The sequence below is a fragment of the Anaerotaenia torta genome, from assembly GCF_050433395.1.
GTDB classification, from domain to species: Bacteria; Bacillota; Clostridia; order Lachnospirales; family Lachnospiraceae; genus Mobilitalea; species Mobilitalea torta.
The window spans coordinates 629,895-745,237 of record NZ_JBNPXH010000001.1 but is presented as its reverse complement, the minus strand read 5'-3'; the positions used below and the strand labels follow the sequence as shown (position 1 = coordinate 745,237).

The window sequence follows — 115,343 nt, the reverse complement described above, 5'->3', positions numbered from 1 at the left end:
CTACGATAAAATCACAGGGAAAATGGGATTCAAACCATTCCTTATTCTCAAAGGGATAGTGTTTCTGTGCAAAGGGCACGGAGCCGCTCTCGAACCAGCAGTCCAGCACCTCCGGCACTCTGCTCATGGTGCCGCCGCATTCGCACCGGAAGGTCACCTTGTCCATATGCTGCCTGTGAAGATCCGTCAGCTTCACCCCGCTGGCTTCATAAATCTCCTCGATGCTTCCGAACACCCTGCGTTCTCCGCAGGTATCGCATTCCCAGATGGGAATTGGGGTGCTCCAGTATCTGTTTCTGGAGATATTCCAGTCCCTGGCGTTGGTCAGCCAGTTTCCGAATCTGCCATGCTTTACGGTGTCAGGCACCCAATTGATTTCTTCGTTTCGCTCAATCAGGCGTTCCTTCACCTTATCAATATTGAAGTACCAGGCGTCCATTGCCTTATAGATCAGAGGACGCTTACATCTCCAGCAATGGGGATAATTGTGCTCAATGGTGCCGTCCGCAACCGCTTTACCGCTATCATATAGAAAACGAATCAGAGCAGGATTCGTCTCAATTACGTTTTTCTCATTGTCCACAGAATAGAAATCCCATACTTCTTCTGTGAATCTACCCTTTGCATCTACCGGATTCACCAAGGGAATATTGTTTTTCTTACAGGTCCAGTAGTCGTCCTCACCAAAGGCCGGAGCGGTATGCACAATACCAACACCGTCCTCAGCATCTACATAATCCGCAGCTACCACCCGGAAGGCTCCTTCTGCTTTCTTATCCGCAAAATAGGGGAACAGCGGCTCATAGCCCCAGCCTAACAGCTCGGTGCCCTTGCATTCCTTTACGATATCCGGCGTCTCTCCGAAGATCTTGGGATATTTGGACAGGGTGTTTTTACAGGAAATAAGAATCTCTCCGCCCACATTTACGAAGGCATAATCCAGCTTCTCCCCTACTGCCAGACACAGGTTGGAAGGCAGGGTCCAGGGTGTGGTTGTCCAGGCGAGGAGGTGCACCTTCTTCCCGTCTACTACCTGTTCCGTCTTGAACTTCACGATAATCCAGCGGTCCTGGCGCAAGCGGGTGGAATCCGACTCTCTGGTGTCCGAGATGGACAGGGAGGTCTCACAGTGCATACAGTAGGGAGCCACCCGGTAATCCCGGTAAATGTAGCCCTTGTCATAGCACTGCTTGAAGGCCCACATAACGCTTTCCATAAAGCTGGTGTCCATGGTCTTGTAAGCGCCTTCATAATCCACCCAGCGGGCCATCTGCTCTACGTATTCTTTCCATGCCTCGTTGTTATTGGAAACAATCTCATAGCATTTTTCATTGAATTTATCAATACCAAGGCTCTTTTCAATCTCATTCTTGTCCTCGATGCCAAGGGAGATCTCCGCCTGGTTCTCAATGGGAAGCCCATGACAGTCCCATCCCCACACACGGGGCACCTTATAGCCGCGCATCGTCCAATAGCGGGCGGTCATGTCCTTGATAAATGATACTAAAACGGTACCGTGATGCGGTTTTCCCGTGGGGAACGGAGGGCCGTCATAGAATACTACTTCCCCTCCTTCTTTCTCTTCAACGGATTTCTCAAAGACTTCATTATCCTTCCAGAATTGCAGAACGTCCGGCTGCATTTTCGCATACTCCGGTTTTCCTTCCAGTTCTTCATATTTCATGTGCTTCACCTCTGCATCAAGTTTTGATTTTCATTCTACCATTTCTGCCAAAGAGTGTCAATCTGCTCCTATTTCTGATTGTTAAACCGATTGTTGAAAACGATGCCTGATCCTTCGTCTTATTACCGGCAGTCTACAACCGGATATAATACAGAATAATATCCGAATAATTTCCATCCCCCAGAAGAAATCCTCCCGGGATCACACCAAGCCTGGTGAAACCGATCTTCTCATACAAATGAATTGCCGCGTGGTTGGTACTTACCACCGCATTGAACTGCATAAGCTGAAAGCCCTTATTCTTCGCTGTCTCCAGGCTGTGGCAGACCAGCTTTTCCCCAACCTTGTGCCCGCGGCAGCTGGAACTGACTGCGTAGGAAGCATTGGCAATATGACCGCAGCGTCCGATGTTATTGGGATGCAGGATATAAAGTCCCACAACCTCATTCTCCAAAACCGCCACCCCGGTATACGTCTGGGAAGCGAAGAACTCTGCTGCCTCCTGCAAGGTCAGCCGGTTCATCTGGGGAAATGCATTGGCCTCATCCACCACCCGGTTCCATATTTCTATCATAGAAGGCAAATCTTCTAATTGATAGCCTCGAATTATTAACTCCATTTGTATTCTCCTGCTTCCGTAAGATAATTAATCTCCGATAAATTATGAAATTTCATAAAACGTTTAAAGCAGCGATCCATTTCCTGATACAGCTTCTTTGTCGGGCGGACTCCCTGCTCCAGCCAGATATTCTTAACCTCCAGCCGCTTGTGCTTATAAAGGGCGGTTACCTCTACCCTGGCTATAAAACGCTCCCCCTGGATCATCGGAAGGACATAATAGCCGTACTTGCGCTGCTCCTGGGGAGTATAAATTTCCCATTTATAATCAAAATCAAAGAGCTCCTTGATCAGCTTTCGATCCCACATCATACAATCCAGCGGTGCAATCAGCTCCATCCGCTCCTTCTCCCCACCGTTCTCCAACATCTGTCTGAGCAAGTCTTCATCAGAACGGACGCAGTAAAGCCGCTCCTTACACCCTTCTACCTCCAGGCCGATTAGTCGCCCCTCTTCCAGTAGCTCTGCAAAGGCGGCATTGCGTTCCGGTGCTTTCAAATTCCAGATATTCAACCATGCATCCGAGGGTCGGTTCCACAGAAGCCCGACCGCGGAGATACGTCTGAGAATGCGCCATTTCAAATGATCCAGCTCTCTGGGATAAGGCTCCTGTGCCTCCAGAAGCTCCTTCGGTATATAATCCTCAGAAAGGGCATAGTATTTGTTGGTTCCTTTCTTATGGTGAACAATCAGCTCCCCGCGAAAATACAGGCTTTCCAGTGCTACCCTGGACAGCTTGGAGCTGCTCCAGTACCAATCCACCTTCTCTGCAAAGCCGATGTCCTTGGAGCTGACAGCACCCTCGCTCCTTATAATTTCTCTAACCTCCGGCGCAATCTTATCCACCTCTTCCCGTCCCCGGCCCCACTCCCGGTAGCCCTGACGAATCCGCTCAAAATAAGGCCAATCCGCTATAGGAAGAATGGCCAGGTTCTTATCAAAGAAATCAATCAGCCTGCGATCCTCATATAAGAGCTCATAAAGCATCTGCTTCGTGAAGCCCTGAATTCTCGACTGTAATACCAACTCCGCATTTTTCCCGCATACATCGATGGGATCAAACTGAATGCACCCGCACTGACGGATGTATTCCAGCACCCCTTCCTTTCCGATAAAGCGATGCTCTCCCATTAACCCCTGCTTATATAAAATAAACTTCCTCGCCTGCTGTTTCGTGAGCGCCGTAATCATCCCTTCTCCCCTCATGTAACTTCTGATTTTATTTTCTGTAAGCATATCCTATTAAGAATGCTAATAGACGATCTTCTCCAGATACAATCCGCAGGCTTCCGCCAGATCTCCCGTACGGTTCCTCTCTTTCGAAGCAAGGATCTCCGGTATCTCCTCTGCTTTCATCTGTCCTTTCCCCACCGCAATCAGTGTTCCCACCATCCAGCGAACCATATTGTAGAGAAAGCCGTCTCCGCGCACACGAAGGAAGAGGAACCCCTCTTCCTGGGATATCTCAATGGAATAAATTGTCCGCTCCATGGATTTCTTTTTCGATTTTGCATTGGAAAAAGCGGTGAAATCATGAGTTCCTATAAAATACCCGCCGGCACGCCGCATCTCCTCCAGACTCAATTCTTCCGCCACCTGCAGGCTGTATTTCCTCATGAAGGGATTGCCGTATTCCCTATTCCAGATTTTATACAAATAGATCTTCTCCTTGGCATGATATCTGGCATGAAATTGCTCCGTGACCTCTTCTGCCGCCAGAATACTGATATCCTGCGGGAGATAGCGGTTCATGTAACTCATAAGCTCACTGCAGCCATATCTCTTCCCTGTCTTGAAGTTAGCAATCTGACCAAGGGCATGAACTCCTGCATCGGTTCTGCTGCAGCCCGTCACCTCCACCGGCTGGCCATCCATCTGGGAGAGTACCTGCTCCAGCTTCTCCTGTATGGTAGCTTCTCCCTGACCCAGCCGCTGCCAGCCCCGATACCTGCCGCCGTCATACTGAACCGTCAGTTTGTAATTATACATGAATACTTCTTTTCCCTTCGCTTTACTGTTTAAAATGATAATCTAAAAAAGTACTTACCAACACTTCAGCTGCCGGACTGGCAGCCGCGGCAGCCATCAGGCCTTTGACTGTATCGACGGGCACACCCAGCAGCGCATTCACTACAGTTCTGTCCTCTCCTTCCATTCATCCTCTCTTATTCGCTCAGCCCGTCCCAGTCAATTTCCAGTGGCTCTATGATAACATCATTCTGATTTGATTTGAAGGATTTCGTCCATTCAGGCTGCGGAGGAAGATCCTTTGACGGCTCTCCTATCTCCGGGAAATCAGCATAATCATAATGCTGGATGGTAATTCCGTTCAGCTCCCACCACTCTTCATCCGTAAGCCTCTTATCGCTGACAAATTCATAATGGGAATAGACGCTTCCTCTGCTGAGATACAGCTTCCCCTCTACCGGAACCACCACATAGATATCGTCAAAATATCCCGTTCCAAGGGAAAGATAGATCCCTGTACTGGAGCTGATATCGGATATCAGCATATCGCTGAGTTCTATATTAGGATAATCCTCATTTACAATAGCATCGAGAAAGTTGATGGAAACATTCTCCATAGTGCCGCCATATCGGAGCAAACTCTCCTTTTCCTCCTCACTCAGCGGTTCATCCTTCAATATCTTCTTAGAACAGGTAATTAGCAGCTGCAGCAGCTCCATATACTCCTTTGCCCCCTCCTTTAAGCTCTCGTTCATCATATGATGCTTCTCTAAGAGGGAAATGGTATACTCCGTCAGATAATACAGCTTGCTGTAAAGCTCCGGATTCGGCTCCACATACTGGCATTTGGAGTATTTCACCGGTTCGCCCATCTCTGCCATGGCCTGCTTACCATACAGGACGGTATCATGCTTCAGCTCCGTATAAGAGCCTAACGCCGTATTCAAAGCCTTGTTCTTCCAGGCCTGGGTCGTCATAAAGAAGGGCATCCCGGAATTGGGTTCATATTCCTTCAAGGCATCCTGTAAGGTCCAAAGCCAGCCGAAATAGAGATTGGAGGACCAGTCCTCCGGCTGCATAGCAGCAATGCTGTCCTTCCATAGCTTATAATTCTCCGTATACCCCGGCCAGTCATCCTGGGGCCTGTATACCTCGAACTGAAGCTGTTCCGCCAGGCCGCTTCCCAGCACTCCCATGACATCCAGACCGCTGGGGATCGGGCGCAGGATGGGCTCGATGAGATCCTGGAGAATATCGCTGTCCAGAATGTATCTCTGCCCCATGAACCGGAACTGCTTTTCCGTCTGCAGAGTGGTTTCTACCGTCTTCCCCTGTATCCGGGGATCGGGTAAAGCCTCCACCGCCTTCTCCAGCTTCGCCGCATATACTTCATCATGAAAGATTTCCGGGTCCTCCTGTTCTCCAAAGACCTCACGCCTCAGTTTGTTCAGGGTAAATACATCGATATCATCGGATAATCCCACATAATCCGAGGTGGGAAGGAAGATATTGGACCAGAGCTGAGCATCACATATCTGCTCCGACTCGGCAAAAGCAGTATAGGCAACCAGCAGCGACTTCAGTACATTCTCATATTGATATACCCCATCGATGTAAAAAGGATAGGGAACGGTGCCAAACCACATCATGGTACGGAAGAATCTTCCCAGCTCTTCCGTCCTGGTATAATGCCCCCGTACAATGAACTGGGTATAGTCCAGATCATGTTGGAGCAGCGGGGATTCTGCAATGCTGCCGGCCTCCTCGCACAGCTGGTATTCCCGCCGGGCCAGATCCGCCAACTCCCCGTCCACGGCAACCGGCGGCTCCGGGGTCTGGAGCAGGAGCATCCTTGCCACCAGAAAATACACCACATTGCTCTTTTGAAGCTCCTTCAATTGCTCATCCTTAAGCTGCTGATACAGCTGGATGGATTTCTCCAGCATCTGCCCCGTCATGAGCTCCAAGTCCTTATAAAGATAATCTGCCTCTATGTGAATAAGGGATTTGTCATAAAATTGATGATAGAGGTGGAGCACGCTGTCTGCCGTGATAAAATTAGGCACGCCGCTGTATTCATTATTATCATAGGTGTAGTGCATCTTCGTTCTCTGTGTCGGAAGCACCACAAATCCATTATTGGCCAGCATTCTGATCTGTTCCTTGGTGAAACCGGAAAACTGATCTATATTCTCGATGTTGGACAGGTCTTCTGCGATCCGGTAAGACGGTACCTTTGCCTCATATTGAGGTACAGTATACAGCATTCTCTCGAGCTTAACTGTATTTACCGATGCCCAGTCTGCATCCAGCTTCATCCCTGCTGAAGCCGTATTCTCGTCCGCCGGACTCTGGGACACCTGGTTCTGAGGCTCTCTTTCCTCTTCTGCCGCAGCCTCCGTCGGGATCGCTGTAATATCCTCCGCCGGATCCTTTGGCTTTTTATTCTGGCAGCCGGTCAGAAGCAGGCAAAAACACAAAAGAAGTGCAGCTGCCCTGTTGGTTATTCTTTTCCAATTCTTCATCATAATTCCCCCCTATTCCGCTCTTACTACCTGATTATTCCTGAGCATAAGATATTCCTTCCCTTGCCCATGGATCAGCCGGATGCGGTTCTCGCCGCATAGCTCTACCCCGGTGATCTCCTGGTATTCCTCACTTTGTGCCAGCATCAGAAAGCCAAAATCATACCATGCATAGACAAACAGCTTATCTCTCCCCTCTTTCGTCCGGGAAAGGAATACAATTTCCTCTCCTCGGGTGCTCACCAGATCACCGATCTCAAAGTCCGTCCAGTTTCCTGCAATCTGTGAACCGGTCCATTTTTTCACCAGTCCAGCCTCTCCGTAATTAAAAACAAACAGCCGGTTCCTTTCTTCCCTGTCATAATAGGTGCTCTTCCTTACTGCAGTCACAATCTCGATCATCCCGTCGCCGTCCACATCCCCAAGCTCCAGCTTCCAGGGCTTCAGCCCTGTGAAATCATTCTCATACATCCTTGCCCATTCCCCACTGTCCTCACGCTCCAGCACCAGAAAAAGGTCGCCGTAATCCGGTTCCTCCTTCCCTGTGCCGACCAGCAAAAAGGCTCTGCTTCCGTCCATCGCATAATCAATGATTTCTTCCTTTTCTTCCAGGACTTTTCCCAATTCCTTCAAAATCCGAAGCCCTTCTCTGTCCGCCTGCCGGTGAATGCCGGCCCCCAACAGGATTGCCGTTATGCCAAGAGCCGCTCCGGCTGTCAACAGCATCGCTCTTTTCCGCAGCATAATCAGCCTCCTCATTTTACCTATATTTTACTACGCTATCCCATCTATGGCAATAGATGGGATAGCCAAAAAATCTTAAGTTTTTCATAAGGAAAGCATCCGCCTGTTAGATAATTTCCAGCCCGTCCTTATCCGGAAGGGGAGGGAATTTGCTGGCAGGCAGTGTCTGGTACCAGAATGCCGTAGATGCAATATCATCCTGCAGCGGCAAGTAACGGCCCCCGCTTCTCCATCCCAGCGCCTGGATCGTAACCCGGATTTCCTCCTCAAAGCGGATGGGGTCCGTCAGATGGAAGCGGTACATGCCAAAACGCTTCTGCGACTTGTACAGAACATCCTGTCTAACCACCTGGAGACCGGTATAGGGAGTACTGAAGGATACGTATTTATCATGGGTTGCCGGATCTTCAAAATTATAGGAGCCGCAGAAATAATCCTCCGTACCCGTTCCGCAGATGGTGGGATACTCCCGATCCCCGTCCATATAAAATTTAATCTCCCCTTCTCCCCACCAGGAGTTGTTATTCACTCCCCAGGCAAGATAGGTTCCCACATAATGGCCTTTTCCCTTTACATCATCCAGAATGGTATATACCTCCTTATAGGGGAGGGGATTCACCCGGCGGAACTGCGCATGGAAATAAGCCGCATCCTCCGGTATCTGTGTCAGCGTGTAATCAATCTGATAATAGATCGTCATTTCCCTGTCATCCAGATTCTCCAGCTCTATCCGGCAATGCTTCCGGAAGGGCATACTCCAATAGCAGTTAAAAGCGCTGCCCGGATTCACACAGACGGCCAGTGAAGACAATTGGAAATATTCCTGCCAGCCGCAGCAGAAGAAATCACCAATGGGACACTCTACCGACGGGTTCTCCGAATGATCCCAATAAATGCGAAGGATCGTGTTCCTCCATACTCCCGTAGGCGTCATCCAAATGTGTTGAATGGCTCCCGGCCCTTCGATGTCGGCAATAACCAGCTTTGATGCCGGCGGTATCGCAAAATACGGATTTACCTTCCAGCCCTTCCCCAGGTCCCTGGCTGCTCTTCCCGCCGTGCCCTGCTCCAGTTCACAGCTTCCTCCCTGCCCCTTTTCTCCGGTAATGTTCTCCGGGCTGATGGAACGGGTTACCGCGTCGGACAGCCTTGTAAGATTCTCCATGTTGTTAAAGCTAAATGATTGATACATATGCTCTCTCCTTTTATTGTTATTTCATTTCATTAATACTCTTGCGTAAAATCCACTTGATTCTGAAGGGGCCTGTCTTTTATATAACATTCCAGGTTATGCAGGAATATACTCAATCTTCTCCTGTCATTGGTAGGGGACCCGCCCGATGTGTGGGGAGTAAGTATGACATTGGGCAGTTCCCATAACGGGCTGTCCTCCGGCAGCGGTTCCGGATCGGTTACATCCAGTCCCGCGCCTCCGATCCGGCCTTCTGTAAGCGCCTTGATCAGGGCTTCCTGATCAATCAAGCTTCCTCTCCCAATATTAACAAGGAATGCCCCCGGCTTCATGAGACGAAGCTTTTCCTCCGATATCAGCCCTTTCGTCCTATGGGTATTAGGAAGTGCCAGCACCACATAATCCGATTGAGCCAATACCTCATCTATTTCTTCCATGGTATACAATCCGTCCACATAATCCGGAGCCGGTGTCCGGCTGCGCTTGATTGCCAGTACCCTGGCTCCCCAGGCCTTCGCCCGCTTTGCGATCTGGCTTCCGATGTCCCCAAGGCCCAGAATACCTATGGTAGAACCGAAGAAATCCTTGGTTTCCCAGCCGCGCACCCATCTCTTCTCGGCTTTATAATAGGCATACTCCTGCAGATTACGGTTATGGGACAATATCATGGCAAATACATGCTCTGCGATGGGCTGACCGAACACTCCGCTGGAAGTGGATATCCGGATATCCTTATTGCAGTATTCCTCCGGCTGAGTATATCCATCGGCTCCCGCACTGGGCAGATGAAGCCAGCGCAGTTTCTTTGCCCAGCTCTTCTGTTCCTTCGTCAGCCATCCGAAGATAATCTCCGCATTTTCAATCATCTCCCTGGTTACCTTCCTTGCCTCGGCAACCGTAACCGAGATGCCCGGTGCCGTATTTATAATATCTTCCCGCTGTTCCTCATTCATTGGGAAAATAGAGGTTGTAATAACTAACAATTCCAATTTCTCATTCATATACAATTCCTCCTGTCAATTAAAAATCACTTCCATGGCTCCAGTCTAGCACGGCATGCTTTTCTATGCAAGCAATTAGAAGCAATGCTTTCGTCCTGGCTTATACTATGTAAAAAAACAGGACATACTAATACTCCTTTCATTTATTATACGAAAAGGCACAGGGAGGCAATTCAATGCGCACAAACAACCGCTTGACCAGGGCTTATCAGAATGCAAAGCTTGAATATTTTGATGAAAGCTCAAAATACATCTTTTTCAGCGATGTTCACCGGGGTGACGACAGCGTCTCCGATGAATTCGCACGAAACCAGAATCTCTTTCTCCATGCCATGAATTATTACTACAGGGAAGGGTATGTCTACGTGGAGGCGGGGGACGGCGACGAGCTCTGGGAATATCCGAAGTTCAAACATATCCGCCTGGCCCATACGGATGTTTTCATCGTTATGAAGAAATTCTTCGATGCCGGACGTATGATCATGCTCTATGGAAATCATAATATTTATCTGAAATCAAAATTGTATGTGAAGGATAATTACTTCACCTTTTATGACGAATATAACCAGGAGCGGGTGGAATTATTCCGGGATCTGGTTCCTCTGGAGGCTCTGATATTAAAGCATAGAGAGACCGGTCAGGAGATTCTCACGGTACATGGGCACCAGGGAGATGTGATGAATGATCAGCTCTGGTTCCTTTCCATGCTGCTGATGCGTTATTTCTGGCGTTTTATGCATGTGGTGGGCTTCGAGAATCCCTCCAGCCCCGCCAGAAATCTATATAAACGCCACAAGGTGGAGCGTGCCTATAAAAAGTGGATTCAAAAGCATAAGATGATGCTGATCTGCGGGCACACCCATCGGCCAAAGTTCCCGAAGAATGAAGAGCTGCCCTACTTTAATACCGGCTGCTGCATTCATACCAGAGGAATATCGGGTATTGAGATTATCAACGGAACCATCCTTATGGTGAACTGGAGACTTGTGGCGGATGAGGATGGCGTCGTACGGGTTCAGCGGGTGGTTGCCCGCGGACCGGAGCCGATTGAAAATTATGATTGTAAGAAACACCCGTATTCCTCCAATTGTGCCAGCTGTGAGGAGGATGATGAGTAAAACCTGCCAGGGATATTATCTTGCCGTTATTTAATAAAAGTAAGAGATCGTGGGTACGCTATTTCTGGAGGCAATTAGGTTGGACTTTGCAGGCCGCCGAAGCGGCAGATGGAGGTTAATATGAAGGTAAGAGATATTATGACGAAGGATGTTGCCAGCCTGCGCTGTGATGATTCCATCGAACACGCAGCCCAATTAATGAAGCAGTATAATTGCGGTTCTCTTCCGGTATGTACCCAGAACAAGCTGGTCGGGATCATAACTGACCGGGATATTGCAGTCCGTTCTGTAGCCTCCGGTAAGGATACCTCCAGCCAGAGGGTCGGTGATATTATGACGAAGGATGTTACTTTTGCCAATCCCGAGACCGATGTGGATGATGCGGCCCGATTAATGAGTGACCGTCAGATCCGGCGGCTTCCCGTGGTAGAGAATAACAGCCTGATCGGGATCGTTGCTCTTGGTGATATTTCCTTAGAGCCTGCCTGTCAGGATTGCGCCGAGGATGCGCTGAAGAACATTTCCATGCCGGGCTAGTACCATCTTATCCGTCAAATATTACAGAATGAGAGAAGGAGGCGGCTGAAACATCAGCTGCTTCCTTCTCTCTTATTGAATACAGGACAGCGTGTTTTTTCGATCCGCGGAAAGTTTTGCGGTTATAATCATATAAACTATTGATATTTCATCGAATAATAAGGTATAATACAAGCTCTATATTCAGGTCACCCAGGCAGATGCCTTTGCAGGCGGAAATTATGATCTGTATAATTAGCGAAAGGGGATATCCATGCTGACTTTATATCGTAATTACTTGTCATATCTTTGCATTTCCGGCATAACAGTAAATCGTACCTTATCCGATTTATATCATCAATCCTCTATTCCTTCCCATCAAAATCAGAATTTAATTACTAATTATGGTGATGATGAGTTGAATTGTTTTCTTATTGACCTGATTAAGTCTTCGGAATATTGGATTGATATTGAAACTGATATAAGAAACAACGCTTTGGTTTCTAATTATCCTCGGCTGGCAGACTTAATCCAGTATATGCATGACATTGAAGCCTCAATGGAAAAGCATAAATTAGTATTAGAGGAAACCTATTATAATTACCCTCCACTGGCAGACTTCCAAATAGAAGATTCTATAGTCAAGGATATCAATATAGATATGAGAGAACAGACATGTGTGATAACCCTGGAAAATGTACTTTGTTATGGCGGCAGGAGAAAAAATAAAAGCATACCCGTTAATGTTAATCCGGCAACATTAAGCTTCATCAATATACATAAAATAGAGATGAAAGGTGAAAGCAGCTTCATAGGTCCTGGAAGTAACCATGTTGACATGCATCATGTCATGAAAATGCCAGGGGGACAAATAGGCTTTTGTCTGTATATTGAAAATGGATACGAATGTCTTATATTGCAAATCACATGCACTGATATCAAGGCAGATATTTTAGAGAATAGTTCAGAGTAAAAAATTTTATTCTTCATCGCCACAGCCAGACAGTGATGATTGTGCAATATGCGTAAATGCAGTATAATGAAGTCTGTCGGCCGATCATCTGCAATTTACAAAAGGAGGACCCGAATGAAAAATATCAAATCTCACCCCGGAAAGAAAATAAAATGGCTGTCCATCGTTTATCTGCTGCTTCGTTTATCTGTAATCATCGTCATTATTGATCAAATCAGAACCAGGGATTATGAGAACATATTCCTTTGCATCTTAACCTTAATTCTATTCATGGTGCCCAGCTTCATAGAGAAGAGAGTCCATATTGATATTCCCGATACCCTGGAGGTAATCATCCTGCTTTTCATCTATTCTGCTGAAATTCTGGGAGAGATCAATTCTTACTATCTTATTTTCCCCTACTGGGATACGACGCTGCATACCCTCAACGGCTTCCTTGCCGCCGCTATCGGTTTGTCGCTGATTGATATATTAAATAAAAACGATAAATTTGCCATCTCCCTCTCCCCGGTATTCGTAGCCCTGGTGGCTTTCTGCTTCTCTATGACCATCGGTGTGGTCTGGGAAATGTTTGAGTTCGCCATGGATCGATTCCTTGGCTTTGATATGCAGAAGGATACCTATCTGACCACCATCCGGTCCGTACTGCTGAATGAACAGGGGTTAAATGTACCGGTGAAGGTTACGATCGACAGCCTTTCGGTCAACGGGGAGTCCTGGAAGGCCTATATCGATATCGGACTCATTGATACCATGATGGATTTGGTCGTTAATTTTATCGGCGCTTCCGTATTCTCCACCTTTGGATATTTCTATATCAAGCAAAGAGGCAAAGGGAATTTTGTCAAACGGTTTATTTTAAAATCCAAGATTCCGGCACAGCCCTCGGAGAAGGAAGGCCTCAGTGAAAGCAGTTGAGCAGAGCTTAATTAGCTCTGCTCAACTATACGTCATGACAGCCTTAAAAATCAGATTCGTTCCACCGGCACCCATATCTCGCTGTAGGTATCCGCAGGATTTTCACACGGCGGAGCATACATCTCAATGTTATAGTTTCCCCCAAGCTTATAGTCCTTGCAATTAGGCAGCCATTCATTCCAGATTGCAGTGTTCACCTTCTGAAGCGCCTCGGGCAAAGCTCCCCTGCAAGGGAACACCGCCCATGAGCCTGCCGGAATAGTCCTTGTAACATACCCTTCCGGTATCTCATTCCAAGGCACATAGTTGTCTGCAATAAGATAGTCAAACGGCTGTCCGTCGCTATCAATGCAAACACCGTACATTCCGCAAACCTTCTTATCCTCTTTCGCCGTGTGCTCCTGCCAGAACGCAGGAATCTCCCGGTAGGCCGTCTCCGCAGAGAAGTTCCTTAAAACTCCCATTACCGTAAATGCCGCTTTTTCTACAATTTTGTACTCCATCATGTTTCCGCCCTCCAAGGTCAGTTTTATTCTTACGGGTGCAAATGCCCTGAGGCTTGCCCCCTTTTCCTTTGCAGCGGAGGGTGAGATGCCATGAAACCGCAGGAAAGCCTTTGCAAAGCTGTCAGGAGAATCATAGCCGTATTTCAGTGCGGCATCAATCACCTTCCTATTCGAGCAGGAAAGCTCCTGCGCCGCCAGTGACAGGCGGCGGTTTCGAATATATTCCCCCACCGTAAATCCACATAGCACGCTGAAGATCCGCTGAAAATGAAAGGCAGAAACATATGCACATCCGGCAATCTCCTCGATATCCATCGGTTCGGTAATATGTTCTTCCATATACCAAATCGCATTTTGAATCCCTTCTGTCCAACTGTTCATAATTCATCTCCTCTTGCTTCCTGACGTCAGTTCCCTCTGCTGTAGTGCCCGTCATAAGCACCTGTATGTATCATAACAGGTTTACATCATGACCGCCCGACTTTCCCTGCGAAGCTTTGTCGGCACACAGACATCGGTGCAGGATCCATATCTGCGTAAAGAATACCCTGACCAGAGAATACCCCTCCGGAATACTGGCGGCAGTTTCTCATGCTGCTTGTCCGGAGGGGTGTTTGATTTATCCCTTCATCGCATCTACATTCAATTTATCAATTATCCCGGGAAATACGGCTTTCTCAGATTATCCCGGATAAATCCTCAAATTTTCATTATGACTAATCCAGATATGCAGAAGGTGCCGCCGGTTTCCCCATCTTCCTCTCAATCCAGGTGACCGCAAAGAACGATGCGATTCCCCAGAAGCATCCGAATACAATTGCCAGTATTCCGAAGGGGGATCCGATCAGCTGCCAATATACAACTGCAACCGAACCCACCAGAATGGAGATCAAGCCTGCATTCTTCGTTGCATTCTTTACTGCCAGCCCAAGGCCGTAAGCAGCGAAGGGACCCGCCGAACGAAGAGCGAAAGCAAAGAGATTCAAGGTAACAAGGCTTATATTAAATAAAGCGATACCCATACTGACCACACAAATTATCACATTGCTTATCCTGGTAATTGTGATCAGCTTTCTGTCTTCCACATTCTTATTAATGTATTTCTGGTAGATATCTTTTGTTATAATGGTAGACGCACAGAGCAGATTGGAATCCGCACTGGACATGGTGGCCGCCACAATCGCAGCCGCCACTGCACCGGTAATCCAGGCCGGAGCATAATTCGTAGTGGCATACATCAGCGCTGTCGTACCTGCTCCGTTATCCAATCCAGGATTTTCTGCCAGGGCAACCAAGCCGATGATGGTTGGTATAAAGGCCAACAGCGCCATCATGATACCGGACAGAAGCGATGCTTTCTGTGCCGTCTTGGCATCCTCGGCGGAGGAGAAGCGGCTGACCATCTCCGGTCCCGATAAGAAGGTACAGAAATAGTTAAAGATCAACCCGATAATCGTTACAATGCCCACCTTGGTTACATTGAATTCTGCCGCAGGCAGGGCTGCCGATATCGCCTGCCATCCGCCCGCACCATTGATAATAAAGGGCAGGGCGATCAAAAGTCCAAAGAATATAATCAAAAACTGAACCACATCGGTAATGGCGTCTGCCAGCATTCCTCCCATGGTTGTATAGAAGATAACTACAAAGCCCGCTATCAGAATACATACATTGAGAGGCAGTCCCGTCAGGGAGCTCACTACGGTTCCTGAAGCAAGAATCTGGGATGCCGTCAGGCAGAACAGGGATACTACATTCAACACTGCCGTAAACAACCCGGCAGTTGGCCCAAACCTTCGATGTACTACCTCCGGTATGGTAACGGCCAGGGTTTTACGAATCCTAGGGGCAAAATACGCCAATGGGATCATTGCAACTGCCGCAGCCAGCACATACCAGGCGGCGCTCAAGCCCCAGCCCGAGAATGCCCTTGCCGCAACACCGGTGGTGCTGCCGCCCCCGATATTATTAGCGGATAGAGAGGACGCCACCATAAACAGGCCCATTCTTCTTCCAGCCAGCATATAATCCACACTGTCCTTAATAATATACTTATTTGTTAGAAAACCAACCAACAGCATACCAATCATGTAAACAATGACAATAATTAACGGAACAACCTGTACTTGCATTCACATACCCTCCTTATTGGGTTAAAATAGTTACAAATGCATTCATGATGCCTATATCCTACAAGTTCTATGTGTCATCCATTCTGTCAACTGAGCTGTCTGTTTTTTGCTGCTGTTTCCTTATGAAGCTTGATATATTGAATGTAGCATATGGTTACCTTACTTATGATAATACGTATTCTCCAGCGGCAGCTTCGTCCTGAAGATGCCGTCCTTTTTATAATAAGCATTCTGGCAGGCGGGAGCACCCATAACGGCTACGATCTCTCCGATACCCTTTGCACCGTAGGCCAGGTCCGCCCGGTTCTTTTCCACCAGATGCAGCTCAATCTCCGGCATCTGGCTGGCCTTAAACAGCCCCAGAGTTCCCAGCTTCACCTGAGGAACGCCGTTCTTCAGAGGGAAATCCTCCGTCAGTCCATATCCCAGAGCCATTGCGGCACCGCCGTCTACCTGCCCGGAGAGGCTGAGGGGATTGATTGCCTTCCCCACATCGTGGGCAGCAACAATCTTCACCACCTTGCCCTCCTGGTCCAGAATATAGAGCTGGGTGGCATAGCCGTATGCCACATGGCTTACAGGGTTGGGCTTGGGAGAGCCGATGGGATCCGATTTGAACTCATATTCTCCCAGATACTCCTTCCCTTCCAGCTCCTCCAGCGTCAGACCACTGTCCAGATCAGCCTTCAGTGCCGCGGAAGACTGGTGTGCCGCTTCACCGGCAAATACCGTCTGACGGGAGGCTGTTGTTGTTCCGGAATCCGGAGTATACCTTGTATCAGGCTGTTCTATGACGACGACATCCCTGGACAGTCCTGCGGTTTCACAGACGATCTGAAGCAATACGGTCTGCAGTCCCTGTCCGATGGCTGCCGCGGAAGATCTGACATGAACCTTGCCGTCCATCACCTTCAGGTTACAGCGGCCAATATCCCTCACTCCCACGCCAAGTCCTGCATTCTTCATACCACTGGCAATTCCCACATAATAATTGGGATCTGCCTCATATTGATCAAAGGCTTCCTTCACCGCTTCCAGAGTCTCCGCCATTGCGGTGCCCTCATCTGCAATCTGTCCGTTGGGCAGGGACTGTCCGGGACGGATTGCATTGCGGTAACGGATCTCCCAACCGGAGAGGCCCGCCTTTTCCGCCAGCAGATTAATCAGCGGTTCCACCACCGCACAGGACTGGGTAACGCCAAAGCCGCGGAAGGCTCCGGCCGGAGGGTTATTGGTATAGTATGCATTACCCTCTACATCCACATTCTGATAATTATAAGGTCCTCCGATATGGGTACAGGCCCTTTGCAGTACCGGTCCTCCCAGGGAGCCATAGGCTCCCGTGTCCGAGGTGAGTCTCGCCTTTAACCCCTGAATAATGCCGTTTTCATCACAGCCGATCTTACAATAGATCTCCATAGCATGGCGTTTCGGATGATAGTTGATACTTTCCTGACGGCTGAAGGAAACCTTCACCGGACGCTTGGTAAGATAAGCGCACAGGGCTGCCTGGTGCTGGACACTCATGTCCTCCTTGCCGCCGAAGCCGCCTCCCACAATGGCGCTCTGAATGCGTACCGCTTCCTGGGGAATGCCCAGATAGTTGCTCAGCTCATGATATTCGTCATAAATACCCTGTCCGCCGGTAATTACAAATATTCCGTCCCCGTCCGGCATAGCTACGGCTGTCTCCGGCTCCATAAAGGCGTGCTCCGTGGGCGGAAGGGAGAAGGTTGCTTCCACAACATATTTAGAATCCGCCAACGCTCTTTCGGCATCGCCCCGCTTCACCTCCTGATGGCTGTAGAGGTTATTCTCCGGTACAATGAACTTACCAAAGAGGGTGTAGCCTTCCCCATGAATCTGAGGCGCTCCCGGCTCCATGGCCTCCTTCGGAGAGCACACGGGTGTCAGCTCCTCATATTCCACTTCCACGGCTTTTGCCGCCTGGATTGCCTGCTCCCTGGTCTCCGCAACCACCATTGCCAGGGTGTCTCCGATGCATTTTGTCTCTTCGCCGATGGCAATCATCCCCGGCCAGTCCTGGGCCAGATGTCCGATGTAGCGTTTCCCCGGAATATCCTCGGCCGTATAGACCGCCACTACTCCGGGAAGGGCTAGAGCCTTCTCCTTGTTAATGGACAGAACCTTCGCCCTGGCGTATTTACTGAATACATTCTTGCCGTACAGCATTCCTTCCAAATAATAATCATCGGCATACATGGCCGTGCCCAGGGTCTTGGGAGCCGCATCCACGCGGTGCACCTTGTTCCCCACACGGGCTTCCTGCTCCTCCGACGGAATCTCAGTTCCCTCTCTCAGCATCTTAGCCGCCAGAAGGATTGCTTCTTCTATCTTGAGATAGCCGGTACAACGGCACATATTATTACGGATGGCGAATCTGACTTCTTCTTTGGTAGGATCGGGATTCTGGTCGACAAGACATTTGCCGCATACCACCATTCCCGGGATACAGAAGCCGCATTGCACTGCTCCTGCCTGGGCAAAGGCATACGCGAATACATCCCGTTCCCTGTCGGTAAAGCCTTCGATGGTCTGGATCTTCTTTCCCTCCAGCCTGGACAGCTTCTGCACACAGGACCGGGAGGTCTTGCCGTCAATGATAACCGTACAGGTACCGCAGGCCCCCTCCTTGCAGCCATTTTTTACGGAAGTGATTTTCAGCTCGTCACGGAGAAAATCCATGAGGGGCATATCTTGTTCCGACTCGTATACCTGATCGTTAATATTCACTGAATACATATCCGATACCTTCCTTTCTTATCAGAATTGCTATATATGTCTTCCGCCTGTGTGTGAGGGAGCACCATGCCCTCCTCCCAGCCACAGGCTGAACTGTTACATCTGCCTTGTATCAATATCAACCAGTTCCTTTGCTTCCTCCGCCGGAACCAGCAGCACATCGGGTAAATTCACCATTATAATCTTCTTACCTCCCACATCTCCGGTCAGAGCCAGAAGCTCCTCGTAATAAGCCTTTCCGAAAATACATGGATTGCCGACAATCCCTTCGTAGGAAAGAGCGGCTATATTTTTCTCCGAATGAAGGAAGCCTTCTATTAATCTTTCAATGGAGGCAGGGCGAAGATAGGGCTGGTCGCACACACCAAACAAAACGCCTTCCATCATGGGGTCCTGCTCCAGGGCCTTTAACAGCCCCAATTGCAGAGAAAGGGAAATTCCCAGCTCCGGCTCCTCATTTCTTACGGGAAGAAAGCCGTACTGCAGTGCCGCTTCCAGAATTTCATCATACTGCGTAACAATAATTTTAGGAGTACAGGACAGCTTCTGCATAATCTCCAGGATGGGCAGATACATCTTCCTGCCGTCAATCAGATCCAGCAGCTTTATGCCCTGATACCTGGTGCTGCTGCCTGCTGCCAAAAGTACAATACCTACATTTTTTAAATTAATTTAATCTCACCCCTGACTAATCTGTCCTATCAAGCGAAATGCTTCTTACCCGGAACCATTCTTTACTGCTGCTCCCCGTCCTTCTTACGTGGCAGCACCTGGTTCAGCAAGATAGCTGCCAGGGTTGCCAGCACCACGGGGGACTTTCCAAAGATGGTGTCCACCCAGGAAGGGAACTTCGCCAGGCTGTCGCTTACCTGCGTCAGCCCCATGCCCAGAGCCACGGAAAGCCCTACAATAGAAGAACTGCGGTAATTCATGGGCTCCTGGAAAATCAGCCTCAACCCCGTCATGGCAATGGAGGCAAATACGGAAATCGTGGCCCCTCCCAGTACACATTGGGGAATCGTGGTCAGCAGTGCGGAGAACTTCGGTATTACTCCGGCAAACAGCATCAGCACCGCCGTCAGCCCGAATACCATCCGGTTCACCACCTTCGTGGTGGCTACAATCCCCACATTCTGGCTGTAGGTGGCGGTTGACAATCCTCCCAGGAAAGAACCCAGGATATTGGTGACACCATATGCCACAATGCCGCCCTGAAGCTCCGTGTCCGTAGGCTCCCTGTCCAGGCCGCCTGTGGTGGTAGCCGTAAAATCACCGATGGCCTGAACTGAATTTATAACAAAAAGTATGGACATTGCCACAATACTTGAAAATTCAAATTTCATTCCGAAATGCATCACTCCAGGCATCTGCAGGATTCCTGCCTCCCCGACTCCGGCAAAATCAATCATACCCAGGCAGAGGGCGGCCAGATAACCTGCGATAATGCCAAAAAGAATCGATGCAAGCTTAAATATGCCCTTGCAAAAATGATTCAAAACAGTTACCACCACTAAGGTAAAGATCGCCACCAGCCAATTCTTCCAGGAACCGTATGTGTCGCTTCCTTTCCCTCCCGCCATGTAATTCACCGCTGTGGGATACAGGGACAGTCCTATTGTGAACACTACGGTTCCTGTAATCAAAGGAGGAAATAGAATCCGAAGCTTCTTTACAAATATTCCTACAACAATGGCGCATATACCGCCAATCAACTGTGCTCCCAATATGGTGGCAATATCATAGCTTCCGGCTATTGCCTGTAAGGTAGGCAGATAGGCAAAGCTTACACCCAGAATCATCGGCAGTCCGGACCCTAATTTCCCGGCAATGGGAAATACCTGAATAATTGTAGAAATCGCTGCGATTACCAGGGACGCCTGTACCAGCATTACTCTGTCGATCTGGCCTAACCCCGCCTCACCGGATACAATCAGCGCCGGTGTTACACAGCCAACAATCATTGCCACCAGATGCTGTAACGATAAGGGAAATAATTGGCTAAACCCCGGAATCCCGTTTAGCTCAAAAACGGATCCGTACTGTCTTTGTTTCTTTTTCATCTATTCCTCCGAAATATGTCTTTATTCTGTCGCCTCCATGCCTTCCTCCGTATCTTTCCCAAAACCGCCGGGGCCTTACGGCTCCCGCGGTTTCAGGCTTTCGATCTGATTCAGCATAAGCTGTTTACACATGTCAAAATATCCTTCCACATCAAACTCGTCTTTATTAATCAGATACTGAATGGTTGCTCCCTCCATCAGAGAGATAAAGGTAAAGGGAAGCAGCTCCCTGCTTTTCGCATCCATCCATGGGCAGTACCGATCCAGAACTTCTCTGATCTCAACCTTCCATTTTGTATAGGACTGATTGAATTTCTCATGAATTTCGCTATGGATCTTACTCTGCACCCAGAAATCCACCTCGGCAAAATCATACTTATGCTTCGTCATGATCAGCCGCTTCTTTTGATTAATGAAGACATCCAGCTGGCTGCTAAGGTTGTCCTTGCTATGCTTTTTTTCCTTGCGGCGCGCGGCATAGCACTCTTCAAAAATATAATCCTGAAGAGCCAGCATCAGCTCGTTTTTTGTCTTATAGTAATAATGTACATTGGACTGAACCATCTTCGCTTTTTCAGCAATCAGATGCATGCGGGTTCCGGCAATGGTCTGCTTATTCACTACGTCCAGGGCAGCATTCATAATGCGTTTGTTCTGGACGTTGCCCATCTCTGAATTCAGCCCCGTCTCACTGTTGTTTTTCTTTAACATAATCCCGGCGGCTTGCCGCTTGTCCTTGTTTACTGTCCTGCTGGCATTGTTCTTTGATGCTTCTTCCATACTCTCTCCATTCCCCGCCTGATCGCAGCATTTTCTCCAAAGTAAAGGGGTATTCCTATTCTGCCTTGACGGCAATTGCCTCAATTTCCACCAGACCGCCCTTGGGCAGCTTCGCTACCTGAACGCAGGAACGGGCAGGGGCTTCTCCCTGGAAATACCCGGCATAGATTGCATTTACTGTTGCAAAGTCATTCATATCCTGCAAAAATACGGTTGTCTTAATAACATCCTGATAGGTCAATCCCGCTTCCTTCAGAATCTCTCCCAGATTCTTCAGACTCAGATGAGCCTGGGCTTCCACGCCTTCCGGCATCTCCCCGGTAACGGGATCCAGGCCCAGCTGGCCGGAGGTAAACAGGAAGTCGCCTGCCTTCACTGCATGAACATAGGGTCCAACTGCTGCCGGCGCATTGGCCGCATTAATAACTTCCTTCTTCATAATAATCTCCATTCCGCCGGAACGCCTCTGAAGCGGCTTCCGGCCCTTATCTTTTTATTTTATTTGTCTTGGTTTACAACTTCGATTTCCGCTTTAAAAGTCCTGTCTCGGTCCCCGGTGCACATAGCGTCCTTCCTTCTCCAGAAGCACTCTGCCCTTCTCCGCCACCACCTTACCCATTAACAGCACCTGGTCGGCACAGCCCTTTACGGCAAAGCCTTCATAAGGAGTATAATCGCATCTCTGAAGCTGCTCAGCGGCTGTAATCACTCCCTGATATTCCGGATCCCATATAACCAGATCCGCATCGCTGCCCTCCCGGATGGCGCCCTTCCTCGGATACATTCCGAAAAGCTTTGCCGGGTTGGTGGACAGCACTGCACAGAGCTGCTCCTTCGTAATACGGTTCTCCGCCACTCCATAGGTGTACAGCAGGACGGGACGATGCTCTACTCCGGGAATACCGTTGGGTATCCTGGAGAAGTCCTCTCTTCCCCGCTCCTTCTGTCCATGAAAATAAAAGCTGCAATGATCCGTCCCTATGGTATCAACCTGGTTCTCCTGCAAGGCCTTCCAGAGACACCTCATATCCTCCTTCTTGCGAAGGGGAGGGGACAGCACGTATTTGGCACTCTCAAAGTCCTCAAGCCCATATTTTGAATCTTCCAGCAGAAGATATTGGGGACAGGTCTCCACATAGACCCTCTGCCCCTGGGCTCTTGCTGCTTCTACCACCTCATAGCCTTTTTTGGAGCTGAGATGGACGATATTAACCGGGGTCTCCGCCAGTCTCGCAACTGTCAGCAGCTGATGCACCGCATCCGCCTCCACCTCGTCGGGACGGGACAGGGGATGCCCCTTGGGCGACAGATTTCCCAGCGCCTTCTGCTCCCGGATCAGCGTATTCACCAGATCTCCATCCTCGCAATGAACCCCGATGATACCTCCTTCCTCCTCTACCGCCTTAAGTATCTCATACATCAGCCCTGAATTCACCTTAAGGTTATCATAGGCCATGTACAGCTTGTAGGAGGTGATGCCTGCCCTGGTCATGTCCTTCAGTTCCTTCCTTGTATGCTCGTTCCAGTCACTGATGGACATATGAAAACCGTAGTGGCAGGAGGATTTGTCCTGCGCCCTTCTATGCCATGCCTGAAGCGCCTCATCCAGGGTCTCTCCCTTGTTCTGTGTGGCAAAATCCAATACCATGGTCGTTCCGCCGGCTACCGCCGCTCTGGATCCGGTCTCAAAATTATCCGCGGTAAAGAAATCCCCCGCATCCAGATCAAAATGTGTATGGGTATCAATAAATCCAGGGAAGACCAACTTTCCCGCCGCATCAATGACTGCCTCACCCTGAGGGGACAGATTCTCCCCCAGCTCGGCTATGGTTTCCCCGTGGATACGAATATCCAATACGGCGCTTTTCTCGGCTGTTACAACTACTCCGCCTTTTATTAAAAGATCCATATTTACCCCATTTCTGCGCTGCTTTTATGGCTTTTCCCACGGTATACGCCTGTACGCAGGAACAAGTTTGTGTGCGCAGCGCAGACACAAACTTGCTGTCAATGGCTTCCCGCCATCTCCCCTTCCTGCTCAGTTACAGTTATATTATCTTTTACTCCTGATTTCCATCCACTCTGATTATGCCAGCATCAGATAGCGGTAATCCTCATAAACTGCCAGCATCAGCTTTCTGATATCCGCATACAGCCCGCTGGAGGTATCATACAGCCTCACATCCTGTACCTTATCCCCCAGTCTTACCCGGAACAGCGCCTTGTCCATATCCAAGGGAACGAAGCCCTGATTCCCGCTGTCTTCAAATTCCTCTATGGTTCTGAATAAGGTGAATTTCTCTTTGTAAGGAGAGCTGTCATAAGGACAGAAGCTGGTGCAGTTACCGCATTCGTTGCACATATAATCCACATGAATGATCTGTGCCATCCTGGCTCCCGGAACACGGACCGAGATATTGGCCCTGTTGGGACATACCTCCGTACATGCTTCACAGATCAGGTTGCATTCCAGACACCGGCTGCCCTCTTCCTTATCCTCGCCGGGCATTGCCAGATCACCCTTCTTCTCTGCGATCTCTTTTTCATCCAAAGGACTTACCAGAGCCGGCCTGGGCTCAATTCCAAGAATCGCGTTCACCGCCTTGGAGGCATCCCGGATTGCTTCTACTACGGTTGCCGGGCCGTTGGCTCCGTCTCCCACTACATACACATGCTCCTCAGAGGATTCCATGGTAAGGGGATTCAGTTCTGCGACACCTCTGCTGGTGATCTTCAGGCCAAGTCCCTCATAGAAGGAAGCATCCACCTTTTCACCCAGTGAAGCAACTACCGTATCCACATCCAGCTCTATTATTTCCTCTGTTTCCACAGGCTTCTGTCTTCCGGAAGCGTCCATCTCACCCAGTATCATCTTATGGCAGATCAGCTTGCCGTCTCTATGTGCCACCGGTGCAAGGAGCTCCTTTAATTCTACACCATCTTCCAGTGCAAGCTCAAGCTCTTCTTCATCCGCAGGCATATATTTTACCGTACGGCGGTATACAATGAATACATTCTCCACGCCCGGCATACGCTTTGCCGCTCTTGCCGCATCCATCGCGGTATTGCCGGCACCAATGACAGCCACGTTCTTGCCCAGCTTCAGCGTCTCGGGACGGTTCCGGCAGGCCTCCAGGAATTCAATTGCGTTGATTTCCTTATCACATTCAATGCCAAGGGGTGTTCCCTTGTTGGCACCCACCGCCAGGATAATATATTCAAATCCCGCATCCTTAAGCTCCTTCAGGTCATGGATGGGATGATTGAATTCAAACTTGGCACCCATGGCCTTAGCCAGGCTGACATCCTTCTCCACGTCCTCGCTGGGAATACGGAATTCGGGCACGATATATCTTACGATACCGCCGGCCTTCTCGCGCTTTTCAAATACCGTAACCCGGGCTCCTTCCCTTGCCAGGAAGAATGCGCTGGCAATTCCGCCCGCACCGGCACCTACTACGGCTACCTTCTTATCCTTAAAGCGGCCGGAGGGCTTCAATTCCTTCACCAGCTCATCATAGCCCTTCTTCGCCGCCACCAGCTTCGCCCCGCGGATCTGTATGGATTCCTCATAGAAATTACGGGTACATTTATTCATACAGGTATGGCTGCAGATGGTTCCTGTAATAAAAGGAAGTGCGTTCTTGTCGGTAATTACCCGGAGAGCCTCCAGGTATTCGCCGTCCCTCACCAGCTTAAGATAGGTGGGAACATCCTGGTGAATGGGGCACTGCCTGTTACAGGGCGCCATAAAGCAGTCGATCAGCGGAACCTTATCCACGCTCTTCCTGGAAGGCAGGGGCTTTAAGCTCTTGGTATAATGTTTATCCGTCATGACCTCGCTGACCAGCTTCTCCAGCCCTGCTACGTCAACTCCGTCAAACTCCTTATATTCCATCGCATCCAGCTTCCTGGCGATCTGTGTTCCTCTCTGGTAGCCGCCTGTCTTAAGATAGGTGGTAGCCATGGTAACCGGCCAGATTCCAAGCCCGAACAGCTGGTCAATATTAAAGTAATCCGCTCCTCCTGAATAGGAGATACGAAGCTTTCCTTCAAAAGCCCTGGACAGCTTCAGTGCCACCGACAGGGAGAGTGCGCACAGTGCGCGGCCCGACATGTACATCTCCTCGCTGGGCAGTTCCTTCCGGGTAACATCCACGGGGAAGGTATTGGTCAGCTTCACGCCGAACTCCAGTCCCTCCTTATCTGCCAGGCCCCGGAGCCGTCCCAGCATGGGAACCGCATCCTCGAACTGCAGGTCATCCTTGAAGTGGAAATCACCGAAGGCTACATAATCATATCCCATGCTGTCCATAATGTCCCTGGCCGCCTCATAGCCCAGCAGCGTCGGGTTGCATTTTACATAGGTGTTCAGATGCTTTTCCTTCAGCAGATAGGAGGCAATGCTCTCAATCTCCCGGGGAGGACACCCGTGAAGGGTGGACACGGTAACGGAGGTGCATACCTTCGGGGAAATGCCCTCGATATAGGCCTTATCCACCTTTTCAAAACGATCCGCATTCTCCAGAAGATAATCCATGCATTCCTGCCATATGGGAGCCTTGCGGGCATCCGTAATATGATTGATAAAGGTATCGATCTTCTCTGATTTAATACCGGCCAGGTCATAGCCGACACTCATATTGAATACAAAGCCGTCCTCCGCGCCCAGGCCGAACTCCCTGCTGATAACCTTAAGGGCAATCCATGCCTTAATGTATTCGTCCAACGCATCCGGTACCCGAAGCTCTGTGGACCACTCACAGTTATAGCACTCATCCTCTGCCAGAATACAGGGCTTGTTTACAGGAAGATCCTCTCCGTCCAGGATCTGAACCGTCTTCAGCTCGAAGAAGCGGTTGCCTGCATAATAGGCCGCGACAATATTCTGGGTCAGCTGGGTACCCGGACCGGCAGCCGGACCAAAAGGAGTCTCCAGCTTCTCACCGAAGATGTGCAATACCTTGTCTCCCTTCTTTACAAAGGGTCTGCGAACTCCGAATACCCTTCCTGTTTCCTTCTTCTCTGTCATGATCCAATCCATTAAATTATGAAATGGAATCGGCGTCATTCTATCTCCCATTCTCTTATCCTCCTAATCTTATCCATTAATGCTTTCTGCAAGAAGCTGTGCCTGCTGCCTGCAATCTGCCATAGCCTTTGCTTCATCAATATGAAGGAGCTGACGATCCTTCATTAAAACCTTGCCGTTGATCATCGTGGTGACCACCTTGCTGCCATTTAATCCAAATACCATATGGCTGTTGATATTATTGGCAGTAAGGGGTGTCAGCGGATCATAATCCGCTACAATGATATCCGCAGCGGCGTCTTCCTTAAGAACACCCAGAGGTGTCTCAAAGTACCGGTTTGCAATCCTTGCATTGCCCTCAAAGAGCATGGCCGGAACCTCGCTCCAGGCCGCGTTGGCATCGCAGAGATGATGCTTATGCAGCACATTGGCAACCTTGTAGGATTCAAACATATCATTGGTATATCCATCCGTTCCCAGTCCGGTGAGAATTCCCCTGTGGAATATCTCCATGGTGGGCGGGCAGCCGCAGGCATTGCCCATATTGGATTCCGGATTATGAACCACCATGGTATCCGTTTCCTTCAGCAGCTCCATCTCCTGGGGATTCACATAGATACAATGGGCGGTGATGGTCTTCGGTCCCAGGATACCCACATCCATCAAACGGTTCACAATACGCTTGCCGTGGTTCTTAAGAGACGCATGAAGATCCTCAATGCCTTCTGCAACATGAATATGATACCCTACTGTCTCCGGCGTATTCTCCCTGCAGAAAGCGAAGGTGCTGTCAGAGATGGTAAAGGCGGCATGCATTCCCATCATACCCTTCACCATATCATCCGTCTGCTTCTGTGCATACCGGATAAATTCCGCATTCTCCTTGACGCTGGCCCTCATCTTCTCTTCCCCGTCACGGTCGGATACCTCATAACACAGACAGGTCCTTACTCCCAGCTCCTTCGCAGCCTCCGCGATAGTGAACAGGCTGTTCTCGATGCTTCCGAAGCTGGCATGATGGTCAAATACCGTGGTGACGCCGTTCTTAATACAATCAATATAAGTAGCGATCGCGCTCTGCCTGGTCTGCTCCAGGGTCAGATGACGGTCAATGGTCCACCAGAGCCCGTCAAGGATGTCCAGGAATCCCTCCGGATTGTAATTGTTAATTGCCAGACCCCTTGCCATGGCACTGTAAATATGGTTGTGCGTATTAATCAGTCCCGGCATAATCAAACCGCCTCCGGCATCCACCCACTCAGCATCCGGATACTCCTTCTTCAGCTCCTCCGTGCTTCCCACCTTGCGTATCCGGGTTCCGTCCGTCAGTACGGCTCCGTTTTCAATCAAAGGCCGCCGGGCATCCCGTGTAATTACTCTTCCGTTGCCAATCAGTATCATGATAATGATCTCCTTTCTTTCTGCTGATGAAAAGTCTTGGTTTTCCACAGCCGTTGTATGAATTGTATAGTTTGTTTGATCAGTCGATCTAATTTGCTTTTTAAAAAAATAAAACTAAACAATCACTTTCACCCAAAAATTTTTATTCATTGTAGTTTATGCACAATGATCTGATATTTATTTGTCTAATATGCATAGTTTAGCATATTATATTTTATACTATTATAGTTTATCACTAACATAATGTAAAATCAAATAAAATTATAAAAAAATTAAAAATTTTATTTTTTGAAGAAAATGTATTGATTTTTTCTTTTAATATGCTATGATGATTCCATAGACATGCTCTGAGGATCAAATGCGGGTCAAAAGCACTAAAAATACCTTTATCAAGATTTTAACACTTATACCGCATGCATGAAGATCCAATCTTTTTCTCATAATAAGAAATGTATTCAAAGAAAGCATACCCGCTTTTCCAAATCTCATACCTGCAATTAAGGATTCGGCAAAGCATCTCGCAATCACAAATGTTACATATTTTAATTAGGAGGTAATCATGGATAAGATCAAATGGATTCAGAACACTATGCCAAAAACTGCCGATGCTAATCTCAAGGTCATGGACCTGAATGAGGTGCGTAAGGCCCATGACTTTCATCAGACGATCCCCGGTTATGCAAAGACCCCCCTTGCCGGTCTGCCCCATATGGCTGACTATCTGGGACTGGGGAAGGTATATGTGAAGGATGAATCTTATCGTTTCGGTTTAAACGCTTTCAAGGTTCTGGGCGGTTCTTTTGCTATGGCCCGTTACATCGCGCAGAAGACCAACCGCGATGTGTCCGAGCTGGATTTCGAGACTCTGACCAGCGATAAGCTGAGAGAGGAGTTCGGACAGGCAACCTTCTTTACCGCTACCGACGGCAATCACGGCCGCGGAGTTGCATGGGCTGCCAACCGCTTGAAGCAGAAGGCTGTTGTCTATATGCCGAAGGGCTCCACCCAGACAAGACTGGATAATATTAAAGCAGAAGGTGCTACCGCAACCATCGAAGAAGTGAATTATGATGAGTGTGTCCGCATGGCTGCCGCTGCTGCCGCCAAGACGCCCAACGGCGTGGTGGTTCAGGATACCGCATGGCCCGGTTATGAGGAGATCCCCTCCTGGATCATGCAGGGTTACGGCACTATGGCAATGGAAGCAAGCGAACAGCTGGAAGAAGCCGGTACCGACCGTCCTACTCATGTATTTGTCCAGGCGGGTGTCGGTTCCCTGGCCGGAGCGGTACAGGGATATTTCGCTAATAAGTACCCCGAGAATCCTCCCACGGTAGTTGTTGTGGAAGCCGATGCCGCAGCCTGTCTGTATAAGGGCGCCGTAGCCGGTGACGGGGAAGAATATATTGTAGAAGGCGATATGCAGACCATCATGGCCGGTCTGGCCTGCGGTGAGCCCAACACCACCTCCTGGGATATTCTGAAGAACCATGTGGCCGTATTCGTGGCTGCTCCCGACTGGGTTGCCGCCAAAGCCATGAGAATGCTCAGCGCTCCCATCAAGGGTGATCCCCAGGTGGTATCCGGTGAATCCGGAGCCGCTCCCTTCGGCGTATTAGTGGAGATCATGACCAATCCCGAACTGGCCGATTTGAAAAAAAAGTTAAAACTGGACGAAAACTCCAAGGTGCTTTTATTCTCAACAGAAGGCGATACCGATCCCGACCGCTATAAGGAAATCGTATGGGACGGACAACAATATTTTTAAGGAGGAAATAACATGGATTTCAACAAAATCAAACAAGCATCCGAAGGCTATTTACCCGCAATGACCAAGTTCTTAAGGGAACTGGTGGCAATTCCCGGCGAGAGCTGCGGCGAAGAAGGACATATAAAGCGTATTGAGGCCGAGATGAACGCCGTTGGCTTCGATAAGGTTGTCATCGATTCTATGGGTAATATCCTTGGATACATGGGCAGCGGCGAGAAGCTCATCGGCTTTGACGCCCATATCGATACCGTTGGTATCGGCAACCGTGCCAACTGGAAGTTCGATCCCTATGAAGGCTATGAGGATGATACGGAGATCGGCGGCCGCGGCACCTCCGATCAGTTAGGCGGCATTGTATCCGCAGTATACGGCGCAAAGATCATGAAGGATCTGGGCCTGTTGAGCGACAAGTACACCGTACTGGTTACCGGTACCGTTCAGGAAGAGGATTGCGACGGCCTGTGCTGGCAGTATATTATTAATGAAGATAAGGTAAGACCGGATTTCGTAGTATCCACCGAACCCACCGACGGCGGCATCTACCGCGGGCAGCGCGGACGTATGGAGATTCGCATTGACGTTCAGGGTGTTTCCTGTCACGGTTCCGCTCCGGAGCGCGGTGACAACGCAATCTACAAGATGGCTGATATTCTTCAGAATGTCCGTGACCTCAACGAGAACGACGCTGCAGATGACAAGGAAATCAAAGGTCTGGTTAAGATGCTGGACGAGAAGTTCAATGATCAGTGGAAGGAAGCCCGTTTCTTAGGACGCGGTACCGTAACCACCTCCGAGATCTTCTTCACCTCCCCCAGCCGCTGTGCAGTTGCCGACTCCTGTTCCGTATCCCTTGACCGCCGCATGACCGCAGGCGAGACCTGGGAGAGCTGCTTAGAGGAGATCCGTCAGCTTCCTTTCGTTAAGAAATATAATGCACAGGTAAGCATGTACCAGTATGACAGACCCAGCTACACCAACCTGGTATATCCCATCGAATGCTACTTCCCTACCTGGGTTATCCCGGAGGATCATGCCGTTACCAAGGCAATGGAAGAAGCTTACACCAATCTCTACGGAACTGCCCGCAGCGGTGCTCCGGATGCAGATGCCATGAGAAAGGCCCGTCCCCTTACCGACAAATGGACCTTCTCTACCAACGGTGTTTCCATCATGGGACGCAACGGCATCCCCTGCATCGGCTTCGGCCCCGGCGCAGAGGCTCAGGCTCATGCTCCCAACGAGAAGACCTACAAAGAGGATCTGGTAAAATGCGCGGCAGTTTACGCAGCCCTTCCCACACTGTACTGCAAATAGCAGGACCGGGACATTACAGAATGCTTTAAGCAGTTAATTAATCATAAAATATGTGTAATCATCAAAGAGGGATTACACCCAATAGAAAAGGAGATATGTATGAAATTACAGGATTACATTGATAAGCTGAATAGGTTGGATTTTAAGAACATGTACAATGATGATTTCTTCTTAACCTGGGAAAAGTCCGCAGACGAGCTGGAGGCTGTTTTCACCGTTGCTGATGCTCTCCGCTACATGAGAGAGAACAACATTTCCACGAAGGTATTTGAGAGCGGACTTGGTATCTCCATCTTCCGTGACAATTCCACCCGTACCCGTTTCTCCTTTGCTTCTGCTTGTAACCTCTTAGGCCTTGAGGTTCAGGATCTGGACGAAGGCAAGTCCCAGGTTGCTCATGGTGAGACCGTTCGTGAAACCGCTAACATGGTATCCTTCATGGCTGACGTTATCGGTATCCGTGATGATATGTACATCGGCAAGGGCAATGCTTATATGCATGAGGTATCCGATGCTGTTAAAGCCGGCAACAAAGATGGCATTCTGGAGCAGAGACCTACTCTGGTAAACCTTCAGTGCGACATCGACCATCCCACCCAGTCCATGGCAGATATGCTTCATATCATTCATGAATTCGGCGGAATTGAAAATCTTAAGGGCAAGAAGATCGCTATGTCCTGGGCATACTCTCCTTCCTATGGAAAGCCCCTCTCCGTTCCTCAGGGTATTATCGGTCTGATGACACGTATGGGGATGGACGTTGTCCTTGCTCATCCCGAAGGCTATGAGGTTATGGAAGAGGTAGAGGAAGTAGCGAAGAAGAATGCTGCTGAATCCGGCGGTTCCTTCACCAAGACCAACAATATGGCAGAAGCCTTCAAGGATGCTGATATTGTATATCCTAAGAGCTGGGCTCCCTTCAAGGCAATGGAGAAGCGTACCGAGCTGTACGGCAACAATGATTTCGACGGCATCAAGGCTCTCGAGAAGGAATTGCTGGCACAGAACGCACAGCACAAGGATTGGGCATGTACCGAAGAAATGATGAAGCTGACGAAGGAGGGCAAGGCTCTTTACATGCACTGCCTGCCTGCCGACATCACTGGCGTAAGCTGTAAGGAAGGCGAGGTTGATGCATCTGTATTCGACCGTTACCGCACTCCTTTATACAAGGAAGCCAGCTACAAGCCGTATATCATTGCAGCTATGATGTTCTTAAGCAAGTTCGAGAATCCTCAGGCCGTATTAAAGAGCCTGGAAGAGCGTGCTGACAAGAGAAAGTTTGACTAATCCTTCCGTTGATGCCAAGAAATTTTTAATTGATTTTTGATTGATTCTATAAGAGAAAGGGAGACAGGGTCTTCCTTTCTCTTATCAAACTCCATGATATTAACAAAATAAAGTGGTATAAAGTTTGCAGGCTGTGAGAAAGGATACGTTATTGACAACGTAGGGTTAATTATTATGAAAAAACGAATTGTTATCGCATTGGGAGGCAATGCCCTGGGCAATAATCTGCCGGAGCAGATGATCGCCGTACAGAAGACCTCCAAAGCTATTGCGGACCTGATTGAAGAAGGGCACGAGGTGGTAATCTCCCACGGCAACGGCCCCCAGGTTGGTATGATCAATCAGGCGATGGCGGAATACGGACGCCAGAATCCGGAGCATCCGACCTTTACACCCCTGTCCGTATGCGTAGCCATGAGCCAGGCATATATCGGCTACGATCTTCAGAACGCGCTGAAGGAAGAATTGCTCAATCGGGGAATTAACAAATCGGTTGCAACCGTAATCACCCAGGTGAGGGTGGATGAGGCGGACCCGGCTTTTGAAAAGCCCTCTAAGCCCATCGGACATTTCATGACTGCGGAAGAGGCCGAGGTAGCCAAGGAAAAAGGCTTCACTGTAGTGGAAGACAGCGGCAGAGGATACCGGAGAGTAGTAGCCTCCCCCAGACCCAAGGAAATCGTTGAGATCAACACAGTGAAGAGCCTTCTGAACGCAGGCGAGATCGTCATTGCAGGTGGCGGCGGCGGTATCCCCGTAGTGCGCGACGGCAACCATCTCAAGGGCGTGGGCGCCGTAATCGATAAGGATTTTGCCAGCTGCTTAATCGCTCAGGAGATCGATGCCGATGTATTCATCATCCTGACGGCAGTTGAGAAGGTCGCTATCAACTTCGGCAAGCCGGATGTAAAATGGCTGGACCGCATCAGTACCGCAGAAGCCGAGGAATATATCACCCAGGGTCACTTTGCCCCCGGCTCCATGCTTCCCAAGGTGCAGGCAGCGATTGAATTCGCTTCCTCCAAGCCCAACCGTTCCGCCCTCATCACCCTTCTTGAGAAGGCCAGGGATGGAATTAACGGACTCACTGGAACTGTAGTTGTAGATCAATAGAAGAAAGAGGGCATCGCTTTATCAATTTATTTTAATGATTTTGCGACGCCCTCTTTAACACCTTAACAAAACACCTTGTTTTATTGCTTTTTTTTTTATTTTTTTATAAATAGGCAGCATTAATAGTACAGACAAAACAAACATTACAGATATTAACACTATATAACCCCTATTCCAAAATGATTGATAAAAATCCGGTGAAAGAAAATATCCTTTTTGATATAACATTTTATCTTTCTCATAAAAATCCCAATACATTGCTTTTTTGTCCACATCCATGCTTTCCGAATATACAAATCTTGAATAATAGGCCGCCTTATTTTCTCCTGATATATAATCATAAAAAGACTGATACAGATCATTCGTTCTTATGTAATACGGAATCCCTATTTCATTTTTTTTATATTCTTCCAACGTCTCTTTAGTTGCAAACGGAATTACTAATCTCCATCCCTTATGATAAGTCGGCCAGCTGCGAAAACCATAAATTTCATAAATGCTTTTTTTAGTATTACTTGTTTTATAGTCATCATAACAGATACTTCCTGCTGGAATACTCAAAATTTTCTTAGACAAGATACTTGGCTTACTATAGTAATTCAAGGTATGCTTTAAAGTAAATTCTACCTCTTTACTACCTGGCATATAAATTATCAAATAAGACCTATCAGAAAGGTATTCTCCCATCAGGTCCGCATCCTGCAAATTGTTTCTTTGCTCATAGGGATGATCTTTATTTACACTTGATATAAATCGGTATAAGTATTCTCCATTAAGATATCCATTTCTTATCTTTTGATTCTTCAACCTCACATCATATACTCCAAATAACAAGATCACAATAATTAACATGTCAATTATCACCAACAAAAAATACCTTATCCTACTCTTATCCATCTTCCGCTTTCCCTTTTGCTACAATTTCGTACTTAAAATTTATTTTCCCATATTTTAACATAGTGTCTCAATTTGTTTTCGGAACAAATCCGCTATTCATCGCATAAGAAATTGGTGAAAAATACATTATATGATGATTATTTATCGGGATTAAAGAGCCTCCCGTTATTGTACCGGCAATATTATAACTGCTAAAATGTGTATAAACTGGTCCCCCACTATCTCCCGGAATTAATGATATGTCCATTGCACTTTGCACTAAGCCAAGAAAATAAATTCCTGATAACTGCACTGTATAATCAACATTCTGAACTATCCCCGAAGAATAGCCCGTTTTCATTCCATAACGATATATCAGAGTACCTACTGGCGTGGATGTAACTCCAGTGATAGGAAAAAACTCTGTATTTGATTTCTTTACATAGTTAGTCGTCGAAAAACCACTGCTTAGTGTTGCAATCGCATAGTCACCTCTCATAGTACTTCCATAATTTGTCGCCTTAACTGTTGCTATCTTTGTATTGCTCGCATCATATACAGATGATCCAACACTTCGTCCAGAATGACCGCACAATAAAATCGCCGCTTGCCCATTATACGTCCCACAGCATGTTACTGTATCAACATCCAAAGATGTACCCCCGTATATATTGGCAAAAACAGAACCAAATCCAAAGCTTCTACATCAATTGGTAGCATGTTCTTTGAATAACTTATCTCCTCTATCAACTTATTTTTATCTTCCTCTGTAACATTTATAAAACAACGGTTATTTCTTCTATCTACTCCATACCCAATTTTTTCATATTTACCTCTGAGTATATTACCGTATTCATGAATTTGGTTAAGAAACATCAAAGAATATGTAACTTCTTCGAATCTTATCTTATTTGAATACTCACACATTGCAAGATACTTTTCTTTAACTTCTTCAGAAGGTTCAACTAATTGTATAACTAATATATCATTATCAATATATTCACCCCCATACTCATTAGGATAAATAATATCCCCTTCTTTTGTCTTTTTAAAATTAGATATAATTTTCTCATATGCATTTAATGCTTCTTCTTGGTCGATTAACACTTTACTATTTGCATAAACAAATGAACCATTAGATACACTTAAAAGCAAAAGCAAGCTCGCCATTAATAAACTAATCCATTTTCTCATACTCATATCCTACTCGTATTATCACTATTTTTATATCATTGTTAACTGTTTTCTTTTATTCCACCGGAATCACCCCCAAAAGATTCACAATAGGTCAATGTGGCTCTCACAAACATCAAAACATTTTATTCATCTTAGCATTATCATTTATTCAATTACCTTTATTTCAGCTTAATAGTCTGCCTAATATTGAAATTATCCAATAAAATCTATCAATTTTTTTTAATATATCACATCAACCTTGGTAGGTCAATACAAATTTTACTTTTATTTTCCTCTGCCCTGTTTATGCTCAAAAAGATAGGGTGCCTGACAACCCCTCCCTCTCTTTTCTGCTTTTTTTGTTTTTTTATTTTTAAAATTTTTCTTGACAATTAATATGTTTCATGCAATAATTCAAAATATTACATAAATTCATGACAAAGAGGTCAAAGCGAAAGCTTTGACCTCTTTGATTCTGCAAGCTGCGCTTTTACAACTAATTGAGAGAGAGGATTTTATCTATGGAAATCAACTTAGCTAACACCGCCTTTATTGTCATATGCACTGCCTTCGTTTTCCTCGTGACTCCGGGGCTTGCACTGTTTTACGCCGGAATGGAACGGCCTTATCTACGGTGAAATCCGGCTGTTTGCCGTCCAGGCCGCCAGCATCCTGATCACCATCGCATTTGCGGGCATTGCAACCTTTGCCATCCTCAGCGTCATCAAGCTGTTCATACCCCTCCGCGTGACACAGGCCCAGGAGGCGCAGGGACTGGATCTCACAGAGCACGGCGAAATGGCTTACCCCGCCTTCAACGGCCTGGATTAATCACTGAAAAAGGAGTATACCTCAATGAAGAAAATAGAAGCAATCATAAGACCGGAATCTCTGGAACCTCTAAAGGTCGCCCTGTTGAAAATCCGGATAAACGGGCTGACCATCAACCAGGTATTGGGCTGCGGCAAGCAATACGGCTTTACCGAATATATCCGGGGCAACGAAATTATCCTGAACACCCTCTCTAAGATCGAGGTCAAAATTATCATCCCTGACCAACGCCTTGAAGAAGTGCTTGATACCATCCTGTCCGCTACGGAGACCGGCGAGATGGGCGACGGCAAAATATTCATCTCCGATGTCCTCGACTGTATCCGAATTCGAACTAGAGAACACGGCGACGCAGCATTATCGAGTAGGAGGGAGTGATTAACTCCCGTCCTCTCACAGCACCGTGCGTACCGTTCGGTACACGGCGCTTTCAATAGTTGATGTGCACTGACTGATAGGCTGTGGCTAAGTCATAATAGCCACTGTTTATCAGTCTTTCTTTTGTTAATGCTCTGTTGACCGCTCCCATTCCCGATACATACCAATGTTTCTTTCGGCTATTTGCCGCTTGGTGTGCAAAATATTCGGGTATACCAAGTTTCATCAGATTCCTCTTCTTGGTTTTCGGGTTCTTCCATTGTTTCCATATACACATGCGAATTCGATGCTTGAGTCATTTGTCGATTTCATCTATGGGTTTCTTCATACTTGCTATACCGTAATAGTTAAGCCATCCTCTAGCATATACCTTTATCTTTTCCAATGCCGGTCGTATGCTCTGAACTGACCTTCGGGAAGAAAGTTCTTTCAGCTTCGATTTAAACTTTGTTGTGGTCAAGCTTTCGCTCTCCACCGTCTGCTTTCGGGATTTCTTTACGTCTTACCGGGTCGGGTGTATATTTCCCCTTGTATATCTCCTCGATAATTGCTTGCTGATTTTCCCGAAGGTATGCACCTATTTCATCGACTGTTATACCGTCGATTCCCGGTGCTCCCTTGTTTGCCTTCACCCTCTTAAAAGCTCTGTTGAGATTGTCTTTATACAGTATCTTCTCTAAGAGTTCTGGCTGTGCACTGTCCTTTTCTTTCCATATCGAATGGAATGACCTCCGCACTTCCGCATACCCTTCATGTTCCGCACTATCTCTTTGCGGACAGTCTCTGTTATCAGAGTTTTCTGCCTTCATAAACCATTCCTCCTTTCTCGGTTATACTTGGGACTCCTATTGATTCGGTCCTTCACCTCTCGGCTAATATGACCTCTGCTGACTTCTGTACGTTCAGTATTACCTTACGATAATAGTTACTCCTTTCAGAGCGTATCATACAGACCTCCCCGGGTACTCACACGTTCTTTCTCTCCATCCATCTGCCACATTTACCATACATGATTCTGTGTAGTTATTGGGCTTCGACTTGTTATGCAGCCTTACCCTCATGCATAGCCTGATGTGATTTCTGTTCGTCAGACCAGAGATTTGCCCACTGGTTAGTATGTTCCCAGTATCCAGCTTCCTTCAGATTCCACCTCACGATGGACACCCTTGCCTTCGGCTATATCCTTCCCACTACTACAATAAGAATCAGGATGAGGTATGTGGCAGCCAGCCATGTCTATATCCTTCTTATTGCTTAAGCTGTTAGAATAGAGGGGACAATGGTATGACTGCTTCCCACTTGGACTTCGCGTCCGTCCGGTAGAATGTCAGCCAGCCCTCATTCGCAGCGTTCGTTTTACGCAGGTTGAGCTTATACGTTCGTGTCAGTCAGTAGTTAGAATATGCAATAGGTAAAGCTGACAACTTACCATTGATTAATTAAAGCCAAGGAGAACATAATGAATGCAGTAGGTATTGATGTGTCAAAAAACAAAAGCACTATAGCCATCCTTCGTCCCTTTGGAGAGATTGTTGCCCGACCGTTTGATGTAAAACACACAGCACCTGATATCAAACATCTAATAGCTCAATTAAAGGCTTTAGATGGAGACACAAAGATTGTCATGGAACATACTACCGGGCGGATTCGGGACTTGCACCCGTTAGAACGTGCGCCCGCCGGGCGCACATAAAGAAAGAAAGGGTGTCAGGCACCACGACGTGGTGCCTGACACCCTTTCTTTTGACACCCTTTCTTCCCTTCCCTTTCTTCTATGACACCCTTCTAGCGTTTCCAGGTAATTACGGCCTTGAACAGATCACCGTCCACGATGATTTCAAAGCTGCCGCCCTGGAGCTCCACAAAGTTCTTCACGATTGCCAGACCCAGCCCGGAGCCTTCCGTGTTGCGGGACTGATCTCCCCGCACAAAGCGTTCGGTAATCTCCTGGGTATCAAAGCCCATCTCCTGGGCGGATATGTTCTTCAATGTAGCAACCACCTGCTCCCCTTCGTCCTCCAGAATGATATAAGCTCTGGTGCGGGGCATGGCATATTTTATAATATTTGTAATCAGATTTCCGAAGATCCGGTAAGTTTTCTCACTGTCCAGCTCAAGCATTATCTTCTCCTCCGGAATCTGGAGACGCAATTCCACTTCACTTCGGCTCAGCTTATCATCCAGCTCCAGCAGCACCTGGCGTATCAGAGCCGCCAGATCCACCTCCACATAGTTCAGAGTGATATTATTGCTGGAGGCCTTGCTGACCTCGAAGAGATCTTCAATGAGCCGCTTAAGCCTCTGGGACTTCATATCCAGGGTATTAATATAGGATACCCGCTCCTCTTCTGTAATATTGGCATCCTTCAGCAGATCCACATAGGTGATGATGGCAGTCAGGGGAGTTTTCAGATCATGGGAGACATTGGTGACCAGGTCCGTCTTCATTCTCTGGCTCTTCATCTCCTCCTCCACCGCCTTTTTAAAGCCATGGCGCACCTTAGCCAGCTCCTGCTTCAGAGGTTCAAATATTCCAAGCTTTTCCTGGATATCTACCTCCAGATTCCCCTTCGCCATCCCGCTTGCGGTTTCCAGAAGAATCGCATATTTTCTTTTGATATCATCGAGATATCTTCGCAGAAGGAAGAAGAGCAGAACGCTATAAGGAATCAGCATAGCTATCCCTATTACCCATATGCTGCAGCACAGGGCAAGAACAACAAAATTGACCGCTAGTATCTTGATAAGAATCCGGTTGGAACGGTCCGTCAAGTCAATCTCACTCAGGCTCTTCCACTGTTTTTTAACGCTCCTGTGTAGACGTTTAAACAAACGTACCAGCAATATTACAAGCCTGCCCACCAGTGTCTGCTCCTTCAGGTAACGCTTGGGGCCGATCACAAAACATCTGCGGAAAATGAGTACCGACAGATACAGAACTCCTCCAAGAACTGCAAAAACCGCAAAGTTAAAGCTGTAATCCAGAATATGCAGGGTCTTTCCGCTCCATACGGACCAATCAGGCTGAGTCAGAAAGAAATCGGTTATCGTTTCCCACGCCATAACGAGGAGCCCCTCATACACACCAACAACCAGCACGACTCCTGCCAAAGCAAACTCCAGGGGAAGCTTTGCCGCCAGTCCCCCTCCAATACCCAGGGGCTTGATCAACGGAAGCAGCAGCGCCAATATCACGATAATACCCGCTGCAATACACACCAGATATAGAAAAGCACCGTCGCTGAATTCCATCAGCGGATGATCCCCTCCATACGGTACTGTCCCTCCGGGAAAGTATACTGCCTCATATTCAGAAGCATAGGCTATTGTTACATTGGAAGGACTTTTTATCTGATCCGTAAATCGATTTTGTTCATATCGGTCCAGCTCATTACGGAATAGATATTTATTCCGGCATTCCTCAAGCAGCTGGTCCATCTGCTGCTGGCTATATCCGGCAAAATCTGTAATCTGCAGTATGCCCTCGCCGTTGTATTCAAATATAATGTAGAAGGAATACTTCTCTTTCAGCGATGCTTTTTCTCTTACTGCATCAGCCAAAGATTCCGAATTATAATACTCGTCCAGAAATCCCTCTGGCGAGTGATTAAAAACAGCATATTCCAGATTAGGATAATATTCTTTGCTGTCCTCAAAATGATCTTTCCATCGATACAGCAAGCTGTCGAACGAATCCGTAAAGTCTGTCTCCTCTACCGTGTAGACTCTCGATCCGTCTGAAGCAGGACGCATCACTCTTTTCTTTGAACTCTCGTTTTCTGAATCTGCTCCTGTCCAATCCGCTGTCTCTTCCAGGTCATTCGCAACCGGTGTCTCTTCAGGGTTCCCTGTCGTTCCATCTACTTTGGTGCTCCCTTCCTGCGGTTCTTCAGGAATTTCGGCCCCGCCATCTCCTCCATTTGTCTCATCCCTGGCCTCATTTCCTTGCATTCCTGGTAAATCTTCCGAAGAAGATGCCCCGTTTTTCAAGAAAACAGACGACGGCATCCATTGCACATGGTCCCCATCCATCTGCATATTCCAATATAGTACGTAATTATTGCGGGCCAGATCATCCAGAAATTCTTCCATGTAGTACTCTTTTATGTATTCCTGATTTTCCTGCCTTCTCTTCTCCAGCTTATCCGCCAGACGCTGATACAGCCTCATCACTTCCTGATAGGAGGCTATCATTGCCGCTGCCACGCCAAGGATCACCAACGCGCTGACCAATATCCCTGCTGCCCTCCTGGGCTTATCGCTTTTCAATTTTGTATCCAACTCCCCACACCACCTTTAAATATTTTGGATTTTTCGGATCAATCTCAATCTTCTCCCGGATGTTACGGACGTGAACCATAATTGTATCGGTGCCTACCGGACGTTCATTCCATACCCTCTCATAGATGGCATCCGCTGAAAACACCTGGCCGGGGTGCTTCATCAGCAATGCCAGTATCTTGAACTCCAAAGGCGTGATTTTCACCGGGCTTCCGTCCACGGTTACCTGTACTGTATTTTCATTCAGCTCCAACCCTCCGCAGACATATACATTTTCCTCCGGCTTATTGGGTGCACCCCGGTATCTTGTGTAACGCCTGAGCTGGGAGTTGACCCTGGCCAGCAGCTCCATGGGCGCGAAGGGCTTTGTCATATAGTCATCCGCGCCGATGTTCAGACCAGTTACTTTGTCAATCTCCTCTGATTTGGCGGTCAGCATGATGACAGGGAATTCATATTGCTCCCGCAGCTTCATTGTCATAGTTATGCCGTCCATCTTCGGCATCATAACATCCACGATTGCCAGATGGATCTCTTCCTTCTCCAAAAGCTTCAGCCCTTCCATCCCATCAGCCGCCTTATAGACGGCATATCCCTGATTTCTCAGCAGGATACAGATGCCCTCCAATATCTCCTTGTCATCCTCAACTACCAGAATATGATTTAAATCCATAGCGTCCTCCCTTGTTACCCCTGTAATAATAAATGTAAAATCTAAAGCTCAGCTTCATACAAAACAAAAGATTTTCTTAAGTTTCCCATGAAATGTATTTATTTCAGCATCTGGTTCTTCTGGAAAAAGCCCTCCCATGGGTCACTGCCGTTCATTCTCATCAACGCATCTTCCATCCGGATTCCGTCAGGGGCAACCGTGTCAAGCTCATCCCAGGTGATGGGCATGGATACCCCGGCACCCTTTCTCGCTCTCAGGGAATAGGGAGCGACGCTGGTAGCTCCTCTGCCATTTCGGAGCCAGTCCACAAATATCTTGCCGGTGCGCTTGTTTTTCCTGGAATTGCTGGTATAGCGGTCCGGCCACTTCTGCTCCATTACCTGGGCGACACGCTTTGCAAAATCATAGAACACCTCCCAGGTCACAGCCGGCTTCAGAGGAACTACCACATGATAGCCTTTGCCGCCGCTGGTCTTGAGATAGGAGTCCAGGGACAGTTCCGCAAGAAGCTCCTTCATATCCCGTGCCCCCTGCCGCACCCGGCCCAGATCCATTCCCTCATCCGGATCCAGATCAAATACCATCATATCCGGCCTCTCCAACTGATCCACACGGCTTCCCCAGATATGGAACTCCAGGGTTCCCATCTGTGTCTGGAATATAAGACCGGACATATTCTCAATATAGATATACTCCTCCGCCTCGCCGTCCGTAATCACCGGGATACTAACAATCCCCCCGCTTCCGCCGGGAACAGAAAGCTTCTCCCCTCTGTCAGCAGCAGGGGAAGCAAAATTCCCTCCCCGCCCCTGGGCGGGATGCTTCTGAAAGAAGCAGGCCTGCTCTATTCCCCTTGGGCAGCGCACGACACTGAGGATTCGGCGGCTCACATAGGGCAGCATGCGTTCCGATACCTTTTCATAGTATCGGATCACATCTGCCTTCGTAATTTCAGGCTCCTGGAATACCACCTTATCCGGACTGGTAATTTTGATCCCTGCCACCACAAGACCTTCTGTCTTTTCTTCCATCCGTCTTCCTCCTTCAAGGGAAGGTTCAAGCCGTATTTTGGCTTCTTCCTTCTCTCTCATTATCTCTCTGGGCTCCTTATCCGTGCGCAAGCCCTTGAAGCTCGCCTGCCTTAACCGGTTATCCTTCGTCCACTCTGCGAATTTGATTTCCGCCGCCAGCTCCGGTTCAAGCCATATGAGCCTTTCCTTCGGGCCGGAGGGCGGAGGGGTCAGGAAGGGAGAATCCGGCCTCTTCCGCTTCTTGAAGCTTTCTTCCAGCTCCTCCATATCCGCCTCGCTCATGCCGGTTCCGGCACGTCCGGCATAGACAAGAGCATCATTCTCATAGAAGCCAAGGAGCAGGGAGCTTACTCCGCTGGTTTTCTTATCCGAAAGAGTGTATCCCCCTATGACAAATTCCTGTCTGTTATCACATTTTAGCTTAATCCAGTCACCGTTCCTGGTTCCGCTGTAGCTGGAATTGACCTTCTTCCCTATGATCCCTTCCATCCCGGCTTCACAGGCAGCAAGAAGGCTTTCTTCTCCCTTTCCCATGACATAACGGCCATAGTACAGGTTCTTAGGGGCATCCTTCATCAGCTCCTCAAGAAGCCCCTTCCGGTCAATCAGAGGGCGTTCCCTCAGATCCTCGCCATCCAGAGCCAGAAGATCAAAGACAATGTAAGTCAGATTTTTATTCCCGGGATTCTTTAAATAATTCTGCAGGGCCTGAAAATCCGTCCTGCCCTGGGCATCGGTGATCACCATCTCGCCGTCCAGAACCATTGCCCTGCCGGAAGCAAGCTCCATAAGACGGAAGACAATCTCCGGGAACCGCTTCGTATAATCATTGCCATTCCTGGTAACCAGCCGGACACGATTTCCTTCCGTATAGGCAATGATTCGGAAACCGTCATACTTCAGCTCATATAACCAGCCATCCTCCTTCGGGATCCTGTTAACCAATTTAGCCAGCTGAACCTCTGCTTTATCGAAAGGATTTCTGGTGATTTGCTCCCCTTTTCCTTCCTCAATCTCGGCTATGGTTCGTCCGGTCCGGATACTGGTATCAAATCCGGTTATCCCGTCTTCTTCCCCGGCATAGCTGTCCTTCTCCTTCAGCAGGAGCCAATTCTCCTTCGCTTCGCCGGATTTCGCCTTCCATCGGATCAGGGCCCACTTCCCCTTCAGCCGTCTTCCCTTCAGAATAAATTTCAGCTCCCCTTTGGCAAGCCCTTCCTCCACGTTTCCCTGGGGCTCCCAAAAGCCCTCATCCCAGAGCATAACCACGCCTCCGCCATATTCGCCCTTAGGAATCACCCCTTCAAAATCCTTGTATTCCAGGGGGTGATCCTCTACCTTGACGGCAAGCCTTTTATCACGGGTGTTATAGGAAGGTCCTTTGGGCGATGCCCAGCTCAAAAGAACATCCTCCCACTCCAGACGGAAATCGTAGTGTTTTCTGCTGGCTATATGGAGCTGGACAACAAATCGCAGACCCTGTCCGCCAGGGTCCAGGGTCTGTGTCATCTCTCCGTGATTGTATGTGTTCTCTTCGGCCGGTACAGCCATACCTTCCGCCGAAGCTTCTGTTATTCCTTCCGGCTCCAGGGTTTTGTCAAAATTCCTTTTCCGGTTGTATTCATTTAGCTTTTCTTCCATTATCACGCTGTCTCCCTGTCCTGCTTCGCCTTCTCAACGCTGGCCTTCAGCGCCTCCATGAGATCGATGACCTTACCGGTGGTGTCGGGCTCGGAAGCGATTACCTGCTTTCCGGAGATCTTTGTCTCGATGAGTTCACGGAGCCTTGTCTGATATTCATCCTTATATTTAGCGGGATCAAAGGGTGTGTCCATGGAATTAATCAGTGTTTTTGCCATATTCAATTCCTGTTCGGATACCTCAGGCTTCGTATACTGTTTTTGAAACTCCTTGATATCATCCCCATAGAACATGGTGGAAATGAGGATACCTTCTTCCCGCGGAATGATGGCCATCAATGTATCTTTTGTTCCCATAACGGTCTTGCCTATGGCGATCTTCTGCTCCGCCATCAAAGCGGACCGGAGCAGCTCAAAGGCCTTCTCTCCCCCGGCCTCAGGAGCCGCCTGATAAGTCTTCTCGTAATAAACGGGAGAAATCTGGTTCAACTGGGCAAAATGCAGAATCTGAATCGACTTTTCTTTTTCTGTTTTGATCTTCTCAATCTCATCATCCGTGACAATGACATACTTGTCATCATCGTACTCAAAGCCCTTGACAATATCCTCCGCCTTCACCTCCTTGCCGCAGTGGGCGCAGGTTTTCTTGTAACGGATACGGCTGTTGTCTTCTTTGTGCAGCTGATTAAAATGGATATCATTATCCTGTGTGGTTGTATACATTGCAATTGGAATCGCAACCATCCCAAAGGTTATAACCGATTTGCGCGACATCATAATTGAAACACCTCCAAGGTTATTGTTTCCAACTGCATATTAAGTATTCATGTGAAAATTTCTTTATAAGGCGTCCCACAGGGACTGGATATACGCCCTTGCCGCGGCGGCATTCTCCGGCTTCGTATCCTCCAAGGTACAGTGCATGTAGGGTTTCTGCTTCTTGATGAAGCGAACCAGAGGGCCATAGTCAAAGACTCCAAGACCGGCGGCACAGGACGCCAGGGAATCCCCCGCAACATTGTAATCCTTAATATGAACAACCGCCGTCTCCTTCCCCAGAAGCTCTATGGCCTCCTCAAGGACCTCCGTCTGCTGTCCGTAATTATCCATTGCCAGGAGATTGACCGGATCCAGTATAATCTGAAGATTCGGAGAAGCAATGTCATCCAGAAGCCTTCTGGCCCTTTTGGCATCATAGATAATATGGCTGCGGACCGGCTCAATTGCCAGCAGAACTCCCAGTTTCTCCGCCGCTTCCACCACAGGCCGGAGATTGGCCTTCAGCAGCCGGTAGGTCTCCTCGCTGCGGCGCTCCGCCTCACTCCCGTTCCTTGCATCAGGGGTCTCCGTACCCACTACCCCGCAGCCTAACAATGAGGCAAACCGAAGATGGGCAATATAGGTATCCGTCAGCTTCTTCAATTCCCCGGGTTCCGGGTGAGTCAGGTTCAAATAACAGCCCAGCACCGCAAAGTCAATTTCCTGTTTCTGAAATATTTTCTTTAGGTGCATGGCAAGCCCCGGCGTCAACGCATCCTCGCTTACGGGAAATTCATCAATGGCTTTTGACAACGCCACATGGGCACAGGAAAATCCCTGCTCCCTCACTGCCTGAAGGCGCTCCTCCAACGGTAATACCCTGGCGTCATGTAATCTTATTCCTAACTGCATATTGTTTCCTCCTATCATCTTCCAATTATTATCCTTCGGCCTGTAATTATGTGTTTCCGACTTAAAAATACAGCCCCGGCATCCGCTAACCGACACCAGAGCCCGATTGGTTCTTATCCTTACATTCTCTCTTTCTGCCCCGTGCCTCATGGGCCGGTCTGCACACTCTTCCGATTTACATGCCCGATCCGTCTCTTAATATTATAGCACAAATCCTTACCGTCATGCTATCTATCTTTTGTTACAGATCAGAGGTCGGCCGGATGACATGGTGCTCCCTCTGATCCAATGTCATTTAGATAGGCCCATATACACATTACAGTTCCGTCGGTGACATCACCAGCGAAACTGTAAGCAACTACTATCTCATTTACAGATACGGGAACGGGCTATTCCAGCACCATAAGCTTATTATCAAAAGCTTCCACTGTCACCGTCACCGTACCATAATCCGTTTCTATCCGGGCGGTCTGCTCTTCCTCACTGTTGTTGAGAACAATCAGCGTCCGGCTCTCAGGATAATAGGCACATTCCGTATAGGTATTATCCGTAATGTATCTGCCTCCCTGGCCTTCTCCTGAGGCAAAACAGATGAGATTCAGCAGCATTCTGGTATTCTCCAGGCTCAGTGCGAAGTCCGACAGATAGATCCCCTTTCCCTTGCCAAACTCATTGGAAGTGATCGCGGGTGTGCTGCCCTCTACCGCATATACCTTTGCCCGGCCATCCGTAAGATACAGCCCCGGCTTGCCCTTTACACTGCTGTTGGCAGGAAGAAGTATTTCATCCGGCGCAATCTCAAAGCTCCATCTTCCGTGGCAGACCCTGGCACCGGTATCGAGATCCAGTCCCAGCACATGGGCCATACGGAAATAAGTATCATAGCCTTCCACTGCCGAAGGCTCGTTAATTCCCAGAAAGGCTCCGCCCTCATGCACCCATTGGGTAAGCAGCTCAACCACCTTATCATCCTTCCAGCAGTCACCGCCGCTCCAGGCAGAGCCGGCATAGCCAGCATTGATGATAACGTCCACATTCTTCAACGCTCCCTGTTTGATGTCCTCAAAGCTCAGGAAGCTGACCTCTACCGGAAGCCCGGACAGAGCCTCGTTTACATGGATCAGATCATGCATATAGGTTTCATGGAAATGCCCGGACAGGGTCCAGGAACGCAGCTTTCCCCAGCTATGCAGCACCCCTACCCTGGTCTTGATCCGGTAAGGCGCCCCCGCATGATGAAGCTCCCGTATAAAACGGAACTCATCGGCAACCTTCTCAATATAGTCGCAGAAATCAGGATACTCCTCTACCAGATGCAGATATCCTCCCAGACCAATACGGTCCACCGGCTCCCTCAACAGAGCCCTGCGGATTTTAATCCAATACTGCCTGGCGTCTTCGGTCGGGTCCCCGCCTTCCATAAAGGTGGGCAGGCCGCCCAGTCCGAGGGGAAATAGATAGGGATGCAGCCGCAGCTCATGGGTTCCCACCTCCACTCCGGCGCAGAGCCGGGCCTCATATCCTGAGAACACGCATTTAATCAGGCCGTCAAAGCCAAACTCATGAAACCTGCCGTTATAAGGCTCCACTCCCACCCAGCTGTCATCATAGAATACATAGGCCTGCTTTCCGTGGGCATGGGTGATATCAATCAGCTTTCTGCCGAATCCTATTACAAAATCATTGACGAATTCCATCCAATCCGCCTTGCGCTGATTGCCAGGCATATGGGTTACATGGAATTTTCCCTGATTGATGAAATCCTCCGCGGTCAGAGAATATCCGTAGCGCTGGGCAAAACGGTCCAGAGCCAAGGGACTGACGGTGAAATCATAGGAACCCCAGTCGGTAAAAAGATGTCGATTCCTAATATCACTGCCCCAAATCCATACAAAATTATAGAACATGGAGGTGAAGCGCACCACATTCGTCTCCTTATGCTCCCTGCACCAGTTCTCCATCCACTCCAGCAGATATTCCTGCACCTGTGCGTGCATCGGGTCAATCTGCATCAAATGCTCTTTGTCCCAATGGTTGGTGGTGTGATTATACATAGATATCTCTTCCCAGATCCGGTATGCCAGGAAGCTTACACTGTATCTGTGCCAGGGGTGGGCGCCGGTAATGATAACGCTCTCCTGCTCCCGGTCATAAGACCAATTCTCCCTCGGCAATTCCTGCTCCGAGGTCCGGTCGTAGACCTGCCAGTACCTCATGGCATCCCCGGATGCATTGACCTGGAACTGCTCTTTGAAGAAGCTCTCCATTAACGGGATCGCAAGCCGCTCTCCCTCCGCGACCCTGGGAGGGGTCATGAGAAAGGTCTGCTGCAATTGCTCCGGGTGTTCCTTCGCCCAAGCATTGTGATCACGTATGATACATATGGTCGAATAGATACTGTAGCCGGATTTTATAATATCCTCGGATAAAACTGTGCCGTCGCTGTCGCGGATCACATCGGCCCCCCATTTCTCCGCCATTTGCAGGGTCAGCCTTTCATAGCCCGATTCTCCGGGCAAAGTAAAGCCACCCCTTTTATTGGACATAAGACGAGCCGTTTTCTGCTTGTCATTGTCTAACATAAGACGAGCCGCTTTTGGCTTGTCGTTGTTTGCTTCCCTCATCATGCCATCCTCTCGATTCCTCTGTTATTATGCCAAACTATTCCATCTGTAATTATTTCGGGCCGTCCGGGTGCTTCCTGCGGTTGTCAATCAAATCTGCAAAAAATGCCAATGCCAGTCCCTGTCCCCAGCCCTGTATCCAGTCCTTCGGAACCTGACGGTAACCGTCACGGTCCTTCATGACCGCAGTTCCGCCGGACACATTGAGAACTCTTCCGTCTTCGCTGATGTTTTCCAGAACGCCCTTCAGCGCCTTCTGAACATATTTGGAATGGAGGGGATTATTATTATTGACCATGGCAGCTGCAATACCGCAGGATGCGGATACTTCCTCATAAGATTCCTCATCATCCAGAACGGTTCTCCATAATCCATTGTCCGTCTGAAGCAGCTTGAGTGCCGCCAGCTGGTCCCGCAGGGAGCATTCCACGTCCATACACTGGGGATACAGATACCACGCCTTCAACTGTCCCTTCACCTTGGACATGGTATAGGCAGCCCAGGCATTGGCGCGTCCCCAGTGGAAGCCGGACATATGATCCCGATGGATATTATTATAGCCATGGTACCACAAACCGGTTGCGGGATCCTGCAAGTATTTAATATGCCAGTAATACTGGTTCAGTGCATCCTGGATCAGCTCCTGATCCTGCAGCTTGCCGCCCACCCGAAGCAGGAAGAAGGCCGCCATGAACAGCGTATCCGCCCAGGCCTGCTCAGGGAAATCGTTCCCCTTGGATACGGTGTGCTGGAGCACCCCGTCACCGAAGCGCAGGGCATGATTGCGCAGATAATCCACCTTCTTTAAAATGATCTCCCAATACTTTTCATTTCCGGTTGCCTCATACAGGGTCAGCAGCACATGTCCCATGGCGCAGGTATTCACTGTAAGGTCAGGCAGTCCCAGCTCGATATATTCATCCGTCCAGGCCACCAGCATGTTCAGATATTCTTCTTTTCCCGATATTTCATATGCACGTGACACTCCATAGTAGGCCACGCCGCAGGGCCAGTCCCAGGTCAGATCCATGGTCATGGTTTTATTGGTAACACGGTCAATCATCTTCAGAAGCTCTGCTTCGTCATAATTTAATTTCAGCATGCATAACACCTCTCTTAATTTAATTTTTATAATTGAAGCAGCAAAACACCTGTCAGGCTATTACCTCTTGCCGCTTGCCGTTCATAGCATTATTCTACCACTGCGTATATTAAAATTGTAGCCGAGTTCCTCCACAAAATCTAATCAATACTATCATAAAACTATGCAAATACAATCATTATTAACGCCTTTAATTTATCTCATTCTTACTTTTGCTGTATTTTCCATATTTTAATTCATCGATTTTTGTGCAATTATACATATATTACATAAGACATAACAATAATCCATATTTATCATGGTTGAAATTAGTGTATAATATTTAGTATAATAAAGGCATAGTGATCATGCGATCAAAGCCAAAGATCATGAACACGGATTTTGTTCATAATGTAATAATTTTAACCATAGAAAGTCTTCAGAAAGGAGTATACTGTGTCCCGACGTAAAAGACCCATTATCGAATACCGCCATTATAACCTTCCGCTTCACTTTCCTGTTGTGCTACTCAGCGGAGAGCGCTGGAGAATTTCGGATAAGAAAAGCGGGCGGCTTCATTTCCACAACTGCCTCGAAATCGGCATTTGCCATACCGACAGCGGAATCATGGATTTTGAAGATATTCCGATTCCCTTTAAAGCAGGTGATGTCACCTGTGTGCCCAAGCATCTGCCCCATACCACTTATAGTTCTCCCGGTACGGAAAGCTTGTGGTCTTATGTCTTCTTTGATCCGGAGGAGCTCTTCCGGAATATGTTCCACCCGGGAGCCAGCTTTGACAAGCCCATGGCCAGCATCCGCAACTATCACCTGATCATGAATCGGGAGGAATATCCCAAAGTATATTTTCTCGCCTCTGCTATGGTGGAGGAGCTGAAAAGCCAAAAGCCCAGCTATCAGGCCAGCGTCCGGGGACTGGCCCTGTCCCTCTACGTTGAACTGCTGCGGATCCATTCCGACGAGGTAATCCAGGGCAAAGGCAACAAGGAGCTGCAGCACGATTCCGAGAACGTCCTGATGATCATCAATGCCTTGGAGCATATCCAGAATAATTATATGCAGCCCATTACCATCGACGATCTGGCTGATCTGTGCCATCTGAGCGTCAGCCATTTCCGCCGGACCTTCCATGAGATCATGGGTGCGGCCCCTCTGGACTTCCTCAACAGCACCCGGATTGACGCCGCCTGCTGGCTGCTGCGAAGCACGGAGGATTCCATCCTTACCATATCCGAGAAGGTGGGCTTCCATTCCATCTCCAGTTTTAACCGGAGCTTCATCAAGCTGATGCAGATGCCTCCCAGTGTATGGAGGAAGCAGACCCTGTTATCGGATTCCAATTCGCCAAAGGCCTCCATTCTGGAGTTCACCGGTTGGATCTGACCTGCTTAGGCCCTCTTACACATTACATTTTTCAAGTTGGAAAGGGGCGGACAGTATATTCTGTCCGCCCCTTTCATCCTTTACAAGCCGTTTTAAGTTAATTTTCAACGGTTCTATTTATTATATTATTTCTTCTGGTAGTCAGGTAACTTGGTGCTGTTTCCAGCCTGGTATGCAGCCAGTCTTTCTTCCATGACTTCCTTGTAGCCGGCATCCTCGTATTCCTTAGCATACTGCTCATACAATGCGTCGAATTCTTCCGGCTTGCACATGGTCAGCTTATCACGGTATTCCTTATATCTCTCCTGTAAGGTTCCGGCATACTCTACCTCAGCAGCAATCGGAACACCAAAGATTACATCCAGACAACCGTAGCCCTGTTCAAACAGCTCCTTCTGCGCATAATAAACATCTATAATATCCTGTGTGAAATCCTGAGGCAAACCCTTAGGAGAAGCCGCTGCAATGATATCTTCAATGGTACCTGCATTTCTTGCCTCAATGGTTACACACCAGTAATCCTTGTTGTTATTAAAGCCCTGCTTCTTATCTCCGGTATATTCTCCTACAGACACAGGAAGTCCGCTGGCAGCATCTACGTTATAATGCTCGCCCTCAAGTCCCCACTGCATTACAAAAAGATTTTCTTCCTGAGTCATCCATTCCATGTACATCCATGCCGCCTTAATCTCATCCTCTGTTGCCTTGGAAGAGAAACCAACGATCATACCAAAGGGATTGTTGGTACGGTATGCCGGAACAGTTCCAGCTTCCTCATCCACGACACCCATCGGCTGGATTGCAAGCTCAGCATCAGGATTATTAGCATAGAAAGAATTCAACCAATCCATATTAGCAGAAATATATCCACCATATCGATAAGCGGTCCCATTCACAAAGTTTGCTTTTTCTGTCTCAGCATCGGTGATATAGTATTCCGGGTTGGTAAAGCCTAAGTTATAATCTTCATTCTCTACCTTGAGCAGCTTTTTGTTCGCTTCCTGGCCCAGCATAGGAATATTAACATCACCCATAGAAGCCCACCATGCCTCATCCATAGGGAAGGTTCTGTATCCATAGTTTTGATCGGAGCCTACACCGGTAATCAGAGCTTTGCCCAAAGGATGCTTCGCTAAGCCGGCCTGCTGGATCTTAGTCATGGCATCTACAAGCTCTGCACGGGTAAGCGGAACATGATCATAGCCTACTTTCTTTAACCAGTCCATACGCACAAAGGTCTGGTAGGTGTAATTGGTGTTATAATAAGGTCTCTGCGCCAGTGCAAAATAGGTCTCGCCGTTCATGGTAGAATACAGGAGCTGATTCTCCTCTACCATTCTGTTATAATAATCGGGAGCTACTGCTGCAAAATCGTCCATGTTAAAGGTTCTTAAATATCCTTCGGAAGCCCACTGGGATACCTTGGGATAGTCGTATTCCATCAGGAGCGTGGGAAGCTTTCCTGCGGAAGCCAAAAGAGCATAATCTGTCATAACATCAGTACGGGTAATCGGCACATATTCAACTGTAATATTATACTTATCGCCGAAGTTTTCCTGCACCCATTTGGTCCAGTAGTTATCATTGACAGTGGGGACACCTTCCACTCCTCTGTCATAAATCGGTATTCTTAAAGAAACCTTCTCTGCAAACGGAACATAGCCCTCCACACCCGGCACTGCGGCGGGAGTATCATCACCGGTATCCTCAGAATCATTGTCACCCGCTGCCGCCGTAGGGGCCGTAGTAGGTTTATCGGGAGTCTTATCCTCTGCCGGATCTTTTTTACCACAGCCGGACAAAGCGCCTGTAAGCATAGCTGCTGCACATAATAAAGCAATTACTTTCTTAAACTTTTTCACGTTTATTCCTCCTCTTTTTAATGAAAATTTATATATAAATCTGTATGCCGGCAAGAACACCGGATACAATATTCATATCTGAATAACAACTGCAGTTTTCTAGCCCTTCACCGCTCCAATCATAACACCCTTTACAAAGTACTTCTGTAAGAAGGGATAGATACATATAATCGGAATCGTTACAAACATTACTGCCGCGGCCTGCAGCACCTCCGGCGTACTGGTTACGGCTGCCGCCTCCGACAAGCTTATGGACTGCGCTTCCGAAGCAGAGGCAACCATCTGATACAGCCTGTACTGAATCATCTTCAGTGAGTCTGTTTTGATATAGAATTTATTATCCGCGTAACTATTCCACCGTCCGACCGCATAGAAGAGTGACAAGGTTGCCAGAATTGGTTTGGACAAGGGCAGCACAATTCTCCCCAGTATCTGAAAGTTGGTAGCTCCGTCCAGAAATGCCGATTCCTCCAGGCTGTCCGGTATGCTGGCCTGAAAATATGTTTTCATAATCAGCATATTGTAGGGTGAATAAATCAGCGGCAGAATCAGCACCCATGCCGTATCATACAGCTTCAGATTGGTGATCAGCAGGTAGGCCGGAATCAATCCCGCACTAAAATACATAGGAAACATCAGCAGGAAGGTAAATAATCCTCTGCCTCTCAATCTCTTCTTAGACAAGGGATATGCCGCACAAATACAGGCAATCATTCCGAGAAGGGTGAAGACCAGGGTTACTCCTGCACTATATACAAAGGAATACACCAGAGAACCATCCTTAAAAAGAGAAATATAAGCATCCAGGTTAACTCCCTTCGGCCAGAGATAAACCTGCTTTGCCAACACCGCATTATTGCTGGATATGGACTTTGCAAGCATGTGAATAAAAGGAAGGATACAGGTAGCGCTCAGGACAACTAATATGAGCATCATAATTGCATCGCTGATTTTAAAACTGGAGATCGCCCTGCTTCCGTCGGATACGCCATCCTCCTTGCGAACGGATCTTATTCTATTCTTAGCCATCTTATCTCCTCCTAAATTAATCCATCTTCACCAAGCTTCTTGGCGATCCTGTCTGCCAACAGTACCAATATCAAGCCCACTACAGACTGGAACAGTCCCACTGCTGTCGACATACTGAACTTTCCTCCGCCAAGACCCTTTTCAAAGATATAAATAGCCAGCTGGTATTGGAACTCCTTAACCTGGGTATTGCCAAATACATCGAGACGCTCAAAATTGCTTCCCATGAGACGGCCCAGATTCATAATTAACAGTGTTACCACGGTTCCCCGGATACCCGGCAGAGTAATATGCCACATTCTCTTCCAGCGGTTGGCACCGTCAATCATGGCTGCCTCATATAATTCCCCGCTTACACCGGCAATCGCCGCCAGATAGATAATAGTACCCCAGCCCATTCCGGCCCAGACACCGACCAGCAGATAAGTTGCCGCCCAATGGTATTTCTCTGTAAGGAAGGGTACTCCCTTTTCAACCCATCCCATGTTGGTCAACACAATATTTACCAGACCAGTGGATGGCTTAAACATGGTATACGCAACATTTCCAATAATAACCCAGGATAGGAAGTGGGGCAGATATAGAACCGTCTGCGTCACCTTCTTAAATCTCGGAAATCTTAATTCATTCAAAATCAGTGCCAGAATAATCGGTACCGGGAAGCTAACTGCCAGATCCAGTATATTGAATACAATGGAATTACGGAGAGCACGGATAAAATCCGCGTCCTTGAAGATCTTTTGAAAGATCTGCATTCCCACCCATTCACTGCCCGCATATCCCTTCGCCGGCTTATAGTCCATAAATACCATTCGCAAACCGGGATAGGCCGCATAATTAAAAATGATTACCAACGCCACCGGCACCAGCAGCAGAAGGTATAATTGCCAATCTCTCTTCAGACTGCTCTTCCAGCTAATTTTATTTCCAGCCTTGGATACGGCCGTTTTACTCTTTCCCATCTTTAGCCTCCTCTGAATTATTATGTTCAGCCTCTATGGATTTCATGTATTGCGATTGGTTTCAGTTAAATTTATCTTATAAACACTTTCCCTTAATGTACAATACTCACAAAATACCCATCGGTTATGCTATAATTCTATACAGTTATCGTTATCATTTCTATTCAAATCATGCACAAAACTATTCATTTTCAACTTTATTCTAAAAATTATTGTTTAACACAAGGGATTTTTGCTCTGATTTGTTGTTAGTTTTATATGATTCACACAATATAATTTCAGTTTTTAATACAATTCTTCCAAAACCAGAATTAAACAAAAGAAATAATCATAGTTGAAATTAAATCCTATATTAATTATCTAAATACTTTATATCTTAATGAAATAAAGGGCGGAACACCACAAAAAAAACGCCTTGAAACAACCTGTCTCAAAGCGCATTTTGCGTAATGCTTTTCGGTTAATTTATTTCACAGCACTTCCAATCCAATACCTGCCATCACCCTATCTTCTCCGGCATGCCAGGCAGCCGTCTCTTCGTATAATACCGGTAATATAAGATAAAGAGAAACGAGGTCACAGCCCAGGTCAGCGGATAGCTGAAGACCACCGTCTTCACATCCGGCCAGAAGGGCACTACAACCAGCAGCCATAATACACGCAGGGCACATACTCCAAGGCTGGTGAGGAGCATCGGAACGAAGGAATTCCCCATCCCCCTCAGGGAACCGGAGAATATTTCAATGAATACATAGGTCCAGAAGGTAGGAACCATAAAACGAAGGATCTCCATTCCTATCTCCAGCACCCGGACATCTGTCGCAAACAGCCGGTAAATATACGGCCCTCCAAAATAGATTACCACGCTTAGACCAACCGCCGCAGACAGTGCAATTCTAAGGCAGACCTGGGTTCCTCTCCGTACACGGTCATATTTGCCCGCTCCGTAATTCTGCCCCGCGAAGGTAGTGATAGAAATGCCAAAGGCATTCATGGTCATCCAGAATATACCGTCAATCTTGCTGTAGGCAGTCCAGGCCGCAAGGGTATCCGTGCCGAAGCGGTTCATATTCGTCTGAACAACCACATTGGAAGAAGAGTACATCAGGGACTGAAACGCAGCCGGAAGACCGATCCGGATAATCTTCTGCAGCATTTCCTTATGGAAACGGATTTCCTTCAGGCGCAGCTGATAGCATTCCTGCGTCCGCATCAAAACAACACACACCAGGACCGCGCTGCAAATCTGGGAGACAACCGTTGCCAGCGCCACTCCCATTACATCCCAATGAAACGCAAGAACAAAGATCAAATCCAATACAATATTAACTACGCAGCTGACCATTAAAAAATACAACGGCCTCCTGGAATCACCGATTGCCCTCAGTATACCGGCTCCCACATTATAGACCAGATTGGCCACCATACCGGCAAAATAGATTCGCAGGTAGACAAGTGACTGGGGAATGATCTCTTCCGGAGTGCCCATAAGACGCAGCGTTGCGGGAGCGCTGAGAAGCCCCAGCACCATGATAAGAATCCCCCCTGCAATAGCCATTGCTATCGCTGTATGTACCGCTTTGCTTACTTCTTCCCGATACCGTCCCCCATAATATTGAGATATAGTAACGGTTGCACCGGCGGAAATACCAATAAAAAAACCCACATATACATTGATTATGGTACCCGTTGTCCCGCCGACTGCGGACAGGGCTTCCTTTCCTACAAATCTTCCTACTACAACCGCATCTGCCGTGTTATAAAGCTGCTGAAAAAAGGTGCCAAACAGCAACGGAAAGAAAAAGATCATTAACTGCTTCCAGATCACTCCTTCCGTAATACTGTTGCCGCCTTCTCGATTGTGCGCCATAATTCCTAATTCCTCTTTTCTGTTGATTCTATTAATATCACGACTCAAAACGATATCCGTAATTCCATTATTGTAGCCCTGCCTGCACAAAAAAGCAAGAGAGAATTCATCGTCCATTCATTTCAAATTCCGGTATAAAAATACTGCGGCATTTCACCGGAGGATTGCCATCAATTCCTTTGCGATTCCTCCCGTAAAATGCCGCAGTATATGCCTGTCACAGCGTAGAAACGACCCGTATCCGCCTCCTTTTGCTATGTAAGCAGGAAGTAAGCCAGTACAACAGCCCCCAATGCAATCCGGTACCAGCCGAAGGCCTTGAAATCATTGTTCTTAATAAAGCCCATAAGGAATCGAATCGCCAGTACGGATACGATAAATGCCGTCAGCATACCGACGGCCAGAACCGCCAGCTCCTGCCCCGTAAAGTGAAAGCCGAATTTCACGATCTTTAGAAAACTCGCTCCGAACATAACCGGAATAGATAAGAAGAAGGAATATTCCGCCGCTACGAGCCGCGAGGTTCCCAGGAGGATTGCTCCAAGGATGGTTGAGCCGGAGCGGGAGGTTCCCGGAATGATGGACAATATCTGGAAGATGCCGATGAGCAGCGCCGTGCGGTAGGTCAGCTCATTAAACTTCCGTATCCGAGGCTCCTTCCCTTTATTGCGGTTCTCGATAACAATAAAGAGAATACCGTATACAATCAAGGTAACCGCCACCGTGGGGTAATTATAAAAATGCTCGTCAAACCAGTCATCAAACAGCACTCCAAGAACACCCGCAGGGATGCATCCCACCAGGACCTTGAACCAGATCTCCCAGGTAAATGCCTTCTCTTCCTTCGATTTACTCAGAGCAAAAGGATTCAGTTTACGAAAATACAGCAGTACTACCGCCATAATCGCCCCAAGCTGAATCACCACACGAAACATTTCCATGAATTGATCGGACTGCTTCAGCTCGATCAGCTCCTCCGCCAAAATCATATGCCCGGTACTGCTGATTGGCAGCCATTCCGTAACCCCTTCAATAATTCCCAGCACAATTACCTTTAACAACTCGATTAACATATTCTTCGTCTCCCATGCCTTTCCTTGATTTTTTTCATGCAGTCACTAATATTATAACAGCTTTCTCTTCTGTTCACCATCAATATTTAACGGCAGAACCTGTTCCTTATCTTCAAAATACTGCTTAAATAATTCCGGATAATTCAAAAGGAGGCGTCTTGCGACGCCTCCCACAGAGTAAACTTTAATAAAAATTAAAGTTTAAACACCTCTATGCTTTTGATCAAAATAACCATCCCCTTTCTATTGAAATTGACCGGTCACTTGTATTATCCCATAATCCGTCGTAAATGAATAGGCAGAAAACACTTATATCAGTTTTTTCCCATACACGATCTTCTTAATCGCATCCTCACCCAGATGGAACCGGTCTGCCAGGGCCTCTATCGTTTCACCCTGGTCAAATAAATTCATGATTTTCCTGTTTCTTCTGTCAATGGCTTCTCTGGCACCACTGACACAGCCCCAGCCTGCTTTACCGCTCTTCTTCGGAATATAAACCAGACTTCCCTCCACATATTCCTGAATCTCTTTTAACAGGCGGGCCGGCAATACATCCGCACCTTTTTTGTAATTCAAATAATGATCCCTCCATGAAGCTAATACAATTCTTACCGATGTTTAAGCTTTTCATGTCAAGCCCACCTCCTTAAAATATGATAGCTAATCAGGAGCTCGATATCCTGACCGCGCTTATAGTATACCACAATCTTACCGTGATTGGTATTATTTATTTTGCCGGATAATGATAAAAAATGCACCGAATAAATCTCAAACTTTAGCAACACTTATTCTCCAGTGTTTTTAGTATCCTCTGGTTCACCAATACTTTTTCTAATATATTCAACCCATTTCATTTTTCGAAGACAACACCATCCTATCGGTAGAACAATAGATGTGATTACCAAGATGATATGCTGTGACAAAGAAAAATTGATTGGTTGTTGTTTAAATATTCTAATATAGAATTGCAAATATAAGAAACTAATTACGATACATTTTACTATTGATATTTTATACCTATTAGCATCCCGTACGGTAAAAAAACTATGAATACTATATGTTATAACTCCAGGGTAAAGATATACAGTACATTGACCTAAGATTAAGACTAACTCCATAGCACTATTATATGTCGTTACCGTAGTAGTCACAATCGTACCCCCTTTTCAAAAATCTTTATTCAATTCACCCCTAAATAATAAAATGGTATGTCAAGTGCGTGAAACTCTCCTATGTGCTCTTGACATACCATTCATAGATATTTCACTTATTCTGATAACCCTGCTGATATATAGCGACCATCAAAATCAATATTAGCAATATAATTGTTAGAATAAGTTACTCCAAACGTAGCAGTTGAACCCTCTCCCAGCCCTACCTTGAGCCCTGCCGAGTAGGTGGTTGTTCCAGTTTCATAAGTATCTCCATAAACATTGTAGTAAAACCTATTACCCGCCTCCAGTCTGTAAAAAATTGAGCCACCAAATATACATGGGTCCCCATCTCCTGTGTATATGTGAGCATTTTCTAAAGATACTATCCTGTTTGGAGAATATGAGTTATTTATGTATTCTAATCCAACCACAAACATAGGTTGGAAGGTATGTACATGCAAAACCAATCCCAACATCGTCGTATGGACGACTGTATATGTGTCCATTCTAAACTGACCATAGCGTATTTCTACGGTAGATGCAACCTTTGCCTGATTTTCCGTGTGAGATGCCACGAAGTTACTGATCTCTTCTTGCGATGAGCCACTTCTTTGCATGTCTGCCAAAATCTCTTCATATGTGTACGCCTTATCCTTAGGAAAAGTAGCAAGCTCTTCGTAACTATAAACTGCTAAGGAAGACTTACCCATGGTGATTGGCAAAGACTCACCTGTAGTAGCTGCCATGGCGGTCCCAGGAATAGTAAATATCAATACCACTGCAACCAAAAATGCTAATAACTTCTTCACGATTTTCATCAATAAATTCCCTCCTTGTTAATCAATCATTAGGAAACAGACCTTATATTTCTTCGAATACCATATAATCTTTTATACAATCATAGAACCATCTCCTTTATTTCTTTCAATAATCGTTATTAAATTATTAATACATTATTTTAAATACAATATTATCAAAACATATAATGTATGATTTTGTCAATAATATGTTTATATATTATTTACTTTTTTATTATAAATCATAATATCTTATCGCAAAAATCATAATTATAATTGACACAGTAATTCACATGGTGTATCATGTTGGCATATACTAAATAATGGAGGCCTTGTATGTCCAAACAAAATAACGAATTCAAATTAACCGAAAGAGAAATTGATATCTTGAACATCCTATGGTCGGCTGGTAAGCCATTGGTAGCTTCTGATATACACAAACTGGACAACTCCATAAGCCTTAACACAATACAGGCTGTCTTAAGGAAATTATTATGTAAAAAACTTATTGAGGTTGCAGAAATCGTTTATAGTAGGACAGTTCTTTCACGCAGTTATCGACCCACCATAAGTTTTCATGACTTCTCAATGCAAGGGATTGTAAAGCAAATCAAAGATTTAGATAAAAGCATTTCCACACCTAGCATCGTTGCTACACTGCTTGAATATGAGAAAAATGAAGAGGTTATTATAGAACAACTGGAAGAAATGCTACAAGAGCGAAAGAAGCAGTTAAAAGATAGGAGGAATTAGGTTGATCTTTTCATTCACTGCTTTATTATCAAATTTCTTTTTTAGCAGTTTACTAATATTTTTTATCTTATTTTTTTTAAGGAGTAGCCATCAAATTAGATTGGTTGGAGTTAGTACCATATTTTTCTGCATCATTATAATTATGTTACGATTACTTCTTCCTTTTGAATTTTCATTTTCCACCAATATATTGTCAAGGCATATACTTCCAGAGATCACTCAATTTGTTAAAAAACCAATTACTATATTCCAGAATTATCAGATTAGTCTTCTTTATATTTTATATTCTGTATGGGGTATCGGTGTATTATTTAATTTGTGTAAAGCAGTTTACTCTTACTGGCATTTTAAAAAAATGATTCTTAATTTCCCTGTTTTAGAGGACCAATCGATCAACAATATTTTACATAACATCCTTAAAAAATACAACAAATTCGTATCCCTTCGAATTATCCAGACAGATAAAATAACCACCCCAATAATATTTGGATTTTACAATCCATGTATTGTTGTGCCTGGCATATATCTTACGGAAAGGGAATGGTATTATATATTAAGCCATGAAATTGCCCATTACTTTCATGGTCACTTATGGAATAAAGCCATTTGCCAATTCCTTTATGTCCTCTATTGGTGGAATCCGCTTGTTTATCTTTTGAAAAAGCAGATGGACAAGACGCTTGAAATGCAAGTGGATCTTATCGTAACCAAGACAATGGATGAAAGTAGCCGAATTGAATATCTGGAATGTCTCCTGAAGATAGCAAAGAATTGTGTGTGTCAAGTAGATGAATTGGCAATGACATTCAGCAGTGAACAGAACTCCATCCTTGCACAAAGGTTTTATATGGTTTTGAATAATTATGAGTTAAAGATAAAGTCAAGAATAAGAAGTGTTCTTTTATTTGTCATACCCACATTATTATTGGTGTTTTTTTCTTGTTTTTTTATTTTTGAACCATATGCAATTAATCCCGAAGATGCAGCTGATACATTTGACTTAACCAGCAAAAATTCATATTTAGTTCTTAATTCGAATGGCGGCTATGATGTTTATCTAAACGATGAATATTTTGGTACCATTCATGATATTGACTCATTTATAGATTTACCCATATATCAAAATATCCAGGAGGTACCAATAAATGAAAAAAATAGGTAAGAAGTTTTCACCCCTCATCATCACATTATGTATTTACACAAGCCTACAGCCAACCAATGCGCTCGCTACAAGTGCACTGAATGGAAGCCTTGCATCAATCGAATCTACTGTTAGTGTAACACCTTACTCCGATATCATTGACTGGAGATACAAATCGGAAAATGGTAATATATACAAGCGTCTGTATAATTATTCTACGCAGGAATGGATCGGAGAATGGATCCTTTGCCCTTAAAGCAAAGCATTTGATTGCCAGATTGTTTTCATGATCTTCAATGTATATAAAAAGTCCTGCTGCCTTCTTGATTAAACCCGTCGGCAGTAGGACATATCTTTTTTCTATATCATAATAGAGTTCCTGGTACACCCATACATTTTTACAGATCGGTATCCTTAAAAATTAGTAATGATCAGAGAGAGACCGGATAAAATCAACAGTATGATTACTCCCGTCTTAATTTTCTTCTCATCCAGCACCTTGGACAGCCCTATTCCAGCCAGTAATCCCAGAATCATAAGGGGTATCAGCAGCAACGCGCGTTTGTACATCTGCGCTGTCAGTATTCCGGTAACACTATACAGGATGATACGGAAGGTATTCTCCGCCAGGAAAACGATGCACAGATTTCCTCGGAACTCTTTACTACTCTCCGTCTTCTGCCCCATATATGCGGCAAGCAGGGCTCCAATACCGAATAGACCGCAGAGCAGCCCTGATAGCAGACCAATGGACAGCATGACAGCGGAGGAATATTTCTTCCTCCTGTTCTGCCTCTCCCGGAGAAACAGCTCCAGCCCGATCCCCGCTACCACAAAGCCAAATATTATCTTAATCACCGTTACATTGCCGGACTTCAAGATAACGGCTCCCGGAATACTCCCTGCAATCACAAGAATTACAAGGGGAAGCCATATCTTCCAGTTTAACGATTTCCTTTCCTTCCAAGAAACAATAATATTCGAGGGATAACCCACCAGCAGCTCAACGGGGGTAATGTTGATATTACTGGTCCCAAAGCTTAGCATTGTACTCAGCACCAGGGTATTGGCAAAGCCGCACAATCCTTTGATCACATAGGCGCAGATAACTGCAAAGCCCGTCCATAGCTCCATTATTTCCGTCCCCCGTCTTCCGCTATGCAGCAGACGTCTCTGCTGCTGTTTCTCCTGCCTCTTCTTCTGTCACTTCTTCTATCTCTTCTTCTATCGTTCTTCAATTCTTCGGTTCCTTCCGTTCTCCGGCTTCTTCCATCGGTCATTCTAGCCGATATCCGGCTCATCGCGTAAGGTAAAGCGGTCGCATACTTTTCCCTCCGTCTCGAATATAATGATTTCATTCTCCCCCTGCTTTAAAAGAGGGGCGGGAATATATAAACGTTTCTGGGGTCCGATCTCCCAAAAGCGGCCGATGTTGAAGCCATTCACAAAGATGCAGCCCTTCCCCCAGCCTTCGAAATCCAGGAAGGTATCCCCTGTCTCCTCCGCACGGAAGACCCCGCGGTAGAATGCCGGGGTATTCTCCTTATATTCCTTGCCAAAGTCCACTTTTTCTATATTATCCAGAGGCAGAGGATACTGCTTCCAGCCGTTGTGCATATGGCCGTTGATCTGCACACAGTGGTTGATTCCCTTCCTCTGCTGCTGCATCCTGGGACCAAAATTGACACGCCCCATATTCTCCACCAGAATATCAAGGGAAGCCCCTCTCTCAAATTGCAGATCCACTTCATGCTCTTCCAGCAGCTCCCTGTCGTACAGGGTGAGTACCGGCTTTTGATCAATAAACAGATTCGCTCTGTCGTTGGCTTCCCAAAGGCGAATTTTCTCTATGTTCTCTTCTGTATTCAGCGGGGAGCGGTACAGGATATATCCATAGCTCTGCCCCAGCTGCTCCATACACTGGGTATAGGGACTTTCTGCCGCGACGGAGATATCCTCCAGTACGGAAAATAAGCTCACCTTATCTTGAATCAGGATCTCACCATAGGCCTTACGTTCAATCTCAGGAAGAAGCTCCACCTTCGGAAGCTCCGTATATTTTGCGATCACTTCCCTGTATCTTCTATATTTCTCCGTGATCCGGCCATCCTCCGTAAGCATCGCGTCATAATCATAGGAGGTTACATCCGGGGTCAGTTCGTCGTAATAATTGGAGCCGTTCATAAAGCCGAAATTAGTTCCGCCATGGAACATATAGATATTCACATGTCCCAGCTCCAGCATTTTATCCAAATCCTTCACGCTCTGCTCCAGGTTCCCTGTCATATGCCCGCCGTTGCCCCAATGATCGAACCAGCCCACCCAGAACTCGGCGCACATCAGAGGCCCTTCGCCGGTATATTGCTTCATCAGTTCAAAGCGCTCTGCAGTACGTGAGCCAAAGTTTCCGGTAGGAAGGATGCCCTCCATACTTCCGCCTCTCATGCTGTCATGGAAGGGGCCGTCCGAGGTAATCAAGGGGACAGTAATCCCGTTATTCCTCATCATTTTCTTGATTGCCTCCATATAGGAAGCATCATTGGCATAATAACCATATTCATTTTCAATCTGCATCATAAGAATCGGGCCGCCATGGTCAATCTGATAAGGGGCCAGCATCGGAAGCAATACCTTATAATAATCCTCCACATGCTTCAGAAAGGGAGCATAATTCACCCGAAGCCTCATGCCCTCCTCTGCCAGCAGCCATGCCGGAAGTCCGCCAAACTCCCACTCCGCGCAGATATAAGGCGACGGCCGGATGATCACATACAATCCCAGCTCCTGTGCTGTCCGGATAAATCGGATCACATCCAGCATACCTTCAAAATGAAACTCCCCCTTCTTCGGTTCATGGGCATTCCAGGGAATGTAAGTCTCCACCATATTAGCTCCCAGTGCCTTCAGCTTCCTCATCCGGTCCGTCCAGTATTCAGGCACGGTACGAAAATAATGGATGGCACCCGATATTACCTTGATTGGTTTATCATCCAAATAAAATTTATCACTTATCTCAAATCTCCCCATGTTCTATACTCCTTTTCATCAAGCGGTTTTTAATCAATCAAGTAAAAAGATTCCTATCGTGATCTAATCTTCTTACTTCATTCATCAAGCAGGAACGGATGCCTTCAATAGTCCACAGTACCATTTCTCAGGCATAAAATCAATCGTTTTATCCGCTGAACCGTTATTGTGAAACGTCATTCAACCGTAACAATTGAACTGCAATAAACAGAGTGCTGAAACTCTCTTTTCAAAAGTATCAGCACTCTGTTCCATACTTACAATGCTGCGCTATGGCAACACGATACCATGTCCGCAAGCGTCCATAATATGGCACTGCATGCCAGGGTGCGCACTACGCTTCGCTTCGGCACAGATATGCCTTACAAGCAATTCATACCTTTCCGGCAAAGTATACCGGTGTAATTATTTATATAATGCGTCAAACTGTCTCTGCAGTTCTGCGGTAACCTCTTCAAATCCCGCATTCTTTAATGCCTTCTGATACTCAGCAACGATTTCTTCTGCGGTTCCCTTATATTTGCCGTAGGAGATCTGCTTCATATAATTGGTGTGAACCTCGCTGATATTGCTGATCATGGACTGGATATTGTCTACATCGGGAACGAACTGTCCGTAAGGATAGTCGATCTTAATGCTGTCATACTTTGCATATAAAGCATCAATTGCGTTCCAGTCCCTGGTGGCATCCCTGATCTCCAGGTCATCATTTCTTCCCCACCAGTAGTTGGTTACGATCTCCTGTGTGGCACGGTCATAGCCGGGTGCCTCGATACGGAGTCCGTCTGCGTTGATATCCCACTGAACACCCTTCTGTCCATAGTTGAGCAGCTTGTAGCAGTCGGGATCATTTCTGAGCAGATCATATACCATGAGCGCTCTCTCCGGATTCTTGCTTGCCGCGGATACAGCCATGGCACCATGGGTAATGGATAAAGCTACTACATTATTGGTCTCTTCACCAAAATAGAAGAAGCCAACCTCTGCGCCCTCTACCTCAAGAGGTGTCTTACTTACCAGATCGGTCCAGGTCTGGGTATGGTGCTGTTCTGCCGCAACCTTGCCAATCTTGAAATCTTCTCTGTTGTCAACGCCGGTATTGTTTAATACGTCCGTCTTCCAAACGCCGATCTCATCCCATTTCTTCATCATCTTAGCATACTCTACCAGCAGAGCTGCATCCGTATAATAAGGAGAAACAATGGTGTACAGATCATCCTTCATGCCGCCCCAGAGAGCTCCTGCACTCAGACCGTCGATGGTTACCCAGTCGGTATGGGAAGTAATCCATCCGCCTACCATCTGGCTGTGATGGGTGCCGTCAGAATCCCAGGGAATGTTGATATCGGTAATGTTTTTCTTCACCCACTCAAAATAGGTAGTTAAATCCTCCCAGCTGTGAACGCCGTTGGCAAGACCTGCCTGCTTTGCCCAGTCAAGGCGGTATGCATAACCGTGGTTAACCCACTGTGCATAATTGTCTTCCGGCATCAGATAAATCTCTCCGTTGTATTTGCATAATTCCCAGTGCTCCGGACTTACGCTTTCCCATGTCTTGGGAGCATAGGTCTTTAACATATCCTCGGATAATTCCAGGAACGCACCGTTCTTTGCATTGGGCCAGGCGTCCAGCCAGTCGGAAGCGGTACCGATTAAGTCAACCGAGCCGTCCATCTGTGCCAGAGTCAGATTGTAATTAGCCAGGTAATCGGTCCAGCCGATGTAATATATCTGCAGCTCCGCGTTTACCTTTTCCGTCAGAATCTTGTTCAGCTCTTCCAGCATTGCCTCTGTAGCGCCGTTATCCTTGGGATCACCGGTGGTCATGTAGTTAATCACAACATGCTCCGAGGTGTCAATTCCTGCGGTATCCCCTCCGCTGGTGTCTCCGTCTGTCTTGGTATCTCCGCCGGTCTGAGCACCGGAAGTCGGATTGTTCTTCCCATCGTCTGTGGACGGCTTATTTGTCTTGCCGCACGCAGTCAGGCCAACAATCATAGTTACTGCCAAAAGTAATGCCAACCATCTTTTTTTCATAAATGTACCTCCCATTTTAATGAATGATGAATATATTATTGTCTCCGTATAAACGGAGTTACAATCCGTTTCATGTGCGGCCTCGTATCGCACTTATCCCTTGACGGCTCCTATGGTAATTCCGCCGATAAAATATTTCTGAACGAAGGGATAGAAAAGAACCACCGGTCCCGTGGCCAAAACCGCATTGGCCATCTTCAGGCTCTCCGCCGGAAGATCCGAAACGGTAACATACTGTCCTGCCACGGAGTTCTTCAGACTTTGAACTTTATTCACTATCTCATACAGCGTGTACTGCAGCGGCCTCACATCTACCTTTGGACTGAGGAAAAGAGAGGACTGGTACCATTCGTTCCAATAACCCAGGGCAAGAAACAGGCCGATGGTAGCCAGAGCCGGCTTCAGCATGGGCAAAATCAAAGCAGTGAAAATCTTCATATCGCCCGCACCGTCAATCTTGCCGGACTCCGTTATTTCATGGGGGATTACCTTGACAAAGTTCTTCATCAGGATAATCAGCCAGGGTGTCATCAGCAGCGGTAAAAATACTGCGAAGTAACTGTCCTTCAGCTTATAGGTCTGTGTCATCAGCAGATAGTAAGGTGCCAATCCCGCCGAAAACAGGCTTGTAAAATAAATATAAAAGGAAATCACATTGCGGAAGGGAAAGTCCCTTCTCTGCAGCGCATAACCTGTCATAGATATAATGCCGAGTCCGAGAAAGGTTCCGAAGGCAGTCATAAGGATGGTCAAGGCATAGGCTTTCCAAATCGTGCCCCCAGCCAACACCAGCTCATACGCCTTCAGGGTGAAGTCCTTAGGAAACAGCTGAACTCCCTCAGCCCGAATGATTACTTCCTCTGTAAATGAGGTGGCGATAACAATGAGAAACGGAACAACACATGCCAACGCATACAAGCTTACTACCGCATAACCAAAGCTTCTTATTATCTTATCCGAGGTACCCAGCCTAACCTTGGTACCCTGCCGGATATAATTTTCCTTTTTCACCATGCTCTTGTGCCTCCTCTCCTTAGAATAATGAATAATCCGGTTCAATCTTCTTCACGATCATGTTACAGGTTACTACCATCAGAAATCCGATCAGGGACTGGTAGAGGCCAACTGCTGATGCAGTGGAGAAGTTAAAATCCGTTAAGGTTGCCCGGTATACATAAGTCTCGATGATATCTGTCGTCGGAAACAGCAGGGAATTGGTTCCGATTATATTGTAGAACAATCCGAAGTTACCCTTTACAATTCCTCCCATGGCAAAGAGCAGCAGAATGACCAGCGTCGGCTTCAGTCCGGGGAGAATGATATAGCGGATCTTCTGGAACCCATTGGCACCATCCACTCTCGCCGCTTCCACAATCTCCATGTCAATACCCATAATCGCTGCAAAATACACTACCGAGTTATATCCGGTTACCTGCCATAGGTAGATAACAACCAGAAGCACCGGCCATACACTGGCATCCGAGTACGGTCCCCACCGTTCCAGGCCCATCTTGACAAGCATGCTGTTGACAAAACCATAATCATAATTCAATAAATTATAAACAAGAATACCCACCAGAACCTGCGAGATAAAGTAGGGAAGAAACATCATGGTCTGACTGATCTTCTTAAACCATCTGCTGCGAAGCTCGTTCAGAAGGATCGCCACGAATATCGCCAGCAGATTGCCGAGAATAACAAAGGCCAGATTGTAAAGAACCGTATTCCTGGTAAGATTAAACAGCTTACCGGAGGTGTACAGGAACTTGAAATTATCCAGACCCACGAACTTGCTTCCAAAGATGCCGTTCCTGAAGTTGTATTTTACAAAGGCCACGTAGATACCGGGCAGGGGCATGTAGCTGAATGCAAAGAAAAACAGCACTGCCGGTGTACACATCAGCAGAAGCACTCTGTAATGGTATACCTTTTTCCAAAAGCTCATCTCTTTCACGCTTTTGTTAATCTTGGTTATTCCTTTTGATTTTCCCATTTAATCACTCTCCATGCTCTATTTCTTGCATTTGTTGTTTTGCACATTTTGAAATCGGTTTCATGTGTATATATTATCATTTTATTCTTTATTGGTCAAGTAGTTTTTTGCAATCGGTTTCTAATTTATATCTTTTTTATATATTTTTCTTTTTTTATTATGCACTATTACTATTGACTGTAAAAAAAAGAGACAGGCTCTGCAATCCTCCTGTCTCCTTTTTCTAAATTTATCATATTTTCATGAATTCGGTGTCATTTTTATTTACGATTCTGATCATCTTCCTATTACTCTTCAAGCCGCCCTGTCTCCCTGGGCGGACCGCTGGTCTCCCGTATTGCCAGAGTCGGCAGTATCAGCTGCACCAGAGGCTGTTCCCGTCCTTCCACAGCCGCAACAGCCGTCTCAATCAGCTTTCTTCCGAACTCTTTATAATTATAGTCGATGCTGGTAAGCCTGGGCATGATCAGATCGGTAATATAGGTATTGTCATAGGTAACCACGCTAATATCCTGGGGAATCCGGTATCCATGCTCTGCAATGCTGCGAATTACTCCTGCTGCCGAAAAATCGTTGATTGCAATTACCGCAGTCGGAACCACACCCTTGTCAAACATTTTATTCATACCGTTATATCCTGACTCATAAACATATCCGCTGTCCTCCGATATCAGTTCGGGACAGAAGGGGATACTGTATTTGCTGAGAATCTGCTTGTACCGCTGGAACTTCTCATAGGTGGAGGCCACATCCATACGCCCGCCGATCAGGGCGATCTGCGTATGTTTCAAAGAGATCAGATACTCCATCAGAAGCTCCATGGTCTTCATGGCATCAATCTTCACCTGATAGCACCGGGTGCCGTCCAGCTTTCCGGTGATGACCACAGGTATCTTATTCATCAGGCGGTTCACCCGCTCCACATATTCCACGCAGGAAACCAGATCGTCCACTCTGCCCCCCAGTTGGATAATGGCATCTACCCGCTGTTCCTCCAGCTTCTCCAGCTGCTGCTCCTCCTGCTCTATCTTGCCCAGGGAATTGCACAGCAGTACGGTATAGCCGCACTTTCTGGCGGCCATCTCACAGGCTACGAACACTTCCGCGTAATAGGGGTTTCTGATATCCGCCGCGATGATACCGATGACCTTGCTTCTGGTGTCGGCAAGTCCTCTCGCCAGGGCATTGGGTTTGAAATTGTATTTGTCAATCAGCTCCAGGATTCGCTCTTTTTTCTCCTGCCTTACGTTGGCGTTGCTGGTCAATACTCTGGAGACAGTGGAAGGTGATACCCCTGCTTCCCTGGCAATATCATATATTGTGATAAGCTTGCTGTCGTTTGGTTTTAATCCTTCCATGTTACTATTCCCCTGCCTTCTGTATGTAACGTTATAATTGTGCTTGAAACCGATTTCTTGATATGATTTCATTTTATAAGGGATGCGGGGAAATGTCAAGAAGAAAGAAGTTACATTCCCATGCTCTCATACCTTTTGATACCCCGGTAAAATACATGGCGGGCTATGAGCAGGAATAAGGCGCTCATTCCGACGAGGGCAAGGCTGTAGGAGATTGCATGCTCTCCCCGCAGTATGTAAGCCGGTATACTGCCGATGAAGGCGTATGGGATTATAAAGAGAAGGACCAGACGCACGCCTTTGGGATAAATGGTGACGGGGTAGCGGGCGTATTGCCCCAGGCTGTTGATGGTGAAGGGGATGCTGGTTCTTCCGCCCGAATCGAACCAGAAGATCAGGCTGTTGCTGATCAGGTAGACCGACATTAGGATTACTGTGCCGCAGACGATGAATAAGAGACACAGAAGAAGCGTGACAAAGGTAAACCTGCCCAAGGACTTCAAGAGGATATTCAGGCTGATGATGCCGAATAGGAATACGCCGATGCCCTGCAGGCCCATTCCGAAGGAAAGCACCTGGAAGAAGGGGGAGACCGGGCGGGAAAGGATGGTATCGAACTTGCCGCCGAAGACCATGGCCGGCATCTGCCAGATGCCCTCGAAGAGGACGCTGTTAAGCCCCTCCGCAATGAAGAGGAAGGACATGATCAGATAAACCTCCTTCTCCTGCCAGCCCGCAATGTTGGGGAGGTTTTTGTAGATTACAAAGGGGATGGCCATGGTCAGGAGGCGTGTCACGATGCCCGATATCAGCATCATCCAGAAATTGAAGGTGTATTCCATCTCCGTTTTGATGTACTGTTCTTTTAGCTTGAAAAATATTCTCAGCATGGTCAACCTCCTGCAATCATCAGATTCTTCCGCACACGGCTGTAGATCAGGCTGTGAAGAAGGATAAAGGCCGCCAGCCACGCCAGCTGGCCCAGGTAGATCATGGGAAGGCTGACCGGCAGCTCCTGCCCCAGCAGCAATCCCACCGGAATCTGCAGCATGTAGGGGAAGGGCGTCATATAGGTGAAGTTCTTGAGCCAGACCGGGAACATGGCCACCGGCAGCATGGCGCCGGAGAAGAATTCATACAGCGCGATTCGGGTCCAGGTGATTCCCAGATGGCCCGTGGAGAAAAAGCATAAAAGGCTGAATACCTCCACCAGCATGATCCGGAGCAGCACCGACAGAATGAAGCACGGGATGAATAGCAGCACCGAACCCAGTCTGGGCGCGGCCATGTATTTTCCGAAGCATAGGAAACCCGCCGTCACGATAATCAGGTTGACCAGGCTTTGCAGCAGGATGGCCCCCGCCATCTCCGAGACGGCCTGCACCAGGAAGGATACCGGGCGGATACACCGGGACACCACGGAGCCGCTTCGGATCTCCCTGGCCAGGACATTCTCGGTGGACCAGCCCAACAGATTGTTTAATCCAAAGGCGATCAGGATATAGGCGTACATCTCTTCCCTTGCCACTCCGCCGATGGCCCCTCCGGCCTGCTGGCCGTACAGGGCGGGCCACAGCAAATATTGGCCGCCCAGAAGAACCAAGGGGGTAAAGAGATTCAGGATGAAGCTGGTCCGGTAATACATATGACTTTGCATGGAAATTGCCGTCAGTTTTAAAAATGCTTTCACGTTCCTTAAGCCTCCCTTGAAAAGATTCTGGAGACCACTTCATCGATATCCGGCTCCTGTATGGTGATATCCTCAATTTCAAAGGACTGGGAGATGGCATTTAATACCTGTTCCGAGGAATACTGCTCCGTTTGGTATATGATTTTGGTGGTTCGGCCCTCCGCCGTAATTCTGGCTTCCGGCAGCAGCGGCCGGATGTCCCTTTTCAGGCTTCCGACCACCTTGACCATCTTATCTCTGACATAGCGGTGCTTCAGATCCTCCAGGGTACCGTCATAGAACAGCCTGCCTTTGGAAAGCACAATGGCATCCTCGCAGATCTCATCAATGTCGTCCAGATCATGGCTGGTGAGGAAAATGCTGATGCCCTTCTCCCGGTTCATCTGCCGCAGGAAGGTGCGTATGGTATGCTTCACATTGATGTCCAGTCCGATGGTGGGCTCGTCCAGATACAGGAGCTTCGGGTCATGCAGGAATACCATCCCGATGTCTGATTTCATCCGCTGTCCCAGGGACAGCTTCCTTGCCGGGGAGGACAGGATGGGGGCCAGCTCCAGCAGCTCCACCACCATGTCAAAATTTCTCCGGAACCGGTCCTTGTCCAGCTTATACAGGGTTTGAATGGCATTATAGCTCTCAATGACAGGAATATCCGTCCACAGGTTGGATTTCTGGCCGAAGATCACTCCAATGCTGCGCAGATAGTCCTGTCCGCTGTGCCTTGGGTCCTTTCCGCGGGAATCACCGTCCATAGATACCTTGATCTCTCCCCTGGTGGGGGTTAGAATTCCGATCATCATTTTGATCAGGGTGGATTTGCCCGCTCCGTTTTCCCCGATGCAGGCCAGGGCCTGTCCCTCCTTTACGCGGAAGGAAACCTGATCAACGGCCGCCTTCTCTACCCATTGGGAATGAAACAGATTTTTGAAGGCCCCCCTCAAACCGGGGTCCTTCACATTGTTGCGATATATCTTGCTCAGGTCAGTTACCTCTATCATAATATGCTCCGCATCGCATTTCTTCCGCCGAAACCCCTTCTCCCGCCAGAATAGGATGCCTTCCCTTTCTTCTGTAATTCATTCTCTATTCCAGCGTGACCGCCGCCGCTTCCCGGCAGCCCTCCGCTTCTGCTGTCACAATAATTCTGCCCTCCCCGTTTCTTCGGATATAGGCTGCAAGTTTGCCGGCAAATGTGCTCCGCTCATGATCCGTATAGGGGGTGAGATCGCTTAGATTACCGCTCTCCAGTCCCGCCAGCTCTCCCGCTCCGGCTACCGTTACTTTGATGCGCCGGTCATCCCAGACCGTGCTTCTGCCGTCTTCATCCCGCAGCTCAAACAGCAGCTGGTACAGATAACCCGTTTGTGCGCAAGCCGCCTCCCAGCTGTCTCCGGTAATGGCATCCGGCTGATTCCAGATCCGGCAGTCAAGCTGCTGAGCAGCCTTGGTACTGCCCAATTTCTTCTCCAGAACCAGGCCTCCTTCTTCATTCAGACCTTCCGCAGTCAGCACTCCTTCTTCAAAGGGTACTTCGAACAGACAGGCCCCGTCTTCATTATATTCCAAAGCTCTCAGAGAGGGACTGGAATTAATACGATCCGCAGAGAGAAGCTTTTCCTTATCCGAAGAACAAAGCTTCCCGCTTTCCGCAGGACAGAGATTGAACCGGCCGATCTCCCTGCCATTCAGGCAGAGCCTTATCTGCGGCAGATTGGTGTAACATTTTACAAGAATCGTTTCCCCTGCTTCGTAATTCCAGGACTCTGTCATAGGAATCCAATGTTCCCTTCTGCCATCGGCCTTCCGGGTAGCAATGTGCAGTACATCCCTGCCGCTCCAGAAAGACTTTCTCCGGTAGAATTCCGGTTTCTTAAATCCCGCGCAGGTGATATAGCCCGCCCTGGAGCCCCGGACCGGCCAGCCGGCGGCCTCACCCAGATAATCGATTCCGGTCCACAGAAACTGCCCGCTGATATAGGGATTATCCTTTACCGCCAGCCAGGCGCTGTAGCTGTGCCCGTTCTCGCTTCCCAAAAACGGCTTGTCCGGGAAGCTCTTGTGATCGTCCTCATATAAATGCTCTTTATAATTATACCCCACAACGTCAAGAGAGTCCAGGAAGCCGATCCTGGCCGACAGCTCCGGAAAAGCCGCCGCCAGCGTCACCGGGCGGCTGGTATCCTCTGAACGGACAATCTCTGCCAGCTCTCTTGCGATCACTGCCAGCCGCTCCGCATTGGGCTTGTTACGGTCATACCGTCTCTCTGCCTCGGGCTTGTTGGCATCATTGTTGCCCGTCATCGTGTCAAACATGGGATGGCAGTAGGGATCATTGGGATAATCAATCTCATTGCCGATACTCCACAGGATAACCGAGGGGTGATTCCTGTCCCGGCGTACCATTGCCCTCAGATCCTCCTCATGCCATTTGGGGAAATCCTCAAAATATCCCTGATGCCTGGGCGGATATACATTGTGTCCCACGGACCATTTATTCTTGGCATTCTCCCACTCGTCAAAAGCCTCGTCCATCATCAGAAAGCCCATATGGTCACACAGCCGGTATAATTCCGGCATATGGGGATTGTGACTGCAGCGGATGGCATTACAGCCGCTTTCCTTCAGCAGCTCCAGACGTCTCTGCCATACCTCCGCCTTCATAGCCGCGCCCAGGCAGCCGCCGTCATGATGCACACAGACACCTTTGAATTTGGTCTCCTCCCCATTCAGGAAGAACCCCTTATCCGGATCAAAGCAGAAGGTACGGATTCCTACGGTATCCTCATGAACCAGATAGCTCGCCCCTCCCTCTTCTTCTGACTTCCCTTCGGAAGAGAGTACCGGACCCTTGACACGATAGCAGGTACGCATCCGGTACAGGTTCGGAGCTTTTGGCGACCACAGATCCGGCTTGTCTACAATGCCCTCCATGGTAAGCTTCCCCGCTGCTCCCGCTGCCAGAATAATGCTTCCCCGAAGTATCGTACCGGCATCCCCCGGCTTCTCCGGCTTCTTATTCCAACCCGCCGAAAGCGGCTCCAGAGCGGTCTCTATCTCCAGGGTAACCTCTTCGGACAAGGAATTGATTATTTCCTGGGTTACCTCCACCGCCGCCGATTGACCGTTGGCCTCCCTGGTACGGAAAACGATCCCATACTCCGCAGGATGAACCGGCTCCTCAATCACCAGGGTTACCTTCCTGGTAATTCCGCTTCCTGTAAACCACCGGGAGTCCGCAAGATCCGTATGAGTCACCTTGACACTGATCTCATTATCCTCCTCCCCAAAGTATGCAAAGGAAGAGAGATCATAGGAAAAGGTTGTATAGCCGCTGGGGCGTTTCCCCAGATAATAGCTGTTGCACCACACCTGGCTGTTCTTATATACTCCGTCAAACACTACCCGGATGCTTTTGCCGCGGTATTCCTCCGGCAAATGGAATCGAAGACGGTACCAGCCGATGCCCCCGGCCAGATAGCCGGTTCCGCTGGAATATTCCCGGGAAAAGGGATGCTCCACGGACCAGTCATGGGGCAGCATAACCGTCCTCCATGCGCTGTCGTCAAAGCCCTTGTACCAGGCTTCCTCACATTCTCCGTAATGAAATTTCCAATTCTGATTCAAATCCTTAATCACCGTATCCATAAAAAGACCTCCGTTTTCAAAATGTAAGACAAGCCGGTTTACGCTTGTCGTTGTTTGAGCATAAGACACGGTTTGGCAGTCGGCAGCCTTAACCGCAGCTCTATCATAATCATAAAAAAGCAGAGGGGAAAAGCAATAGACAATTTAGACCTGCTTTATCCAATAGCGACTTTTAGATTATAAATCAACGGATCTGTCCGCAGCCATCCTTCGCGCATAGGTAGCCGGCGGCACTCCAACCTGCTTTTTAAATACCCGGTTAAAATAATATTCATCCGGAAATCCCACCCGTTCCCCAACGGCTCCCATGCGCATCGGAGTGTGAAGAAGCAGGCTCTTGGCAGACTGAATCCTTATCTTAGTCAGATATTGAAAAATCGTCTGCCCCATTACCCTTTTAAAAATACGGTTCATATAATCAAAATTATTACCAAACTTCTTCTCCAGAAGCTCTCCCGTGATTTCTGCCGCATATTCCCGGTTGAGCCATTCCAGGATTTCCTGAACCCTCTCATAATAGACAGGCAGGGGAGCTGCCCCGGCATACTTCCTGCTGCTGTAATATTGATTCATGACAGCCGTCACAAAGGAACGTGAGATCTCAATAAATAATTGCTGTATCTTACAAGCGCACAGCAGCTTATAATGCTCCAAAGGATCATAGTTATTCTGCTTTGCCTGCTGCAGCAGCTCGCTCATCCTGATCCGGTCACCGGTATTAACGATATTCCAATGCCGGGGCAGGAAGACGGTATTGCTCTTACACTGGTCGTAGGAGGAGCTGTCACTCTTCAGAGCATCCTGACGCATCTGCATCAGGCTTCTGACCATCTCCTCCTCTCCTTCCATCTCCGCCAGACGGAAATCGGAATGCATAAAATGTACATAAAAGTACTCGCAGCTGGAGGCTCTGGTTCCCTCATGGGTTCGGTCCTTATCCAATATGCACACATCTCCGGGAAGGAGGGTAAAAGCTGCCCCGTCCTCCAGCAGATGCATCTCTCCCCGCTTAACAAAGTACAGGATATACTCTCCCGCTTTCCGTTTCTTGTGAACATAGGGCGGCTCTACAACCGCATCATCGACAAGATGCACCATGGGCAGACTGTCCCCCGATAATTGATAGAACTCCATACTTCACCCGCTTTCCCCTGCGCATTTTACAATACCTCCTGAAAAGTGGTTTAAATCAAGGAGGATGACGAAACTTGCTCAATCGATAGAAGTATTATACTCCCATCCGGCAAAATCAACAAGGACAGGATAAAATATATAATTCTGAATTCTCTTGACTCATATATCAGACTGATATATAATCATTATATCAGACTGATATATGAGGTGGTAATATGATTCGGCAAAAAATCCGCAGCTTGCTATTAATACTGTCCCTGCTTCTTTTCCCAATAACTCTTTACTATTTTTCTCCTGCGCTGATTATCAATGCCGGATCAGACGGGGTTGTATTAATATTTCCAAGATAGCAGGACCGGGTGAGATTGAAAACATAGAGTGCATTCCATGCGGTGCCTGTGTTGATAGCTGCAGGCGGAAAGCACTGAAATATACCATGCGAAGGACGGCGAAAATAATGGCAAACGAAAAAAAGCTGGATTGCGTTATCTTAGGTTTATTAAGTCATGAGGACTTAACTGGTTATGAAATAAAAAAGAGAATAGACACTGCCTTGAAATTTTTTTGGCACGCGAGCTTCGGAAGCATATATCCTACCTTGAGAGAACTCGTTGCCAGCGGCTTTGCCGCCAAATCCGACACCGCCGGGAATGACCGCAATAAAATAAGATACACCATAACCGAGCAGGGCCGCCGGTACCTGGAGGGCTGGCTGGAGCTTCCCGCAGAAAAAGATGAGCTGCGTTACGAAACATTGCTGAAATTATTCTTTGCAGATGGCTCCGGGAAGGAGACGGCACTAAGACATATCGAGAACTTTGAAGCAAAGACAAAGGCGGAGCTTCCTTATCTGACATCCGCAGTCAAAACTCTGGAAAGCATCCGCGGTGATGATAAAGCACATCTGTATTACCTTCTCACCGCGCAATTCGGAGCGAAGGTATACCAGGCTTACCTGGATTGGTGCGAAGAGGCGAAAAACCTATTGAAGGGGGAAAATTAATCTATGGGACACTTTGGCTTTTCCTATATCGGTTTCATCTATATGCTCATGCTCGTGATCCCGAATGTGATCTGGGCCCGGAACAAACCCCACGGCTACGACCCCTCCGGTGAAAATAAAGCCCTGCTGCTTTTTGAAAAAGCCGGGCAGGTGCTTTGTACCGTAAGTATCTTATTTTTCAGCGATACCAATCCCCGGAGCTTTGAGCTCCGTACCTTCTGGCTGCTGGCTTCCGCTTTGCTTATGATATTATATGAACTTTTCTGGATTCGCTACTTCCGCGGCGGACACACCCTGCAGGATTTCTACGGATCTTTCCTTTGCGTTCCCGCACCGGGAGCCGCTCTGCCGGTTGCGGCATTTCTGCTTCTCGGTATCTACGGGCGGCTGATCTGGCTGATTGCTGCTTCTGTAATATTAGGCATCGGCCACATCGGGATTCATTTGCAGCATATTCATAACTTGAACAAGAAATGAGCTTCATAAGCTTATAGAATAAAATAGACGCTTCGGACATGATATGGTATGATTTAGTAAATAGCAAATGGTGCTATGATTAACCGATAGGAGGTATCAGCGTGATAGAAGATGAATTGAAGATTAAAATGTACTCCTTCACAATGGATTGCAAAGACCCTTATGAATTAGCAAAATTCTATGCAGAACTGCTCAAGTGGGAAATACCGTTTCATGATGAAGACTGGGCATGCGTAAGCGCTCCGGGAACGCATCAGGGGTCATATCCCGGTATACTGTTTCAACGCAATCCCGAATATCAACCGCCTGTATGGCCGGACGAGCCCGGAGCTCAACAGCAGATGGCACATCTGGACTTTGCTGTTACTGACTTGGAAAAAGCCGTTCCCTATGCGCTCCAGTGCGGAGCAGCCATCTCAGAGAAGCAGTTTTCGAATGACTGGAGGGTTATGTTTGATCCCGCCGGACACCCTTTTTGCTTATGTCAAATGAAATCAGTTTTTGAAAGTCCTCATTTTGCATTGTTATAGAAAGCCGCAAGAGGGTAAAAGCAGCGAATGCTTTTACCCTCTTTGAATGATATCTTTTACGAGGCCCCCTCGCGGAAATATTTATCCCATATCATATCCGCAGTCCGGGCAGCCAGTGCTTGGATCGTCAGGGTGGGATTCGGTCCGCCGATACCGTTAAAGAGCACACTTCCGTCTGCGATATACAGCCTCTTCACCTGATAGGCCTCACATTTTTCATCCACCACAAAGCCCATCCGCATGGTACTCATAATATGGATGAAGATATCCGGCCTCCAGTTGGAGCGGATGACGGTTCTGGCTCCCGCCGCGCGCAGAATTTCCGCCGCATATCCGGCCAGCTCATCCCTCTTTCTGGCATCCTCTTCACTGGGCTGATAGCGTATCACCGGAATAGGCCCATGCTCATCCCGCAGTTCCGGGTCCACCACAATTTCATTTCTCTGATCCACCTGGTCATCCGTAAAGATCAGCATACTCAGCGTCCGCCGGTACTCTCTCATAAACTCCTTCAGCTGTTCCCCTGCCACCATTCCTTCCACATCCCAGGCGGCTCCGGGGGGAGGAGGATTCAGCGCCGCATATTTGCCGCCGCTGTTGCCGTAGGAAATCATGGCGAAGACCCCGGGACTCATGCCATAAGTGATAATGGAGCCAAGTCCCGGATACTCCACTCTTGCAGCAGAATTCTGACCGGCAAAGGGGTTGATCTCCGGTACCCCAAGAGTCCTTAACAGTACCTCTTCGTCAAAAATACCGCTCATGGTATCAAACCAGTGATTGGTCAAGCCCTTCCCTACCCAGGGATTCTCCGGAAGCGCCGAATTCAGCCACAGCCTGGGCGTTTCCACGCCTCCGCCTGCCATGACAACCACCCTGGCGTAAAGCTCTGTCTGCTCTCCGGTCCAGGTATCCCGATAAACCACTCCCCGGGCGCGAAGCTCCCCGTTCCCGTCCTCTTCCGTCAGTATCCGGATGACAAAGGCATTGGGCCTGATCTGCACATTGCCGGTTGCCAATGCCGGAGGAATCAAGCTGACCAGCGTGGATCTCTTAGCCACCGCCTCCACTATAGGCCCCTCAGAGCACCCATTCACACAATGCCCTCTTAAGGTACAGCCTACCGAATTATTACTCTGCAGATCGAAATTGGGATCATTGACCCGCGGATTCACTTCCAGGATTGATTGACCTGCCTCCGGTAACAGGGCTGGGTGATATTCGGGCCCTCACTGTATTGAAAGCCTGCCCCCTTGGCCCCATAATAAAACAACTCTTCCTTCGGAGAGATGGGGGCGGGATGAACCGGAAGCTGGGCTTCCATCCTCTCATAATAAGGAACCAGCTCCGAATAGGTGATGGGCCACTGATTATCAATTGCCTGGGGAATGGCACGGGGAGAATTGGCGAAATAATGAAGTGTCGTTCCTCCCACTCCGCTGACCTGCCACGGGGTTCCTCCCTTTCTGAGCCATGGCGGCCTGTTCCGGTCCGCGGGGCCCCAGCGGAACTTCCCCGTTACAATATCATTCATGTCCTCTTCCAGATCAGTAAAACTCTTGTGCAGCAGGTCAACGCTCAGATCCTCATAGCTGGAGCTGCTGACTGCTCCTCTCTCCGAATTGGGAGCAGGCCAATTCCGGTTGCCATACCAGGGGCCCGCTTCCAGAGCCAGGACTTTAACTCCCTTCACGGCCAGCTCTTTTGCTGCCACGGCTCCGCCCCCTCCGGCACCAATTACAATTACATCCGCATCATAATTCTCATTCATACCACTAACCATACCTTTCGGGAATTTGTTTTTCGTAGCGCTATGATCAAAGCGTCAAAAGGTGCTGCGCACATTACCGCATTACCGGATACAATGATTTAAGCGTCAAAAGACCGAAGGTGCTTTCCGGATACAAGATGTTGATATGCAAGCTTGCTTGCAATAGCAATATATTGTATCTGGAAGTGTGCGCAGCACCTTTTGACGCTTTAATCATACAATCAGGTAAACATAAAAGGGCGCAATACCCTGTAGCCCGGGGAAGGCCCCGGATAACCTGTCTGCATCCAGCTCACCGGTGTAAATTCCAGCACCCGCTCCTCCGGCGGATATAGCCGCGTACTGCCATAACCGGACCACTCGGAATAATACCCCAGCAGGATAAGGCTGTTCAGTGTGGCAGTGATCACCGGTATTAAATCCGGATTTCTCTGAAAGATCTCCGGAAGCAGCTCCGGCTCTATCATCTGCTGATTCAGCAGCTGGATTACCTCCAGCTGCTCCGGCTGGGATAACCCTGTAAAATCCCACACTCCCGGGTAACCCGCATCCAGCAGCTGCTGGGTCGCCGCCGCATTCAGCAGCTCTGCCACGGGCTGCGCCATCGGGATCGGATAATGCTCCAGCTCGTAGATCAGAAATTGATCCGTCTCCGAATCAACCGCTCCGTAATATTGTATGCGTCCATACTCCTCCGCCAGTCTGGGCGTCCGGGGAATAAACGCCTCCGCAAAGGCCCGAAAGGTATTCTGTATGTAAAAGTTCTCCATCCGGCATACACCTGCTTATCATAACCTTCTTAACATTAATATGATTGTCATGGAGGATGTATGATTAAGGTGCAAAAAATCTTGGACAAAGTTTCCATCTTATCGGCGTTTTCCTTGCTTTCAACGGGTGAAAATGATACAATATTCAAAATAAACAGATTAGTCCATGTAATTTAGGGCATGGGAGAGAGATCGAATCAGACCGGAGGGCAGAATGGATATTCGGAAAGAGATAACACGGAATTTGGAGTTAATCAAAGAAGCATGGCTTGTCTCAAGCGATGCTTTTCCCGATCATTTAACAGAAATCCCTTCTGCACAGAAGCAGAGGAATGAAGCTTATCTGCAAAAGGTTTTCCAGGAATTCCAGCAGCAGAAAAAGCGCCTGCCCAGGCTTCCCATAGGACGCAAACGGTGGAAGAAGAGAATGCTGAAGCTGATCTTCGGCGTCCTGTACCAGGAAAATGTGATAGGAATCCATAACACTCTGAATCAGAAGGAGATCGAAGCTTTTTATCTGGAGCTGGCGGACTTTCTGAAGCAATTTCGCCGCTTCTGTCCGGAGCTGGGCCTGGAGGAGCTGGGACAGGGCATCCGCAATTATACCGTATATGCCATGTTCAAGTTAATCCACCGCCTTCCTTCCGGTTTCTGCAAGGCCGCCTTCGGTTACAGCATGCTCTATCCCTTCACTGACAATTACATCGACAGCAGCCAGCGTTCCCCTGAGGAAAAGCTGGAATACAACCAATTAATCCGGGATACGATCCTGGGAAATACAGTCCGCCCGAAGAATCCCCATCATCACAAGACCTGTGAGCTTCTCCGGGCAATCATTTCCCAATACCCCCGCGAGGCGGATGACCGTATCTATACCCTGCTGCTCATGATGCTGGAGGCTCAGGAAGACAGTCTGCGCCAGCAAAGCCCCACAGCTAAGCTGACCGGGGAACAGCGGCTGGATATCTCCCTTTTCAAGGGAGGTGTCTCTGTTTTAATCGACCGTTTTTTAGTAAATAAGGAACTGACCCAGGCTGATTGCAATTTCTATCTGGGCTTCGGCTTCTTCCTTCAATTAGCGGATGATCTGCAGGATATCGGTGAGGACAGCGGCAAGGGTTATCAGACCCTGTTCACCCTGGATACCTCCGCACAGCAGACAGAGCGGCTGGTCAATAAGCTGCTGAATTATCTTCATACCATTATGGCATCCTACTGCGGCCAAAATAATTCCATGCCCGCAAGCGGACATGGAATCGGCACTGTACAGCAGGAGGCACCCTCACTTCCTCCGGCTCAGATTAATAATACGTTTATAGATTTCATACTTACCAGCAGCAAGCTGCTGATTCTGACCTCACTCTTCGGAAGCAGGGAGTTCTTCAGCGCAGACTACTTAAACCGTATGGAGCGGTATCTCCCGGTATCCGTCTCTTTCCTTGAGATGGCAAAGGCCAATTCCCCGGAACTTCAGGATCCGGCTTCCCAGGAGAACTATATCCGCATGCTGGAGCTGCTGATCTCATGAGGTGTCAGACACCATATCGCATTTACTTTTTATAATATGACCCACTGTTGTCAGATTATATGTTGTAAAATTAGCTTTCAAATTCATTCATGTTAGGAGAGAGCAAAATGACTATATCACAACCATCCAATATCAAACAAGAAGATATGACAATTGCCGGACATGGACAGGCACCGGCGCTCTGCCAGTCCTGTGCTATGCCCATGACCAAACCGGAGGATTTCGGTGCGGAAAAGGACAGCAGCCTTAATCGTGATTATTGCCGTCATTGTTATGAAAACGGTGCACTGCAGCAAGAAGTAACCATGGATATGTTGATTGCCGATGTACGGAAATTGGCCGCTATAGAAGCCGCACATCCCAATTTACTCAGTACAGCGTTATTGGAATACATCAACCAATGGCTGCGGCTTGACGAGGCTAAAAAAACAGCAGCTATTCTTTCTCTGCACTCCGAACTTGTCGATGGACAGGATTGTGATCTCACAGGAACACCTTGGGAGGAGGAATGGCTTGCAGATGGCAGGGTCTGCCATTGTATTGCATGTGTTGCCGCCCGCAAGTGTGTTTCAGATATCAAACGAATTACTGCAAATAATTAAGGCCGGGCCATTCTATCACGGTGTCAGGCACCTTCCTGCAAGTGAGGGCGGGCTGCAATTTGCAGCTCGCCCTCGTTTCATGGGTGTCAGGCACCCAAATAACGGCTCCAGCCCTTACTGTTCTCTCTGGCGGTCACAAAGCTTTTGTAGATTCCGTCCTTCTGCATCAATTCCTCATGCGTTCCCTCCTGGGCAATGCCGCCACCGGAGATAACCAATATCTTATCCGCGTGACGGATGGTGTTCAGCCGATGGGCGATCACCATCAATGTCTTGCCCTTGCAAAGCTCGCTGATGGCCTGCTGGATATAGCTCTCATTATCCGCATCCACGCTGGCGGTGGCTTCGTCCAGAATGACGATGGGCGCATCCTTCAAAATGCAGCGGGCGATGGAAATCCGCTGCTGCTCGCCGCCTGAAAGGCTGGCACCCCCTTCTCCCACCACGGTGTCAAAGCCTTCGGGCAGCGCCATGATGAAATCATAGCACCGGGCCTTTTTCGCCGCCTCCATTACTTCTTCCCGGCTGGCCTCCGGCCTCCCCATGCTGATATTGTTATAGATGGTGTCCTGAAACAAATATACCCGCTGGAACGCCATACTGATATGCTCCATCAGCTCCCGGAGGGGAACCTTCCTGATATCCCGGCCCCGCACCAGAATCCGCCCGGATTTCACATCCCAGAAGCGGGCCAGAAGACTGGCGATCGTAGATTTTCCTCCGCCGGAGGGACCGACCAGGGCAAGCATCTGGTTCCTGTTCAGGTCAAAGGAAACCTCTCTCAGCACATCCTTTTCCCCATACGCAAAGCTGACTCCCTCGAACCGCACCTCCGGGGCGCCGCCTTCGGGAATGGTATCCGTCCCCAGGTCCGGCAGCTCCTGCTCTCCGAACACTTCCTCGATGCGGTCCATGCAGCTGTTCATCACCGTGAGCCGCGCGCTCTGACCGTACAGCGCCTTAAGGGGACCGAACAGGTCAAACACAAAGAGCATGATTCCCACCAGATAAGTCACATCCAGCATGCCCTTGAAATACAGGAATACGGAAAGTGCAGTTATCACAACCACACCGAAACCATAGATCAGGTTCAACCCTCTCTGCCATGGCGTGTGATTTTCCTCAAATTCCAGGCTGGTGCGGCAGGTCTCCTCAAAGCTGCCGGTAAGGGTCTTTGATTTCTCCCCCAACAGATTATAAGTCTTGATGATCCCAATTCCTTCCGTAAAGTCCAGAACAGCTTCCGTCAAATTTTCCAGCTGCTCCTGCCGGACGGCGGAATCCTCAAGGGCCTCCTTCTTCAATCCCCTCCCCGCCGGCATAATCAGCAAAAGAATGCCTAATCCTGCAAGCCCGATCCACGGGTTGAAGAAGAAAAGAAACACCAGCAAAATGCCCTGGGAGAAGAGATAGCTCATCATATCGGCCAGCACACTCATGCAGTTCTCCTCGATGAATACCATGTCGGTGGAAAGCACCGAGCTGATCTTGCCGATATTGCCCTCGGTGAAATAACCCATGGGCATTTTGCGCAGGTGTGCTCCCAGCTCCATGCGCTTGTCGGCAAAGAGCAGGAAGCCCGCCGCCGATTGCAGCTGATTGGAAATGTTTTGGAACAGCATTTGCAGCAACAGGATGACCACCAGCGCAATCCCAATGCCCAGACATATTTCCTGGGTAACCCTGCCGTCATTGTAAAAGGAGGCAAGGGCATAAAAACCCAGGCCGATGGGGGCATTTTTCAATATTCCCTTTAAAAAGGAAAACACAAAAGCCAGAGCGATCCTGCCCCTGTATTTCCCGGAAGCCGTAAAAATCCGTCTCATTAACGCTATCATAAAATCCCTCCCCCTTTCGCCGTGCTGACCATCCACTGGGCGCTGCCCTCGGCAGCCTGCCAGAGCCTTTCATAAGCCGGACAGCTTGCAAGGAGTTCTGAATGGGTTCCCGCGGCAGCCAGGTTCCCCGCTTCCATAACACAGATCTGATCCGCATGGAGGATGGAGTGAAGCCTGTGGGCGATGACAATGACGGTTTTCCCCCGGATGATCTGGGCAATGGCCTCATTCATCTTCTCTTCATTCTCCGGGTCCATAAATGCAGTTGCTTCATCAAGCACCACGATGGGCGCGTTTTTCAGGATGGCACGGGCCAGGGAGATACGCTGCCGCTCGCCGCCGGACAGCTGTTTGCCGCCGTCCCCCGCCATGGTGTGGATACCGTGCTCCAGCCGGGCCAGGAATTCACCGCACTGGGCCTTTTCCGCTGCTGCCAGCGCCTCCTCATCCGTTGCCTCCGGCTTCCCCAACCGGATATTCTCCAACAGGCTGATGTTAAACAGAAACTGCTCCTGCGCCACATAAGAGATCTGGTCATTGAGGGCTTCCAGACTCATATCCCGGATATCCTGTCCTCCGATCTTAACCGCGCCGCTGCTTACATCGTAGAAATGCACCAGCAGCTTAGCCAGCGTGCTTTTTCCGCTGCCCGATTCCCCCACCAGCGCGGTCAGGCTCCCCTCCGGGATATCCAGAGTGACGCCGTGGAGCACCTCGGCTTCCTTGTACGCAAAATGTACATCCTCAAACCGCACCCCATGACCCTTTCCGGCAAAGGGCTTCCGGGACTGCTTCAGCGGTGCTTCGCCCATCATATGCTCCATGTTGGAAATGGTATAATTAATCTGTGCCATGGTCGGAAAAAAGCCCATCACCCGCAGAAGCGGCGCACTGATGCCAAAGGACATGCACAGTGTCAGCGCCAGATTCGGCAGGGTGGAATGCCCCTGCAGGACAAAGTATGTACCCACCGGCAGGACAAAGAGCGCCACGCAGGGCACCAGGCTGTTATAAACCGCCATCCATGGCCAGCAGACCTTGTACCAGGCCAGTGTAAAGTCCCGGTAGCTTTTGATGTCCCGCTCAAACCGGTGATAGGATTCACCGTCCCGGTTGAACACCTTCACCACCTCCATGCCGTTGATGTACTCCACGATGGTGTGATTCATCTTCTGTGCTGCCCCATAGTAGTCCGCCATCTTGCTCATGCCGCTTTTATACATCATCATCATGGCAACCACCCCCAGGGGCAGGGAAGCCAGAGCCAGAAGAGCCATTTTCCAGTCCACCAGAAACATGCCCAGGAATACCAGTACGGGCACGGCAATATTGGCGATCCCCTCCGGTATGGCATGGGCCAGGGGCAGCTCGATTTTTTCAATGTCATCGATAAACATCTTCTTGATCGCTCCCACACCCTTCTCCTGAATAACGCCCAAGGGCAGCTTCTCCAGTCTGCTCTGCAGGGAGACACGCAGATTTTTCAGCGTATGGTACGCCGCATTATGGGAGAGGGAAAGCCCCCAGATGTAGAGCACCGCATACAGCACGGTACAGAGCGCAATGGCGGCAATGCGCCAGATCACATATTCCGCCGTCATTGTCTCACGCATCAGCAGAGGCCGGATGATCTGGTAAATGAACCAAAACGGCAGTACCTGCATGACAATACCGGCAAGCATGGCGGCGATAGCCGCATAGGTTGTCTTGCGGTATTCGCCGGCATATCCCAATATCTTTTTGAACAAAATAAAACCCTCCTTCCTAAATCAAAATAAGTTAGTTGTTGCTAACCGAGGTGCAAACAACAAGAAGTGGCAAGCCACTTCTCTTATGCTAACATTAAATGACACGTTTTATGAGCCATTCTTATGTTAATAGAAATCCCTCTTTTCCGTGTCAAACCCCAGAACCCGATCCCAGTTGAACATGCCGCAGATCAGCGTGCAGTGGGCTTCCATCTGCTCCCATGTATAACCGTGGATGAACGGTTCATAAATGGTGGTCCAGAATGCTGAAAGCAGAATATGCATTTCCTCCATAGAGATTTCCGCATGGGTCAGCCCGCGCTTCCTGGCCTCAAGAAAATACTCGTAGGTCTTGGCGGTCATGACTTCTACGAAATCGTGCTGGAAATTGGCATACCGGGTTCCTCCCGCACCGGAAATCAGCAGAACAAAGCCGTCATGGTATTCATAGAGGAATCGAAACCATTCCAGCATGTTTTCATTCATTTCCCATGCTTTGATCAGCATGCCATCGGATAGGGTGCAGGCCTGAACGACGCTCCGCTTCTCTACAAAATCCTCCAACGCGCTGGCTGTATCCGCCACCACGGCACAGAACAAATCTTCCTTCCCCTTATACCGTTTGTACAGCGCACCCGTAGTAACCCCGGCTTCTTCACAAATCGCTTGTAATGAAGCTTTTTCAAACCCATGGGCAAGAAATTCCTTCTTTGCACTTTCCAGAATACGCGGGTCAATGGAGCGGTCTGGTCTGGACATCTATTTGTTTTCACCTCCAAAATATACCGATAAATATATTATCGATAATTTGATTATCAGTCTAGCAGATTATATAATGAGTGTCAAGCATTTCACATTTTTTTCGGTGCCTGACACCGCAGCAGCAATCATATCAATAATAGTTGTAACAGCATCGGCAGCATCAAGTATCGTTTGAATTTTAGATGTTTCCGTCCCTTTCTTTCTTAATAAAGCGTCTTGCTTTGCTTGCTCTTCTGGTGTTAGAGTATCTTTGAATATTGGGTTCTCTTTCTTCTCCATAGAAACATCCTCCTATCATGGTGTCAGGCACCCAAATAGTCTACCAATGCCCTGGCTGCCAACGCATGGGAGGCTTTGCCCGGGTGCCACCTGGCGCCTATGGTCTCCTCCGTGGTCTCGGGCAGCCGGAAGACAGATACCCGGTCATCTCCTGTCTCCCTCTTGTATTCCTCAGCTGCGCGGCAGATTGCCGGAAGCAGAGGAGTTCCCATCATGCCGTAAGCCCATACAATCCGGGAGTTGGGATTATATCTCCGAAGCTTCGCCAGGAAGCGCTGCACTGCCGTTTCAAATGCTTTCAAATCCTCTTCGTTATAACTTCCATCCTCGTTCAGTCGCTGTTTGTGCGTCTCACCTGCGGCTTCGTCCGTCCACTGAGAGTTATAGAATGCGCTGCTGTCATTGGTCCCCAGATTCACCACCACGATATCCGGCTGCCAGCCGGAGAAATCATGATCCTGCAAAGCTCCAAGAGCCTCGTTGCTCTTCCCTTCCAGGACACCGCATACCTTTTCATAGATACCTGGAATATTATAATGGGGATTGTTATCCCAGGAGGTCAGCACTCCCCATCCGCTCTGGGATATGACCCGGTAATCCGCATCCAGCTCCCGTGCTGTCAGAGCGGCATAATTCTCCACCGCATCGAACCACATGGGAATCCAGTCCTCTTCCTGCTTCGCCCCAATACCTCCTTCACCGGAGGTGATGCTGTCTCCGACAAATTCTATCCGGCAGGGCTTCTCTGCTACCGGCAGGAATTCACCGTCAAAGCGCAGGGCATGGAATTGCAGCCTGCAATCCGGATCGCCATTCATGGCCTGTGAATCCTTAATGATACGTACATTCTTTTCTGTCTCCGGATTCATTCCCCGAAAGATGCAGATCCAATGCCGTCCGGCAGTCACCATCTGGCGGCTGATTCTCTGCCCGTTAATCAAAATGCTGATCCAGGGTTCATAAACCCCATAGCCTGCTTCCGCTTCAATCCAGAGCTCGGAACCCTTCGCATTGAACTCCAGCGCGCTTCCGGTCCAGAACAAAGTAACAGGCTGTCGGTTCCTTGCCGTTCTGCCATGAACTTTCATATTCTTTATTTCTGATACAGCGTACTCTTTGAGGCCCTTATTTGCACTGAATCCGTCCGGTATACTCATGAAAACACTCCCCTTTTTTCCTTCTTTTATTTTTATACTCTCATGAAACTACTGATCCTGTGAGAGACCTTACTTCTTCCTCCCTAACCTTGGGGCCCGAGCCAACGATATCATTAAATCTAAGGCTATTGTATTATTTATTGCACAAACAAATCTGTCGGTTATTACTCTTTCTCGGTGCCTGACACCCGGGACATTGTCTCCAGCAGCTCCAAAATCTTAGGGGTGCACCGTCTTCCGCCGCAGGGACCGCTTCCCGCTCCGGTTGTCTTTCTCACCTCCTGCAAGGTAGTTGCGCCATTCCGAATCGCTTCCTTAATTCTCGACCTGGGAATCCCCTTGCAGATGCACACCTTTGTCATCTTGTCCATAATTTCGGTATTCCGGCTTTCTTCGTCCATTCTTATCCCCTCCTCCTTGTATTTCTACAATTTCATACACCGTCAGCACCCCGTCTTCCACGGTAAATCTCACATCCTTACCGCAGAATTCAAAGCCATAGATCCTGTTGGGATCATTCTGGTAGGCCGGTCTCGGATCATGGGCCAGCACCCCCATAAGCGCCTCCTGCCGGTCTTCGGGAATACAGCCGCGCCATTCTTCGGGGAACACCACCTTCAGCCCATAGTCCCTCACCGGATCGGCAAATCCCCCGGAGGCCTCCGGGTGACTGTCCGTATAGGGAAGATACGGCTTAATATCATAGATCGGGGTGCCATCCGCCAGATCCGCACCCGATATATGAAGAAGCGGCCCGCATTCCGTGCCGCGCTCTATCTTATCCAGCTGAACAGAAGACAGACCAATGGGATTGGGCCGGAAGGGAGATCTGGTTGCAAATACCCCCATGCGCTTCGTTCCGCCCAGCCTCGGCGGGCGAACCAGGGGCGACCAGGTATCCTGCATATTCTTTGAGAACCCCCAGATCAGCCAGATATAGGAAAAACCCTCCAGCCCCTGCAGAGCCTCCGGCTTCCGGTACTCCGGCTCAAATACAATAACAGCCTTCAACTCCTTTACGATCCCGCTCTGGCGTGGAATCCCGAATTTAGTAGAAAAGTCCGTATGAATCCTGGCAATTATCCGCAGCTCCTGCAGTTCCTGTTGATCTTTCTCATCTTCCCTACGCTCCATCATAAACCAAAATATTCCCTTCCTGTTCTTTCCTTATAGATCAGTCTGTAACGTTCTTTCCCTATATTGTAGCCCATTGCTGCTATTCTGTCCAGATTTACATCAACTCCTTCCCCGCACTTCTCCAGACTAAGACTGCAGGCCATTCCATAATAAGATCGCCTGATAAAAAGCTTTCGTATACTAATGCGGTGAATAGGATTGTCTCCCTATCCATCTCACAGCCTACCCCCAATCACCCCCCCGCCAACAAAACAATCCTGGGGCATGCTGCAAACTGTCTGGAAGAAGACTCCGCCTCCTTCTGCCCAATTATACCGCACACCCCAGGATCTACCCCAGTACCTCTTTTATTCCAAATACAGAATTATTCTCTCAGACTTTCCCTTTGCTGCCCTTTATCTAACCTTCTTCCATTCATCATACTGCTTCTGTGCCTCTGCAAGAAGCTTCTGGAATCCTGCATCATCAAGAGCTGCCTGATAATCACTGATTGCCTTGTCAACATCCGCCGGTGCATATCCGCCGTTCTGAAGGGCAAAGCCAAACTCATTAAACACCTGAACGCAGGCTGCATATTCCGCATCTACCGGAGCGGACTGGAACCGGAAGCCGGCTGCGATAGAGCTTACCGCATTGTCATTGAATTGCTTATACAGCTCCACCTTATTGGCAGGCTCATTGGTCTCCAGGGACAGAACAGTTACAGAGGTGGACTCCCATGCACTGTGATTATACAAACCTGCATCCGTCTTGGTTACCGTACCGTTTTCTCTGATATAATCCGTTCCTTCGATACCAAAGGTGTAGAGGTCCGCAAGAGCCGTATCCGTATAAAGCAGGCTTAAGAACTTCAGAGCAGCAATCGCCTCTTCCTCTGTGGCGCTCTTACTGATGGCATAGCAGGAACCCAGCGTGGTGTTGGATTGTATCCAGTTCTTTGTAACTCTTGCCATCTCCACTTCACGGCTGTAACGGGTATCCGCCTCATCATTATTCGGCACATCCGTCCACCAGGAGATACCCCAGTCAGCAGTCTGGATGGTGGTATCCGTGGTTGTCTTGGTCAGATCGTCTTCACTTAAATAACCCTTCTGCGCCCAATCTCCCATTAAGGTTGCAAATTCCTTGAATTCTTTTGTAGTAACGGTGCTGACAACCTCATCCTTATCCTTGTCAACTGCTATAAAGGTATCCTGACTGAAGAAATCAAATTTGTCCAGATAATACCTGTGGAACATGGCTGTCTTCTGTGTCAGGTAAGGGTATTTCAAGCCTTCTGCCTTGCAGTCCGCCAGCATGGGCTCGATATCCGGCAGGAACTTCACCTTTGATAAATCCCAGCCGTACTTATCCACCAGATCCTTGCGGAACATGAGATTATAGCCTTCTGCCGACTCCTTGTAGCAAGGGATGAAATAGTTCTTTCCGTCAAAGGATGATGCTCCCCACACCCATTCAGGAATTGCTGTGTAAATACCATACTTCGGAAGCAGCTCCGTCAAATCATAAACAGCATTCTGCTTTACAACATCGTCTGTTTTGATGGTCTGCATCCAGTTGGCTGTGAAGAAGAGATCCACTTCGCTTCCGGCCAGGGCAAGATTGCACTTATCCGAATATTCCCCGCTGCCGATATCATAGATCTCAAGCTGTACATTGATCTTGTCACCGATATAGGCATTGATCGCGTCCTGAACCTTCTTCAGCTCCGTCGCATCCGGGGTTGCAATGTTGAAGGACGGCCTGTATAAGGTGATTGTCACCATCTCGCCATCTGCCGCAGAACCCTTGTCATCCGTAGATGTCTTTGTAGAATCCGCGGGCTTTGCGTCATCTCCCCCTTCTTTCGCACCGCATCCTGCTGCTGCAAGCATTGCAACCGCCAGAACCAGCGCCAGTAACGTTTTTCCCCATTTCTTAGTTCTTAACATATTTATATCCTCCCTTATAAAAATTATATTTCAAGATGCCTGAAGCAGAGGCTTGCGGCATCATGAATATCACCCCTTTACAGAACCTACGGTAAGGCCCTTAATAAAATATTTCTGGAAAAACGGATATGCTATGATGATGGGCCCGATTACCGTCAGTACGGTTGCCATAGTGGCCGAATATTCCGGTATTCCCTGCTGCACTGCAATCAGGGCCGCACCCGATATATTTTTATTATTGAGAAGGAACTCAATATTTTTCTGGATTTTTACCAGCAGAAGCTGCAGGGGCATCTTGCTGGAGCTTTCGATATAGAGCAGGGCATGCTGCCAGTCATTCCAAAAGGCCGTTGCCATCATAAAGCCCACGGAGGCAAGCACCGGTTTCATCAGCGGCAGGATAATCTGGAAAAAGGTTCTGAATTCACCTGCTCCGTCGATGCGGGCGGAGTCCGTCAGTTCATCGGGAATGCTGGTCTGTATGTACGTCCGCAGGATAATCACATTCATGGTGGAAACCGTCAGCGGCAGGATCAGCAGCCATATGCTGTCCTTCATGTGATATACCGAGGTAAAGATCAGATAGCTGGCCAGCTGACCTCCCGAGAAAAGCATGGGTATCATCAAATACAGCGCCAGCAGCCTTCTTAACCGGAAATCCTTCCTGCTGACCGCAAAGGCAAATAAGCTCATAATCAGCAGACCCAGGAAGGTTCCTGCCACAGTGATGGAGACGGTAACTCCATAGGATACAAAAAGCTGTCGTCCGTATTTCAAAACATATTCAAAGCCCCTGAGAGAAAGCTTCTCCGGAAAATAGCTGAAGCCGTTGGATGCAATGCTCTTATCATCCGTAAATGCAATTACAAAGACCAGTACAATGGGTAACAGGCAGAACAATGTGTATAGTCCAAGAACTGCCGCCAATATATACTGGCTGATTCCCTTTCCCTTTCTTCTCTTCTTCCTCATGACGCTTCCCGGCGCCGCCGCTAAATTATTCATATTCACTCCTCCAGTTTATAAGCTTAGAACAAAGAATTCTCCGGTGCGGCTTTTCTCACAATGCCATTGGCCACCAGGATCAGCGCCAGGCCTACAATGGACTGATAGAAGGTTGCGGCTGCGGTGAAGCCATAATCTGGCGTGGTCAGAAGCGCATTCAGAACATAAGAATCGATAACCTGGGTGGTCGAATATATAATACCGCTGTTCCTGGTCACCTGATAGAACAGACCGGTCTCCGAACGCATGATACCTCCGACGCTGAGCAGAAGCATAATGGTGATCATAGGAACCAGGCAAGGCAGGGTTATGTGATAGATCTGCCTTCTCTTGTTGGCACCGTCAATCTGTGCCGCCTCATACATCTCCTGGTCGATACCGGCCAGGACCGACATATACAGAACCGAACCGTAGCCCACACTGTTCCACATCTTAACAATGGTTAATATCATCGGCCAGTGCTTCGGGTTGGTATACCAGCGGACCGCATCCGCTCCGAACATCTGCATAATATTATTGACCATACCGTTGTTACTGAAGAATGCGTATACAATAAATTGAACCGCAGCATAGGAAATGAATACGGGTATGATCATGATGCTCTGAAAGGCCTTCCCCATGCGCTTGAACACAAGCTGGTCAATCCCGATGGCAACCGCAATATTCAGCAGGGTGCCCAGAATGGTAAATACCGCATAATAAGATAATGTGTTGGAGGTCATCCTCCAGAATGTCTTTCCCGAAGCCAGCAGAAACTTAAAATTATTCAGTCCGACCCAGGGACTCTTCCAGATACCCGCACCATAATCAAACTTCTTGAAGGCCATTACCAACCCGGCCATAGGCATATAGCTGAATAAAAACAGTACAAGAATCACCGGAATGCACATAATAAGATGCGCCCTATGCTTCCATGTGTTGCGCCAAAACTCTTTCATCCTCTCTCCTCCAGCTTAATCGTTTTCTATTAAAGTCATTAAGCACATTGTACATTTTATTTTACTTTATGTCAATATATATGTTTGTTATTACAATTATAACTTATATTAATAGTAATATTTATTTTCTATTTAAGACAAAAAACATGCTTTTTGAATAATTTCAACAATACTTATCTTAAACCTTTTCGTAAATAAATGCAAGCACTTTTTTTGATAAAATATTCCATCATATTGAATTCATTAGATAAGCTAGGTTTTTATGATCGCTTGATAAATGTAAACGTTTTCGTAATTATACTACAAAAAAACACATAAGGCATCGTATTACAGTTCAGAGGGCACCAACAGCAAAGAGGAGTTGTTGACAAAAGCTTTCATAAACGCTATAATGACTATACAAAACAAACTAGTCAAAAAGAGGGATAGAATTGCCTAAAATATATTCAGATAATGAACGAGCATATATCAAAAAAAGACTGAAAGAAGAAGCCGCATATTGCCTTTCAACTTTTGGGATTAGACGCACTACGGTAGATCAGCTGGTGGAGCGTGTACAAATCCCCAAGGGTACTTTTTACTTGTTCTATGAAGCAAAAGAAATATTATTGTTTGAGGTATTATTAGAGCAGCATGAAACCATAGAAAAGCAGCTGCTGGATGAAATCAAAGCCTTGCAACAGCATATAACAGCTGAAAGCCTGACCGAAATAATATATGGCTTTTTTAAAGCAATAGATGAAACAGGCTTATTGCGTCTTCTGACAACCGGAGAAATTGAACTGCTTTACCGCAAACTGCCGCAGGAGGTTATGCAGGCTCATTTTTTACATGATAGTACAATGATTAAAGATATTGTAGGAATGGTTTCATGTACTGATAAAATCAACACTGATTATTTTGCGGCTGCTTTCAGAAACCTGTTTATCAGCATGATTTATAAACGCGAGGCAGGCGAAGAATATTTTAATGAAGCTTTAAAGCTTACGATCAGAGGTTTAGTATTACAAATGTTGAATTAAAAAAATTTACCGTTTTAATGACCAAAAATAACGTCTTAGTCATTTAAGGAGAAGATCATGCTAACCGTCAAAAATCTAACATTTAGCTATTCAAAAAAACCCTTCATTACAGATATGAATTTTCATGTTAAAAAAGGAGAAATATTTGGTTTCTTAGGCCCCTCCGGTGCAGGGAAAACAACACTGCAAAAGATACTTACGGGACTTTGAATGATATTTTTATGGAGGTAACAGGGAGGACATTGCAATGAGAATTATAAAACTAATACTCGGAGATATTCATTTTCAGTTTAAATATGGATTTTACTTTATTTATATCGTGTTCTGTACCCTGTATGTTTTCTTGCTTTTCATCTTTCCGGAGGCATGGCGTGAAAAAGCAGTAAGCATTATGATTTATTCCGACCCTGCGGCAATGGGACTTTTCTTTATGGGCGCGATTGTGTTGTTAGAAAAAAGTCAAAGGGTATTAAACGCTTTGGCCGTTTCTCCTGTAAAAGTCATAGAGTATATAATATCAAAGATAGTATCTCTAATGCTGATTTCTGTACTGGTGTCTTTGGTACTTGCATTTATGGCAAGGCTTAGAAATATTCCGGAGGTCTTACTTGCAACGGCGCTGACTTCAATGATTTTCACTTTATTGGGCTTAATTGCAGCGGCAAAAATAAACAGTCTGAATCAGTATATCATTATGACTGTTCCGCTGGAGCTTATTTGCTTTGTACCGCCCATCCTGTTCTTGCTTGCCCCATCCGTCATCATGCGGTGGTATCCTTTGAACGGCAGCATTGCATTAATCTCAAATAGCAGCCTGAATCCCCTGTATGATATTTCTATGCTGCTAATTATAATCATTTGCTTATTCATGATTGCTCAACGGACAACCACGAAAATGTGGAGAAGTCTTGGAGGGATTACCTTATGAAAGCGATTTATATTTGCTTTTCGCAGGTGCTGCGACAGTTGAAGCATGATGCTATGCTTATAATAATTGCCTTTGTTCCTCTGCTTGCAGGAATTTTTTTTCGGTTTATTATCCCTGTTATAGAGGAGCTGATAACTGGTTATTTGGGCATAAATGAAGTTCTAGCTCCCTATTATAGGTTGTTTGACTTGTTTCTAATAATTCTAACACCATCCATGTTCAATTACGTTGTTGCCATGGTAATGCTGGAAGAAGCGGACGATCATCTGATTTCCTATTTAGCCGTTACACCTTTGGGGAAAACAGGATATTTGCTGTCAAGATTGGGGGCTATAGGGCTTATTTCATTCCCTGCCAGCATTTTTGTGTCAGCATTTTTCCATCTCTCCCAAGCAAATATGCTGATTCTTACAGGTATTGCACTGGCCGGAACGATTCAAGGTGTTGTCATAGCTCTGCTTATTGTCACTCTATCCACAAATAAGGTGGAAGGTATGGCGGTTGGGAAAATGGTAACGATCTTCAATTTAGGAGCATTTGCTCCATATTTTATAACTGGAAAAATGCAATATATATTATCGCTTTTGCCATCATTTTGGATGGCAAAAGCGATACAATCAAGTAATTATTTCGCATTATTTATTTCAATTTTATTTGCGGTGCTTTGGATTACCCTTCTATCAAGAAAATTTATCCAAAAGTAACTCGTTAGACCATGGGATAATCTTTATCACCGTATAAGGCTATTTCCGTTAGTGTATCATATCTTTTTCCAGTTGCGGGTTATCTGCCGGCATAGCACTTGCAGTCATCACACCGGCCAAAATCGCACGGCGGAATTAGCTCAGACGTATTATCATCAAGGAAGCTCCTGCGGCATTGTTCAGCAGAACGGCAGCGCCTATAATCGATGCAAACATCTGCAGGGCTACGGTAGCTCCTGCTCCCAGGTTAATCTCTATCTCATTGGAGTAGTTCGACAAGGTAACAATCGGATTTATCGTCGATGCCGTATTGGGTGATCCATTGATCAGCAGCCGGGACCCCAATAACAGGCCAAGGGTCGTATTAATATGGTAGGAAATTCGATACAGTCCTGCCGTATTAATTGTAAAAACCGTGTCAGTTCCATTTACCGTAATGTCCGGTGATAATAGCTGCACACTCGGCAGGGGGACATTTGTTGCCCCCAATGCAACACTAATTGTCGAACCTGCAGTATTTACCGCATATCCTGCCGTGGCTGTCAGATTAGGACCGGGGGCTCCTGTCGGGCCTGTCGGTCCGGTAGGGCCGACGCTTCCGACGGGCCCTCCGGCTCCCGTAGGACCTGTGGCTCCTGTCGCTCCGGCAACTCCCGTGGCTCCCGTGGGACCCGTAGGCCCTATACTTCCCAGGGCTCCCGCGGTTCCCGTGGGCCCTGTGGCCCCCGTGCTTCCTGTCGCTCCCGCGGCTCCGTCCGGACCTGTGGCCCCCAGGGCTCCCGCGGCTCCCGTCGGACCTGTGGCTCCGTCCGGACCTGTCGGTCCCAGGGCTCCCGTCGCTCCCGTGGAGCCCTGGGCTCCTGTAGGACCTGTGGCTCCGGTGGCTCCGGCAGCTCCTTCGGCGGGGCCTGTGGCTCCCGTCGCTCCCGTGGCTCCCGTTACCCCCGGAATTACCGGTGCCTGGAGAGCTGCGGCCATCTTGGAATTCAGCATCAACTGGCTTCCAAGAACACTGTCCAGCATATCCTGAACACTTCCATTTACATCCACTACTTCTTCATAGGTTGCATTCCCTCCGGTCAAACCAGGCAGGGACCCCAGTACAAATTGCAGATTTTCCCCCTCCGCATTGAGAATGTGGCTTAATCCAAGCTCCTCATATGCTATGGAGGATATAATCTGATTTATCGCATCCCCTCGGTCAAGAGGGGGGCTGATTGTGGGAAAGCTGGGTTGTGACATATACATTCCCTCCTTCTAGCTTAACCTGACGATCATCAATGAAGCACCTGCGGAACCTCCCAATAAAACCACTGCTCCGGCCAGACCAAATAACTCCAGCGATACGGTATCATTGGCACTAATATCATATAATATTTCATTGGAAAAATTGGACAAACTCAAAACCGGTGTAATAGTAGACTGTACCAGCGGAGTTCCGTTTATAAGCAATCTTGTTCCCAATATCAGGGATACTGCAGTATTGACATGGTAGGATATCCTATAACGCCCCGGTGTTGCGATAGTAAAGGTATCATTGGTTCCATTTACTGTGATTCCTGTAGGCAGTATCTGGTCGTTGGGAAGCGGTACTACGGTTCCGGCAGAAATTATCGTAAGGGATACACCAGTAGTATTGGCTGCAAAGGCCGAAGTATCCGTAACATTGGTACCCGTAGGGCCGGTGGGGCCAGTCGGGCCGGTGGCTCCGGTGGCTCCCGTCGCTCCCGTTGCTCCCGTGTCCCCTGTGGCTCCCGTCGGGCCGGTATCTCCGGTCGGACCCGTGGGACCAATTGCCCCAGTGGCTCCCGTTGCTCCCGTTGCTCCTGCTGCTCCGGTGGCTCCCGTTGCTCCCGTGGGGCCTACAGCTCCTGCCGGACCTACAGCTCCTGTGGCCCCCGTGGCTCCCGTCGGGCCAGTGGCGCCTGCCGGGCCGGTGGCGCCCGCTGCTCCCGTCGCTCCCGTTGCTCCCGTGGCCCCTGTGGCTCCCGTCGGGCCGGTCGGACCGGTAGGGCCTCCGGACGGACCGGTGGCTCCCGTCGCTCCCGTCGCTCCCGTAGGCCCCTGCATCTCTGAGGATGCCAGGGCCGCCTGCATCTTGTTCTTATAAAACAGCTGGTTCTGTGTGATGGTATCCAGCATGGATCTTACGCTGTCATTGGCCGCCAGCACATCATCCACCGTCGCCGGCGGTCCGCTGATACCTGGCAGGGTTCCGATAATATACTGAAGCTTCTCACCTTCCGCGTTAATGATATGGCTTAAACCCAGTTCCTCCATGGCGATAGAGGACAATATCTGATTCACAGCATCTTCCCGTGTGATTGGCGGACTGATTACCGGAAAATTAGGCATAGACATATTAAATACACTTCCTCTCTATAAATAGATCTCTTGGCTGGTTAATTCTATCTCTTCTCCCTTCAGTCTTGCTTTTGCCGGTTCAAATTCCGGATTCCATAAAGCAGATTGACGGTACGCCTCCTGTGCGGCTTCCTGAAATCCCAATTTGGTATAGCATTCTCCCATATAATAATACGCGTAAAAGCTTCCGCTTCCCGCTTTTATGAGATAGCCGGGACTCTCTTCCCCCAGTACAATACAATAAATAAAAGCCTTGATGGCTCTTTCATACTCTTCCCGGCGGTATAAAAGGATGCCCCGCAGAAAATGAAGCTCCACATAATCAGGATACAGCTCCACGGCCTTTTCTATCCCTTGGAAGGCAATCTCTATTCTATCCGACCTTAGCAATATTTCGTATTTTAACCTGTAAATCAGAGCAGGCGGTAACACACCCTGCAGCAGAAACCTTGCAATGGCCTTATCCAGGCTGAGCAAGGCTTCATCCGTCTCCTTCAGCCGATAAAGCTCGGCTGCAATGTGATAATCAAGCCATGGATCTTTACTGCCTTCTTCCTGTTCTCTGACCAGCAGCCGCAGGTTGCGAATTGCCTTCCCCGCTATTGCTTCATCCGAATAACCATAGTGAAGAATTCCGAGAACGCCGCATATCCCTTCTTCCTCCTTATCCAGGTCAAATACCAGCTTTTCATGGATAGAACCTTGAAAATGCAGATTCAATCCGTTACGGAACAGCAGATAATTATAGGAAGTGTAATACTGGCCCTTTATAAGGGACTCGGCTCCGCTTACATGCAGCATTTTTACAGAGTAGACACTCTTTTTCTCTTTTTCCAGGTAATCCTTCAGGCATTCCCCTTCTCTGACCTGTAACTCCATATCAGCATCCATCCACAAAATCCAGTCCGATGATGCCTTCTCTATACTAAAATTGCGCGCTTGCGCAAAATTATCCTTCCATTCAAAATCAAAGACCTTTGCTCCGTATTCCAGACAGATTTCTTTTGTTCGGTCCGAGGAACCGGTATCCGCTATAATGATTTCATCCACTATGTCCCTGGCACTTTCCAGGCAGCGCCTTATATTCTTCTCCTCATCCTTCACGATCATGCACAGGCTGATGGTACTCATGCTTTCATCCTCTCCTATTCTGTAGGTCAATAACATATTATGAGAAATCCCTCCATATTGTTACTAAATTTCCTTCCGTTCATCACCAACTGCCAAAATGCTACATATGATGTAATGAAATACTCAATCTACTCTTCAGGAGTGTGAACTATGATTACCATCAGCTTATGCATGATTGTTAAAAATGAAGAAGCTTCTATTCAACGATGTCTGAATTCCGTCTGCAATGCAGTGGATGAGATTATTATAGTAGATACCGGCTCTGCGGACCGGACCAAAGAACTATGCGCAAGGTACACCGATAAAATATATGATTTCCAATGGATCGACGATTTTTCAGCAGCCCGCAATTATTCCTACAGCTTTGCAACCTGCGACTACATTATGTGGCTGGATGCCGATGACATCCTGCTCCCGGCGGACTGCGCCCAGTTCATGGAGCTAAAGAAAAATCTTGACCCCAATGTCAACGCCGTAATGTTCCGATATCATACCGGAACTGACCTGTGGGGCAATACGGTCTTTTCTTATTACAGGGAACGGCTGTCCAAAAGAGAGTGCGGTTTTCGATGGATGGAGCCTGTCCACGAATACTTAAGTATCGGCGGCACCATTATCAATTCAGAAATTGCTGTCACCCACGGTAAATTTCCGGGAACAGGGCACGCATCGAGAAATCTGGATATCTACGAGGATGCCAGAAGAAAAGGAACCATATTGTCACCCCGCGGTACCTATTATTATGCCCGGGAGCTGAAGGATCATGGCCGGAATGCGGATGCAGTCGTCCAATTCGAGGCCTTTCTGGATTCCGGACTGGGCTGGAAGGAGGATAATATTGCCGCCTGCGGGGAGCTTGCCGAATGCTACCGGAGGCTCGGTCATTCCCAAAAATCACTCCTGGCAATGCTGCGCAGCTTTGCCTATGATCTTCCCCGGGCAGAGCTTTGCTGCAAAATAGGTTACTACTATCAGGAAAAACAGGATTATGAGCGGGCCGCCTTCTGGTTTGACTTTATTCTAAGCCTGAAGGAGCCGTCGGATTCCTGGGGATTCCTGCAGCATGACTGCTGGGGATACATTCCCTTGATTGAATGTGCCGTGTGCTATGACCGTCTGGGAGATTACCAAAAAGCAAACGAATATAATAACCGGGCGCTTCTGCTTAAGCCCGATTCCATATCCGCGTTGAATAATCAAGCATATTTTAAAACCAAGCTAGAAACCCCGTGAAAGGAGTAATTATTATGTCAATGCCCACATTTCCAAATATAAGCCCCGAGATCACAAGGGAAAAAGCGCTTAATATGATTTTGGCCTCCATTGCCTTGGAAGAGCTTGCTTTCAGCCATATCATCAATGCGGAAGGAGAGAAAATTCAATTTATTTTAAACGAATTACAAGAGAATATAGGATCCGGCGATTCCCTTGATAATGTGCTGGCTGTAAATAAAAGCGTAGAATCTTTAATGGATGTTCTGATGCAGAACCAGGTCTTTCTAAAGAATAAAATGGAACGTGTTCTGGATTTCATCGACAGCGGAATCGGTCCCACAGGGCCTACCGGACCTACTGGGGCTACCGGAGCCACCGGGCCGCGAGGAACTACCGGGGCTACTGGTGCTACTGGCGTAGCCGGAGCCGATGGCGCTACTGGGGCCACTGGCGCTACCGGAGCCACTGGTGCTACTGGGGCCACTGGCGCTACCGGCGCTGATGGGGCTACCGGACCTACCGGTGCCGATGGAGTTACCGGCGCTACTGGCGCTACCGGACCTACCGGCGCCACCGGCATTACCGGGGCTACCGGACCTACTGGCGCTACCGGCGCTGATGGTGTTACCGGGGCCACCGGACCTACCGGCGCGACTGGCGCTACTGGTGCCACTGGCGCTACCGGCATCACTGGCGCTACCGGACCTACTGGCGCTACCGGCGCTGATGGCGTTGCCGGCGCTACCGGATCTACCGGGGCCACTGGTGCGACCGGCATTACTGGTGCTACCGGGCCTACTGGCGCTACCGGCGCTGATGGCATTGCCGGAGCTACCGGACCTACTGGCGCTACCGGCGCGACTGGAGCTACTGGTGCCACTGGTGCTGATGGAGCTGCCGGAGCTACCGGGGCCACTGGCGCGACTGGCGCTACTGGAGCCACCGGCATTACCGGAGCCACTGGCGCTACCGGCGCTACCGGAATCACCGGCGCGACTGGAGCCACCGGAGCTACTGGAGCTACCGGGGCCACCGGAACTTGCCCGATCATTCTGGGCGCATTTGAGGAAGCCGACTCCAATTATCTGTGGAGATGCTCGACTCCTTTCCCTTGGGAAGCTGATTTTATAACAGACGGTTGTATTTCCTATGATTCTTCCGATAGCGGCAGAATACGCCTTGCGCCGAACAGATATTATAATATTTCCTTCTGCATTAATATTTGCGCGGGAAATGTAAGACAAAATATTGTTGTATGCCTGACGTTGACTTCGGCCAATGGCGATAAGAGAGACCTGTTCACCTATTATAGCCCGAATAACGCATGTGCCTCAACCCTTACGGTTTCCTCCGGCAATCTCCTGCTATCGACCTATGGATATCAGGAAGATGTATACCTTTCCCTCTGCCTGCTTAACCCCGGTGCCTGCCGGGTCAGAGAGGCTCAGTTATCAATTGTATGCCAGTAATACAGATATCGCTGTTCCGTCTTAAATAGAGAGGCCGCTGCAAAATAGAAGAAATATAACTCCATTTTGCAGCGGCCTCCGTCTATCTTCTAAATCAATATTTCACTCCGCCCAACATAATTCCCTTTACAAAATACTTCTGCAGAAAGGGATAGACAAGCATAATGGGCAGCGTTGCCACCATAATAATGGCATATTTGATGGTTTCAGCAACATTGGCCCTCTCGATATCTCCCATTCCCTGCATCATTTCGGTGCTGTTCTCAATCAGAATATCCCGTAGAATCAATTGCAAAGGATACTTGCTTCTGTCACTGATGAAGGTCATGGCATAAAACCAGCCGTTCCACCGGTCAACTCCGTAGTACAGGACCATTACGGCAATGACCGGAAGGGAGAGCGGCAAGGTGATGTTGAAAAGAATTCTAAAATCATTGGCCCCGTCAATCTTTGCTGATTCTTCCAGACTCTCGGAAATGGAAGCAAAACGTGTTTTCATGATAGAGGATAAGGCCGCTGCGGCGGAATTGTATTCCATACTCCAAGGTAGGTGTCGTTGACGCATTCGAAAGCATCTTCGTTATTCCTTAGTACATTCATAGCAAATCTAAATACTAACTTTTCATATTTTGCCGACAATTCCATAACCGCTTGCTGGGAACGTTCAAAGAACAAATCGATAATTTTACTATCTTCCATTACCATCACCCCCGTATAATATATTTATAATTTGACGGATGCAGCTTTTCTGCTTATTTAGGTTAGATCTTTCTGTTCGGTTACTAATTAACTACCCTTTTATAATGATATCTTACACCCTAATTTTTTTCTATTACATTTTCCATACGGTTTTTTACCATAACATTAAATTCTACAGTTACTTCTTAAATTAGTTCTTTACAGGAGAAAACAACAATTCTATAATATATCTAAACGATATATCGAACGGAGTGATGATGTTATGTTGGAATACTTAATCTTAGGTATGGTTTTTAGTGACGATTTAACAGGTTATGATATTAAAAAGTCTATAGAAAATGGGATAGGCACATTTTATAAAGCAAGCTTTGGAAGTATCTACCCCGCACTGAGAAAATTGACGGATAAGGACTGCCTGATTATGTATGATAAACCGCAGGGTGGCAGGCAGAAAAAATTCTATCGTATTACCGAAGATGGGAAAAGGTTCTTTAATGAATGGCTTACTTCATCCATGAATGTGATGGATGGCGCCAATACCCACCTGGCAAAAGTGTATTTTTTCGACAAGCTCCCTGCCGATCTGCGCAGCTTCTGGAGCATGAGATCAATAATATCAATTACCTTCGCAAATTGCAGTACTTAGAAAAGGAGTTTGAGAATCTGGAGAATAAAGAGGAATGCTACTATAAGTTATCCACGCTTTATTATGGAATCTGTGTCACACAGGAATCCATCCGATGGTGTCAGCACATCCGGGCCGGAAAGCCATTAACATCCTTGGCGGGGAGGGATTATTTTGCTTAAAAAATCTCCCAGCGGAAGCCTGTGTCCATACTATTACAAAGGCGGCGAATTACATCCGCTGCACTACGGCAGCTATCGGGATAATCTGGGCAGGTTATCCGAAATAATAGACGCAGAAGAAAAGTTTATCTTATCTTCTTCCTTGCGCGGAAGGTATGTATGGATCGATTTATACGAAACAAATTTCACAGACAGCATGATCCTAAAGCTGTCGCAGCATATTATTCATATCAGTCCGAGGGTTTCAAAAATGGCCCTTGTCGGATGCTCAAAAAAGGTGTTCAAAAAAATAATTGGACATCTGCGGGAAGCAAAATGCGGTTTGGCAGAGACAATCCGATATTTTGACGACCCGGAGATATCAAAAGATTGGCTTGTTGGAAAAGAGTATTCTAAAGATTAAGAAGGGTGCGCAAAAAAATTTTTAAAAACCCAATATATTTTCCTTCTCCAGCGTTTCTATTTTATAGAGGAAAGGAGGTCCCGCAAATGTGAACATGACAAATCACGATATAGACCATCTGATTACGAGAATTGCCCAAGGGGATGACGGGGCGCTGGAAGCTCTGTATAACGGGATGAAACGGCCCGTATACTTTTATGCGCTGCAATTATCCGGGAGTCAGAATATTGCAGAGGATGCGATGCAGGATACTTTCATTTCCATCATGAGCCATTGCGGGTCATATCAGGCCAAAGGGAATGGACGCGCATGGTTCATGACGATCACCAGAAACAAAGTATTTGATTTGCTAAGAAAGCAGAAACATTTCTCCGCAATGGAAGAGGCTGGCTGCTGCAAAGCATACTTTGTATTGCGGTATCGTTAGCTTTTAAAAAACAGCCTCTCAAACAAAACAGCAACTCCAAGGAAAAGCGCGGCAATTATCAGCATTCCGAAAATCATTATCACTACGGAGATTACCTTCTGTGTTCTTGTGCTGACTGCTTTATTTTTCGCTTTCCGGCTCTCAACCCAGCTTTCAAGTAAAACGGTATAAATAATCTCAAAAATAATTTCCATATCACTTTTCCACTTTCTCTGTTTTGCAGAAACATAAGATTATTATTTACGAATTAAGAAAAACAAATTCGTGCTTTTCAATTATTCGGTTTTACCGCCTGGGGTCAACCTGGAGCTGTTCACAAAAAAATATTATTTCTTTGATTTCCTTGCAGGAACAACAAATAGGGACAGAGCATGTTTTACACTCTGTCCCCCGGCTATGGGCTTTTCTGCCGCGGAGGCTAAATCAATCCTCCAGATTGGCAGTGACCACTGTCTGACCTATTTCATTATTGCTGACGGTGACTACTATCGTCTTAGTGACTATGTTTCCCTGTCTGTCTGTGATAGTTATATGGATATTGTCGCTTAATTTATCCACCGGATAACCGTCCAGCAGAATATGCCCGTTGGCGCTGGAATTCCCCGCTGCCGCTTTCAGTTTATCCTCCTCCGTAGCGTATTTCACATCAATTCCCACGCCTTGAAAATGAGAGAAATTATCCGCGCTGGCCCACTCATACAGATTCCGCGCCTCCCAGCGGTACCATATTTCATCATATGCATCAAAGTCTTGCGGAAATGTCAGCTCACAGGCTTTGTCATAGAGCAGCTCGGGGTAAAATATAGATTGCTGCGTCTCTTCATCAAACTTTTGGTACACCTCCGGATTCCAGTATTTTTCCTGCTGGGTTTTCGTCCAGTCGACCACATACAGAAATTCATTTTCACAGGAAACCTCAATTTTGGCGATGTCCTTACCTTCAATGTAAAATTCCAGTCCGGGCCTGGCATTTATGTTGCTGACGGAAGTACTCCCATCCTTTGCATTATGATCATTCGTCAGCTTCACCTTGCTGTCAACATCGGGACTGCCGACGGATAATGCAAGAGCCACGGTTTCCTTACCCGGGGGAAAGATAAATACAACCGCAAATACCAGAGCAAGGCAGGCAGCTGCCGCACTGATCCACAGGCTCCTCCGGGTCTTTCTCCCCTTCCCTGCCGGACGCTCTGACCGTCCCTGCGTCTCTATCTCTCTGAGCATCCGCATTTTCTGTTCCTGATCGGGCTTCATGCGTTCAAAGGCTTCGTTCAGTTCCTTTTTATTCATAATAATCATCTCCTAACTCCATTTTAAGGCGTTGTTTTGCGGTTCTGATGCGGCTCTTTACGGTATTCAGGTTAAGCCCCAGCATAGAGGATATCTCCGCCAGCTTATACCCCTCATAATAATGAAGATACAGAACAAGCCTCATCTCCGGCCGGAGCCTCATCAGCGCATCTGTTACAAATCCTGCATTGCTTTTATCCGAAGCAGCTGCCTCTGTTGTCTCATCGAGTGCGACAACCTTCTTACGCCACCATTGCCGGTGAATATCCTTGCACTGATTTCTTGCGGTTGTGATGAGCCAGGCTTTTTCGTGTTCTTCATCAGCAAACGGTGTCTGGTCCCTCATCAGCTTTATAAAGGCCGCCTGTGTGGCATCCTCGGCATCCGCCAGGTTCCCCGTCAGAGAATAGCAGACACGGTAAACCGTCTCGGCATGGCGGTTATAAATTGCCTGTACCTCTTCTCCTGCCCGTGTGACAGGAGGATTCGGGCAATTCTTTTGTCCCTCGCTCGCGCGCAGCAAGGACACATTTTCCATAAGGTTCAACCCCCTTTCACTGATAACACGATTGTAAAACGGAAAAGGTTTTAGCAGTTCATAATTCAGTTCATAATTTTTTTCATGCCTCTTCATCAAAAAAAGCATCCAGTTTCATTCCGAATGCTTTTTACTCTTCTTATAACAAATTACGATATTCTCGTCTCCCATCCATAATAGCATATATCGTAACAAGTTTATCTGTCTCATTTATCCTATAAAACACAAGATGCCTTTCAACAATTACCACTCTATAGCCTTGCTTCTTTAAAATTGAATATCTGGGAACACTTCCTGACTCAGGAAATTCCTGCAGGTGACTGATTGCTTTTTCAATCTTATTCAAATATCCCAGCGCAATATCAATACTGCCAGAATCATCTGCAATATAAAATATAATTTCACGGAGTTGCTCTTCCGCTTTATCCGTTCGTAATAGCTTATATTTCATCCATTCTTCCTCTCTAACAAGGATGCACGAAGATCATCAAAGGAATCCTGCATTGGTGCCACACGGCCATGTTTCACATCATCTTCCGCCTCTGCAAGTGTTCTGAGTAGTTCCAGCTCATATTTCATCTGATAGTAATCCTGTAACCCCAGAACTACGGTATCGCCCCGTCCGTTTACGGTAATAATAACCGCATCCCTTGATTCCTTGCACTGTTTAGCGATTTCATTGTAATGATTCCTTAAATCTGCCGACGGTCTGATTTTTGGTTCCATATTATCACCTCATCTCAATTCTATATAGACATATAATATCATAATATGTCTATATATTCAACCGCTTATTCACAGCTTTAATTCATATATACCCTCGGCACCCTGCTTCCGATGCCTGTCAATATCTCATAATTAATAGTCCCCAGCTTCTCTGCCAGCTCCGTCGCAGTGATGGTTTCTCCTCCCTGGGTCCCGATGAGCACCGCCTCATCGCCCCGATAGCCTTCTCCATCCCTGCCCAGGGATACTACGGTATGATCCATACTGATATTTCCCACCACCGGATATCTGCGTCCATGGATCAGCACCTCGCTTTTGTTGGAGAATCCCCGAAGATAGCCGTCGCCATAACCGATGAGAAGGGTAACGGCTCTCGTATCCTCCTCCGAGACCCAGGTTCTCCCATAGCCCACGGAGGTCCCGCCTAACACCACCTTAAAATAAGTGATCTTCGCCCGCAGGGAAAGCGCCGGCAGCAGCTTTGCTTCCCTTTCCGTATAATCCGACGGATGGTAGCCGTACAGCATAATTCCCGGTCTTACTGCATCCAGGTGGCTTTCCGGCAGCCTCAGTATGCCCGCACTGTTGGCAATATGAAACATGGGAGGCTCGATATCATGTCTCTCATAAAAACGGATTGCCTCCAGAAACCGCTCCAGCTGCAGATGCGTAAAATCCAAATTCTCATCATCCGCCGTTGCAAAATGGGAAAACACCCCCACTATATCGCAATATTTTGAACGGGAGGCCGCCTCCAGAAACTTGGGGGCCGAGGTATCCCGTACTCCTACTCTCATCATACCCGTGTCAATCTGCAGATGGATTCTCGCACGCTTTCCCAACGCCCTGGCGGTCTCCTCCACCTCCTCCAGTCCTGTGACCGAAGAAACGGTAAGGTCAATATCATGCTGCAGATACTCCTTAATCTGCGGCTTTAAAAATGCCCCGGTAACAAGGATGGAGGCCGTAATCCCCGCATTTCTCAGAAGGACCCCTTCCTCCACGAATGCAACGCCAAGATAATCCGCACCCTGGGAAATCAGGTGCTCCGACACCCGGACTATCCCATGTCCGTAGGCGTTGGCCTTCACCATAGCAATTATTTTCTTTCCGGGAGCCTTCTGTTTTACGACCCCCAGATTATGGCTGATGCAGCCGAGATCTACAATTGCCGCCGCACGGTCATATAAATCAGAAATATTCGTCATCACAATTCAACCTCTCATCCAGCACATTCTCTGTTGTATTAATCCAATGCTTGTACTACATTATAGTCCAAATCAAAATACAAGTAAATATTTTTTGGTCAGATTGCAAGGAAATCGGTAAGAGTTCGGCCTGCGCCATGTCCCCCACCCTGCCGCAGGCCGAACTCTTACCGAAGCCTATTGTTCCGGCAAAACTTTTTCTATCCGGTACTGGGAATTGATCACCAGCCACATCTGTGTAAAATAGCTCATGATATTCCAGATCCCGGCTCCCTGAATGCCATATTTCGGAACGAAGCCCACCAGGGAGTCGATGCTTCTGGCATCGCTGAACCATACGATATGCCGAACCATCCTTCCTTCATCCCGGGCCATATATTCAAAGTACGGAGCCTGGGCGCTTTCTTCAAATTCTATCGTAGATTCTGTCTGTACCGCCAGCTCGATTGCCGCGTCATTGGTCAGGGAATTAGCCCGTGTCATCCCCAGGACATAAGGCTCCTGCCAGTTATAGCCTATCACGGAGATACCCGCAAATATTTTCTTCGGCGGCACCATGGTAACCGCATCCTGAAGCAGGAGGTCCGTCAGATAGGCCGAAGTAACAGCTGCAGGCGGTCCGGACTGCGATCCCCAGCCGTAGGATAGAATCTGTATATAGTCCGCCACTCTTCCCAAGCCTGTGTAGTCGATCTGCTCAAAAGATATCTCACTGGAATTCACGATGATTCTCGGTGTCAAGGTAAGGAACAGCTTATATCCCTCCGCTTTTAACCTCAGGGATAATTTTGTTATGAAGTTCTCATAGTCCTCTCTGTTCATCTGGGTCAGATTTGCAAGGGATATATTTAGTCCATAATAGCCCTTTTCATTTAATATCCTCAGAACAGCTTCAATATGGAGCTCCAGGTTATTTTCATCATACAGGACGCTGTTGACCACCTCAATATTGCTGATTCCCTGATAGGTTAAAGAGGATAGGGACATCAACGGTGCAACTCCGAAGCTCTTGGCCATGGCTATGATATCCGTATCATCGCTTCCTTCAATTTCTCCCGCCTGGACTGTCCGATAATTAAATATGGTCAGATAGGTCAGAAATGGGAGGGTTTTTCTGAGGGTATCCCTGTTTATGAACGGGTAGGCATACGCATTAATCGAGATTCTATCCTTCGTATCATAGCGTATGACAATGATCTCCCCCTGGTAGATCATTGTCCGGTCCACTAAAAACGGATTATTTCTCAACAGCTGCATGACAGGAATCTGGAAGTCTTCCGCTATGCTTTCCACCGTATCGCCTTCCTGCGCGATATAGACCTGTGCCGGATATGCGATTACAATGGTCTGCCCAACCACCAAATGATCCGGATTGATCAGTCCGTTATCCTCCACCAGCCTTGTTACCGATACATTGTAATCTGCCGCAATGGTATAAATAGTTTCCCTCGGTTTTACAACATGTATTATCATAACTGTCCTCATATTAAGACGCTGCAAAATGATACGAAGAAATACGGCCACACAGGCCTGCCTCCTCCCATTTTACAGCGCTCCGGTCTTTTTATTAAATTATATGACACCCTATCCCTTCTCCATAACAGCAAATTGCCCTATTCTATAACCATCAGCACATAACATTCAATGCTTCTTCACCTTAAAATAAATTTGGAAAGGCTCATAACCGATATCTCTGATTCTTCTTAATTGAATTACCGGATTCTGATTTTCTGTCTTAAAAAAATATCTCCAGCTTCCCCATTCGCGTTCGTTCTCCATCGCTACTTCAGATGCTATATCATCGCCCTCCACATATAATATCCGCTCTTCCTCGCATATACCTGCAAGCACCTCCGGTCCATAACGGAAAGCACCTATCCTGTTGTCATCAGGAAGAGGTATAAATCGTATTCCTATGGGAAGAATGATACTTACTTTATCTCCCTCCTTCCATTCCCGGGATATCTTATAAAAATGACAACAATCTGCCGATTTGCCAAAAAGCTCATCGTTAAGATAGATCACTGCATCTGCCATGATCCATTCCGGTATTCGATATGCCAGGGTAAATACCGTCGGCGATGCCAGTTTAATAGTAAAATCAATTTTTTTATATTCCGGCATGTTTTCATGGCGAGCGGTAATCTCATTTACTAATTGATACCCCGCAGTATTGGATGAGGTAAGCATACTACCGCTCATAATATCTTGATTTTGTATAATTTTAATTTCTTCTCCATTGATCACTGCACTCATCTCTGAATTAAAATACTGAGCAATATAGATCGTTTCTTCCTCTTGATAGTACATACCTCTATTCAAAGCTGCATTTGCCTGAACCATAGTTCCATGACAGCAGAAAAAGCTATCCGTCTCTTTGCTCCAATCCTTACGCAAGCCTGCCTTCATTGGTAAAAAATAGGTAAGGAGACCTGTGCCGGGGTTACTGTGCTTATTGCCGGTAAGCCAATATTCCTGATAATAGGCCTGTGCCATAAGGCCGTTATACAGATTATATTCCATATACTGAAGATATTCCGGATCGCCGGTATGACGGAATAAAAATTCTGCCAGCCTCATCATGTTATACACAGTACAATGCTCTTGATTCTTATCACCAAGCCTTGCCTTCATCTTATTCTTAGGCATCCATACTTCACCTGCGGTCTGACCTCCGGTTACAAGACATCCCCTCTCTGTTACAGCACAATTCCAATATGCTTTTACAATATTCATCCACTCATCGTCACCTGTCACTTCATAAGCTCTTGCACAGCCCAGTATCTCTGGAATCGTTGTATTCGCATGCATATTCGTTAATGGATCCTTCCCGTCCAGCAAGGGCTGAAACAACCTGCTGCGATAATATCGTTCCAGAAGTGTCCTGTATTTATCATCTCCTGTTATCTGCAAAAGCTCTGCCCAAATCTCGATCATGCCGCCTGTCTCTACATCGAGTATGTCATCAAATTTTTCTCTGGAGAAGGTACCGCTCCATGTGACAAACCAGTCAGCAAATTGATCCGCTATTTCCAACGCTTTCTTATTGTCCGCATAAAGATACATATCCACTAAACCCATTAATACTTTATGAAGGTTATACTGAGGTGCCCAGATTTCTTTGCCATTGGCAATCCAATGAAGGTATTTCTCCGGAATCGGCCCTGCCCATTGTCCGCCATTATCCTTCTGACACTCAGCCAGTTCTTCTATGATAAGATCTGCCTTCAGTTTTAATTCTCTGTCACCGGTGGCATCATAATGGATTGCCGCCGCTGACAGCCAGTGCCCCAGAAAATGTCCCCTCAGCTGACATACCGGAGATTCCCAGCCTGTATGAGCATCCCCCGGAATTTCCCGGCCTGAATATCTGCCCGCTTCCACCTGGTAATTCATAAGCAGATTATTGCTGGTCAGCCTCATTAAGTAATCCCTGTTAGCCTGTTCTCTTCGTCTTAATTCGCCGTCCTGTATTTTGACTCTGTTGCCTTTCAATTCTTCCATTGCAACCACTCCTCAATATTATTTTGTTTTATGATGCTGTCCTGCTTATATGAAATAGCTTCAGCGTAAAGGATGTCAGACTTATAAATTAGTTATATTGTAAAAAAATTCGCTAAAATCGGCCGCACCCCCAATTTGCTTCGTCGAATACAGGAATAATCCGGCACGGCATCCAACGAAGTGATCCAGACGGAAGTATAATTTATGGGTGATTCCAAGCTTAATCCATTGATCATCAGCCATGTAAAAGAATTCAGCTTCATCCGTATTATCTGTAAAATTCACCCGCATCTTTAAGGTCACAACAGGACTGCTCATTGCAGCACGTCCCCATTCTTTACCCGGCTTTCTGTCACCTTCCTTTGATCCCCAGATATTTTCCTCCGGATTAAGCTCCCTTGCTGCCATGCTAAGATAGAAATTCCCCTCTTCCAGGGTTAAGGCAATCAAGCCATAGCACCCCTGTAATGCACAGATTCCTGCATAATCCCCGTCCTTTAAATGACTGCCGTCCACCGTAACAATTGTCTCACTAACAGGACCGGTAAGACGCTGCGTCAAAGTGTTCGCTGCCTGTACCACATTAGGGCTTAGCTTTCCGGAGCGGATTCTCAAGGTTCCGGGCTTCTCCGTTACGGACCATAGCCGGTTGTCCGGTGTATGATTCCATTGCCATACCTTCTTTAAATGAACCGTTCCACTGGCATCCGGAAGGTAATTAAAATTGTCATGATCCACCAGCGGCTCATAAACGTAATCCGGGCGGGTACTCCTTACCTCAACAAAATCCGGCACCTTGCCGTCGATACCGAATACCGGGAAATCCTTCTCCCAACGGATCGGAACAAGAACCGGGATACGTCCGACAGCCCCGTGATCCTGAAATAGCATAGCATACCACTCATCCCAGGGTGTATTCACAATCCCCCCCTGGGCAACGCCTGCATTATGATATCCCATATCATCATCCAGGACATCCCTGCCGGTAAAGGTTCCTTCCAAAGATTCTGCCGCATAGCAGGCTTGTGTTCTGCGGCGGGTTCCCTCTGCGGGCCAATGGATAAAGAATACATAATACCTTCCGTTGATTTTATATAAATGGGCGCCTTCATAGCCAAGACCCACATTCCCCGTATCCTTCACGATCATCCGATGCAAGCCGCCGGGTTTGGGACCGGTTAAATCTGTTCTTAGTTCCGTCAGCCAGATTTCTTTATTTCCATATACGATATATACTCTGTCATCCTCATCAAAGAGCAGGGAGCAGTCATGATAAAAGCCTTCCACATATTGCTTTCTCCATACTCCGGTAATATGTTCGGACTGATAAAGATACGCCTTACCGGTATCATTAGCCACAAAGCATACATAAAACATCCCCTTATGATAGCGAAGGGATGCCGCCCACATCCCTTTTCCGTAGATGCTAAGACCGCCCTCCATCCTTTGCCCCGGAGTATGATCCAGGGTATCATAAACATAGGCGGCAATTTCCCAGTGCACTAAGTCATAGGATCTCAGAATGACTCCTCCCGGCATGAAATGCATGGTTGTACTTATCATATAATAGGTGTCATCCACCCGGATCACATCAGGATCCGGGTAATCGGACCATATAATTGGGTTGTTGGACATATCCTATCTCCCTGTTTTCATTATATTATTTTTTTGAACAAGCCTCTTTATGACCGCTGAATGATAAGCATCCGCGGTCAACTGCCACTTACTTAAAATACCAATAATCCAACTCATACCCTTCGCCATAAAAAACAAATACCAAATCATGAACTCCGGTGATTTTTGTAAGTAATTCCACAGTCACCTCCTGATTGTCCGCATCTGTGCCCGGCTCTACTTTCAAGTAACCTGCCACAGTGCCGGTGGGTTTATCCAGACGGATTTGAATTGCTCCGAATTGATCACGGGGTGCTCTGATCGAAGCTGTGAAGTGATCTGCTCCCGAATCGCCAAAATCAACCCCGTAAACGGCAATCCAATCGCCGGTATGGATATCGGTTACGGCCATGTTGCCGGTGCCGCTTAATTTGTTCGTCTCATCTGCAAGCTTGGTTGTAATTCCTCCCATTGTACCTATGGTCTCTGCTTCTACTCTTTCGTACGGATTTAGTGCCTGCACCTGTTTTACACCAAACTCCGTTGCTTTTATCGTTTGGATTACCCCATCCTCGCTTACTGTCACAGGGTCGATATGGGTGCACCGATACCCTCCTGTGATATCCAGTCTGTTTTCAAGTATCTGTGTATGATAAGCCATGTACATCTGATCTTTAAACCGGAACATGCAGTGATGGTTATTGCCGTAGCATCCGAAGAAGATCCCCGGATTCTTCAGAATTGACCCTTGCAGCATGAAAGGTCCCAGAGGATTTTTACCGGTCATATAAACAATCTCCGCACTTTGGAAGCCAAGCTTAGCGGCATCCTGGGGATCTACATTCCAATTGGAGCAATAGGAGTAGTAATAAGTATCTCCTATTTTATTGATCCCGGAATCTTCAAACAGATACGGAATATCCAAGCTTACAGGGTCGCCTGCGAGGCTTATCATATCCTCTCCTAATTGGACTGCACGCCCGGTTCCCGGATTCGCATACCTTTCGTCGGGTATTCCTCCTCCGAAATAGAGATAAGCTTTGCCGTCATCATCTACCAGTACTGCCGGATCAAAAAGCCAGGCGACATTACCGCAATTCGGTGTGGATCTGGAGATCAATGCATGCCCCAAGGGATCTGTAAAAGGCCCCGTCGGGCTATCCGATGTTAAAACACCAATCCCGTTTCCGCCATTGGCAAAATAG

At 47.6% G+C, this 115,343-nt stretch carries 105 protein-coding genes and 3 pseudogenes (2 of these 108 cut by a window edge); 30 read left to right on the top strand and 78 right to left on the bottom strand.

Annotated features, from left to right (window positions below; translation table 11 throughout):
* The 9 genes from ileS to HNQ56_RS03200 all read right to left on the bottom strand — a co-directional run.
* A protein-coding gene (gene ileS, locus HNQ56_RS03240) for an isoleucine--tRNA ligase (protein ID WP_429142764.1) crosses the window boundary here: on the bottom strand, positions 1 to 1,684 show its 5' portion. The gene continues 1,436 nt to the left of window position 1, outside the view; 1,684 of the gene's 3,120 nt are visible here — the first part of the coding sequence; the start codon lies at positions 1,682 to 1,684; its stop codon lies off the left edge, out of view.
* A 133-nt stretch (positions 1,685 to 1,817) separates the two neighbouring features.
* Positions 1,818 to 2,303 carry a GNAT family N-acetyltransferase gene (locus HNQ56_RS03235; protein ID WP_429142762.1) on the bottom strand — a complete coding sequence of 162 codons (486 nt, stop codon included), beginning with the start codon at positions 2,301 to 2,303 and terminating at the stop codon, positions 1,818 to 1,820.
* Positions 2,294 to 3,538 carry a winged helix-turn-helix domain-containing protein gene (locus HNQ56_RS03230; RefSeq protein ID WP_429142759.1) on the bottom strand — a complete coding sequence of 415 codons (1,245 nt, stop codon included), beginning with the start codon at positions 3,536 to 3,538 and terminating at the stop codon, positions 2,294 to 2,296. Before HNQ56_RS03230 ends, HNQ56_RS03235 begins: the two co-directional genes overlap by 10 nt.
* A gap of 15 nt (positions 3,539 to 3,553) precedes the next feature.
* Positions 3,554 to 4,291: a tRNA pseudouridine(38-40) synthase TruA gene (truA, locus tag HNQ56_RS03225; protein WP_429142757.1), complete on the bottom strand. Its 738-nt coding sequence runs from the start codon at positions 4,289 to 4,291 to the stop codon at positions 3,554 to 3,556.
* A 22-nt stretch (positions 4,292 to 4,313) separates the two neighbouring features.
* Positions 4,314 to 4,457 (bottom strand): hypothetical protein, encoded by a 144-nt coding sequence (locus tag HNQ56_RS03220; RefSeq protein WP_429142754.1) that lies wholly within the window; start codon positions 4,455 to 4,457, stop codon positions 4,314 to 4,316.
* Positions 4,458 to 4,467: 10 nt separating this feature from the next.
* The gene (locus HNQ56_RS03215) at positions 4,468 to 6,795 is read right to left on the bottom strand and encodes a DUF3160 domain-containing protein (RefSeq protein WP_429142752.1); all 2,328 of its coding nucleotides are present in this window, start codon (positions 6,793 to 6,795) and stop codon (positions 4,468 to 4,470) included.
* A 12-nt stretch (positions 6,796 to 6,807) separates the two neighbouring features.
* Positions 6,808 to 7,539, bottom strand: coding sequence for a hypothetical protein (locus HNQ56_RS03210; protein WP_429142750.1), 732 nt, complete (start codon positions 7,537 to 7,539; stop codon positions 6,808 to 6,810).
* A 106-nt stretch (positions 7,540 to 7,645) separates the two neighbouring features.
* Complete coding sequence (locus HNQ56_RS03205; protein WP_429142747.1) at positions 7,646 to 8,731, bottom strand: glycoside hydrolase family 172 protein; 1,086 nt, start codon at positions 8,729 to 8,731, stop codon at positions 7,646 to 7,648.
* A gap of 32 nt (positions 8,732 to 8,763) precedes the next feature.
* Entirely contained in the window at positions 8,764 to 9,732 is a 969-nt protein-coding gene (locus tag HNQ56_RS03200; protein WP_429142745.1) for a D-2-hydroxyacid dehydrogenase, read from the bottom strand.
* 176 nt (positions 9,733 to 9,908) lie between these two features.
* Between HNQ56_RS03200 and HNQ56_RS03195 the strand changes: the two genes are divergently transcribed.
* From HNQ56_RS03195 to HNQ56_RS03180, 4 genes are all read left to right on the top strand, one after another.
* The gene (locus HNQ56_RS03195) at positions 9,909 to 10,850 is read left to right on the top strand and encodes a metallophosphoesterase (RefSeq protein ID WP_429142742.1); all 942 of its coding nucleotides are present in this window, start codon (positions 9,909 to 9,911) and stop codon (positions 10,848 to 10,850) included.
* Positions 10,851 to 10,970: 120 nt separating this feature from the next.
* Positions 10,971 to 11,387 (top strand): CBS domain-containing protein, encoded by a 417-nt coding sequence (locus HNQ56_RS03190; protein ID WP_429142739.1) that lies wholly within the window; start codon positions 10,971 to 10,973, stop codon positions 11,385 to 11,387.
* Positions 11,388 to 11,640: 253 nt separating this feature from the next.
* Entirely contained in the window at positions 11,641 to 12,339 is a 699-nt protein-coding gene (locus HNQ56_RS03185; protein ID WP_429142737.1) for a hypothetical protein, read from the top strand.
* Between the two features lie 114 nt (positions 12,340 to 12,453).
* Positions 12,454 to 13,257 (top strand): DUF2238 domain-containing protein, encoded by an 804-nt coding sequence (locus tag HNQ56_RS03180; protein WP_429142735.1) that lies wholly within the window; start codon positions 12,454 to 12,456, stop codon positions 13,255 to 13,257.
* A 50-nt stretch (positions 13,258 to 13,307) separates the two neighbouring features.
* On the opposite strand, the gene HNQ56_RS03175 is transcribed toward HNQ56_RS03180, so the two are convergent.
* From HNQ56_RS03175 to ssnA, 10 genes are all read right to left on the bottom strand, one after another.
* Positions 13,308 to 14,144, bottom strand: coding sequence for an AraC family transcriptional regulator (locus HNQ56_RS03175; protein ID WP_429142733.1), 837 nt, complete (start codon positions 14,142 to 14,144; stop codon positions 13,308 to 13,310).
* A gap of 335 nt (positions 14,145 to 14,479) precedes the next feature.
* On the bottom strand, positions 14,480 to 15,895 hold the full coding sequence (locus tag HNQ56_RS03170) for a sodium:solute symporter family protein (RefSeq protein WP_429142731.1): 1,416 nt from the start codon (positions 15,893 to 15,895) through the stop codon (positions 14,480 to 14,482).
* 159 nt (positions 15,896 to 16,054) lie between these two features.
* Positions 16,055 to 18,658, bottom strand: a complete 2,604-nt coding sequence (gene xdh, locus HNQ56_RS03165) for a selenium-dependent xanthine dehydrogenase (protein WP_429142729.1) — start codon at positions 18,656 to 18,658, stop codon at positions 16,055 to 16,057.
* Between the two features lie 96 nt (positions 18,659 to 18,754).
* Entirely contained in the window at positions 18,755 to 19,300 is a 546-nt protein-coding gene (locus tag HNQ56_RS03160; RefSeq protein WP_429142727.1) for a nucleotidyltransferase family protein, read from the bottom strand.
* A gap of 92 nt (positions 19,301 to 19,392) precedes the next feature.
* Positions 19,393 to 20,718, bottom strand: coding sequence for a uracil-xanthine permease family protein (locus HNQ56_RS03155; RefSeq protein ID WP_429142725.1), 1,326 nt, complete (start codon positions 20,716 to 20,718; stop codon positions 19,393 to 19,395).
* Between the two features lie 75 nt (positions 20,719 to 20,793).
* Positions 20,794 to 21,498 carry a TetR/AcrR family transcriptional regulator gene (locus tag HNQ56_RS03150; protein ID WP_429142723.1) on the bottom strand — a complete coding sequence of 235 codons (705 nt, stop codon included), beginning with the start codon at positions 21,496 to 21,498 and terminating at the stop codon, positions 20,794 to 20,796.
* A 55-nt stretch (positions 21,499 to 21,553) separates the two neighbouring features.
* A complete protein-coding gene (locus HNQ56_RS03145; RefSeq protein WP_429142721.1) occupies positions 21,554 to 21,937 on the bottom strand; it encodes a RidA family protein in 384 nt (127 codons plus the stop codon).
* Positions 21,938 to 22,030: 93 nt separating this feature from the next.
* Positions 22,031 to 23,407 carry a dihydropyrimidinase gene (hydA, locus tag HNQ56_RS03140; protein ID WP_429142718.1) on the bottom strand — a complete coding sequence of 459 codons (1,377 nt, stop codon included), beginning with the start codon at positions 23,405 to 23,407 and terminating at the stop codon, positions 22,031 to 22,033.
* Between the two features lie 177 nt (positions 23,408 to 23,584).
* Positions 23,585 to 26,581, bottom strand: coding sequence for a putative selenate reductase subunit YgfK (gene ygfK, locus HNQ56_RS03135; protein WP_429142716.1), 2,997 nt, complete (start codon positions 26,579 to 26,581; stop codon positions 23,585 to 23,587).
* An 18-nt stretch (positions 26,582 to 26,599) separates the two neighbouring features.
* Positions 26,600 to 27,931 carry a putative aminohydrolase SsnA gene (gene ssnA / locus HNQ56_RS03130; protein WP_429142715.1) on the bottom strand — a complete coding sequence of 444 codons (1,332 nt, stop codon included), beginning with the start codon at positions 27,929 to 27,931 and terminating at the stop codon, positions 26,600 to 26,602.
* A gap of 559 nt (positions 27,932 to 28,490) precedes the next feature.
* On the opposite strand from ssnA, the gene dpaL reads away from it, so the two are divergent.
* The 4 genes from dpaL (at position 28,491) to arcC (ending at position 33,419) form a co-directional block, all read left to right on the top strand.
* Positions 28,491 to 29,699, top strand: coding sequence for a diaminopropionate ammonia-lyase (gene dpaL, locus HNQ56_RS03125; protein ID WP_429142712.1), 1,209 nt, complete (start codon positions 28,491 to 28,493; stop codon positions 29,697 to 29,699).
* Between the two features lie 12 nt (positions 29,700 to 29,711).
* Positions 29,712 to 31,016: a YgeY family selenium metabolism-linked hydrolase gene (locus HNQ56_RS03120; RefSeq protein ID WP_429142710.1), complete on the top strand. Its 1,305-nt coding sequence runs from the start codon at positions 29,712 to 29,714 to the stop codon at positions 31,014 to 31,016.
* A gap of 99 nt (positions 31,017 to 31,115) precedes the next feature.
* Entirely contained in the window at positions 31,116 to 32,306 is a 1,191-nt protein-coding gene (ygeW, locus tag HNQ56_RS03115; protein ID WP_429142707.1) for a knotted carbamoyltransferase YgeW, read from the top strand.
* A 174-nt stretch (positions 32,307 to 32,480) separates the two neighbouring features.
* Complete coding sequence (gene arcC / locus HNQ56_RS03110) at positions 32,481 to 33,419, top strand: carbamate kinase (protein WP_429142705.1); 939 nt, start codon at positions 32,481 to 32,483, stop codon at positions 33,417 to 33,419.
* Between the two features lie 54 nt (positions 33,420 to 33,473).
* Here the strand turns inward: arcC and HNQ56_RS03105 are convergent, their stop codons facing one another.
* The 3 genes from HNQ56_RS03105 to HNQ56_RS03095 form a co-directional block, all read right to left on the bottom strand.
* The gene (locus HNQ56_RS03105) at positions 33,474 to 34,316 is read right to left on the bottom strand and encodes a hypothetical protein (protein ID WP_429142703.1); all 843 of its coding nucleotides are present in this window, start codon (positions 34,314 to 34,316) and stop codon (positions 33,474 to 33,476) included.
* Positions 34,317 to 34,383: 67 nt separating this feature from the next.
* Positions 34,384 to 34,947: a chymotrypsin family serine protease gene (locus tag HNQ56_RS03100; protein ID WP_429142701.1), complete on the bottom strand. Its 564-nt coding sequence runs from the start codon at positions 34,945 to 34,947 to the stop codon at positions 34,384 to 34,386.
* The gene (locus HNQ56_RS03095) at positions 34,929 to 35,489 is read right to left on the bottom strand and encodes a hypothetical protein (protein WP_429142698.1); all 561 of its coding nucleotides are present in this window, start codon (positions 35,487 to 35,489) and stop codon (positions 34,929 to 34,931) included. Before HNQ56_RS03095 ends, HNQ56_RS03100 begins: the two co-directional genes overlap by 19 nt.
* Positions 35,490 to 36,065: 576 nt before the next feature.
* On the opposite strand from HNQ56_RS03095, the gene HNQ56_RS03090 reads away from it, so the two are divergent.
* Both HNQ56_RS03090 and HNQ56_RS03085 read left to right on the top strand, forming a co-directional pair.
* Positions 36,066 to 36,302, top strand: coding sequence for a hypothetical protein (locus HNQ56_RS03090; RefSeq protein ID WP_429142696.1), 237 nt, complete (start codon positions 36,066 to 36,068; stop codon positions 36,300 to 36,302).
* Positions 36,303 to 36,326: 24 nt separating this feature from the next.
* Positions 36,327 to 36,680: a P-II family nitrogen regulator gene (locus HNQ56_RS03085; protein WP_429142694.1), complete on the top strand. Its 354-nt coding sequence runs from the start codon at positions 36,327 to 36,329 to the stop codon at positions 36,678 to 36,680.
* Positions 36,681 to 36,732: 52 nt separating this feature from the next.
* On the opposite strand, the pseudogene HNQ56_RS03080 reads toward HNQ56_RS03085, so the two are convergent.
* Positions 36,733 to 37,489, bottom strand: a pseudogene (locus HNQ56_RS03080) (group II intron maturase-specific domain-containing protein).
* 650 nt (positions 37,490 to 38,139) lie between these two features.
* On the opposite strand from HNQ56_RS03080, the pseudogene HNQ56_RS03075 reads away from it, so the two are divergent.
* Positions 38,140 to 38,316: pseudogene (locus HNQ56_RS03075) on the top strand (IS110 family transposase); the annotation flags it as partial.
* A 149-nt stretch (positions 38,317 to 38,465) separates the two neighbouring features.
* Here HNQ56_RS03075 and HNQ56_RS03070 read toward each other — a convergent pair.
* From HNQ56_RS03070 to HNQ56_RS03040, 7 genes are all read right to left on the bottom strand, one after another.
* On the bottom strand, positions 38,466 to 40,961 hold the full coding sequence (locus tag HNQ56_RS03070; protein ID WP_429142691.1) for a sensor histidine kinase: 2,496 nt from the start codon (positions 40,959 to 40,961) through the stop codon (positions 38,466 to 38,468).
* A complete protein-coding gene (locus HNQ56_RS03065; protein WP_429142688.1) occupies positions 40,936 to 41,634 on the bottom strand; it encodes a response regulator transcription factor in 699 nt (232 codons plus the stop codon). The genes HNQ56_RS03070 and HNQ56_RS03065 overlap by 26 nt, the downstream gene beginning before the upstream one ends.
* 98 nt (positions 41,635 to 41,732) lie before the next feature.
* Positions 41,733 to 44,306 carry a DNA ligase D gene (gene ligD, locus HNQ56_RS03060; protein ID WP_429142687.1) on the bottom strand — a complete coding sequence of 858 codons (2,574 nt, stop codon included), beginning with the start codon at positions 44,304 to 44,306 and terminating at the stop codon, positions 41,733 to 41,735.
* Positions 44,307 to 44,308: 2 nt separating this feature from the next.
* Positions 44,309 to 45,082 (bottom strand): non-homologous end joining protein Ku, encoded by a 774-nt coding sequence (gene ku, locus HNQ56_RS03055; RefSeq protein WP_429142684.1) that lies wholly within the window; start codon positions 45,080 to 45,082, stop codon positions 44,309 to 44,311.
* A gap of 63 nt (positions 45,083 to 45,145) precedes the next feature.
* Entirely contained in the window at positions 45,146 to 45,976 is an 831-nt protein-coding gene (locus tag HNQ56_RS03050; RefSeq protein ID WP_429142681.1) for a sugar phosphate isomerase/epimerase family protein, read from the bottom strand.
* 389 nt (positions 45,977 to 46,365) lie between these two features.
* Positions 46,366 to 48,603 carry a 1,3-beta-galactosyl-N-acetylhexosamine phosphorylase gene (gene gnpA / locus HNQ56_RS03045; protein ID WP_429142678.1) on the bottom strand — a complete coding sequence of 746 codons (2,238 nt, stop codon included), beginning with the start codon at positions 48,601 to 48,603 and terminating at the stop codon, positions 46,366 to 46,368.
* 49 nt (positions 48,604 to 48,652) lie between these two features.
* Positions 48,653 to 49,702: a glycoside hydrolase family 88/105 protein gene (locus HNQ56_RS03040; protein WP_429142675.1), complete on the bottom strand. Its 1,050-nt coding sequence runs from the start codon at positions 49,700 to 49,702 to the stop codon at positions 48,653 to 48,655.
* Positions 49,703 to 50,137: 435 nt separating this feature from the next.
* Between HNQ56_RS03040 and HNQ56_RS03035 the strand changes: the two genes are divergently transcribed.
* Positions 50,138 to 51,085, top strand: a complete 948-nt coding sequence (locus HNQ56_RS03035; RefSeq protein ID WP_429142673.1) for a cupin domain-containing protein — start codon at positions 50,138 to 50,140, stop codon at positions 51,083 to 51,085.
* A gap of 125 nt (positions 51,086 to 51,210) precedes the next feature.
* Here the strand turns inward: HNQ56_RS03035 and HNQ56_RS03030 are convergent, their stop codons facing one another.
* The 7 genes from HNQ56_RS03030 to HNQ56_RS03000 form a co-directional block, all read right to left on the bottom strand.
* Entirely contained in the window at positions 51,211 to 52,947 is a 1,737-nt protein-coding gene (locus HNQ56_RS03030) for an extracellular solute-binding protein (RefSeq protein ID WP_429142671.1), read from the bottom strand.
* Between the two features lie 99 nt (positions 52,948 to 53,046).
* Entirely contained in the window at positions 53,047 to 53,976 is a 930-nt protein-coding gene (locus HNQ56_RS03025; protein WP_429142669.1) for a carbohydrate ABC transporter permease, read from the bottom strand.
* Between the two features lie 11 nt (positions 53,977 to 53,987).
* Positions 53,988 to 54,938, bottom strand: a complete 951-nt coding sequence (locus HNQ56_RS03020) for an ABC transporter permease (protein WP_429142667.1) — start codon at positions 54,936 to 54,938, stop codon at positions 53,988 to 53,990.
* Positions 54,939 to 55,437: 499 nt separating this feature from the next.
* Positions 55,438 to 56,808, bottom strand: coding sequence for an MATE family efflux transporter (locus HNQ56_RS03015; protein WP_429143010.1), 1,371 nt, complete (start codon positions 56,806 to 56,808; stop codon positions 55,438 to 55,440).
* A 254-nt stretch (positions 56,809 to 57,062) separates the two neighbouring features.
* Positions 57,063 to 57,881, bottom strand: a complete 819-nt coding sequence (locus HNQ56_RS03010; protein WP_429142665.1) for an undecaprenyl-diphosphate phosphatase — start codon at positions 57,879 to 57,881, stop codon at positions 57,063 to 57,065.
* A 309-nt stretch (positions 57,882 to 58,190) separates the two neighbouring features.
* On the bottom strand, positions 58,191 to 58,460 hold the full coding sequence (locus tag HNQ56_RS03005) for a CD3324 family protein (RefSeq protein ID WP_429142663.1): 270 nt from the start codon (positions 58,458 to 58,460) through the stop codon (positions 58,191 to 58,193).
* Positions 58,461 to 59,151: 691 nt separating this feature from the next.
* Entirely contained in the window at positions 59,152 to 59,856 is a 705-nt protein-coding gene (locus tag HNQ56_RS03000; RefSeq protein ID WP_429142660.1) for a hypothetical protein, read from the bottom strand.
* Between the two features lie 315 nt (positions 59,857 to 60,171).
* Here HNQ56_RS03000 and HNQ56_RS02995 point away from each other — a divergent pair, with 315 nt between their 5' ends.
* The 3 genes from HNQ56_RS02995 to HNQ56_RS02985 all read left to right on the top strand — a co-directional run bounded on the left by HNQ56_RS02995 (position 60,172) and on the right by HNQ56_RS02985 (position 61,985).
* On the top strand, positions 60,172 to 60,588 hold the full coding sequence (locus HNQ56_RS02995) for a BlaI/MecI/CopY family transcriptional regulator (protein ID WP_429142658.1): 417 nt from the start codon (positions 60,172 to 60,174) through the stop codon (positions 60,586 to 60,588).
* A gap of 142 nt (positions 60,589 to 60,730) precedes the next feature.
* Positions 60,731 to 61,750, top strand: coding sequence for a M56 family metallopeptidase (locus HNQ56_RS02990; protein ID WP_429142656.1), 1,020 nt, complete (start codon positions 60,731 to 60,733; stop codon positions 61,748 to 61,750).
* Positions 61,734 to 61,985 carry a hypothetical protein gene (locus HNQ56_RS02985; RefSeq protein WP_429142654.1) on the top strand — a complete coding sequence of 84 codons (252 nt, stop codon included), beginning with the start codon at positions 61,734 to 61,736 and terminating at the stop codon, positions 61,983 to 61,985. The genes HNQ56_RS02990 and HNQ56_RS02985 overlap by 17 nt, the downstream gene beginning before the upstream one ends.
* A gap of 158 nt (positions 61,986 to 62,143) precedes the next feature.
* Here the strand turns inward: HNQ56_RS02985 and HNQ56_RS02980 are convergent, their stop codons facing one another.
* The 12 genes from HNQ56_RS02980 to HNQ56_RS02925 form a co-directional block, all read right to left on the bottom strand.
* Positions 62,144 to 62,863 (bottom strand): sulfite exporter TauE/SafE family protein, encoded by a 720-nt coding sequence (locus HNQ56_RS02980; RefSeq protein ID WP_429142651.1) that lies wholly within the window; start codon positions 62,861 to 62,863, stop codon positions 62,144 to 62,146.
* On the bottom strand, positions 62,863 to 63,030 hold the full coding sequence (locus HNQ56_RS02975) for a hypothetical protein (protein ID WP_429142648.1): 168 nt from the start codon (positions 63,028 to 63,030) through the stop codon (positions 62,863 to 62,865). Before HNQ56_RS02975 ends, HNQ56_RS02980 begins: the two co-directional genes overlap by 1 nt.
* Positions 63,011 to 64,756, bottom strand: a complete 1,746-nt coding sequence (locus HNQ56_RS02970) for a glycoside hydrolase family 35 protein (protein ID WP_429142645.1) — start codon at positions 64,754 to 64,756, stop codon at positions 63,011 to 63,013. The genes HNQ56_RS02975 and HNQ56_RS02970 overlap by 20 nt, the downstream gene beginning before the upstream one ends.
* 405 nt (positions 64,757 to 65,161) lie before the next feature.
* On the bottom strand, positions 65,162 to 66,793 hold the full coding sequence (locus HNQ56_RS02965; RefSeq protein ID WP_429142642.1) for a DUF3502 domain-containing protein: 1,632 nt from the start codon (positions 66,791 to 66,793) through the stop codon (positions 65,162 to 65,164).
* 93 nt (positions 66,794 to 66,886) lie between these two features.
* Positions 66,887 to 67,807: a carbohydrate ABC transporter permease gene (locus tag HNQ56_RS02960; protein ID WP_429142640.1), complete on the bottom strand. Its 921-nt coding sequence runs from the start codon at positions 67,805 to 67,807 to the stop codon at positions 66,887 to 66,889.
* A 19-nt stretch (positions 67,808 to 67,826) separates the two neighbouring features.
* On the bottom strand, positions 67,827 to 68,786 hold the full coding sequence (locus tag HNQ56_RS02955; RefSeq protein WP_429142637.1) for an ABC transporter permease: 960 nt from the start codon (positions 68,784 to 68,786) through the stop codon (positions 67,827 to 67,829).
* 287 nt (positions 68,787 to 69,073) lie between these two features.
* Positions 69,074 to 70,144 (bottom strand): LacI family DNA-binding transcriptional regulator, encoded by a 1,071-nt coding sequence (locus tag HNQ56_RS02950; protein WP_429142634.1) that lies wholly within the window; start codon positions 70,142 to 70,144, stop codon positions 69,074 to 69,076.
* Between the two features lie 110 nt (positions 70,145 to 70,254).
* Positions 70,255 to 71,034, bottom strand: coding sequence for an ABC transporter permease (locus HNQ56_RS02945; RefSeq protein WP_429142631.1), 780 nt, complete (start codon positions 71,032 to 71,034; stop codon positions 70,255 to 70,257).
* A gap of 2 nt (positions 71,035 to 71,036) precedes the next feature.
* Positions 71,037 to 71,834, bottom strand: coding sequence for an ABC transporter permease (locus HNQ56_RS02940; RefSeq protein ID WP_429142628.1), 798 nt, complete (start codon positions 71,832 to 71,834; stop codon positions 71,037 to 71,039).
* A gap of 5 nt (positions 71,835 to 71,839) precedes the next feature.
* Positions 71,840 to 72,832 (bottom strand): ABC transporter ATP-binding protein, encoded by a 993-nt coding sequence (locus HNQ56_RS02935; RefSeq protein WP_429142626.1) that lies wholly within the window; start codon positions 72,830 to 72,832, stop codon positions 71,840 to 71,842.
* An 85-nt stretch (positions 72,833 to 72,917) separates the two neighbouring features.
* Positions 72,918 to 75,479, bottom strand: coding sequence for a glycoside hydrolase family 2 TIM barrel-domain containing protein (locus HNQ56_RS02930; RefSeq protein WP_429142623.1), 2,562 nt, complete (start codon positions 75,477 to 75,479; stop codon positions 72,918 to 72,920).
* 177 nt (positions 75,480 to 75,656) lie between these two features.
* Positions 75,657 to 76,613, bottom strand: a complete 957-nt coding sequence (locus HNQ56_RS02925) for a helix-turn-helix domain-containing protein (RefSeq protein WP_429142620.1) — start codon at positions 76,611 to 76,613, stop codon at positions 75,657 to 75,659.
* 457 nt (positions 76,614 to 77,070) lie between these two features.
* Between HNQ56_RS02925 and HNQ56_RS02920 the strand changes: the two genes are divergently transcribed.
* The 3 genes from HNQ56_RS02920 to HNQ56_RS02910 all read left to right on the top strand — a co-directional run bounded on the left by HNQ56_RS02920 (position 77,071) and on the right by HNQ56_RS02910 (position 78,623).
* Complete coding sequence (locus HNQ56_RS02920; RefSeq protein ID WP_429142616.1) at positions 77,071 to 77,616, top strand: PadR family transcriptional regulator; 546 nt, start codon at positions 77,071 to 77,073, stop codon at positions 77,614 to 77,616.
* A 3-nt stretch (positions 77,617 to 77,619) separates the two neighbouring features.
* Positions 77,620 to 78,093, top strand: coding sequence for a hypothetical protein (locus HNQ56_RS02915; protein WP_429142613.1), 474 nt, complete (start codon positions 77,620 to 77,622; stop codon positions 78,091 to 78,093).
* Positions 78,094 to 78,194: 101 nt separating this feature from the next.
* On the top strand, positions 78,195 to 78,623 hold the full coding sequence (locus HNQ56_RS02910) for a VOC family protein (RefSeq protein WP_429142610.1): 429 nt from the start codon (positions 78,195 to 78,197) through the stop codon (positions 78,621 to 78,623).
* 56 nt (positions 78,624 to 78,679) lie between these two features.
* On the opposite strand, the gene HNQ56_RS02905 is transcribed toward HNQ56_RS02910, so the two are convergent.
* The 3 genes from HNQ56_RS02905 to HNQ56_RS02895 all read right to left on the bottom strand — a co-directional run bounded on the left by HNQ56_RS02905 (position 78,680) and on the right by HNQ56_RS02895 (position 81,164).
* Entirely contained in the window at positions 78,680 to 79,798 is a 1,119-nt protein-coding gene (locus tag HNQ56_RS02905; protein ID WP_429142607.1) for a GMC oxidoreductase, read from the bottom strand.
* Positions 79,795 to 80,394 carry a GMC family oxidoreductase gene (locus HNQ56_RS02900; protein ID WP_429142604.1) on the bottom strand — a complete coding sequence of 200 codons (600 nt, stop codon included), beginning with the start codon at positions 80,392 to 80,394 and terminating at the stop codon, positions 79,795 to 79,797. The genes HNQ56_RS02905 and HNQ56_RS02900 overlap by 4 nt, the downstream gene beginning before the upstream one ends.
* A 221-nt stretch (positions 80,395 to 80,615) precedes the next feature.
* Positions 80,616 to 81,164 (bottom strand): hypothetical protein, encoded by a 549-nt coding sequence (locus HNQ56_RS02895; protein ID WP_429142601.1) that lies wholly within the window; start codon positions 81,162 to 81,164, stop codon positions 80,616 to 80,618.
* Between the two features lie 214 nt (positions 81,165 to 81,378).
* Here HNQ56_RS02895 and HNQ56_RS02890 point away from each other — a divergent pair, with 214 nt between their 5' ends.
* Together HNQ56_RS02890 and HNQ56_RS02885 are read left to right on the top strand one after the other, a co-directional pair.
* Positions 81,379 to 82,692, top strand: coding sequence for a hypothetical protein (locus HNQ56_RS02890; RefSeq protein WP_429142598.1), 1,314 nt, complete (start codon positions 81,379 to 81,381; stop codon positions 82,690 to 82,692).
* Positions 82,693 to 82,799: 107 nt separating this feature from the next.
* On the top strand, positions 82,800 to 83,294 hold the full coding sequence (locus HNQ56_RS02885; protein ID WP_429142595.1) for a zinc ribbon domain-containing protein: 495 nt from the start codon (positions 82,800 to 82,802) through the stop codon (positions 83,292 to 83,294).
* A gap of 86 nt (positions 83,295 to 83,380) precedes the next feature.
* Here the strand turns inward: HNQ56_RS02885 and HNQ56_RS02880 are convergent, their stop codons facing one another.
* The 11 genes from HNQ56_RS02880 to HNQ56_RS02830 form a co-directional block, all read right to left on the bottom strand.
* Positions 83,381 to 85,132, bottom strand: coding sequence for an ABC transporter ATP-binding protein (locus HNQ56_RS02880; RefSeq protein WP_429142593.1), 1,752 nt, complete (start codon positions 85,130 to 85,132; stop codon positions 83,381 to 83,383).
* Entirely contained in the window at positions 85,129 to 86,880 is a 1,752-nt protein-coding gene (locus HNQ56_RS02875) for an ABC transporter ATP-binding protein (RefSeq protein WP_429142590.1), read from the bottom strand. The genes HNQ56_RS02880 and HNQ56_RS02875 overlap by 4 nt, the downstream gene beginning before the upstream one ends.
* 126 nt (positions 86,881 to 87,006) lie before the next feature.
* Positions 87,007 to 87,639, bottom strand: coding sequence for a TetR/AcrR family transcriptional regulator (locus tag HNQ56_RS02870; protein ID WP_429142586.1), 633 nt, complete (start codon positions 87,637 to 87,639; stop codon positions 87,007 to 87,009).
* A 69-nt stretch (positions 87,640 to 87,708) separates the two neighbouring features.
* Positions 87,709 to 87,921: a hypothetical protein gene (locus HNQ56_RS02865; protein ID WP_429142583.1), complete on the bottom strand. Its 213-nt coding sequence runs from the start codon at positions 87,919 to 87,921 to the stop codon at positions 87,709 to 87,711.
* A gap of 23 nt (positions 87,922 to 87,944) precedes the next feature.
* A complete protein-coding gene (locus tag HNQ56_RS02860; RefSeq protein ID WP_429142580.1) occupies positions 87,945 to 89,078 on the bottom strand; it encodes an SGNH/GDSL hydrolase family protein in 1,134 nt (377 codons plus the stop codon).
* A 164-nt stretch (positions 89,079 to 89,242) separates the two neighbouring features.
* Positions 89,243 to 89,449 carry a (2Fe-2S)-binding protein gene (locus HNQ56_RS02855; RefSeq protein ID WP_429142577.1) on the bottom strand — a complete coding sequence of 69 codons (207 nt, stop codon included), beginning with the start codon at positions 89,447 to 89,449 and terminating at the stop codon, positions 89,243 to 89,245.
* Complete coding sequence (gene tsaA, locus HNQ56_RS02850; protein WP_429142574.1) at positions 89,394 to 90,215, bottom strand: tRNA (N6-threonylcarbamoyladenosine(37)-N6)-methyltransferase TrmO; 822 nt, start codon at positions 90,213 to 90,215, stop codon at positions 89,394 to 89,396. Before tsaA ends, HNQ56_RS02855 begins: the two co-directional genes overlap by 56 nt.
* The gene (locus HNQ56_RS02845; RefSeq protein WP_429142571.1) at positions 90,212 to 90,358 is read right to left on the bottom strand and encodes a hypothetical protein; all 147 of its coding nucleotides are present in this window, start codon (positions 90,356 to 90,358) and stop codon (positions 90,212 to 90,214) included. Before HNQ56_RS02845 ends, tsaA begins: the two co-directional genes overlap by 4 nt.
* A gap of 252 nt (positions 90,359 to 90,610) precedes the next feature.
* Positions 90,611 to 92,146 carry a DUF3502 domain-containing protein gene (locus HNQ56_RS02840; protein WP_429142568.1) on the bottom strand — a complete coding sequence of 512 codons (1,536 nt, stop codon included), beginning with the start codon at positions 92,144 to 92,146 and terminating at the stop codon, positions 90,611 to 90,613.
* A gap of 69 nt (positions 92,147 to 92,215) precedes the next feature.
* The gene (locus tag HNQ56_RS02835) at positions 92,216 to 93,151 is read right to left on the bottom strand and encodes a carbohydrate ABC transporter permease (RefSeq protein ID WP_429142565.1); all 936 of its coding nucleotides are present in this window, start codon (positions 93,149 to 93,151) and stop codon (positions 92,216 to 92,218) included.
* Positions 93,152 to 93,174: 23 nt separating this feature from the next.
* Positions 93,175 to 94,089 (bottom strand): ABC transporter permease, encoded by a 915-nt coding sequence (locus tag HNQ56_RS02830; RefSeq protein WP_429142562.1) that lies wholly within the window; start codon positions 94,087 to 94,089, stop codon positions 93,175 to 93,177.
* A gap of 431 nt (positions 94,090 to 94,520) precedes the next feature.
* On the opposite strand from HNQ56_RS02830, the gene HNQ56_RS02825 reads away from it, so the two are divergent.
* The 4 genes and pseudogenes from HNQ56_RS02825 to HNQ56_RS02810 all read left to right on the top strand — a co-directional run bounded on the left by HNQ56_RS02825 (position 94,521) and on the right by HNQ56_RS02810 (position 96,743).
* Entirely contained in the window at positions 94,521 to 95,111 is a 591-nt protein-coding gene (locus HNQ56_RS02825; RefSeq protein ID WP_429142559.1) for a TetR/AcrR family transcriptional regulator, read from the top strand.
* 57 nt (positions 95,112 to 95,168) lie between these two features.
* Positions 95,169 to 95,318, top strand: a pseudogene (locus tag HNQ56_RS02820) (ATP-binding cassette domain-containing protein); the annotation flags it as partial.
* A 40-nt stretch (positions 95,319 to 95,358) separates the two neighbouring features.
* Positions 95,359 to 96,039: a fluoroquinolone export ABC transporter permease subunit gene (locus HNQ56_RS02815; protein ID WP_429142556.1), complete on the top strand. Its 681-nt coding sequence runs from the start codon at positions 95,359 to 95,361 to the stop codon at positions 96,037 to 96,039.
* On the top strand, positions 96,036 to 96,743 hold the full coding sequence (locus HNQ56_RS02810) for an ABC transporter permease (RefSeq protein WP_429142553.1): 708 nt from the start codon (positions 96,036 to 96,038) through the stop codon (positions 96,741 to 96,743). Before HNQ56_RS02815 ends, HNQ56_RS02810 begins: the two co-directional genes overlap by 4 nt.
* Positions 96,744 to 96,878: 135 nt before the next feature.
* Here HNQ56_RS02810 and HNQ56_RS02805 read toward each other — a convergent pair whose 3' ends face one another.
* The 3 genes from HNQ56_RS02805 to HNQ56_RS02795 are packed head-to-tail and all read right to left on the bottom strand — an operon-like array spanning position 96,879 to position 100,274.
* Entirely contained in the window at positions 96,879 to 97,985 is a 1,107-nt protein-coding gene (locus HNQ56_RS02805) for a BclA C-terminal domain-containing protein (protein WP_429142550.1), read from the bottom strand.
* Positions 97,986 to 98,000: 15 nt separating this feature from the next.
* Positions 98,001 to 99,098 (bottom strand): BclA C-terminal domain-containing protein, encoded by a 1,098-nt coding sequence (locus HNQ56_RS02800; protein WP_429142547.1) that lies wholly within the window; start codon positions 99,096 to 99,098, stop codon positions 98,001 to 98,003.
* Positions 99,099 to 99,122: 24 nt separating this feature from the next.
* Positions 99,123 to 100,274, bottom strand: a complete 1,152-nt coding sequence (locus HNQ56_RS02795) for a glycosyltransferase family 2 protein (protein WP_429142545.1) — start codon at positions 100,272 to 100,274, stop codon at positions 99,123 to 99,125.
* 114 nt (positions 100,275 to 100,388) lie between these two features.
* Between HNQ56_RS02795 and HNQ56_RS02790 the strand changes: the two genes are divergently transcribed.
* Both HNQ56_RS02790 and HNQ56_RS02785 read left to right on the top strand, forming a co-directional pair.
* Entirely contained in the window at positions 100,389 to 101,471 is a 1,083-nt protein-coding gene (locus HNQ56_RS02790; protein ID WP_429142542.1) for a glycosyltransferase, read from the top strand.
* 14 nt (positions 101,472 to 101,485) lie between these two features.
* Positions 101,486 to 102,922, top strand: coding sequence for an alpha-helical endospore appendage domain-containing protein (locus HNQ56_RS02785; protein ID WP_429142540.1), 1,437 nt, complete (start codon positions 101,486 to 101,488; stop codon positions 102,920 to 102,922).
* 94 nt (positions 102,923 to 103,016) lie between these two features.
* Here HNQ56_RS02785 and HNQ56_RS02780 read toward each other — a convergent pair whose 3' ends face one another.
* Both HNQ56_RS02780 and HNQ56_RS02775 read right to left on the bottom strand, forming a co-directional pair.
* Positions 103,017 to 103,421, bottom strand: a complete 405-nt coding sequence (locus HNQ56_RS02780; protein ID WP_429142538.1) for a carbohydrate ABC transporter permease — start codon at positions 103,419 to 103,421, stop codon at positions 103,017 to 103,019.
* On the bottom strand, positions 103,418 to 103,621 hold the full coding sequence (locus HNQ56_RS02775) for an RNA polymerase sigma factor (protein ID WP_429142536.1): 204 nt from the start codon (positions 103,619 to 103,621) through the stop codon (positions 103,418 to 103,420). The genes HNQ56_RS02780 and HNQ56_RS02775 overlap by 4 nt, the downstream gene beginning before the upstream one ends.
* A gap of 262 nt (positions 103,622 to 103,883) precedes the next feature.
* Between HNQ56_RS02775 and HNQ56_RS02770 the strand changes: the two genes are divergently transcribed.
* From HNQ56_RS02770 to HNQ56_RS02755, 4 genes are all read left to right on the top strand, one after another.
* Positions 103,884 to 104,267, top strand: a complete 384-nt coding sequence (locus tag HNQ56_RS02770) for a PadR family transcriptional regulator (RefSeq protein ID WP_429142534.1) — start codon at positions 103,884 to 103,886, stop codon at positions 104,265 to 104,267.
* A complete protein-coding gene (locus tag HNQ56_RS02765) occupies positions 104,255 to 104,428 on the top strand; it encodes a hypothetical protein (RefSeq protein ID WP_429142531.1) in 174 nt (57 codons plus the stop codon). Before HNQ56_RS02770 ends, HNQ56_RS02765 begins: the two co-directional genes overlap by 13 nt.
* Positions 104,421 to 104,831, top strand: coding sequence for a hypothetical protein (locus HNQ56_RS02760; protein WP_429142528.1), 411 nt, complete (start codon positions 104,421 to 104,423; stop codon positions 104,829 to 104,831). The genes HNQ56_RS02765 and HNQ56_RS02760 overlap by 8 nt, the downstream gene beginning before the upstream one ends.
* 94 nt (positions 104,832 to 104,925) lie before the next feature.
* The gene (locus tag HNQ56_RS02755; protein WP_429143008.1) at positions 104,926 to 105,258 is read left to right on the top strand and encodes an RNA polymerase sigma factor; all 333 of its coding nucleotides are present in this window, start codon (positions 104,926 to 104,928) and stop codon (positions 105,256 to 105,258) included.
* On the opposite strand, the gene HNQ56_RS02750 is transcribed toward HNQ56_RS02755, so the two are convergent.
* From HNQ56_RS02750 to HNQ56_RS02705, 10 genes are all read right to left on the bottom strand, one after another.
* Positions 105,255 to 105,452 (bottom strand): hypothetical protein, encoded by a 198-nt coding sequence (locus HNQ56_RS02750; RefSeq protein WP_429142525.1) that lies wholly within the window; start codon positions 105,450 to 105,452, stop codon positions 105,255 to 105,257. The two genes, HNQ56_RS02755 and HNQ56_RS02750, sit on opposite strands and share 4 nt — an antisense overlap.
* A 229-nt stretch (positions 105,453 to 105,681) precedes the next feature.
* Positions 105,682 to 106,548 (bottom strand): hypothetical protein, encoded by an 867-nt coding sequence (locus tag HNQ56_RS02745; RefSeq protein WP_429142522.1) that lies wholly within the window; start codon positions 106,546 to 106,548, stop codon positions 105,682 to 105,684.
* Positions 106,541 to 107,086, bottom strand: coding sequence for an RNA polymerase sigma factor (locus HNQ56_RS02740; RefSeq protein ID WP_429142519.1), 546 nt, complete (start codon positions 107,084 to 107,086; stop codon positions 106,541 to 106,543). Before HNQ56_RS02740 ends, HNQ56_RS02745 begins: the two co-directional genes overlap by 8 nt.
* A 139-nt stretch (positions 107,087 to 107,225) precedes the next feature.
* Entirely contained in the window at positions 107,226 to 107,537 is a 312-nt protein-coding gene (locus HNQ56_RS02735; protein ID WP_429142517.1) for a type II toxin-antitoxin system RelE/ParE family toxin, read from the bottom strand.
* On the bottom strand, positions 107,534 to 107,812 hold the full coding sequence (locus HNQ56_RS02730; RefSeq protein WP_429142514.1) for a type II toxin-antitoxin system Phd/YefM family antitoxin: 279 nt from the start codon (positions 107,810 to 107,812) through the stop codon (positions 107,534 to 107,536). Before HNQ56_RS02730 ends, HNQ56_RS02735 begins: the two co-directional genes overlap by 4 nt.
* Positions 107,813 to 107,889: 77 nt before the next feature.
* Positions 107,890 to 109,020, bottom strand: coding sequence for an alanine racemase (gene alr, locus HNQ56_RS02725; protein WP_429143006.1), 1,131 nt, complete (start codon positions 109,018 to 109,020; stop codon positions 107,890 to 107,892).
* 177 nt (positions 109,021 to 109,197) lie between these two features.
* The gene (locus HNQ56_RS02720) at positions 109,198 to 110,493 is read right to left on the bottom strand and encodes a LysM peptidoglycan-binding domain-containing protein (RefSeq protein WP_429142511.1); all 1,296 of its coding nucleotides are present in this window, start codon (positions 110,491 to 110,493) and stop codon (positions 109,198 to 109,200) included.
* A gap of 168 nt (positions 110,494 to 110,661) precedes the next feature.
* Positions 110,662 to 112,524 carry a beta-L-arabinofuranosidase domain-containing protein gene (locus HNQ56_RS02715; RefSeq protein WP_429142508.1) on the bottom strand — a complete coding sequence of 621 codons (1,863 nt, stop codon included), beginning with the start codon at positions 112,522 to 112,524 and terminating at the stop codon, positions 110,662 to 110,664.
* 81 nt (positions 112,525 to 112,605) lie between these two features.
* Complete coding sequence (locus HNQ56_RS02710; protein ID WP_429142506.1) at positions 112,606 to 114,159, bottom strand: glycoside hydrolase family 43 protein; 1,554 nt, start codon at positions 114,157 to 114,159, stop codon at positions 112,606 to 112,608.
* A gap of 88 nt (positions 114,160 to 114,247) precedes the next feature.
* A protein-coding gene (locus HNQ56_RS02705; protein WP_429142503.1) for a glycoside hydrolase family 43 protein crosses the window boundary here: on the bottom strand, positions 114,248 to 115,343 show its 3' portion. The gene runs 581 nt beyond the window's last position; 1,096 of the gene's 1,677 nt are visible here — the last part of the coding sequence; the start codon falls outside the window, past its right edge; its stop codon occupies positions 114,248 to 114,250.

What these genes read in the sequence shown, in the direction of transcription:
- HNQ56_RS03085 (WP_429142694.1), top strand. Translation starts at nt 36,327, where the DNA reads ATGAAGAAAATAGAAGCAATCATAAGACCGGAATCTCTGGAACCTCTA.
- HNQ56_RS02855 (WP_429142577.1), bottom strand. Translation starts at nt 89,449, where the DNA reads ATGGACAAGATGACAAAGGTGTGCATCTGCAAGGGGATTCCCAGGTCG.
- HNQ56_RS03215 (WP_429142752.1), bottom strand. Translation starts at nt 6,795, where the DNA reads ATGAAGAATTGGAAAAGAATAACCAACAGGGCAGCTGCACTTCTTTTG.
- HNQ56_RS02860 (WP_429142580.1), bottom strand. Translation starts at nt 89,078, where the DNA reads ATGAGTATACCGGACGGATTCAGTGCAAATAAGGGCCTCAAAGAGTAC.
- HNQ56_RS03040 (WP_429142675.1), bottom strand. Translation starts at nt 49,702, where the DNA reads ATGCTGAAATTAAATTATGACGAAGCAGAGCTTCTGAAGATGATTGAC.
- HNQ56_RS02840 (WP_429142568.1), bottom strand. Translation starts at nt 92,146, where the DNA reads ATGTTAAGAACTAAGAAATGGGGAAAAACGTTACTGGCGCTGGTTCTG.
- arcC (WP_429142705.1), top strand. Translation starts at nt 32,481, where the DNA reads ATGAAAAAACGAATTGTTATCGCATTGGGAGGCAATGCCCTGGGCAAT.
- HNQ56_RS03150 (WP_429142723.1), bottom strand. Translation starts at nt 21,498, where the DNA reads ATGGAAGAAGCATCAAAGAACAATGCCAGCAGGACAGTAAACAAGGAC.
- gnpA (WP_429142678.1), bottom strand. Translation starts at nt 48,603, where the DNA reads ATGATGAGGGAAGCAAACAACGACAAGCCAAAAGCGGCTCGTCTTATG.
- HNQ56_RS02895 (WP_429142601.1), bottom strand. Translation starts at nt 81,164, where the DNA reads ATGGAGAACTTTTACATACAGAATACCTTTCGGGCCTTTGCGGAGGCG.
- HNQ56_RS02750 (WP_429142525.1), bottom strand. Translation starts at nt 105,452, where the DNA reads ATGGAAATTATTTTTGAGATTATTTATACCGTTTTACTTGAAAGCTGG.
- HNQ56_RS03205 (WP_429142747.1), bottom strand. Translation starts at nt 8,731, where the DNA reads ATGTATCAATCATTTAGCTTTAACAACATGGAGAATCTTACAAGGCTG.
- HNQ56_RS02990 (WP_429142656.1), top strand. Translation starts at nt 60,731, where the DNA reads ATGTTACGATTACTTCTTCCTTTTGAATTTTCATTTTCCACCAATATA.
- HNQ56_RS02835 (WP_429142565.1), bottom strand. Translation starts at nt 93,151, where the DNA reads ATGAATAATTTAGCGGCGGCGCCGGGAAGCGTCATGAGGAAGAAGAGA.
- ygeW (WP_429142707.1), top strand. Translation starts at nt 31,116, where the DNA reads ATGAAATTACAGGATTACATTGATAAGCTGAATAGGTTGGATTTTAAG.
- hydA (WP_429142718.1), bottom strand. Translation starts at nt 23,407, where the DNA reads ATGGATCTTTTAATAAAAGGCGGAGTAGTTGTAACAGCCGAGAAAAGC.
- HNQ56_RS03185 (WP_429142737.1), top strand. Translation starts at nt 11,641, where the DNA reads ATGCTGACTTTATATCGTAATTACTTGTCATATCTTTGCATTTCCGGC.
- HNQ56_RS03170 (WP_429142731.1), bottom strand. Translation starts at nt 15,895, where the DNA reads ATGCAAGTACAGGTTGTTCCGTTAATTATTGTCATTGTTTACATGATT.
- HNQ56_RS03235 (WP_429142762.1), bottom strand. Translation starts at nt 2,303, where the DNA reads ATGGAGTTAATAATTCGAGGCTATCAATTAGAAGATTTGCCTTCTATG.
- HNQ56_RS03000 (WP_429142660.1), bottom strand. Translation starts at nt 59,856, where the DNA reads ATGAAAATCGTGAAGAAGTTATTAGCATTTTTGGTTGCAGTGGTATTG.
- HNQ56_RS02880 (WP_429142593.1), bottom strand. Translation starts at nt 85,132, where the DNA reads ATGATAGCGTTAATGAGACGGATTTTTACGGCTTCCGGGAAATACAGG.
- HNQ56_RS02965 (WP_429142642.1), bottom strand. Translation starts at nt 66,793, where the DNA reads ATGAAAAAAAGATGGTTGGCATTACTTTTGGCAGTAACTATGATTGTT.
- HNQ56_RS02755 (WP_429143008.1), top strand. Translation starts at nt 104,926, where the DNA reads ATGACAAATCACGATATAGACCATCTGATTACGAGAATTGCCCAAGGG.
- HNQ56_RS02795 (WP_429142545.1), bottom strand. Translation starts at nt 100,274, where the DNA reads ATGTTATTGACCTACAGAATAGGAGAGGATGAAAGCATGAGTACCATC.
- HNQ56_RS02945 (WP_429142631.1), bottom strand. Translation starts at nt 71,034, where the DNA reads ATGCTGAGAATATTTTTCAAGCTAAAAGAACAGTACATCAAAACGGAG.
- HNQ56_RS03020 (WP_429142667.1), bottom strand. Translation starts at nt 54,938, where the DNA reads ATGGGAAAGAGTAAAACGGCCGTATCCAAGGCTGGAAATAAAATTAGC.
- HNQ56_RS03155 (WP_429142725.1), bottom strand. Translation starts at nt 20,718, where the DNA reads ATGAAAAAGAAACAAAGACAGTACGGATCCGTTTTTGAGCTAAACGGG.
- HNQ56_RS03200 (WP_429142745.1), bottom strand. Translation starts at nt 9,732, where the DNA reads ATGAATGAGAAATTGGAATTGTTAGTTATTACAACCTCTATTTTCCCA.
- ygfK (WP_429142716.1), bottom strand. Translation starts at nt 26,581, where the DNA reads ATGGGAGATAGAATGACGCCGATTCCATTTCATAATTTAATGGATTGG.
- alr (WP_429143006.1), bottom strand. Translation starts at nt 109,020, where the DNA reads ATGACGAATATTTCTGATTTATATGACCGTGCGGCGGCAATTGTAGAT.
- HNQ56_RS02865 (WP_429142583.1), bottom strand. Translation starts at nt 87,921, where the DNA reads ATGGAGAAGAAAGAGAACCCAATATTCAAAGATACTCTAACACCAGAA.
- HNQ56_RS02790 (WP_429142542.1), top strand. Translation starts at nt 100,389, where the DNA reads ATGATTACCATCAGCTTATGCATGATTGTTAAAAATGAAGAAGCTTCT.
- xdh (WP_429142729.1), bottom strand. Translation starts at nt 18,658, where the DNA reads ATGTATTCAGTGAATATTAACGATCAGGTATACGAGTCGGAACAAGAT.
- HNQ56_RS03180 (WP_429142735.1), top strand. Translation starts at nt 12,454, where the DNA reads ATGAAAAATATCAAATCTCACCCCGGAAAGAAAATAAAATGGCTGTCC.
- HNQ56_RS02985 (WP_429142654.1), top strand. Translation starts at nt 61,734, where the DNA reads ATGAAAAAAATAGGTAAGAAGTTTTCACCCCTCATCATCACATTATGT.
- HNQ56_RS02810 (WP_429142553.1), top strand. Translation starts at nt 96,036, where the DNA reads ATGAAAGCGATTTATATTTGCTTTTCGCAGGTGCTGCGACAGTTGAAG.
- HNQ56_RS02710 (WP_429142506.1), bottom strand. Translation starts at nt 114,159, where the DNA reads ATGTCCAACAACCCAATTATATGGTCCGATTACCCGGATCCTGATGTG.
- HNQ56_RS03010 (WP_429142665.1), bottom strand. Translation starts at nt 57,881, where the DNA reads ATGTTAATCGAGTTGTTAAAGGTAATTGTGCTGGGAATTATTGAAGGG.
- HNQ56_RS02960 (WP_429142640.1), bottom strand. Translation starts at nt 67,807, where the DNA reads ATGGTGAAAAAGGAAAATTATATCCGGCAGGGTACCAAGGTTAGGCTG.
- tsaA (WP_429142574.1), bottom strand. Translation starts at nt 90,215, where the DNA reads ATGATGGAGCGTAGGGAAGATGAGAAAGATCAACAGGAACTGCAGGAG.
- HNQ56_RS03065 (WP_429142688.1), bottom strand. Translation starts at nt 41,634, where the DNA reads ATGGATTTAAATCATATTCTGGTAGTTGAGGATGACAAGGAGATATTG.
- HNQ56_RS02805 (WP_429142550.1), bottom strand. Translation starts at nt 97,985, where the DNA reads ATGTCACAACCCAGCTTTCCCACAATCAGCCCCCCTCTTGACCGAGGG.
- HNQ56_RS03025 (WP_429142669.1), bottom strand. Translation starts at nt 53,976, where the DNA reads ATGGCTAAGAATAGAATAAGATCCGTTCGCAAGGAGGATGGCGTATCC.
- HNQ56_RS02730 (WP_429142514.1), bottom strand. Translation starts at nt 107,812, where the DNA reads ATGGAACCAAAAATCAGACCGTCGGCAGATTTAAGGAATCATTACAAT.
- HNQ56_RS02920 (WP_429142616.1), top strand. Translation starts at nt 77,071, where the DNA reads ATGGCAAACGAAAAAAAGCTGGATTGCGTTATCTTAGGTTTATTAAGT.
- HNQ56_RS02780 (WP_429142538.1), bottom strand. Translation starts at nt 103,421, where the DNA reads ATGAAAACACGTTTTGCTTCCATTTCCGAGAGTCTGGAAGAATCAGCA.
- HNQ56_RS02900 (WP_429142604.1), bottom strand. Translation starts at nt 80,394, where the DNA reads ATGAATGAGAATTATGATGCGGATGTAATTGTAATTGGTGCCGGAGGG.
- HNQ56_RS02915 (WP_429142613.1), top strand. Translation starts at nt 77,620, where the DNA reads ATGGGACACTTTGGCTTTTCCTATATCGGTTTCATCTATATGCTCATG.
- HNQ56_RS02980 (WP_429142651.1), bottom strand. Translation starts at nt 62,863, where the DNA reads ATGGAGCTATGGACGGGCTTTGCAGTTATCTGCGCCTATGTGATCAAA.
- dpaL (WP_429142712.1), top strand. Translation starts at nt 28,491, where the DNA reads ATGGATAAGATCAAATGGATTCAGAACACTATGCCAAAAACTGCCGAT.
- HNQ56_RS02995 (WP_429142658.1), top strand. Translation starts at nt 60,172, where the DNA reads ATGTCCAAACAAAATAACGAATTCAAATTAACCGAAAGAGAAATTGAT.
- HNQ56_RS02870 (WP_429142586.1), bottom strand. Translation starts at nt 87,639, where the DNA reads ATGTCCAGACCAGACCGCTCCATTGACCCGCGTATTCTGGAAAGTGCA.
- HNQ56_RS02925 (WP_429142620.1), bottom strand. Translation starts at nt 76,613, where the DNA reads ATGGAGTTCTATCAATTATCGGGGGACAGTCTGCCCATGGTGCATCTT.
- HNQ56_RS03210 (WP_429142750.1), bottom strand. Translation starts at nt 7,539, where the DNA reads ATGCTGCGGAAAAGAGCGATGCTGTTGACAGCCGGAGCGGCTCTTGGC.
- HNQ56_RS02845 (WP_429142571.1), bottom strand. Translation starts at nt 90,358, where the DNA reads ATGGCCTGCAGTCTTAGTCTGGAGAAGTGCGGGGAAGGAGTTGATGTA.
- HNQ56_RS03190 (WP_429142739.1), top strand. Translation starts at nt 10,971, where the DNA reads ATGAAGGTAAGAGATATTATGACGAAGGATGTTGCCAGCCTGCGCTGT.
- HNQ56_RS02890 (WP_429142598.1), top strand. Translation starts at nt 81,379, where the DNA reads ATGGATATTCGGAAAGAGATAACACGGAATTTGGAGTTAATCAAAGAA.
- HNQ56_RS02775 (WP_429142536.1), bottom strand. Translation starts at nt 103,621, where the DNA reads ATGGAAGATAGTAAAATTATCGATTTGTTCTTTGAACGTTCCCAGCAA.
- HNQ56_RS02935 (WP_429142626.1), bottom strand. Translation starts at nt 72,832, where the DNA reads ATGATAGAGGTAACTGACCTGAGCAAGATATATCGCAACAATGTGAAG.
- HNQ56_RS02770 (WP_429142534.1), top strand. Translation starts at nt 103,884, where the DNA reads ATGTTGGAATACTTAATCTTAGGTATGGTTTTTAGTGACGATTTAACA.
- HNQ56_RS03230 (WP_429142759.1), bottom strand. Translation starts at nt 3,538, where the DNA reads ATGCTTACAGAAAATAAAATCAGAAGTTACATGAGGGGAGAAGGGATG.
- HNQ56_RS03195 (WP_429142742.1), top strand. Translation starts at nt 9,909, where the DNA reads ATGCGCACAAACAACCGCTTGACCAGGGCTTATCAGAATGCAAAGCTT.
- HNQ56_RS02970 (WP_429142645.1), bottom strand. Translation starts at nt 64,756, where the DNA reads ATGGGGAGATTTGAGATAAGTGATAAATTTTATTTGGATGATAAACCA.
- HNQ56_RS03105 (WP_429142703.1), bottom strand. Translation starts at nt 34,316, where the DNA reads ATGGATAAGAGTAGGATAAGGTATTTTTTGTTGGTGATAATTGACATG.
- HNQ56_RS02740 (WP_429142519.1), bottom strand. Translation starts at nt 107,086, where the DNA reads ATGGAAAATGTGTCCTTGCTGCGCGCGAGCGAGGGACAAAAGAATTGC.
- HNQ56_RS02800 (WP_429142547.1), bottom strand. Translation starts at nt 99,098, where the DNA reads ATGCCTAATTTTCCGGTAATCAGTCCGCCAATCACACGGGAAGATGCT.
- ku (WP_429142684.1), bottom strand. Translation starts at nt 45,082, where the DNA reads ATGATGTCGCGCAAATCGGTTATAACCTTTGGGATGGTTGCGATTCCA.
- HNQ56_RS02735 (WP_429142517.1), bottom strand. Translation starts at nt 107,537, where the DNA reads ATGAAATATAAGCTATTACGAACGGATAAAGCGGAAGAGCAACTCCGT.
- HNQ56_RS02885 (WP_429142595.1), top strand. Translation starts at nt 82,800, where the DNA reads ATGACTATATCACAACCATCCAATATCAAACAAGAAGATATGACAATT.
- HNQ56_RS03175 (WP_429142733.1), bottom strand. Translation starts at nt 14,144, where the DNA reads ATGAACAGTTGGACAGAAGGGATTCAAAATGCGATTTGGTATATGGAA.
- HNQ56_RS03220 (WP_429142754.1), bottom strand. Translation starts at nt 4,457, where the DNA reads ATGGAAGGAGAGGACAGAACTGTAGTGAATGCGCTGCTGGGTGTGCCC.
- HNQ56_RS02975 (WP_429142648.1), bottom strand. Translation starts at nt 63,030, where the DNA reads ATGAGCCGGATATCGGCTAGAATGACCGATGGAAGAAGCCGGAGAACG.
- ssnA (WP_429142715.1), bottom strand. Translation starts at nt 27,931, where the DNA reads ATGATACTGATTGGCAACGGAAGAGTAATTACACGGGATGCCCGGCGG.
- HNQ56_RS02950 (WP_429142634.1), bottom strand. Translation starts at nt 70,144, where the DNA reads ATGGAAGGATTAAAACCAAACGACAGCAAGCTTATCACAATATATGAT.
- truA (WP_429142757.1), bottom strand. Translation starts at nt 4,291, where the DNA reads ATGTATAATTACAAACTGACGGTTCAGTATGACGGCGGCAGGTATCGG.
- HNQ56_RS02955 (WP_429142637.1), bottom strand. Translation starts at nt 68,786, where the DNA reads ATGGGAAAATCAAAAGGAATAACCAAGATTAACAAAAGCGTGAAAGAG.
- HNQ56_RS02830 (WP_429142562.1), bottom strand. Translation starts at nt 94,089, where the DNA reads ATGAAAGAGTTTTGGCGCAACACATGGAAGCATAGGGCGCATCTTATT.
- ligD (WP_429142687.1), bottom strand. Translation starts at nt 44,306, where the DNA reads ATGGAAGAAAAGCTAAATGAATACAACCGGAAAAGGAATTTTGACAAA.
- HNQ56_RS02715 (WP_429142508.1), bottom strand. Translation starts at nt 112,524, where the DNA reads ATGGAAGAATTGAAAGGCAACAGAGTCAAAATACAGGACGGCGAATTA.
- HNQ56_RS03145 (WP_429142721.1), bottom strand. Translation starts at nt 21,937, where the DNA reads ATGAAGAAGGAAGTTATTAATGCGGCCAATGCGCCGGCAGCAGTTGGA.
- HNQ56_RS02720 (WP_429142511.1), bottom strand. Translation starts at nt 110,493, where the DNA reads ATGATAATACATGTTGTAAAACCGAGGGAAACTATTTATACCATTGCG.
- HNQ56_RS02815 (WP_429142556.1), top strand. Translation starts at nt 95,359, where the DNA reads ATGAGAATTATAAAACTAATACTCGGAGATATTCATTTTCAGTTTAAA.
- HNQ56_RS03050 (WP_429142681.1), bottom strand. Translation starts at nt 45,976, where the DNA reads ATGCAGTTAGGAATAAGATTACATGACGCCAGGGTATTACCGTTGGAG.
- HNQ56_RS03120 (WP_429142710.1), top strand. Translation starts at nt 29,712, where the DNA reads ATGGATTTCAACAAAATCAAACAAGCATCCGAAGGCTATTTACCCGCA.
- HNQ56_RS03095 (WP_429142698.1), bottom strand. Translation starts at nt 35,489, where the DNA reads ATGAGAAAATGGATTAGTTTATTAATGGCGAGCTTGCTTTTGCTTTTA.
- HNQ56_RS03015 (WP_429143010.1), bottom strand. Translation starts at nt 56,808, where the DNA reads ATGGCGCACAATCGAGAAGGCGGCAACAGTATTACGGAAGGAGTGATC.
- HNQ56_RS02930 (WP_429142623.1), bottom strand. Translation starts at nt 75,479, where the DNA reads ATGGATACGGTGATTAAGGATTTGAATCAGAATTGGAAATTTCATTAC.
- HNQ56_RS02785 (WP_429142540.1), top strand. Translation starts at nt 101,486, where the DNA reads ATGTCAATGCCCACATTTCCAAATATAAGCCCCGAGATCACAAGGGAA.
- HNQ56_RS02745 (WP_429142522.1), bottom strand. Translation starts at nt 106,548, where the DNA reads ATGAATAAAAAGGAACTGAACGAAGCCTTTGAACGCATGAAGCCCGAT.